Origin of the sequence: Aphanizomenon sp. UHCC 0183 (assembly GCF_009712065.1) — a bacterium.
GTDB classification, from domain to species: Bacteria; Cyanobacteriota; Cyanobacteriia; order Cyanobacteriales; family Nostocaceae; genus Dolichospermum; species Dolichospermum heterosporum.
On the sequence record NZ_VILC01000009.1, the window covers coordinates 89,223 to 177,534 of the forward strand.

Below are 88,312 nucleotides of genomic sequence, written 5' to 3' on the forward strand. Positions count from 1 at the left end.
TCATTGATTACCCGTCAAAATAAATTTGACAGACCACTAGACAAATCAGAATTTTGAAACTTTCTCGTTTCAAGTTAAACAGGACTTGCAGTAATGCAACTACGGTCGGGCAGACCGAAAGTTAACGCTTGGGGAGAGTCCCACCTCTGGGTTAGACAACGCAAGGAATCTAGTTTAAGTGGTCTCGTCGAACCAAGAATCCCCGCGTCTTGAGACCGGGGAGTGTCAAAATTTGACATTGGGGAACTTCCGCTTCCTAGTGAGAAAGTTCCCTGTTCTCTAGCAACTGACTAATGACTAATATAATGTGGCGACAAGATGAAATTATTGAACTGGAAATTACTGATTTAAGCGACACTGGGGATGGTGTGGGACGCTTTGAACAGAGGGTGGTTTTTGTTCCTGATACTGTTCTGGGCGATCGCCTACTTGTCAAACTATTCAATGTTAAGCCAAAATATGCCTATGGTCAGGTGCAGGAATTATTGCAAGCCTCGCCTCAACGGGTGCGTCCCAGTTGTATTGTCGCTGATAAATGTGGTGGTTGTCAGTGGCAACATATCAATTATGACTACCAATTAATCGCCAAACACAATCAAGTAACTCAAGCCTTAGAAAGAATTGGCGGTTTTGTGAATCCACAGATAGATCCAGTCCTGGTAACTGCTGCATCCTTTGGCTATCGCAACAAAGTCACCTATCCTATCGGTAGGTCAGCCACAGGTCATGTCCAAGCTGGATATTATCACAAAGGTACTCATAAATTAATCAACTTGAATCAATGCCCCGTCCAAGACCAGCGATTAAATCCCCTATTAGCTGAAGTAAAATTGGATATTGAAAAGCAAGGTTGGTCAATTTATGACGAAACCCGGCATAAAGGCTTAATTCGCCACTTGGGTTTACGCATTGGTCGTCGCACAGGAGAAATGCTCCTAACTTTGGTCGTCAAAGATTGGAATTTACCAGGAATTGAAACCCAAGCACAGCAATGGTTACAGCGTTATCCTGAGTTAGTTGGTGTGTCACTTAACCGCAATAGCGATCGCACAAATGCTATATTTGGATCAGAAACCCGTTGTCTAGCTGGAACCCCCCACCTCCAAGAAAAATTCGCCGGACTAGATTTTCAAATCGGCCCAGATACATTTTTCCAAGTGTACACAGAAACAGCCGAAGCACTCCTAGCAGTAATTCAGTCAGAACTGAACCTACAAGGAGATGAAATCCTCATTGATGCCTATTGTGGTATAGGAACATTAACTTTACCCCTAGCCAAACAAGCACGGCACGTCACAGGGTTAGAATTGCAATCAACAGCAGTACAACAAGCGACTATCAATGCCAAAGAAAATGGAATCAATAATGTCACATTCCAAGTAGGCGCAGTAGAAAAGATTCTCCAGAATTTGGAAATTATCCCAGATGTCGTCTTACTTGATCCGCCCCGCAAAGGATGTGAAGCTAACGTTATTAAAACATTAAGAAACCTGAAACCATCTCGAATTGTTTACGTCAGTTGTAAAGTAGCCACCCTCGCCCGTGACCTCAAGTTACTTTGCGAAGATGGGCTATATAAACTCACAAGAGTGCAACCTGCCGACTTTTTTCCTCAAACTGCCCATGTAGAAGCAGCCGCTTTTCTAGTCCTGTCGGAAAATGATCAGAATAGTTAATTCTTTCCAAAAATAAAAATCAGAAATTTGTACTCTAGTGGATACTCATAATGGTAAAATGGAATTACATAAAAATAGAAACTCATTTTGTTTTAAAGAAATCGAAGCTGTATAGAATCTGAAGGAAGAGATTAAATTGTGTTAAATACAAACTAGCAGCTAATCAGAGCGTCCTGCCCATTCTGTTTAAAAATAGCAATTCTTATTCATCTAGCAAATGAACGGATTGACTTTAGCAAGTTGTACATCAACAATATGAATTCTCATTCCCAGTTATCGGCCAAGAGCATTTTTATAAATTTAGTTTTACAGACTCAAGTTTGAAGGCAGCATGACTACCTAATTTTTATCAGAATGCCTGAAAAAGCTTTCCTGATGTCTAGCTAAATAAAAGCTACGGGGTTTCTCTTGTGATTACCATTTCTCTTCGTCCAGTTGGGCGTTATTGGGGGACAATTAGTTTTGCCTCCACCCTCTATCTTTGTCCAATCCTAGATTTACTCTTGAACGATATTCCCGTAAAATTACAATCGGAACTACGACTAGGACTCCAGGAAGCCCTAGTCAACGCGGCTAAACATGGGAACAATCTTGATCCCGGCAAATTAGTCGTAGTTCGGTTCTCATTAATAGATAATCAGTATTGGTGGATTATCTCAGATCAGGGCAGCGGTTTCACACCCTCCCTCGAAGATCATAGTGATCCCGATGACTATTTACCACCAGACGAAGCAGAAAGTGGGCGGGGTATGTCCTTACTGTATCAGATTTTTGATCAAGTGAAATGGAATGGCAAAGGGACAGAACTTACCCTTTGTAAGCAAGTAGAAAGCCGTCGGTTACTATCTTTGCGAAGATAAGAGGGAACAGGGAACAGGGAACAGGGAACAGGGAACAGGGAGCAGGTGAGAGCTATTTCTTTATTACCTCGCGCTGATGTCCATGCGTGGGGCAAGGAGGGGCGGAAATTGACTTATCTAGCCAGCCTACAGCCTGTTCTAGCCTAGCCTGTGCTTCTTGGGGTTCATTTTTGACCAAAAACACCATTGCGGCGGCTGCCTGTTCACTAGCGCGAGCATTGCGGTTAGACTTGAGCCGATGCCAATCATCGGGAGAGATACTCAACCGTTCCATGAGTGCCTGTGCTAGTTCTAGAGTGCTGATTTCATTTAGTTGATTAGTTTGTGACATAAGACTAAGTGCCGAGTTAAGAGTAAAAGTTATGATTTAATCATCATAGCTAATGAACAATCACCAATGACTAATTTAGAGGAAAATCCCCAGCCAGATTTTGCACAGGAATTGGTAGAAGTAGAAACTTCACTACGGTTATTAAAAGATAGATATGCTCAAGTGCAAAAAGATCAACAACAAAAGGCACAATGGCAACAAGAATTAAAAAATTTAAAGGAAAATAGAAAGCAGACTCCAGAAATTAAAGCCGAGTTAAATCGCCTTCAAAAACAATTAGAAGTATTAGAAATCAACTTAGAAAGCCAGTTGTTTTCTTGGGTAAGTCTGAAAAGACCTTTTTGGCAAGCTACTCGTTTTGGCGGTTTAGGTGTTATTATAGGTTGGTTATTAAAATCTTGGGTTGGTTGATTTAAAAGATCCCCGACTTCTTTAAGATCCCCGACTTCTCAAAGATCCCCGACTTCTTTGAGAAGTCGGGGATCTGAAATTCTTTAAAAAATACAAATTGTAGAAAATGCTAAATCCTCGTATTGCAGAAATATTAAGAAGTGGTAAACCAGAACAAACTTTAGTAGTCCAAGGTTGGGTAAGAACAAAGCGCGAATTAAAAGGATTTGCATTTTTGGAAGTTAATGATGGTTCATCTTTGGGTAATTTACAAATTGTCATTAATCAAGATTTACCAGACTATCAAGGAATATTAAAACAGATCAATACAGGTGGTTCTATAGAAGTATCAGGAGTCCTAGTAGCTTCTCAGGGTAAAGGACAAAGAATAGAATTAAAAGCAGATACAGTGAAAGTATACGGAGATGCTGATCCTGATACTTATCCTCTGCAAAAGAAACGCCATTCCTTTGAGTTTCTCCGAACCATAGCCCATTTACGTCCGCGAACTAACTCCTTTGGTGCAGTATTTCGAGTCAGAAATGCTTGCGCGACTGCTATTCACCAATTTTTTCAACAACGGGGGTTTTTATGGGTACATACTCCCATTATTACCGCGAGTGATTGTGAAGGTGCGGGTGAATTATTTAGTGTGACTAATTTCAATTTAAAGAATGTTCCTAAAACAGAAAACCAAGAAATTGATTATAGCCAAGACTTCTTTAGTAAACCTGCATATTTAACAGTCAGTGGCCAATTAGAAGCCGAAATTATGGCAATGGCTTTTACTAATGTCTATACTTTTGGTCCCACATTCCGGGCTGAAAATTCTAATACTTCTCGACACTTAGCCGAATTTTGGATGGTTGAACCAGAAATGGCTTTTTGTGATTTAGAAGGTGATATGGATTTGGCTGAAGAGTTTCTCAAACACATTTTTAAATATGTGATGGAAACCTGTCCTGAAGACATGGAATTTTTTAATGAACGGATTGATAATACTGTTTTAGAAACTGCCAATAATATTATTAACAATCAGTTTGAACGATTGACTTATACAGAAGCAGTCAAACTTTTAGAAAAAGCTGATGTTAAGTTTGATTACCCTGTGAGTTGGGGTGCGGATTTACAATCAGAACATGAACGCTATTTAGCTGAACAATTGTTCAAAAAGCCTGTTATTGTTACAGATTATCCTGCCCAAATTAAAGCCTTTTATATGCGGTTGAGTGACGATGAAAAAACCGTCCGCGCTATGGATATTCTCGCACCGAAAATAGGCGAAATTATTGGTGGTTCACAACGGGAAGAAAGACTTGATGTTTTAGAAAAACGGGTATTAGCACAGGGTATGAAACCAGAGGATTTGTGGTGGTATTTAGATTTACGTCGTTATGGTACTGTTCCCCACGCTGGTTTCGGTTTGGGGTTTGAAAGATTGGTGCAATTTATGACGGGTATGGGAAATATTCGGGATGTCATTCCGTTTCCTCGCACACCACAAAGTGCGGAGTTTTAATTAGGGTTTGCTGAAAAAGTTGTCTGTGAGGGCTAGGAGTCAGGAGTCAGGAGTCAGGAGTCAGGAGGAAGAATTAGAAGGAGCAAAGAATAGGACATCAAATCTTCAGGCATCTATTGACATTTCCCGACAATAGGTTCATAATATTACATATGTATACGAGAGTTTTGTAGTTAATTTAAAGTCAATAAATATTTTGAGTAACTGTAATGGTTCCGAATAGACTTGAATGGCTACAAAGAAAATAAACCTTTCCTTAGAAAACTTGGTAGTTCTAGAGAAAATTTGGGTATTGAACTCGTTGATAGACGATCAAGAGCCTTAGAATTATGTTCTAAGGCAATGTGGGATACCACCTTCACTAACTCAGTTGGTGATGTTATACTGGATATTCACGATATCTCAGATGTCGGCGAATGTCTCGGTTAAAAGTATCAGATAAGAAACGTCTCTTCTATCCTCCTGGATTATAAATTATCCAAGGTTTTAATTGGCGATCGCACCATTTACCCGCAACTAACTCTGTCACTAAAGGTGTGATCATAAATTTCGCAGGAAACCCCCCCAATACATCCACTCGCACACAAGAATAAGGCTGTTTACTCTCAAAACCACTCCCACTCCGTCCCACATACAACAGCGAATCAGCAACCTTGCGAATGGAAAGATCCCCATTATTATTGAAGGTTTCCAGCAATTCTCTTCCTTCTTGACGTTGACGACGAAGACGACGACCACTACCACCGGCAATAATATAATTAATATAAGAATCTGCGTGTCCCGTATTCACAGTTTGCAAATGCTCAAAACAATGAGCGTGTCCGCTGAATATTATATCTACTATTGGGCGTTTTTGAGTTATATTACCTAAACTTTTTGCCACCTCATCAAAAACATCCCGTAACCGATGACGAACCGCTAAAGTTTGCCTTTGATTCCATTTACTACCTTCTGTCACATAAGGTGGATGATGGAAAAATATTACCCGTCCTCTAACTGCGTCATTCTGCCAAGATGAAATTAATCTCTCTTTTAACCAATTCAATTGTTCAAAATCAACATTAGTATTAGTATGAGACTCTAATTGCTTTTCAATATCAATTTTTACCTCATTAATTTGGTCTAATTTTGCCCCCAGTTCAGCCAATAATTCCGCGTCATCAGACTTTTCAGGATTGAGTTTGTCACATTCCGTCAAAATCCGTAACTCTTCTTGGTCAATTTCCTGACGACGTTGCCCTAATTCCCGACGGAAATCATCCCCAGCTTGGTTATGAGGTAAAGGATCTGGAGTATTGAAAGTATTAGAATCTAAGGCAAAAAAGTCAATACCACCGTAACAAAAATTATAATACCGATTGGGTAAACGAGTAAAATTCCCCGGTTGATAACGCAAACATTTACCAGTACCAGTTTGAGCGTTGTAATGCTGTTTTAAATATCCTTCTAAGTCACTTGGAGAAACTGCCGCCAAATAATCTAAAAATGCTCTAGCATAAGCATCACCTTGATTTGAACCATGCCAACCAATCTCAATATCTTTATAACGCAACATCCGCCGCAAAGGCAAAGTTGGACCAGTTAACAACCGATAGAGTAAAGGCACATCATAGTAATCATGATTCCCCAGCACTGGTAAAATCGGCAACTTAAATACCATCTGATCATAAGCAATATTTTGAGGCTGATGACCACCAACCAAAAATTCCCGATAAGGTTCAATAAAATTAGCTGGGTAATATTCACGAGAACCCACCATATAAATCACATCACCAGTGTGCAGCACAAACCGGCAATCATTACCATGATTTACCATCATTTTGGCAACTTCCCGTTGGGGATGGTGTCTAGAATAGGACTTAGTGCCAGTATCACCCATCACCATAAACGAAAAATCTGGACTTTCTGAGTTGCCATCATCTATCACCATGCAGGTTTGGTCAATTCCCTGCTGTAAAATACTCGAATGCTGCCAGCGCACCCGTTGTTTCATCTTTTGAATTTTGACAGAAATCGGTGGTTCAGAAATCAATTTCATAGGAAATAATATTGTCAGAAATGGCTAACGCCACGCTACGCTATCAGGATATCCAGGATTTAAGGATTAACAGGATTACGGCTTAAATTAGTCCACGCAGGTGGACTTTGTTTGTGTAGAAGTAACTTCTAGTACAACACGGCGTAAATAAAACAACCATTCTCAATCGCCAAAAAGCCTATACTGTCTGTATTTTGACTTTTGACTTTTGACTTTTGATTTCCGCCCTGCGGTACTAGTCGCCTAATATTGATAAACTAGCGAAAACCTGTTTCACCAATTGCTGAGTTTTATTTTCTAACTGTTGCCAATCCACATCCCCATATTCATCAATTAAGCTAGTATCAATATTAACTGCTGTATTTTCTGGACTATAATTCAGAAAACATAATTGATAACACAAATCCCACAAATCTAGATTGACTTGTTCCCCATGACGTTGTAAAAGCAAGTGATATCCTGGATGGGGCATAGGTAAACTCGCCAGAGTTTTTCTAATTTCCTCCGCTTGTATGGGTGTTGCGGTTTCTATTTCTTGTACCAACTGAGTTACCAAGGCTTTGGTTTCATCAGGGGTATTAGCAGGCCAAGTTAATACATCTTGATAAGTACCTTGCCAATCAGATATATCCAACTGCTTGCGAAGATTATCAATCACACGAATGAACGCAGGTTGCATCAAGATTTCAGCTTGTTGCCATGAGGTAGAATTAGTTATCTTAGGTGGCATAGCTAGTCAATAGGGATACTGATATAGAAGGAGTCAGGAGTCACCGATTCAGGAGTTAAGAGTTAAGAGTCTCTTACCATAAGGCTTTTACTATAGATTCTGTATCTCATTTAAGTACATACCGCTGTAGTAAAACTAGTAGTTCGTCAAATTTATTTTGACGGGTAATGAGCGGAAAAAACTTCTGTTCTTCCCTCCCCTGCCCCCGGTGCCTCTCTTCTCCCCCTGCTTGCCTTCACCCGTCATTTTCGGGTTGACAGACTACTAGCAATTTGGTTCAATAAAAAAACTATACTTGATAGCGATCGCCAAGGCATACTCAAAACGGTTAGGAAATGGACTTTTGTAGTAGTAGGGGTAAAGCAAAGGCTCATTGGTGTCAACTTAGGTTACAGATGGCTTATTTGTTTGGCTTCCACACCCGCCAGGGAATAAATTCCCTGTCTCATAGCTCAAGTCCGTTAAAACGGACTAATGAATTTTCCTAGTATTTAGTCATCTTTTAGATGACTTTCGCTATTAGCAAGGAACTTGAGTTCCTTGCGGGATGAAGATTTTGCGTTAAGTTGACACCATTAAGCTTTTGCTTTACCCTCCTGGTTGAAACAAGGAAACTCTTCTTCTTCCCTCCTGACTCGGTGACTCGGTGACTCGGTGACTCGGTGACTCCTAATACAATTTAAATCTTTTCTCAAGATACCTGATTTCAGAAAGAGAAATTTGGAGATATTGACTACTAGCGGGAAAATTAAGCTGTAAAGCTGGAGAGGGAAATTATGATAGGCAAATTACTAGATCATCGCTACCAAGTCATTCGCGTCTTGGCGACAGGGGGATTTGGTCAAACCTATATTGCCCAAGATACCAGACGGCCAGGCAATCCCATCTGCGTGGTTAAACACCTGAAACCAGCTAATTCTGACCCTAACATCTTTGTTACTGCTAAACGCCTGTTTAATAGCGAAGCAGAAACGTTAGAAAAATTGAGTAACCATGACCAAATACCCAGACTTCTTGCCTATTTTGACGAAAATAAGGAATTCTTTTTAGTCCAAGAATTTATTGACGGTCATACTCTCAATGAAGAACTTATCCCCGGACAGCCTTGGAGTGAAGCCCAAGTCATGCAAATGCTGCTGGAAATCTTGAGTATTTTAGAGTTTGTTCACCAGGAAGGTGTGATTCACCGCGACATTAAGCCAGATAATATTATTCGCCGTGCGGCTGATTATAAATTAGTTTTAGTAGATTTTGGTGCAGTTAAACAATTGCGATCGCCCTTGGTGGTGGTCGGCGGACAGCAAACAGCTACAGTAGCCATTGGCACGCCTGGGTATATGCCTACAGAACAGGGACAAGGTAAACCCCGTCCTAATAGTGATATTTACGCTTTAGGGATTATCGCCATTCAGGCATTAACGGGAGTCCCAGCTAGTCAATTACAAGAAGATCCAGATACAGGGGAAATTAACTGGCAACATTTAATTCCTGTGAATCCTGGTCTAGTCGCAATTTTAACGAAAATGGTGCGTTACCATTTCAAAGAACGTTATCAAACAGCAACGGAAGCTTTACAAGCTTGTCAAGAGTTGGTAAATATCACCCCCGAACTTGCCCAACCTTCCGTATCTCCTCAAATTATTTATCAATCTCCGCAAAATCTAGCTTCAAGATTTACACAGAAAACAATGGCGGTTTCGCCCGCTAATCATGTTCCTGTTCAACCTGCACCTCAACAATATATTCCCCAAGAATCTAATAAACCAGATCCTTTACCTTTATTAATTGGCATATTATTAGTTGGTAGTGTAGCCGCTTTATTTACAAATGTATATCCCAATTTTAAGAATTTAACTGGTAATCCAACAGGAGAAAAAACCAAATTAACAAATAACTGTATGGCTGTAGTTGCGGCTAATTCTAATATCCGTTCTGAACCTAGTGCCATCAATTCTGATAATATTTTGAAAACCTTGGGTGCAGCCAGTGAATTTGAGGTGACAGGTAAACGCACAAACCGAGGTTGGGTAGAAATTAAACTGTCATCTGGACGTTTAGCATGGGCGCATTCTGATATTATTGCTAATAATGAAACATGGATTTCTTGCCGTCGAGATAAAGGTTTGGCTATGCAAACTGTAGATGATAGTTCTTTAATTGCATCTCGTCCAGTTCCCCAAGTTTCAGCAACATCTGCTGTAGTACCTTCTCCAGTAAAACCATCCCCACCAGCCATTGAAGATAAGACAAAAACGGTGGCAAAAGCTCGACAAAAGTTTGAATCAGGAGATTTACAAGGAGCAATTTCTCTGTTAAAATCAACTTCAGGAAATGCTGTTTCTAGCATTAAAGAAACCGTTGATACTGTTAATCAATGGCAGAGTGATTGGGCAAAAGCTGAAGCGTTAGCTAAAGATATTAATAAAGCTATTGATAATGGTCAATGGGATGAAGTTTTAGCTTATCGAGATCATCCAGAAAAGCTCCCGAATATTAAATACTGGCGTGATAAATTAGAACCAATGTTTAAACAAGCTGCTGATAATGTTGCTAAACAAGCATTACCCCAGGAAAATAAACCAACTCCTTCCGCAACACCAAAAGATGGGGTTTAAAACACTAGATTATTTAGTAATTTTCTAAGTAATCGAAGCTTGTTTAATTTTACAACTTGTGTCCAGCAAACTTTGATAAACTGGAAAAATTGAGAGTGATCATTGATTGCGATCGCTCTATTAATCAATGTGATGATTTATAAAGATAAATTATATTCTTTTAATCAATTAACCCATCAAGAATTTCAGGTTTTGATTAAGTAAAAATATAGTCCGGCCATCAATGGAAAGCTGATGATACCACAGTAAAAGCTGAAGCGATTTGGAGGACGTAAATAGCTAATACTTTCTAATATATAGCCAGGAAGTTCAGCTAGGGGGGTTTCCATTGACATATCGGTGTGACTACCAATAAAGAATTTGAGTGGTAGTACAAGAATTAGGTTAAAGATAAAGCGAACAATAGATGTTATGGCTGTCGTAAGAGTATAGCCTATACCATCGCTGGGAGTGAGTTCAAATTGGCTATTATAGTTAGTGTAATTATCACCAATTCCAATCCCTCCTAGTGCTAGTCTGGACATAACAGAAGCAATGGCAAAAAAGATATAAGCTATGATTGGGATGATTAGTATGACTACACCTACACATATCATCAAGATAAGATAACAGAAAATCCAGATAATATATGCTAACCAGCCAAACCAAGATATGAAGCCTAGAATAATGTCTTTAAGCTGGGAAATTTTCATAAATTGAATCCTTTCCTTTAACAGATATTGCTGGTAATGTTAGGCTGATAAACTTTTAATTTCGATTAGGTTTCAAGTAAGAATTCAGGAGTCAGGAATCAGAAGTCATAATGCTTATTAAATCAAGAATAGCGAGAAGCAAGATTTTATCAAAATCATCAAAGTTGACTAAAAAGCCTTTACTCTCCTCAACCGTAGGTCTGCATAGCGTCCTCTGTATTCTCTATCCTGAATACTTACGGTTTCAACTCCTATTTTCCTGTCAACTCTCTAACTCGCTTTTGAATCAAGCTGTGTTTTTCTACCCCTTCAAAAGCATAGCGATTGTAACCATTGCGAGTAATTAAATCTTCCAAATAGCGAACCCGTTCTTGAGAAGATGGGTGAGTTGAAGCATAACTTTGACTACTAGAACCATAGCGTTCCTGTAGAGTTTGCATAAAGCCACGCAAACCATCAGCAGCATAACCATAACTAGCTATAGCGCGAGAACCAATAATATCAGATTGGCGTTCATTACCACGACTATAATCTCTACTTACCAAAGTAGTAAAAAAGTTTCCAAAGGGAATAACTGCCTTTAAATTAGCTAGTAAGCTGTCGTTGGCAATACGTTGATAGCCATGAGAAAGAACCGCATGGCCAACTTCATGACCAATTAAACCTGCTAATTCCGCTTCAGAGTTGGTATTAAGAATAGACCCAGTGTTGATAAATACTTTACCTCCTGGTAAAGCAAAAGCATTGAGGGAATCATCTTGGACGACATAAAACTCATAATTAAATTCACTTCGTCCCATCAACTTAGCAATATCCTGACCAATGGTATTGATATAACTTTGAACTATTTCATCTTCTACCAAGGGTAATTTTTGTTTATATCCATTAGCAAATTGCGCTCCCATTGCTGATTCACCTTTCAGCATCAATTGGGCAAGTTGTACAGATTGAAAAGCACTAGATTTAAAATCTCCTGTCAAGAAGCCACCAAGACCACCCAAAATTGTTGTAGTAATAATTTGATTATTCAGATCACCACGAAACCGCCCAAAATTTTTGTCAGCAATATTTACAAATTCCGCCTTTTCTGAATGCTTGGAATTAACAATAGCAAACTGACGAGCAGCAATAGAAGCTTCTAACCACTGTTCATCAGCTTCTAAAGTTTTAATTCTTGCCTTAGCCACATCTGGATTATAGGGAAATAAACTAGAGGCTCTTTCTAAAACTTCTCGTGCTTCTTTTGGCTTATTATATGTTTCCAATGCTTGCGCGAGTAAGATATGACCAGGTACAAATTCAGGATTTTTTTCGCTTAACAATTGTAGTGATACAAATATTTTACTTTTTAACCCCTGCTGCAAACCTGCTTGTGCATTGCGCCAACTCACTTTACCTCCAGGTGACAATTGTTCTGGATCTGTTATAGGTTCTAGGAAATTGCTATTTTTGCTATCTTTCGCAAAAGGTTTTTTAACTTGACGATAAAGTTTTTCTGATTCTGTTCTTTTTCCCTGTTGGTAGAGTCTATCAGCTTTAACTAAAGTTTCAAATTCTTTCTGGGAGTATTGGCTAGATTTGTTAGTATTGGCACTGATCAGATAATCTTTGAAATCATTTTCAGGAAGTTCATCTAAATTATCTTCAACTACCCTCAAATTATACTTACCTTGGTTTTGAGGTTGATAGCTATTGACAACTACACGATAAGTATTTTGTTTGGGTAAGGTAACATGAAGAAATGAATTAGAACTATCTTCTCCCTGGTCGTCATTTTCAGCCAATTTGTTACCTTCGGCATCAAGCAGCATCACATAGGTGTCAAAATCTTGACTTTCTAAGTAAATTTTGATTGATTGATTTTTAGAACCAGAAAACTTGTATTGATCATACAAACTGCCATCATCAGTAATTACTGAATCACCTGATTTGAGGTTTCCTTGTTTTTGTAGTAATGTGGCTACAATCTGTGATTTAGATTTAGTGAAATTTGTAGTATCTTCAAGTTTATTCCCTACATTTTCACCTTGAAATAGTTTGTGATGTTGAAAGATTGGTGACTTATGGATGTTTTGTGATTTAGTTGTGGGAGTAGCTGCTACCGATGGCGATATGGATAGGATTAGGTTGGGTAGTAGTAAGCTGGTGCTGGTGAATAGAATACAGCCGAATAGAGTAAGAAGGGAATTGCGTAAGAGTTTCATAATTATTGATTACTCCTGATGTTTTAGCGAAAATAGTTAATATTTATTAGCTCACTAGTTTTATTTACATATACTGCAAATAAAATGATCACACTCATCAACCTTGTAAGAATAGCCCTAACATTATTTCTGGTTTAATAACTGGGCAACTCGATTAATTGCCTTGTTGCGAACTCCCGGAGCCTAGATCCCGTGTATTCTCGTAGCTATTCTCAATCGGATTTGTATTTTTCGAGGTGACCAACTGAAACTTTAGCTTTTAGTATACTTTATGCCACCATGCTACATATTGAAGATAAGGCTTCCAAACTTCAAATTCCTTTGGATTAGGCTCTCCAAAAAATTCAGTACCTTGAATCGTAACAGCAAATCCCACACCTATGCCTAAAGATGCTAAGTTGTGTACTATTGCATCTTGTCGATAAGCTTTTGCTTCTTTATATTTCCCATCACGTCTTGAACGAATATCATTACCTTGTAGATACTTTGTCCATTCAATATTTATTAGCTGAAAAAGAGGATCATAAGAAAAACCACGCCCTCTCAGATAAGCAACAGCGTCATTTTCTGTTTGAAAGGTTCTATCGAAAACACGAGCAGGGCGAGGATCAACAAGGAGAATTTCATAGGGATTACTTCGATTATTGTCCTCATTTATTTCAGGGATGAGATTGTCTTTATCTAATTGAGCAATAATAGATGCATCTCCAAATAAATCCCAACTCTGGTTAAATTCAAGCTTTACGGGAATTGAAACTTCCTGACCAGGTTTGAGAGAAACGATTGGAACAGATTTTAGCTCTTCAATTTTGGAAGTACGGACAACCCCATTTATAAAATCTTTCTGGAGTTGTATCGAGAGGTTGGATGAAGGAGCTTCTGAATTACCTTGATTCCTTACTGTCACAGTTACAACAGCAGTAAGATTGACTGCCCATCCATTCTCATCCTTACTTCGGACAGCCTTAGCCCAATCCGGCCGCCGTAAGTTATTTGGCCAACCAACAATTCCAGGAATAATATTTTCCCATTTTGTGATAGCAATAGCAAGGTCGGGAGCAAGGTCAGGAGAACCACCAGAACAAGATATTACATACCACCATCTGGTATTTACATTGTCATTTCCAATTAACTTCACCCCTACATACTCTGCACTAGCTGGTAAATCAAAACTTCTAGTTCCCGGACCAGATTGAGGACCTATTGGCGGAGGAATTAGTTTACCATCAAAATATAATTCTATTATGTCGGGAATTTCAAAAAATTCAAATTTTAGGTTGACTTTTCTATTTGCACCTTTAGCAACTTGAAATAGATCAGTTCTAATTTCACTACCTCCACTTACACGCTGTTCTTCACACTGTACAGGAGGTCTACAATTTACCTCTTGTAACATTGGGTTTTTGGTACTAATATTACTTTTGATTGCTCCAGAACCAAAGGATATTGCCCAACCAACAGATTTAGTAATTGGGGAATTACTGGTGGTTAATTTGTTTCCCCATTGACCTAGATTATCTGATATACCATTGAGTGATGAACTCACCGCAGCTTGACAAGCTGATTCTGAAGTTTTAGCTAATAAATTAGCGTCCTTATTATTTGGATTATTTCCTATATTCTTGTTCATCTTACTTCTTTCTTGGCTAACAAATATATTTTTATCAATAAATTCATTTTGGGAGATTTGCACTGTTTCTACTGTTTGACCTTGGGGAGATTTGATTACAGCTTGTCCTGCGGAAAAATTAGCTGTTGTCCCGTCTGATAAAGTTATTTTAGATAAAGAATTATTAGCAAAGGTAATTTTAAATTTATTGAGTACAGATTTTATTTTTTCTGGATTAACGATTAAACTATCTGTGCTAGTTAAACTGCTAAAATCAATAGCTGATACTTTCTTATATTCAACTTCAAATAGCTGAAAGCTCCTAGAACCTGGAACATTAAAAGTATATAACTGTTCTGCTCCTGTAGATGGGGATACTAAAAGAATTTCCTGTTTACCTGAACTATAAGGTATTTGACTACTGATGCGGAAATCTTTAGGTAAAGCATTTTGTAGATATAAGTTAGTTTCTGCTGGTCTAATAATGGGAGGTATGGCAAGTTGTGATGGTAGTTTATGCTGAAAATCATCCTCTTGTTTTGTGGGTAAATCTTGATTTATTGTCAAAATTTTATTACTACTAATATCAGTTACATTGCTATTTGAAATAGCAGCTTCAACTCGACCATCATTAAAATTGATGTAACAAGCTGCGGAGTTGGAATTTAGCAAAATACAGAGAGAAATAGGGATAATTTTTTTAAGCCAATTTTCTCCTAAGATAGCTATAAAGCTGATGAGAGTAATGAGAAATAAACGCCACTTACGCATGATTTGTATTTGGGGATGATTTTGTGACTAAAGTGATTAAACTGTCATTGTCGTTTATATTGCTGAATCTTAAAATTACACTTTTGATAAATCCTAAATACCATAATCTATATTTTCACAAATTACACCCTTTGTACTAATTGCTTCAAACTTCCTTGTTTTCAGATTAGCACGCCAAGCTTTTTGAATTTGCCTAAAATATTCAGCGTCTTGAATTTTAGCAACTGCAATTATTGAAGAATCACGAATACCGTTACGCAGACAGAGATGATGTCCACCAATTAAAGTGTAGGATTTGTTCATTTTAGGAACATTGAATACATCCAAAACTAACCTTCTGTCTCTATCTACAAACATTTCAAACCACAACATTTCCTGAGTTCCCTTTTTAACACGACTGATTCCATATACGCTGAGTTTTGGATATTCAACATCATCAGCTACCCAACCACCAAAATATTGAATACCCTTGGGGTGGTCAAGGTAGGCTGGAAGGGTGTAAGGAAGACGGGGACCAAGGTAGCGGAGTCCAATATAACTCCGATTATTGTCCTTTTTTGAATTGACTCGATTAGTATTTTTTTGAGCGTAAACTGGTAGTAAATTAACACCAAATAGGATTAAAAACACGCTCAAATTTAATAGTATTTTGCTTTTCATGTACTTATTTCCTCTATGATCATTATATTTACAGGTTGATTTCAGTTCCTATGTTTATCAGATTCTTCAAAAAACGAAAAAGTTTTATTGGATTTTAAACATCGCTGCATTTCTTTACTATTTGTATTTCCGCCACCTCTGTCAATTTCAATGCTAGAAAGTGCCATAAAATCACCATAATGAATTGCATCTGATGTTAGTTGCATTAAATAAAAAGGATCTTTTGACAAACCTTTTCTTGTAACAGATTCCAGTTTATAAAAACTTAGGTATTTGGGGTCACGAATGACAGAAGAAACTGTTCTACCATAGCGACTCATACCTTCATAACAAATACGATTTCCTTTGATAGCAATTTGAATACCAATCGAGCCACGAAAATAAAATCCGGGTTTTAGTGGTTGGGAATAAGCAGGATCAAAAAGCCGACAAACAATTAAATTTCCCTCTTTTAACGGGTTAGATTCACTATGTCTAATAACTTGATTATTGTTTTCTGTCTTGATAAATTTACCACTTCTATAGTAACGGTCTTGTTGAATTTGTAGTGAATTCATATCATTACAGTTGACGATAACTTCACTTTCTAGTAATTTTCGTTTTGCGAGATTTTTCTCAGACTCTATATACTCTCCTACAAAATCTGCTGGTGTAATTAATCTAAGGTATTTATATTTGCTATTTCCTAATTTTGTAACTGTTCCTAAATCAACATAGGAAAATATAGCTTGGGAATTAAATTTACTTTCATTGACGAAATCTGCTCGTGCAAAAGGACTAGCGTTAGCTACATTTATAGAAGTATCAAGGGTAAAACCTGTCATTAGACATTGTAATAAAAGTGATGTTTTTATCATTAGCTTATTCATGATTTAATAGTTTATGGATGTGATTTTTAAAGTAACCAAGGATTAATATTTACCAACAGAATGTTTGTCCCCACTTTAATGATGTATCTTGATTTGGGTCTATTATTACAGTGTCAAATGCTTTAAATTTACCGTCTCGCATTAATCCAAAAGCGATACTACAACTTGGAGCGAATGTACTTGTGAAAACAACTGCACCAATTGAACTACATTTAGAGATGATATCTTGGCTAATATTTTTCATGAATTGTTTTGAGTTTTCAACCTTTTTGATACCAGTTTCTACAGCACGACCTTTACGTTCAGGTCCAGTGAGATAAAAAACATATTCAATAGGTCGTCCTTGTGGAAAATCGGAATAATATTCGTTAAGATTCTTTGTATAAGCCTGGTAAATTAAGACATTAGGAATTTTTTGTAAACGACTTGTGGCATTAGCAACTGCCTTTTTACACTCTACATCTGTATCTTTTGCTTTTACGGTTGTTTGTAATACTAAGGGTAATATTGATGTAACTAATACAGTTGTTATTGTTAAATTGATAAACAAGTTTTTCATTTTTCTCCGTCCAATAAGTCGTTATTAGCTGTTATCTAAAGGCAACCTATGTATCCCCAATCGAGTTTTTTAGGTGCAACCTCCCAATCAATACATTTAAAAATGCCAATTGTGTTATTTCCTAATAATAGTCCGTAACTCTCAACATGATCAGTTCGGTATTCGTTAAATTCAACCATACTAATTGATGGACATTTATTAATAATGTCTGTGGCAATTGTAGTTAAGAATTTCTCAGAACTTAAGATAGATCCTGTTGCCGCACCAGTTAATCCAAATATATGGGAAAATGGACGATTTTTAGGATAGCTTCTGTAAGATTTAGAAATATCATATTTAATTGTCTTAACAATTTTGACTTTTCTGTTTTTCTGAATTTGGTTTTTAGCGGCTTGTAAAGCTGCATTACATTCAACAGAAAATTTTCTGTTTTGTGCTTGTGCTGATGATGAAAACAACAACATAATCTCGGCAATAATCAACCCAGTAGTAATGATTTGACGCACCTGCATATACTTATTATTTTATTTACTATTTGGATAGATGGAAAAGATTGTGAGAGCGATTGCGGTTATCTGTTATCAAAACAAAACATCGAAGTAAAAGACAGATGTTAGTAATATTGAAGTTCCGCATAATTTATTTAGTTATCTTTTAATTACAGAATGATTCTCCCCATTTGAGTTGTCGTCCAGATGAAACGTCTACATCTTGAAATTCATTGACTGTGCCATCAGGCATTAATCCAAAAATCCTTCCGCAGCCAGGAGATAAAACATTGCCAAAAGAAACTGAACTGACTGAATTACATTTGTTGATAATTTCTTGGCTAATAAATTTAAGAAATTGGGGTGAATTCTCAACCTTTTTAATACCGATTTCTATCATCCGTCCATTATGTTTTGATCCTGTTAAATAAAAGATATATTCAATAGGTCGCCCTTGTGGGAAGTCGGAATAATTCTCCTTATTATTCCTCGTCCAAACCTGCTCAACTAAGACATTAGGAACTTTCTGTAAACGATTTTTAGCATTAGCGATCACATTTCTACAATGTACCTCTGAATCCTGTGCTTTGACAGTTGTAGATAATGCCATTATATTTACTAAACCAAATACCAAAATTGCTGTTAATTGGCTAAATTTTCTTTGCATATTGTTAAACTCATTTACTTTTTAGTTAAGTAAACCTCTATTTATTAATCCCAAATCAATAGCACTAGATATCCGCAATAAGTTGATTTAACTCATTGATCATTTTTTTTGCATCCTCAGCTTCCCAAGGAAGATAAGAATAGAGAACTAATCCACCGCTCCCAGAGCCAACACCAATTGAAGTTCGGAATGCTCCAATGATAGTAGATGCTCCGAATAAAATAAGGAAAATTCCAATTGACCTAATAGCAGAAAGACCAATTAACAACAGTACAACGCCACCCAGAAGCGACATAAACTTCAACTCTGTTTTGGTTTTAACTCCTCCTATATTTCTTAAAGGATAGGTAACTGTGTCATTACCTGTAGGGATAAATAGGAAAACATTTGGCGCATTGACAATTAGCCTTTTATTAGTCAGCCAAAAATGCGATTTTAGGAAAAAAAGTAGTAGTGAATAACTGAATTCATATTCTTTCTGAACAGTCTCATCTTGCCCTAAAGCTGTATCTAGTTGCATTTTAAACTCCTTTAAATCTTAGAGCAATGAGGTATCACTTTTATCCATGCACATCATACTAAGTAATTTCTGATTTTTTCCAACTGTGCAGAAATACTCACAACTGTGTATAATACGGATGAACCGACAGAATACACACGATAAAATCATTACCCAGACAGTACCGTGAATATTGATAAGTTCCATACAGCACTTGATGAACTAACCCGCCAACAGCGACGAGTGTTAGATAAATTTTTATGTGGTGAAAAAGACCAACAAATTGCTGAATCTCTTAATATCAGTAGAACAACAGTTCGCAAACATATTGAATCTATATGTAAAGCTTTTGGGTTAAAAAATTTGGATGGAGAGCGTCTTTCTAAACGCACAGAACTGATCAGCTTATTTCATAAATACAAACCAGAATTAATTACCCAAAATATTCCCGTTACCACTCAACCAGAAACATCAAATCTACCAACCCTAATCAATGAATTTGTAGCTTATGATAGTGGATGGATAGGAAGAGATAATTTAATTACTAATCTCACTCAAAAATTACAAAGTAATTGTCGTTTACTTCTCTTAGTTGGACTAACAGGAATCGGTAAAACAGCATTAGCAGAACGGTTAAGTATTGATTTAAGTAGCAAATTTGATCATGATCCAGAAAAATTGTGTCGCAAAAATTTTGATGATAAAAATACACCTTCAGACTTTATAACTGTTGCAGTAAAATGGTTAGAAAATGCAGGAGAAAAGGTTTTACCAGAAGAAAAAAAACAACCACAGTCTTTACTCTTGCGGTTAGTTACATATTTTTGTGATCATCCAAATTTAGTCTTAATTGACTCTTTAGAATTGGTGCTAATGGGAGATGACAACACTGGATGGAGTGATTTTATTGATGAATGGTGGTGTCAATTTTTTGCTAGTTTATTATCAGCAGAAACTTGTCAAAGTCGTTTTATTATTACTTCTCAAGAATTACCCAACCAACTAGATCAAGCAGCATCACGTTATCCAAATTTCTCATATTTTCAGCGAGTTGATGGACTCTCAGAAATAGAACAATTTAATTTATTTAATAAAGTTGGTTTAGGTGACAATTTACCCTCTGTAGACATGAAATTGCTATTAAGAATAGGTAAAGCATACAAAGGACATCCTTTAGCATTAAGAACCATTGCGGGAGAAATTATTAATGATTTTGCTTCCCAAGTTTCCGCTTATTGGCAACAATATGGCCACGAAATTGAAGAAGTAGAAAAAGCCTTAGCAGAAGCTAGTCAAGGTATTATAGAATCAAAAGAAGATCAATGGAAATTAGATCGATATTCTATCGAGTTACGCAGAAAAGTCCAAAGTAGACTAGAGCAAACATTCAAAAGATTATCAGATCATGCCCATCACGCCTATATTTTACTTTGCACAGCTTCAGTATATCGTGTTCCAGTAAAAAGAAGTTGGTGGTTAAAACATTTAGAGTATAGAGGATATACAAATGAACAGCAAGAATTTGCACTACAAAATTTAAAAGATCGTTATTTAGCAGAAATTTCATTTGATCCAAATAATGAAATAATCCTGATAGGAATGCACAATTTAGTTAGAAGTGTTGCCATTAACCATCGTCAAAAATTATTTACACAAGAGTAATAACAAGAGTAATAAAATGGAAATTTCTTTACTACTAGGATCTATCGTACTGGAAAATATAGGCATTCAACCATCCAATCTTTTACAACAAGTTCCCCCACAACAATTAGATCATTATATTGCTGTCATTAACTACTTAACAGATTACCAAACTAATATTAATGCTAGTCATCGGCAAAAACTCGAAGGCTATCTACAAGCACTTTATCATCTTTGTGATGCTCAAGCATGGAAACCAGCTAGTGATATATTATCTATGAATTTAACGCCACCCAGTCAACAACAATTTCATCAACAATTAGGGATCTGGGGATGTTATTCAGAACTAATTCAATTATATAAAAATCTTCTGGGGAATTTAGAACCTGTAACAGAACTAGCTTATTTATGTGGTTTAGGCAATGTTTACTACAGTATTAGCAAATATTCTGAGTGTTTTCAATGTTATGAAAAAGGATTAGAAATAGCTATAGAACTAGATGATAAATATAACCAAGCGCAACTTTTAAATAATTTAGGTAACGTCTATTTAATGCAGAGCAATTATGATACTGCCATTGATTTTTATGAACAGGGTTTAACTATTGCCTATCAGCTTAAAAATTGTCATTTGCAAAACATTTTAAATACCAGATTAGGTTTAGCTTATATATATTTAGGACAATATCCTAAAGCTTTAAAATGTTATCAAAATGAATTAGTAAATGTGAGAGAAATAGGTGATCCTGAACAAGAATCTATAGTATTAACAAGTTTAGGACTGGTGTATATTTGTATGGAGGATTATGTCAAAGCATTATATTACAATAAACAAGGTTTAGAAGTTGCCCAAAAAATAGGTTATCGCACTCAAGAAGCATGGGGAACTTGTAATATTGGTAAAACTTTAATGCGAATGAATCAATATCAAGAAGCAGAACAACATTTACAATTAGCGTTAAGTATTTTTCGAGAAATGGAATGTCTTAGAGCAGAATCTGAGGTATTAGAAGCATTATCAGAATTATATCAAAACATGAATCTTGATCATTTATCGTCTCAGTGTTATGCACAAGCTTTAGCAATTACTCAAGCATTAGGAGTTACTATTATCAATCCCACCAGTACAAAACTAGCAGTTCCAAAAGTTTAAAATGAAATTTGTCTATAATAAAAATAAATGAGGTGAAATTATGCAATTTGTTTCAGATACAGAAGTGAATCAAGCTTTTGCCGCAGTTATTGATAAAGTACAACGTGAACCTGTGACTATACGTCAGCAAAATCGTGATGTTGCGGTTATTATGTCTATTGAAGATTATCAACGCATAACTCGGATTAATATTCAAGAATTTCAACAATGTAGAAAAAATATCGGACGTAAAGCTCAAGAACGTGGTTTAACTGAGGACAAGTTAAATAAGCTTTTAAGTGAAGATCAATAGTTTTATGCGTCTAGTTCTTGATACTAACGTTTTAGTTAGTGACCTTCTGTCTCCTAATTCTGTTTCGGCACAGGTTTTAAACTGGGGAGAAGACAATGGAATTGTTTTAAGTAGTGAGACAGAATTAATTACACAATGTCATTGCGTTAGCGCAGCGTGGCGTTAGCCATAGGGAACGAAGTGAAATCAAGCAATCGCCAGGGTTGTGATTGCTTCCCTTTGCTCGCAATGACTGTAAATATTTTTGTCCAATTACTTATATTCTACCGCTACTTTAACAGAACTTTTGTCTGTTCTGAGGCGATCGAAATTTGCTAAATATATTGATTCTGATGACATTGATGGGTTATCTGTCCGTATTAAAACTGCATGGTTTCCTGTAAAAGTTTTGAAACAGGTCAAATTATGTCGAGATGCTAAGGATGATAAATTTATCGAATTGGCTTTAAATGGTGATGCTTCACATCTCATTACTGGAGATGCTGATTTGCTGATCTTACATCCAATTCAAAATATTCCTGTTATCAATCCACGTACTTTTTGGGATGAAATAACGAGATTAAATGAATTTTAGAAGGCTCTGTCTGCCTCCTATTAAAGCAGAGGCAGAGCCTCTATGATGGCATTCCCAGTCAGAGACTGGGAACGAGATAAACCTCATCACTCTATGGGAAACCCAGGAATAATTATGTCAATTTCCTGCATTAGTTGTAAAGTTTCTGTTAAAGCAATGACAATTTTTTGATAATGGTTAATTTCCTCTGTAGATAATTCTCGCTTGGCGTTTTTTCTGTCTTTTAGCCATTTATCTAATACTTGATATCCACCAATCTTAAATTCCCAGATATGTGGGGGAATATCTGGAAAATAACTCTGTTTATTGATATAAACCCTTTGTAATTCTGAATTATAAGTAACTTCACTAACTTGATTATCTCCTATTCCTTGATAGGTTGTAATTAAATTATTGAGTATATCCGATTTCATTAAATGTAAATTAACTAATTCTTCTCCTTTAATAGCTAATTCGGTAAATAGGTTTTCGTTACTGGTTAGGGGAAGACGGGGAAAATCAATCTTGAGAAATTCAGCGTAGCGAGTGCGATAAGTGGGACTGTGAAATATTGCATAAGCATAGTAGAATATTTGTTCTGGAGTTGGTGTTTTACCCAGTTTTTCTTTGATAGCTTCTAAGAATTTTGCGGATAAATTAGGAGTTTTTTCTATGAAAAGGTTAGTTTGTTTATTTTCTGTATTGGGATAAGTGTAGAGAGGAAAATAGTAACTTCGTTCTCTTGAATTAATTGATATACTATTACCGTCTCCTATATCTTCAGCAACAAAACAATGTTGAAAACCTATTTCTTTTTGCTGACGACATAAAATTAATGCTAAATTATTAAATTGTAAATTCCTCATAACTTCTTGTTTTGTCAATTCCACAATATCTTTATGATGATAATAAAATCTTTTATCAAACGGACGATATAAATATGTAGTAAAATAACTCTCCCAGGTTAAATTTTTACTTAGGGACAATCTTTTTAGAGAAAGTTTCCAATCACGAGTATCTTTTAGATCATATATCGTAGATATTTGTTCATCTGTGATTTGTAAATTTATAAAGTCCTCTATTCTTTTACGAAGTTGATCTAAATCAAAATCTATAACAAAATGATCTCGATGAGTTGTAACTCCTGTTGAATTTACAGGAAAAATATCTGTAACATTCCAACCTTGATTATATTCCGTTGCTAAATCAAAATTTTTCGGTGCAAAAAAGTAATTAGGTGCAGTTGGTTGTAACTCTATCCAATCAACATTATCTAAACTTGCAGACTCTAAAAAATTATATTTATCCTCACGATTTCCCCATAAATCATAATATAACACCTTAGCCATTTCCTTAATCCTATCTCTAGATTTATAAGCAGTAGAACCATAATCAGGTTTACTTTTTTCTCGCACAGCAATTAAAATAGATACACCTTGTTGAATATCAAAAACATTTTGATCAATATTACCATCTGGAGTAGTTTCTTTTAATAAAGAATTACCATGTAAATCCATAATATATAAAGTGTCAAAATACTTTAATAATTCTTCTCTCATTCCCCGATGAACTAACCCATTAAGATAGGAATGATTAGTAATAAAACCAATAATACCCGCATTGTGACTATTATTTTCTATTTGATATTGAGCAAATCTAATAAATTTAATATAATCATCATCCAAAGGTTGAATATTTTTCTCACCTTCTAATCTTACCCTACCTTTATATAATTCTAAAAGTTCGCCAATGTGGGTTAATTCCGTAATAGTTTTACCTACTTTACCAGATTTATAAATTCTATTCCACACTGAACCAGTATATTCCACATCTGCTAAATATTTTTCATCTTGATTTAAGATTCTTTTCCGTTTACTAGCATTTTGAGAACTAACAGAATAAGGAGGATTTCCTAATACCACCGTAATGGGAATTTCTGTTTTCACTTTTGCTGCTTGACTTGATTCTTCCGCGATAATTTGGGTAATTCCCGGAATTAAATCACCTTCTTTTATGCCTTCTTCCAACGCATTAGTTAAATATATTTTTAATCTTTCATTTGGTGCAAATTTATATTTTAAATATCCCAGTAATACGCCTATTTTTAAATGTGCTATGGTATAAGGAGTCATTAATAACTCAAAACCAAAAAGACGATTTAAAAGTTCTGTATCTCTTAATAAATTATGCAAACCACGAACATCATATTTAGCAAAATTATGACAAATTTGTTGAATAACTGCATATAAAAATGTTCCTGTTCCTGTTGCGGGATCAAGAATTGTTACTCTTCTATTTCCTAAACCATATTCTAAATCAAAAATTGTTCTGTCTACTAAAATATCATTCACAGCACGCACGATAAATTTAACTACAGGTTCAGGAGTATAATAAACTCCGCGACTTTTTCTTAATGATGCCTGATAAGCAGCTAAAAATGTTTCATAAAAATGAATTACAGGATCTTCTGTGCGCGTTTCTCGACCAAAATTTTCTAAAATATTGGTCATATCTATTCTGTTAAATAACTCAATTAAATTTTCAATTGATTTGTGAATTTTACTAACGCTACCAGTTCCTAAAACTAAATCAAATAAACCTTTTAAAAAAGGTATTCTATTACTAATATAAATACTTGCTGTAGTGCGATTAAATGCAAATTCTTCAGGATTTTCTGTATGACCAATTTTTGCAGTAAATAACCCATAAGCAATAGTTTGGGCGTACATATCGGCAAATTTATCATTATCTATATCTAACAATAGTAATTTTTTAAAGATTTCTTTTAGGCGATTTAATTCTTCGGTAGAATCTTCTATTACTAAAGATAATTCTATGGCATTTCTAATAGTTTTAGTATAAGCAGCCATTTCTCTAGCCAAATCATAATAATTATTAATATCTTTGGCTTTTTGGTTCAGAAATGATTGTAATAATTCTGTAATAGGTTTTAAATCATCAACTAGAGTAATTTCTCCTTGTTCTAAAGTAGCTAATTCAGCAGTTTTTTCACATTCCCCATCTACATACCAACGGAATTGTAAGTAATTAGTTAAGATGAAGTTATAACCTATATTTGATTCTAAATAACGTTTAATTTGCTGTTCATTTTGTTTGTCTAATTTAGTAATGTTGATATTAATATCTTTAGCTTCTATATATCCCACAACGCGCTCATTTTTTCTGATAGTTAAATCGGGTATTCCTGCTTGATTACCTTTTTCTTCTACTATAGTATTAATGCCAATTTCTAAACTTTCTATTAAACTTTGTAAACTGGAATAGTGACTGCGTTCTCCACCATGTTTAATATTTTTTTGGAGGTTTCGGATGTAGTTATTAAAGTTAAACATAGTTGTTATTTTTTAGATTATCGAGTGTTCAGAATAGCATATATTTGTTCATTTCGCATTGATAAAAATAAAATTTTATTAATCTTAGTAAAAAATTACAATTATAGATTTTAGGTAAGAGGGTGTTTGAAAAGTTATGGTTGATGTATCAAATATTTTTACCCCTCCCTAACCCTCCCCTTGTAAAGGGGAGGGAACTGGATTTTTATTGTTTTTCTCCTTGTAAAGGGGGGTAGCAATGTGATGAAAATTACGGAATACCACTTTTAAAACATCCTCTAAGAATGCAGCTATAGCGATCATTCATGGACAGATATCCGACTTCTTTAAGAAGTCGGGGATCTAGAATTTGGGATTTACCACTTTCATATAAACCAGAACTTAGGGAATACCAAAAAATAAATTACCCAATTTTGTGGGATGGGCATCCTGCCTGTCCTTGATGATTAGCAGGCAAGATGCCTGCACCACAAGAAATTTTTGGGTATTTTTTTAATTGGAAGTCCCTTAGGCAAAATACCTCTAAAACTCTCTTTATCTTCGTGTCCTTCATACCTATGCCTTCGGCACGCTTCGCGAACGTGGTTCATTCTTTCGTAACTTGTGGGTAAGTCCTATTGGTCAAACTTACCCAAAAATCCCTGTTAAATCTCCTTTCTCCGTGTTCTCTGTGTCCTCTGTGGTTCGTTTTTCCTTTCCTACTACGTAAGGAAAGACCTATTACCAACTAAAACACCTTCAAAATTACGGTTTACCAGATTCATCAGTTGCTAGACTCAGATAAGCTAGTAAAGAAGATCCTTAAAAACTGAGTAAATATTCTCAACAGACTAACTACGTTGTAACTGAATTATGTTTGATGCACTATCTGACCGTTTAGAATCCGCCTGGAAAAAACTGCGAGGACAGGATAAAATCTCCCAATCCAATATACAAGACGCTTTACGGGAAGTGCGTCGGGCGTTGTTGGAAGCAGATGTTAATCTCCAGGTAGTCAAAGATTTTATTAGCGAAGTCGAAACCAAAGCACAAGGGGCTGAAGTTATCAGCGGTGTGCGTCCTGACCAACAATTCATCAAAATTGTTCATGATGAATTAGTGCAGGTGATGGGGGAAGAAAATGTTCCCCTCGCAGAAGTTCCAGGTAAGACCACCGTTGTTCTTATGGCTGGTTTACAAGGGACAGGGAAAACCACAGCTACCGCTAAATTAGCTTTACATTTACGAAAACAAGATCGTAGTTGTCTGCTAGTGGCTACAGATATATATCGTCCCGCAGCTATTGACCAGTTAATTACCCTTGGTAAGCAAATTGATGTCCCAGTATTTGAACTGGGAATTGAAGCAGACCCCGTAGAAATAGCCCGTCAAGGTGTGGAACGTGCCAGAGCCGAAGGCATAAATACAGTAATTATTGATACTGCCGGACGCTTGCAAATTGACGAAGATATGATGGCGGAATTAGCCCGCATCAAAGAAATAGTCCAGCCCGATGAAACCCTGTTAGTTGTGGATGCAATGACCGGGCAAGAGGCGGCAAATCTCACGCGCACCTTCCATGATCAAATCGGCATTACTGGGGCAATCCTGACCAAAATGGATGGGGATAGCCGAGGTGGTGCGGCGTTGTCAGTGCGGCAAATTTCCGGTGCGCCGATTAAATTTGTGGGTGTGGGGGAAAAAGTCGAGGCGTTGCAACCATTCTACCCGGAACGGATGGCTTCGCGGATTTTGGGCATGGGGGATGTTCTCACCTTAGTTGAAAAAGCCCAAGAAGAGATAGATTTGGCAGATGCGGAGCAAATGCAGGAGAAAATCCTGTCAGCGAAATTTGATTTTACTGACTTTCTCAAGCAAATGCGGTTGTTGAAAAACATGGGTTCTTTGGGCGGAATTATGAAGATGATTCCGGGCATGAACAAGCTTTCTGATGACCAGTTAAAGCATGGAGAAACCCAGCTAAAACGCTGTGAAGCCATGATTAATTCCATGACGGGTAAAGAACGCCGTGACCCAGATTTATTATCGAGTTCTCCCAGTCGCCGCCGTCGAATTGCTTCTGGTTCTGGTTACAGAGAAGCGGATGTAAGCAAACTGGTGGCAGACTTCCAAAAAATGCGATCGCTCATGCAGCAAATGGGACAAGGTGGTATACCAGGAATGCCAGGAATGTTTGGTGGTGGTAATCCCCTAGCCGCAGGAGGAAACCGCCCTGCACAAGGCTGGCGTGGCTATCCCGGCGGCGCACCACCAGCCAAGAAAAAGAAAGAGAAGAAGAAAAAAGGCTTTGGGACTCTTTAGTTTAAAAAATTAGATCCCCGACTTCTTAAAGAAGTCGGGGATCTGAAAATTAACACCAAATACGACCACGACGAAAAGGTTTATCAGGTTCAGTTTGTTGGGCTTTTTGTTTAGCCATTTCTTGTGACCAAAAGCCGTAATCTTCTAAACCAGTAGATAATAATTTACGTTCAATTTCTGCTGGTGGTTTAGGTTCTAGTTCGCTAGAATTTGCGGGGGTTTTCTTTTGTTTACTCATAATATTGATAACTCCTAAATCATGCAACTACAAGAAGATTTAATTTGCTGATAACTACGATTTTGAAATGCAGCGGGGTCATTATAATTAGCACCATGTAATAAGTCCATGCGAATGCTAACTAAGTCCTCGACTCTACCATGAATGACATCAACAGACCGATGAGGATAAATAATATCTGGTCTTTTTACCGGAGGGGAAAGTTTGGGTAATCTCATAATCAATTTTAGATTGTAGGTTGGGTTGACGTATGTTACCCAACATTAAAAAACTCAACATGATTTTCTCGTTCCCATACTCCGTATGGGAATGAATTCTAGAAGGCTCTGCCTTCTATTAAAGCAGAGTCAGAGCCTCTGTAACCGCATTTCCAGTCAGAGACTGGGAACGAGATAACGAGATAAAAGACTTTATTGGGTTGCGCTGTTGCTTAACCCAACCTACCACTATTAATAAGGAGTAGACCAAGAACGGACTTCGCCCAAAGTAACAGGAATAATATCACTCACATCAATTGTAAACCGGAATAGCTTCTTCGCCCGACGACTATTTTCAGGGTCAAAGAACTTCAATTTTACATCCCAACAATCACTATCTAAACGACAGAAAGGACTTTTTTCTACTGTAATACTATCCAACTCCATACCTGTAGCCACAGCTTCCGCAAAGGTGGAAGCCGCTTGAAAGGCATTCGTAGAGGCAAAATTCAACGCCCTATCTTGGGAAGTTGTGCCTAAATTCCGTAAATCATAATAAATACGGCTGAGGAAACTACCCAAAGTCCGACGAATAGACTCTTCTTGTGCTTCTGAAGCCTGTGCTTGGACTGTCTGAATAGCAGCCTGAACTAAAGTATTCACTTTCCAACCATAAAGTCCGCGAGTGTTGGGAACTTCAATTACTGGCACAACTTGACCAGAAAATAGTTTCACACTGCGTCCCGATAAAATACCGGGAATACTGACTCTCTCTACATAATTCTCGCTGTCTTCTGCTTGAATTTGTCCCGATAATAATTGTTGTAAAATAGCATAGACATCTCTGGCAAAAGCACCACCTGGTTCTATTGCATAGATAGGAGTTAATTCTAAATTTAAAGTCCAAATTAAAGATTTAGCTTCCGAAAGATTATCCCCTAAATAATCTACCATCTGCCGCGCATCATAGGGATTAGCGGGAATTACTGTTCCGTCTATGGCTACCCCTGGCATTAATTGTTTAAAAGAGTCTCTTCTGGCTTCTGAACGAAAATCATAACCCAGTGTACCTAAAGCATACACTAAGTTAACTTCAGCGAGGTCGCTGGGTGCTTGACTAGCAGTAATGTAATTAGATGTACGATTTGACATGATAGTAGATTGAGAATTGGATGAATTTGTTAAAGGTGCGGAAGTTGTCACAGCAGGAACTACTGGGAAAAATTCAGGGGGTATAAATTCTTCCGGGTTGGGTTCTGGTTCAGCACTATTTGTAATCTCTGCACAACCGCAACCAGCAGCTTCAATACTGTCAACAGTTTCTACTGTATCTAATTCTTCGGACATTGTTCCTCCTGTAAAATATGCCAATGCACCAGAAATATTTAATTTACCTAATAAACAGCGACTAATATCGTCTGTATCCTTATCTGTGCAAGGTATAGCAGTTTCTAATAAAACCGCTCTCACCTTAGCGGGGTCGGGTGTTTCACCACGCTGAACTTGCAGACTTAGGAGTAAAGCAGCGACACCGGAAACAATGGGAGTAGCAAAGCTAGTACCACTGAGTTTTTGTGTCCCTCCCCCCGGTTTTGCCCCTAAAATGTGTTCTCCCGGTGCAAGAATGCCTTGGTTTTGATAGCTTTCCCCCCAGTTACTAAAGTCTATGGGTTTACCTTGGTCATTCATTGCCCCTACTGCTAATACAGTGGGTAAAGAGGCGGGAACGTGCAAACATTCGCAACCATCATTACCAGCAGCAGCCACAATTAAAACATTGTTATCTTTGCATAGTTGCACAGCCCTATCTAACCAGCCTTCTGCTTCACCATTATCAGTGAGTTGTCCAGCACTGACATTGATAATATGCGCCCCAGCATTGACGGCTTGTTCAATGGCGCGAGCTAAATCTAGTTGAGAAAGTTTCTTATTATTATCACCAAAAATAGGGACGATTAACCCTCGACATTGGGGAGCAATTCCCCGTAATTCTGAGGAATTATGTTGACCAAATATGATGCTTGCTACATGAGTTCCATGTCCAGACATAGATCCATTAGCTGTCGCTTCTCCCTGAATAAGTGTTGGCAATCTTGTTAAATTTGCTGCATTAAAGCAATTATGAGATTGATCAACCAATCCGTCGAGTATAGCTACACATATTTGTGAATCACCCTGTGTCAAGTTCCATAATTCCTGTATTTCCGTTTTAATTGAGGATTTTGGCATTTAATTTGTTAATTATCTGCTTAAATATCTATTTTGCGCCATAAATATCTATTTTATGGCATTTTTATTACGATTGTGCTTCTAGAACACAAAAGTAATTGTTATATTATTCGGCTGAAATGTCAACTCAATTTACATATTTTAACGGATATAATTTTTTCTTATGTCAAAAAATTATTAATAAGGTCTTGCGTTGAATCATAATTGGCTGTACTATCAGAATCAGGGTAGCTTCACTTAGCCTACTGATTAGTAATTGCACTTTTCATCATCTCATGGTAAGTAGTTGCATTGATTATTCTGAAAAATTCACATTAGTTAATACTAAAACTCTACCTCTCCCTAACCCTCTCCTAAGAGGAGAGGGAACAGGAAGTAAAGAGTTTAAAGCCTCTCTCCTTGTAGGAGAAAGGTTTGGAGAGAGGTTTTATATAAAGCTTTCTCATCAAGATATGTGGTAATTTTAGAGCGATCGCTTTGACACTTTCTGTCACTATCACCCAAAAAGCTTCTGGTGAATCACAACTCGTTAAATTACCCTTCAACGCCAATTTAACGCCTTCACCAAACCAGTCTTCTTCACAATGAAGAAGTAAAACGAACAAACAAAAAGGAAAACACACCATGACTAAGAAGAACATCCGCCCCCAACAAGTTGCTCCCGTAGAACGCGAAACCATCTCTACCGCTAAGGATCAAAGCGGTCAGGTTCAAGCCCAATTGAGTTTGAGGTATCCTGGTATGGAATATCCTTTTGCGGGCGACGACGCGGAGTAAGTCACCCCATTCTACCACTCACCTCAAAAAATATCAAAAGTCTGTTTCTGTATCCCTTGGCGCACGGTTCGCCTGGATGAATTGACGGACAACCCTTGTCAGTTCGGGGGTTTCTGATACCTGGCACGGGGGTGGCGGAAAACCGGACTTAGATTTTTTGGGGTTGGTGGTTGAACCCTGATTTGTGAGATGAACCCCAGCCAACAGCTTACTACCCCAGTGGTATTGGGTTGGGGTCTTCTCCTTGGGTTTATACTTTTGGCAGAAGCCTTTATACTTTTTGGCACATTCTTCTAAGCTGTTTCCCAGTCGTAAAAAAGCCGGATGCCATTGAGTTAAACCATCATCGGTTAAGCGTTCATAACTGCCATAATTGCTGAAGTCATAGAAAAAACTCTGGCGCATTTTGGCAGCTTTAGGATTAGCGTGAATGTAGCGTAAAGTATTTAATGCTCTTTCTTTGTCTGAAGAAGGAAACCCATCACAGAAATACCTCTTCTCCCAAAAGCTTGTGGTGAGCGAAGTCGAACCATGTCCCGTTCTTCTTAACATCCGATTGAAACACATCGCCGTGTACCAATTCAGGAAATGCATAATTTTGGGTAACTCTTCTGGCTGTTTAGGTGCAATCAAATAATGAACATGATTTGACATAATGCACAAAGCATAAAGCTGGAAATTGTATTTATCCAAAGCCTTTTTTATCGCATAAAGAAACACTTCCCGACACTCCCGCCGTGATAGCTTAAATTCACGGTTATTGCAACGGGTTGTTATGTGATAAGAGTATCCGGGTTTGATATTTCGAGGTTTTCTAGGCATTTCCAGTTTTTACTGCTTGAAATAAAATTCTCATGTTCCTGTAAAATCATAAATGGTTATTGGCAATGACAACATTATTACAACGTGGTAAAGAAATCTATTACATCGGCATTCACAAGCAAATCTTTGAAATTAAAAATTTTTATCCTCTGGATATTTTTGATAGCTTTGTTACCCAAATAGAAACGACATCAGAAAATTGTTATCTCGAATCTTCTTGTAAAATTGAGCGAGATAAACTTTACCCTGCTCGTTTTGGTATTGGCTTCACCTTGAAAAACTTAAAACAACTTAATGTCGTTTATGAATTTTTTCAAAAAGTAGAATCACGAATTGATGTGCAAATTAATTATTCTTTAATTCAGCAATTTTTTGGTGAAGATTTTGACTTTAATAAAATGACAGAATTCATGGTAGGAGTTGATGCAAGGCCAGAATTAGCTGAATCAAAATTAAAAATAGCTCTGACTATTAAAGATTATCCAGAAAAAATCAAAACAGCAATAGAATTAAATGGTGGTTTAGATAAAAATATTTATAATTTGCTTGTAAGTAATAGCTTACATATAGGTTTTGATTTATCTTTAGATGGTCGTAGTGAGATTGAGCTTTACCCTTATATTAGAAACCAAGAATTTCAAATATTTGATATTCAGCAACGGTTAGCAACTGTTTTATTACCACAATCTTTACAATTTTTACCTATTTGTAGTCGCATTTGTGTTGGTTTATCTAAAGCTAATGCAGATAAAGTAGTGTACTTTTACTTAAAAAATCTCAATGATTTTCTCAATTACTTTACCGTTAACGATACTGCACGTCGAGTTCATGCTTATTACCAACAACAACCCATGGACGAGATGTGTGTTGCTGTTCAAGAAAAAGAATTGCTAGGAGGAACAATTGAAAAAATGAATTTATATTATCTGATCTAGTAAATGTAGGTTGGGTTAAGCAACAGCGCAACCCAACAACATTAAATCACAAAATCACCAAAATGTTGGGTAACATCATTCAAATGCAATTTCCAGAAGTCCAAATAAATAAAACTAAATGCCCAAAAAAATTAGAGAATTAAAACAGATGTTGCAAAAAGCAGGATTTACGTTATTACCAAAGCGGGGAAAAGGTAGTCATTCTTACTGGATTCATCCGCTTTTACCAAAACCTGTAGTCCTATCTGGCAAAGACAGCAAAGATGCAAAACCCTATCAAGAGAAAGATATAATAGAAAGTATCAAAGAACTTGAACAATTAGAAAAAGGAGATGAACTATGAAATATAGTATTTTAATTCAATGGTCCCAAGAAGATCAAGCGTATATTGCTTTTTTACCTGAGTGGGGAAAATATGCTAAAACCCACGGAGAAAGCTATGAAGAAGCTCTAGAAAATGCTAAGGAAGTGTTAGAAGATTTGCTGTATGGCTATAATCAAATCGGTAAGCCTATACCCCAACCCCAAATATTACAAAATATAGCTTAAAAAAGACATAATCTGACAATGATGATATCTATAGGTTAGATGTAGGTTGGGTTAAGCGACAGCGCAACCCAACAAAATAATCAAAATGAAATGTTGGGTAACATACGTCAACCCAACCTACAGAATTTAAATGACATCCTGTAAATCCTGAAATCCTGGATATCCTGATTCAGACAAAAAAATAACAAAGAAATTCATCCCAAACATCATCTAAACTAGAATTGTAATCAACCATCGTATTTTCTATGACTATTCCCATAACTATTAACTTACCCGAAAGTTTAGCTGCTTCTATCCAGCGTCTTGGAGAAGCAACAGCGCGAGAGATATCAGATGTTTTACTTGACACCCTAGAAATAGTATTACCTACCTTAGATAATCTCTCAGAAATGAGCATTAATTCAAGCATTCCTGATATTTCCGATGAGGAAGTTCTAGAATTAGCTAATTTAAAAATGGATGTAGTGCAAAATCAACGCTTGGGAGAACTACAAGCTAAAGGAAAAAATACCGGTTTAACAGCAGGAGAACGTTATGAATTATTAATTTTAATGTCCCTTTATCAAATGGGACAATTAAGAAAATCTGAAGGTTTAGCCGAAGCTGTCAAACGGGGAATAAAAACTCCTTTATCGCCATGAGTTCTCTATCTGAAACCATACGCCAAAAAGTGTCTGAATCAGGATATCCAGGATTAAAGGATGAACAGGATGAATACAGTAGATGTAGTTAAGCGACAGCGCAACCCAACAAAATTAAATCACAAAATCACCGAAATGTTGGGTAACATCCTGTAAATCCTGAAATCCTGGATATTATCTCGACTTCGCTCGATAACCACCTGATTCTGACAAAGAAAATTATTAATATAACATCAAAAGCGTGAAAATCAACCAACAGCAAAATCTGTATATTGTCTCACTAAAGGTTCATGAAATGCTAAAACAATATCTGATTTTGGCACTCCTAATTTAACTAACTCATCTGCTATACCAATTTCAGTTCCATCATGTTGTATCCAAATTTTCTGATCTTTAATATCCAAATGCAAAACACAACCGTAAGTACGCCTTCTGTTTTTCCACCCAACATACACCAATTGATAATGGTCATGAACCAAATCAGAAATAAATTGTTTTTCAATTTCAGAATTTGCCGAACTTGGTTGAGCATATTCCGTTAACAATTGTTGGATATAACCACGATATTGTTCTAATTTATCCATGTTACAATCACCTCATTTACTGGATCATAAACGATAATTTTCAGTTGAGAACGTTGCAGCACCATTTGAATGAATGGTAAAGTAAAAAAACTTCGATAAGTACCTAAAGGAACAGCCAAATACAAAATTCTTTCTGGTTCTTTTGCTTCAAGAGCAATCTGATAATTGAAACATTGGCCAACTGCTGTATGAAATTGAGAAATATTGGATGATCCTACAAAACTCTTAATCTCAACTGCTATCTTATTTTCCTCTCTCTCGGCTGCCAAAATCTGATCTGCACCCAAATCAATGTACATTTCAACACCACCGATTTCAATTTCAAGAGGATCATCTGTAATCACCCAACCTTCTTTTTCTAACCCTATCCTAACAGCATCATGAAAAATATCTTTAGCTGGCATTAACTTTATAAAAAATTAGACTTTTCACCCACAATTATAACATCAATTACAACAACACAATCAAAACCATGCCTAACCTTACCGACATCCCCGGAATTTCTCAAATTTGGACACGCACAAAAGGCGACCCCCGCATTAAAATTGCTATCCTTGATGGTGCAGCCGACTTAGAATGCAGTTGTTTTCAAGGGGCAAAATTTAGTCAATTTAAACCCTACTGGTCAGAAGATATCGAACTTAACGATGAATACTATTATTATCTCAATTTATATTTAGAATTTAACCAACAACAAAAAGACAAAAAAGACGACCCCGACCACGATAAAGAAGAATCAAAAAAAGAACAAGAGGCATTTTTTGCACCTTTCCCTCCAGCTATTAGACAACGCATTGAATTATCCAGTCATGCTACTCACATTTCTAGCACTATCTTAGGGCAACACGGCACACCCGCCCCTGGTATTGCCCCTTTATGTACAGCATTAAATATTCCCATTTCCTTCGCTGGTGATGATTTTATTTCCCCCGTCAACCTTACTCATGCTATTAATACGGCTTTGAAATGGGGAGCGAATATTATTCATATCGCTGCTTGTCACCCCACCCAAACCGGAGTAGCACCTGATTTATTTGCCCGTGCTGTGAAACAATGCCAAGATAATAATATGTTAATTGTTGCCCCAGGTGGTAATGATAAAGGGGAATGTTGGTGTATTCCCTCTATTCTTCCTGGTGTGATTACAGTGGGTGCAATGCGAGATGATGGTCAACCGTTTAAATTTAGTAATTACGGGGGAGAATATCAAAATAAAGGGGTAATGGCTAACGGTGAAAATATTTTAGGCGCCCAACCGGGAACAGAAGAACCTATTAGACAAAAAGGGACTAGTTGCGCTGCACCCATTGTCACAGGTATTTCTGCCTTATTAATGAGTCTGCAATTGCAACGAGGAGAACAACCCAACGCCGAAGCAGTGCGGGAAGCAATTTTAAATAGTGCTATTCCCTGTAACCCGGAAGAGGTGGAAGAACCAGAACGCTGTTTATTAGGTAAGTTGAATATTCCGGGAGCGTTTCAATTATTGACGGGAGAAAGGTTAGAACCTCACCTCCAACCCCTCTCCTATAAGGGAGTGCAAGAACCTCACCCCCAACCCCTCTCCTATGAGGGAGTACAAGAACCTCACCCCCAACCCCTCTCCTATGAGGAGAGGGGAGTAGGAATCTCTCGTTCCCAGGTTCTACCTGGGAATGCTACATTAGAGGCTCTGCCTCTCACTATACCGTCAGGCAGAGCCTTGGAGACGGCATTCCCAGTCGGAGACTGGGAACGAGAAACTTTAGTTATTAGCCAGGGAATTAATTCCTCAACTGATTCTATTACCCCTAGTGCAGCTTCTAAATTGGTATATGCTTTAGGAACTATTGGTTATGATTTTGGTAATGAAGCCAGAAGGGACACCTTTAAACAATTAATGCCAGCAGTGAATATGGACGGGGCAATTATTCCTGCTAATCCCTATGATAGCCAGCAAATGGTTGATTACTTGTCAGTAAATCCTACGGAAGCTAAACCTTTAATTTGGACTCTCAACCAAGAATTAACTCCTATTTATGCTTTAGAACCTGTGAGCGGTTTTGCCGCAGATATCTATGAAACCCTGATTTTGATGTTAGCGGGACAAATTCAACCAGAAAACAGTGATGATTTTGTCGAACGGGTAAGTATACCTGCAAGGTTAACAGATAGAACTGTGGAGTTATTTTCTGGTCAAGTTGTGCCTGTAATTAGTCTTACGAATACTAGGGGAATGTATGGCTGGAAAGTCAACAGTTTGGTAGATGCGGCTTTGCAAACTGTAATTACGGGAGAAACTGCACCAGCCCAAGAAATAGCTATGAGAAAGGCTTTGAGTAGTTTCTTAAATCGAGTATACTATGATTTGCAAAATTTAGGACAATTGGCAAAAGATCGAGCGCTGAATTTTTCTGTAACTAATGCTTTTCAAGCCGCTTCTAGTTTTTCTCAAGCTATTTCTACAGGGATGCAGCTTGATAGTATTGAAGTGGAAAAAAGTCCTTTTTGTCGCATTAATAGCGATTGTTGGGATGTGAAATTAAAGTTTTTTGACCCAGAAAATGGAAGCAGGGCTAAAAAGGTGTTTTTGTTTACCATTGATGTTAGCGACAGAATTCCTGTGACTTTGGGTCAAGTTCGCTCTTGGTCTGTGCGGAAGTAAGCACGTAGTCTATGCTCTGATCCAGATTTATTATCGAGTTCTCCCAGTCGTCGCCGCCGCATCGCTTCTGGGTCTGGCTATAGAGAAGGGGATGTGAGTAAACTGGTGGCAGATTTCCAGAAAATGCGATCGCTCATGCAGCAAATGGGACAAGGTGGTATACCAGGAATGCCAGGAATGTTTGGTGGTGGTAATCCCTTAGCCGCAGGTGGTAATCGCCCCTCAGCCGGCTGGCGTGGCTACCCCGGTGGCGCACCACCAGCGAAGAAAAAGAAAGAGAAAAAGAAAAAAGGTTTTGGGACTCTTTAGAATTTAAGCACAAAATCCCGGATTTCTTCCATAAATTCGGGATTTGCCAAATGCAATAATTATGGTGTTTGTTCAGGGTCTATCGCAAATCACTATAATTGTTAATATATTCATCAGTGCCACTGCTTGTGTTCAAAACTTTATTTACCTTTGGTAAAATGGAGATTCAGATATGGTACAGCAACTTATACCACCAGAAATCAAACCAGAAATCATCTACCCTGATAGTGATGGCAACCCTATGTCTGATAATACTAAACAATATGAATGGATTGTTAAAATTAAGGAAAATTTAGAAATATTATTCGCCCCAAACAATGATGTATTTATAGCTGGTGATTTACTTTGGTATCCTGTAGAAGGAAGTGTAAAAACCCGACAAGCACCTGATGTCATGGTAGTGTTTGGAAGACCCAAAGGTGATAGAGGTTCTTATAAACAATGGCAAGAAAATAATATTCCTCCCCAAGTGGTATTTGAAATCCTATCTCCGGGAAATAGCACCAAAGAAATGGCCAAAAAAATACTCTTTTATCAGCGTTATGGGGTAGAAGAGTATTATATATACAATCCAGACACAATTGAATTAACAGGATTTATTCTTGAACAAGAATGTTTAGAGGCAATTGAGGATATTAATAATTGGGTCAGCCCGCGTTTAGACATACGTTTTAAACTCACAGCAGATAACTTAGAAATTTATTATCCTCATGGCGCTAAGTTTCTCACATCTGTGGAATTAAATCAACGTGTCGAACAAGAACAACAACGTGCCGACCAGGAACAACAACGTGCCGACCAGGAACAAAAACGTGCTGAACAAGAAAAACAACGTGCTGAACAAGAATACAAAAATTATCAAGACCTATTAGCAAAATTAGCAGCTAAAGGTATTGATATCAATAATCTGTGACATACTCCACACACTCCCTTTCAGGTGAGTGTGGGCAACGAGCGCGACTCTTCTATGAAGACATTAACTGAGCTTTAGGACCGTCTAAAAAGGTGTTTTTGTTTACTATTGATGTTAGTGACAGAATTCCTGTGATTTTAGGTCAAGTTCGCTCTTGGTCTGTGCGGAAATAAGCACGTAGTCTATGCTCTGATCAATAATTTATCAAAATTGTTTATAATGAGTTAGTGCAGGTAATGGAGGAAAGATTGAGGTACTACAACTGTTTTATCCCGAAACGACGGGAACAGGGAATGAAGAGAATATCTTTCCAACTGATAACTAAACTAATAGCCATTCACGGCTAGAAAGTGCTAAAATTAGCATTTCAGTGTTGGAAGTTGTGAAGGCGGGTATAATATCCCCATCACTTTCTTATCAATCAGTTACAAACTCACTCACTAGGAACAGGAGAAACAGTTCTCAACATGATCAAATTGCGTTTAAAAAGATTTGGCAAAAAGCGCGAAGCAAGTTACCGGATTGTTGCTATTAACAATCTTGCCCGTCGTGACGGTCGCCCCCTAGAAGAACTAGGATTTTATAACCCCAGAACTGATGAAGTAAAATTAGATATTCCTGGTATTGTTAAGCGACTGCAACAAGGCGCTCAACCTACCGATACAGTTCGTCGTATCCTCGTAAAAGCTAACGTTTTTGAACAGGTCAGTGCAACAGCCGCATCATAGTCTTGAGATTAAATCCCTAACAACCAATCCCAATTATGTGGGGCTGGTGAAGTTTCTTGTGCAACCGTTTTTAGAATCTCCAGAATCTTTAAGCGTTGATTGTGAAATGTCTCAAACCCTTAAGCGGGCTTGGGTTCGCATTGCTTTTAACAGCATAGATAAAGAAAAAGTGTTTGGTCGGGGGGGACGAAATATCCAGGCAATTCGCACTGTAATTTCCGCAGCAGCAGAACTAGCTGGGCAATCAGTATACCTGGATATTTACGGCGGCAGTTCCCACAGTCGAGATAGTATGTCTTTTGATGAAGACCAGGAAGAGCGGATACTACCACCCAAGTCGAAAGAAAGAGAGAGCAATATTCCCAAACCTGTTGTTAAACCACGTTTACGCTAGATCATAACTGGTCAGTTTAAATGGTTGATTACAGATTATTTTCTGGGAAAGATGGAGAAAGGGGACAACAAAATTGTCAAGTCTTGGCGAATATTTCCGTGTTCACTGCGGATTTACCAGCCAAGAATTAACAAATGTTGTCAGCCTATTTTCCAATATTTTAAGAGGAGTCAGGAGTCAGGAGTCAGGAGTCAGGAGGAAGAAAGAAAATAAGAAAGAAGAATGTAGAACCTGCTGATAAATTGTTCGAGTTTTAGTTTTATTTAATAAGCCTTAATTGACAGAAAATTATAGAATTTTCAATTTACATTTAATAGGAAAATATTAATTTTGTTAAAAACCACCTTTTACCCAATTCAGCAATAATATGGCAGATGATTCCATAATTCAACTGCCTAGTATGTCCAGTGCGATCGCTCTAGCTGGTTATGGTGAGGCAAATATCAAGTTTTTATCACAACAAACAGGGGCTAACTTAGTTCTACGGGGACAAGAATTATTAATTTCGGGAACACCTAAACAAGTAGAATTAGCAAAGCGATTAGTGCGATCGCTCGAAAATTTGTGGAGTAAAGGTAATAATATCTCTAGTGCCGATATTCTCACAGCCCGTCAAGCCCTCGATACAAATACAGAAGACCAACTCCAAGACCTACAACGGGATATCCTCGCCAAAACTCGCCGGGGTTTTGAAATTCGCGCTAAAACCTTTCACCAACGCCAATATATAGACGCACTTCGTAGACGTGATTTAACCTTTTGTATTGGTCCTGCGGGAACAGGGAAAACCTATCTCGCTGTAGTTATGGCAGTCCAAGCCCTACTCAGTAATCAATTTGAACGGCTGATTTTAACCCGTCCCGCAGTCGAAGCAGGAGAAAAACTCGGCTTTTTACCAGGAGACCTACAGCAAAAAGTCAACCCCTATTTACGTCCCCTGTATGATGCCATTAATGAATTCATAGACCCCGAAAAAGTCCCCAACCTAATCGAACGGGAAATCATCGAAGTCGCACCACTAGCTTATATGCGGGGACGGACATTAAATAACGCCTTTATCATCGTTGACGAAGCCCAGAATACCACACCGGCGCAAATGAAAATGGTTTTAACCCGATTGGGTTTTAACTCCCGCATGGTAATCACAGGTGACATCACCCAAACCGATTTACCACCCCATCAAAAATCAGGTTTAGATGTAGCCTTACAGATTCTCAGAAATGTGGAAGGAATCGCCATTTGCGAATTTTCTCAAAAAGACGTTGTTCGTCATCCCTTAGTGCAGCGGATTGTTGCTGCCTATGAAAGATACGAAACGTAGGGGCGCAGGGTCTGCGCCCTCTTGCCTTCTTGATTGTATTACATCCAAAAAAACGCTATAAATCTGAAATTGAACACTAACAACTAAAAAATCAACACCTATGAGTACAACATTGAAAGAATTTTTAGAAGCTTGTGAAACCTTGGGAACTTTGCGCTTAATTGTCACCAGTAGTGCCGCTGTTTTAGAAGCTAGAGGAAAAATAGAAAAGCTATTTTACGCCGAATTACCAAAAGGTAAATATGCGAATATGCACACCGAAGGCTTTGAATTTCATTTGAATATGGATATGATTCAAAAAGTGAAATTTGAAACAGGTGAAGCCAAAAGAGGAAATTTTACAACCTATGCGATTCGGTTTTTAGATGCAGAAGAAAAACCTGCATTAAGCCTCTTTTTACAATGGGGTAAACCCGGAGAATACGAACCAGGACAAGTAGAAGCTTGGCAACTTTTAAAGGAAAAATATGGAGAAATCTGGCAACCTTTAGCCCTATAAGCCTTGTAATTTCGTAAGATTCAGATCCCCGACTTCTCAAAGAAGTCGGGGATCTTTAGAGGGTGTTTGAAAAGTTATGGTTGATGTATCAAATATTTTTTACCCCTCCCTAACCCTCCCCTTGTAAAGGGGAGGGAACTGGATTTTTATTGTTTCCCCCCTTTCCCCTTGTAAAGGGGGGTAGCAATGTGATGAAAATTACGGAATACCACTTTTAAAACATCCTTTTAAATAAATTTAACTTTTAATTGTTGAATATGTTGATGAAAATAATTGTTAGTTTTTGCTTAATGCTTTTATTATTCTTAGGAAATAACGAAGCACAAGCTGGAGAATTAGCAGAACATTTAGCCAAATTCCCCCAATGGGAAAAATTAACATCAGTCAAACCAGCCAAAGGAGATTTAGTTTACCCTGACTGGATAGCTGGGACTTGGAAAGTTACCAGCACATTAGTAGATTTAGCCGCACCTTTAGCACCGGATATAGTGACACCAGGCTTTGAAGGTAATCGCAGTCAATTAAATCAACCAATTAGTTTTTTAGTTAAATTCATCAAAGTTAAACCAACTAATTCTGGGTTTAAAATTTTTGGTAACTTCCAAAAGCAAGCATCAATATTAGTAGCAGATAGAGAATTTAATAGTTTAAATTTATCCAGAGCTTATTTAGGCGATGAGGCTGTCTTATCATCCAAAGTAGATCCTCAATCTCCCAATCGGCAAATTACATTTTTACGTGGTGAACGGCAATTAATTTCCATTATCAGCGATCGCGCCACAGAAACAACAGCAGATGATCAATTCATCACCACAGAAGTTTTCCAACAATTATTTAAAGGCAGTTCTCGTCCATATTTGAATACTGTAGAGTCAACCACAGCCTATCAAAAACTCTCCACACCATCTCCAGCCATTACCGCAGATCAAGTAACCGCCGTCTACCTTTCACCCCAAGATCCCGATTATTTTGCCGCAGGTTCTCGACCAGTGGCATTATATCGGTATCGCCTAGAATTTGTCCCCGCAAGCTGAACCTCGTAAATGGTACGAACTAAAGGACTTCCAAATAAAAAAATACTCAACCACCTAACGCAAAAATCTCTCAAACCCTTATTCCTCTGTGTCCTCTGCGCCTCTGTGGTTCGTTAATCAGGATAATTTATTTCTTGGAAGTCCCTAATGGCGTAAACTTCTGAAACTAGCTGGGAGTAAAGGATTTAGACGTTATCAAAAAATATTTTCTCTAACCCCTTGCTAAATCCAGAGAGTGCTGCTATTATAGTTAAGCAGTGGGAAACAAACGGGTCGATGTCCGAGTGGTTAATGGAGACGGACTGTAAATCCGTTGGTTTACGCCTACGCTGGTTCAAATCCAGCTCGGCCCATATCCTACAAAGATTAAGAATTATAAATGCTGTACCATAAGTGTACAGCATTATAAGCCTTAATTTTGTTTCAGCTTTCGCCCGTGTGGCTCAGTGGTAGAGCACACCCTTGGTAAGGGTGAGGTCACGAGTTCAATCCTCGTCACGGGCTTTTGAAAATGACGAAGATTATCAATTTTGTTTTATAAAGCAACTCCTTAAGCAACACGAAAACATGGAGTCTGTTGGGTTTAATTTTTTTGGTTCTTTGGTACTTTTTATGGAGAACCCAGTTCAAAATCATTGAAAGCCTTATTGTATCGGCATTTCATTAAAAATATTGGGCATAATAGGTTATAACCCTTGCCCCGTAAGGGTTTCGCGGTAATCAATCCTCAATTACCATAAAATCTACGCAAGAACCATTTTTTTCTATCCAACCTACGATTCTATGGCATTATGTCATCTAATTTAAGTTTCAAATCTGGAAATAGAGGAGAAATTATCCTATCTCCTAAACGATATTTTTCTTGTTGATAGACCCCATTAATTAATTGACCAATTGTTAATGTAGGTTGTTTAGGATTACCAATAAATTGGATTCCACCTAATGCCCGAAAGTCTACAATCCAATATTCTGGTATTTCTAAAAAAGCATATTCTTCTATTTTTCTGGCATAATCATCTTGCCAATTTGTACTCACAACTTCAGCAACTAATTTAATAGTATTTCCATGACAAATTATTGGTTCTTTTTGCCAAAGTGGTTCTTGATTAAGTTTTGCTTTGTCTAAGACAATTACATCTGGACGAAGTGCTGTAGCTTCAGCGGCGAAGGGTTTAATTAAGCAATTTTTAGGAATCAACCAGTTTAATTTATTATGAATAATCTCAGTGTAAATTCTCCCGGCAATATTTCCAGCAACTTCTTCATGGGGTCCTGTTGGTTCCATATCTCTGAGTTCTCCGTCAATTAGTTCATAGCGGGTATTGTCCCCATATTCAATTAAAAATTGCTCAAAGGTGAGTGGTTTTACTGGGGTATAGGTCATAATTTTAGATTGTTTCTCATGTTAGGTTTATTTTAACTAACTTTTGACTCATCTGCCTGTGATTCATCTCTAATATTAAAGTAGTGAAAAAGATTAGCTACGGTTAAATCTGATGATTGTTGTAAATTAGAAATAACTAAGAGGATGTTTGAAAAGTTTTGAATGTATAAATTGACCCCTCTCCAAACCTCTCCCCGACGCGGGGAGAGGCTTTGAAAACCCCATTCCCTGGTAGGGAAGGGGGGCAGGGGGGTTAGGTTTTTGGAAATTATGGGTTTCATCTGATACTTTTCAAACAACCTCTAAGGTTATATATCCAGAATTTGCGGCTTGTTGACTGACATAGTTTTCATACTCCCGGCGTAATTCTGGCGCAAACATGAATAATAATTGATCACGTAATGAATAAAAATGAGATTTTTCGGCTATGTTTTCGTAGCTGATTTGTTCTGGTGGTATTTCTGAATTAGTTATGGTTTGGGTAGTTTCTGAATTATTAAAATCAGCACTATTTAAAAGTTTTAATTCTTCTGGAGGTAGAGATTTTACCCAATCTATACTCAAAACTGCTAGAAGCTGGACTTTTTTATCATACAAAGAACAAGGTTCAAAGCCTCTCCAGTATTAAATATTATTTCTTTTCCCTCTCCTAAGAGGAGAGGGTTAGGGAGAGGTGCAAAGGAGAGGTTTACCAGAGGGGTTTCATATGGAACATACTACTATTTTTAGGGTAATACGTCAATATAAACCCAATCCAGTTACAATTTCCGGTAAATCAAACAGAATCCGGGAATATTTACCACACCTCCAGATCCCCGACTTCTGTTTTCAATCTTATTTATAAACGATTAATTTATGCTAGAAGTCGGGGATCTTAAACCTCACGAAAAGATCCCCGATTTTTAACATCAACAAATAATTTACCCAAAGTATTTATTACCCCACCGCAAAACCTGTAAACTGCCGCTTATAAGGAGGATGAAATCCTAAAACAATATCTTCTTTAGTGCTAATATTTCATCTATTGTTACATTATCTAACCATTGATGATGTTCTTCTGTATAGTCTCCACTACCACTATCAAATTGACGAATAAATCTGATAGCGTCAACATATCCTAAAGCATCTACGAGAGCTTTAAATCCTTTCCTATATAGTTCAATTGGGGTCATTTTTTCCTCCTTGTACAATATTATTGGTAGCTTCTGCTAACCAGATCATTGGATTAGCAACTATTATATTTATAACGGATGACTTATCTGATTTGCTTCTTAACCCACCTGTAACTGAAGTTACAGGCTAATAGCTAAAGTTTACTAAAGTAAACTCAAAAAATCTTTAATTTTTTGGTTATTCAGTCATCTTCAGATGACTTTTGCTATGAGACTGGGAATTCATTCCCAGTTGGTTTTACGTTAAGTTGACAGTAATGGGTATCTATAACTATAACTAGTGGTCTGTCAAATTTCTATTTATGGATGAGGTTTACAGTTAATAGCCTCTCTATTTTCCCTCAATCTCACAATTTTTAGCTTGACAGACCACTAGCTTTATGAAATTATCTCAAAAATTTACTTCTTTAACCAACATGAAAACATCAACCGACAGACAACGCACCCTAGAAATGGCTTGTATTTCTCAACTCGCTTACGTCGCCTATAAACAAGGAAATGATATAGTTAGCGATATCCTAAAGCGCTTACAATTGCCATTAGCAACACTTGATAATCGGTTAGCATAAGCAGCGGTTCGCCGTGGTGTTAGTCTGATTCTTGATAAAGAATAAACCTGTTATAAGGAATTACAAAAATATCTGCGTTTAATTATTACTTCTTGTACCTTTGGATCGGAACTCACGCAGAATATGACAGGCTCATTGGTAAGCTTTAACCAGCAGTCCAGCCGATCTTGTAGTGCGATCGCTTTTTTTAGGCTGCGTGATCAGAAGGTACAGCACTCTTTAAAATTTATTTGGTGACTAATTATGACTAAACCCAAAATTCTCCAAGAAGAACGCGAATATACATTTCGTTCCTATTTTGAAATGACCTATCCACCACGAAGAAATTTTAATAAGCAACTAATTTTGGCGTTGCTGAAACCAGGTATGAATTTAGGTGTAGAGACGTTCCATGGAACGTCTCTACAAGGGTTTTGAAATCATCAAAAATCATTTTCATACCTCAAATCAGCAACGCCCTAATTTTGAGAGTGCGATCGCTTTTTAGCTGTGAAGTGTGAATAGCGATCACTTGCTATCTGACGGCAAAAATCATACATCCTATAACCACAAATTTGACTAAAGCGTGTTACAATTAAAACTATATACTAATTAATTTTATATTTACTTACCCTAATTTATGATTAACAATATTATTACTGCAATTAACTCGAATCAAGTAATTGTTCGTCGTCATGCAAGAGAAAGAGCAGAGGAGCGTAACTTATTCATAGACGAAATTAATTTTTCTGTCACTCAAGGAGGAGAGATAATCGAAGATTATCCAAGTGATACCCCCTATCCTAGTTGCTTGATTCATGGACTCAATGGGAAAGGTGATCCTATTCATAGTGTGTGGGCATATAATAAAGATACTGGGTTCGCAGTGCTAATTACTGTCTATTGTCCTGATCCAAATAAATGGATTAATTGGCGGATTAGAAAAAAAGACTGAAAATCTAAATCAAACTAAATTACTATCTTAGAGGGTGTTTGAAAAGTTATGGTTGATGTATCAAATATTTTTTACCCCACCCTAACCCTCCCCTTGTAAAGGGGAGGGAACTGGATTTTTATTGTTTCCCCCCTTTACAAGGGGAAAGGGGGGTAGCAATGTGATGAAAATTACGGAATACCACTTTTCAAACATCCTCTTAGATAGGACTGTCTAAGTCTTATCTAGTAATAGTTCCAATATATAGGAGTTAATAATTATGCTTCCCATTGATAAATGTGTTGTTTGTAATGGCAACTTATTAGAAACTAACGTTACAGAAATTATCAAAGGTGGTGGTAACACCGCAACATTAAAAGTTAAGGCTTTAGTTTGTCAAAATTGTGGAGAGCGTTTTTATCATGCAGATACAATCAGAAGATTTGAAACTATTAAACTTAAATTAGAAAAACAAGAAACACAAGACTTAATTCCAGTAGGACAATCTTTTGAAGTTGCATGATCATTAAATTAACATAAATGATGACGGGAGATAGAACTGTGAGTTTTCGTTTTCTTTTAGACACTAATATTATTTCGGGAATTTTCACGCTAACCTATAAATAAACAATAAACATACCATCCCTAACGAAAATGGCACAATTAACAATTCAAGTACCGGATGAACTAGCAAACCGCTTACAACCCATATTACATCGTCTTCCAGAATTGCTTTCACAATTGATAGAAACACATACACCAGAAACATTAGAATTCACTAATTCTAGTGATACTGCTAACACTTATACTGAGGTTTTAGACTTTTTAATTAAACAACCAACACCGGAACAAATAGCTAAATTTAAAGTTTCAACCCAAGCACAAAAAAGGTTAGAAGACTTATTAGAAAAAAACCGTATGGGGACAATTTCCAAAGCAGAAAATAGCGAATTAGATATTTATGAACAGCTAGATCAATTAATGATTTTACTTAAAGCTAGAGCTTACAGCGTAATTAAAAATGACAAATAATGCCATTTCTTTTAGTCTACGTCAATTAGTCATTGAACGCGCTCAAGGACGTTGTGAATATTGTTTAATTCATCAAGATTTTTCTATTTACACCCACGAAATTGATCATATTATTGCTGTTAAACATGGAGGTCAAACTTTATCAGAAAATCTGGCTTTATCTTGTTTACCTTGTAATCATTCTAAGAGGATGTTTGAAAAGTGGTATTCCGTAATTTTCATCACATTGCTACCCCCCTTAGTCCCCCCTTGTAAAGGGGGGAAACAATAAAAATCCAGTTCCCTCCCCTTTACAAGGGGAGGGTTAGGGTGGGGTAAAAAATATTTGATACATCAACCATAACTTTTCAAACACCCTCTAAAGGATCATCAGTCAGCAAGACTACAGCGTTTACCGAGAATTAGAGTAGCGCAAATTGTCATGGATTATCTTGCTTATGGTTGGTCAGTAGAGGAAATGTGCCGTCAACATCCTTATTTAACATATAGTGAAGCTCATGCTACTATGGGTTATTACTTCGACCACCAAGAAGAGATTGACCAAGAAATTAAACAAGAATGGGAACAAGTACAAGAAAGTATTAAGGAATCAGTACCATCCCCTTTTTACAGCAGAATGAAAGCGAAAGGACTGTTGTAAATGCCTATTGCTTTATATATGGATGTTCATGTACCTCAAGCTATTACATCACAATTGTGCCGTCGTGGTGTAGATGTATTACAGCGATTTCCAATCATATAGGTACATCTTAGCCCCCTCATCGCTTGCGGGGAGGGGGTTGGGGGTGGGGTTCTTGTTCCGGGTTTGATGACAATTTGCTGTAACTGCCTTTGATGATGAAACCCAAGAACTTCCTGATGATAAATTATTAGAAAGAGTGACTGAACTAAAACGAGTCCTGTTTACTCAAGATATCCGTTTTCGCGTATTAGCTGAAACTTGGCAAATAGAAGGAAAACAATTTTCAGGATTAATTTTTGGACATCAATTAGGTGGCACAATTGGTCAATTTGTTAAAGATTTAGAATTTATTGCTCAGGCTTCTGAAATTGACGAATGGATGAATGTAGTTGAATATGTTCCTTTCAAATAATCTAATATGAAGAAAAATATCATGAATTATCACATCATGATTAACTTTATCAATAAAAATAGAGTATAAATTGAAGTTCAATAATTATTAATAATTGATGATTGGCCATAGTTTATTTTACAACTACCTCCAATCACCAATCACCAAATTAAGTAAGCGCTTCCGCACCACCGACAACTTCCAGAAGTTCCTGGGTAATTGCGGCTTGACGAGCTTTGTTGTAAGACAAAGATAGACTTTTAATCAACTCACCGGCGTTTTCGCTGGCGTTACTCATTGCTGTCATCCGTGCGGCTAGTTCACTAGCTGCTGATTCTTGTAATGCTCTTAATAGCTGATTGCTCAGATATAATGGCAACAGAGAATCCAGAATTTGCACTGGATCTTGTTCAAAAATCATGTCACTAGGTAAAGCCGTCACTGTACTAGCTACCTTTTCCCGTTCCACTTGGAATTGACCACCACGGGTAGTTAAACGGAAAACTTCATCATCCGCTGCTTCTAAACCTTGGGTATCCAAAGGTAGAAGGGTTTGGATGACGGGACGGGAACTAACCAAGGAGACAAATTTTGTATAAACTAGCTCAATCCGGTCTACTTTTTCCGAAAGGAAGAGAGAAAGTAGTTCATCAGCAATATTTGTGGCTTCTGCGGCGGTAGGAATTTGTTCTAAACCGCTGTAGGTAGCATCAATAGGTTGATTCCGGCGTTGGAAGTATTGAGTAGCTTTGCGGCCAACCAAGACAAATGTATAGTCTACACCTTCAGCTTGGAGTTCCTTAGCCCGATTTTCTGCCCGGCGGATTGCGTTACTATTGTAACCACCACATAAACCTCGATCGCCGGAAATTACCAACAAACCTACTGTTTTAACTTCGCGTTTTTTCAGTAGGGGTAGGTTAACATCTTCAAACCGCAGTCTGGTTTGCAAGCCAAATAATACTTGAGCTAAACGGTCTGCAAAGGGACGGGTGGCAATTACCTGTTCTTGAGCGCGACGGACACGCGCCGCAGCTACTAGCCGCATGGCTTCGGTAATTTTTTTGGTGTTTTTGACCGACTGAATGCGATCGCGTATTGATTTGAGATTAGCCATAATTTTTATTGGTTGTTAGTTGTCAGTTGTCAGTTGTCAGTTGTCTATATGCTACTGACCACTGACCACTGACAAATGACTAATTACGCTGCTGCTTGAAAGGTCTTTTTGAACTCAGTGAGAGCGGCTTTCAAAGCTACTTCTTCTGTATCACCAAGGGCTTTGCTACCTTGTACGCCTTGGTAATAGGCAGTGTTAACATTTTTCAGATAATCACGTAAACCCTTAGCAAAGGTAGTTACTTTATTAACTGCAATGTCATCTAAATAACCGTTAATACCAGCGTAAAGAACTGCTACTTGTTCAGCTACGGAGAGAGGATCGTTTTGGGGCTGTTTTAAGAGTTCCCGTAAACGCACACCACGCGCCAACTGATCTTGGGTGGCTTTGTCTAAATCAGAAGCGAATTGAGCGAAAGCTTGTAAGTCGTCAAATTGCGCCAATTCCAATTTAATCTTACCGGCAACTTTCTTCATTGCCTTGGTTTGTGCCGCAGAACCCACACGGGATACAGAGATACCGGGGTTTACAGCGGGACGGATACCAGAGTTAAACAAGTCAGAAGACAAGAAAATCTGACCGTCAGTAATAGAAATTACGTTGGTAGGAATGTATGCGGATACGTCACCAGCTTGGGTTTCAATGATAGGTAATGCAGTCATGCTACCTTTACCTAATTCATCGCTGAGTTTAGCAGCACGTTCCAACAAGCGAGAGTGAATGTAGAATACGTCTCCAGGATACGCTTCCCGACCGGGTGGACGACGTAGGAGCAAGGACATTTGGCGATAAGCCTGGGCTTGCTTAGAAAGGTCATCATAGATGATTAAGGTCGCTTTGCCTTTGTACATGAAATACTCGGCAATACTAGCACCTGTGTAGGGAGCGAGGAATTGCAGGGTAGCTGGGTCACTGGCGTTAGCTGCGACAACTACTGTATAGTCCATCGCGCCTTTTTCTTGTAAGGTTTGGACTACGTTAGCAACGGTGGAAGCTTTTTGACCGATAGCTACGTAAACGCAAACGACATCTTCACCTTTTTGGTTAATGATGGTGTCAATAGCGATCGCAGTTTTACCAGTTTGACGGTCACCAATAATTAATTCCCGTTGACCACGACCTACGGGAATCATGGAGTCAATAGCGGTAATCCCTGTTTGCATCGGTTCGTGTACAGACCGACGGGCGATAATCCCAGGTGCTGGGGATTCAATTAACCGAGTTTCGGTAGTCTTAGGATCACCTTTACCATCAATAGGACGACCCAAAGCATCAACAACTCGACCAATGAGAGCGTCACCTACGCCTACTTGGGCAATTCTACCAGTAGCGGTTACAGAGCTACCTTCTTGAATACTCCGACCTTCGCCCATCAGTACCGCACCAACGTTATCTTCTTCTAAGTTTTGGGCGATACCGATTGTACCATCTTCAAATTCTAGGAGTTCCCCAGCCATAGCTTTTTCCAAGCCATAAATCCGGGCAATACCGTCACCAACTTGTAGCACTGTACCAACGTTAGCAACTTTAACCTCTTGGTCGTATTGCTCGATTTGTTGTTGAATGATGCTGCTGATTTCGTCAGGTCTAATGGAAATGCTCATTTGTCAGTTGTCAGTTGTTAGTTGTTAGTTGTCCGTTGTCCGTTGTCCGTTGTCTGTTGTCAGTTGTTTTTTTACTACTGACCACTGACCACTGACAAATGACTACTGACATTTATCAGAACTTTTTAGTTACTGCTTAAACGCAAAGAGAGGCGACGTAGTTGTCCACGCAAACTCGCGTCAATTACTTGAGAACCAACTTTGATGATCACACCACCAATTAAGTCGCTGTCTATTTTGGTTTCTAGTTCCACTTGACGCGCTTTGGTAAGAGTGATGACTTTTTCTGTAATTGCTTGCTGTTGAGCTTCGGTAAGCGGAACCGCAGAAGTAATTTCAGCTAATACAGTTTGATTTAGCTGGCGTAATAGCACCAAATACTGCTGTAAAATCGGTTCTAGGAAAGCAATCCGTCTTCTGTCAACTAACAGCAGTAAAAAGTTACGTAGGTAGGAGTTTCCACCTTCCCCAAGTAATTGTTTGAGAACATTTTTCTTGTTCTCTTGCTTCACAAATGGATTGCTTAAAAAGTTGGTGAGTTCTTGACTCCCTCTTAATAAGCCCAGGAAAGTCCGTGTATCTTCCGCAACCTCTTCTGTTAAGTTTTGAGATTGAGCAATAGATAACAGTGCCTGTGCATAAGGCTGAGATATTTCAGCAGTTGCTGCATCACTTTTCATATCTCGCCTCCCAGTTGTGCGATGCTACTAGCAATTAAAATTTGTTGAGCATCTGCGCTAATACCACCCTTGAGTTGTGCTTCCACTTTTTGCAGTGCTTGTGCAACTACTTTTTGTCGAAGTTGGGAAATAGCTTTATCTAGGTCTGCATTCAAATCGGATGCTGCGGTTTCTTTCAACCGGTCTACATCCAGAATCGCTTGAGCTAAAATAGCCTCTTTAGCTGCTTGGGCATTTTCCCCAGCTACTTGGGTGATTCTCTGTGCTTCTTGCTGTGCTTGGGTTAACTGTCTCTGGGCTGTTGCCAAAGAAGTTTGAGCTTCCCGCAAGCGTCTTTCTGCATCTTGAATAACGCTTTCAATACTGGAGCGTCTTTCGGTCAAGATATTGGTTAAAACTTTGCGTCCAAAGTAGAATAGTATGCCAATCAGAATTACTAAGTTAATTAGATTGGTTTCCAGGATGTCTAGGTTTAGACCGAAACCGCCTTCTGCTGCGCCTTCTGCCATTTCAGAGTTAACAGCTTCTGCGGCAAGTAATAAGATATTGCCCATGTTACCCATCTACAAGTGCGCTGCTCGCTTGGTAAGTCGTTGATTTTTCCCGACAGGGAAAAAAGTGCCAATCTTTTGGACACTTAAATTTCACCACATTTCTAGGCAATGCCCTAATGTGTTTATGCTTTCGTAGCACCAATTTGGTGATATAACAATTGCCAATAGTTAGGATATCAATTAATCATAGAAATCCTTCCATAACAGGGTTTTATTCCTGAATTGTGACTCCTGACTCCTGACTCCTGTTATATTATTTCACCAAAGCAGGTCCTAATAGTTTTTCTAGAATCTGGTTGCTGAGGGCATCAACTTGTGCTTCTAGGGTTGCCATAGCTGTTTGCTTTTGCTGCTCTATTTCTCTAGCAGCTTGTTCGCGTTGAGCTTGGGCTTCCTGTTGAGCTTCAGCTATTTTTTGTGCCGTAATTTTCTTAGCTTCATTCTGGGCAGCTTCCATAGTCACTTGTGACTGCCTACGAGCGGATGCTAGTTGCTGCTCATACTCTTTGGTTAAGCTTTCAGCCTTAGCCAAGCGTTCACGAGCATCAAGGTTATTGGTACGGATAAAATTATCCCGATCATCCAATACCTTAGTCAGAGGCTTATAGAAAATTGCATTCAACACAGCTGCCAGCAACAAGAATTGCAATGCCATTAATGGCAAGGTAGCATCGAAATCAAACATTTCTCTCCTCTTTGGCTGGAATAGGAATTTGCTTGGCTAGTAACGTGATCCAGCCGTTGATAATTTTACGAATCTCTTCCTAGATGATCCATAAACTGCCAGTTTTTAGAGGCGTGTAGATGTCCAGTTTTTTACTTGCTGTGACATCTTGCACGTCTCTAGATTAACAAAACTTTTTCGGTCTTAGGCAAAAGGGTTAGCGAATAGCAATACCAAGGCAATTACCAAACCGTAAATTGTCAAGGATTCCATGAAGGCTAAGGTTAAAAGTAGTGTGCCGCGAATTTTGCCTTCTGCTTCAGGCTGACGAGCAATACCTTCTACTGCTTGACCTGCTGCATTACCTTGACCAAGACCAGGCCCAATTGAAGATAAACCGATAGCGAGAGCAGCAGCGATAACTGAAGCAGCTTGTACTAATGGATCCATGACGATTTTCCTTGCTTTAACTACAAAAATTACAAATGTACGTAACAATCTAGATGTGTGTTTTCACACGGCACTAGGTTCTTAAATCGCCGTAGCGATGTTTTGAGCAAGTTTGCTCGTCTGATAGTGCAACGTGGCGCAAGCCATACTGTACTATCAACTGAGGGCGTTAATGCTCCTCATGTTCTTCTTCACCGTGTCCCTCTAAGGCTTCATGAATATACGCCCCGGCTAGGGTCGCAAATACGAGGGCTTGAATGGCACTAGTAAATAAACCCAAAGCCATTACTGGCAAAGGCACAAAGAGAGGCACGAGTAATACCAATACACCCACAACTAATTCATCCGCCAATATATTTCCAAATAGACGGAAGCTTAGGGAGAGAGGCTTGGTGAAATCTTCGAGAATAGCAATTGGCAACAGAATGGGTGTTGGCTCAATATATTTCTTAAAGTAGCCTAGACCTTTCTTACTAAATCCAGCGTAGAAATACGCCAAGGATGTGAGCAATGCCAATGCGACGGTTGTATTGATGTCGTTGGTAGGAGCAGCTAGTTCACCAGCAGGCAATTTGATTAGCTTCCAGGGAATTAATGCTCCTGACCAATTTGATACGAAGATAAACAAGAATAGCGTACCAATAAATGGTACCCAGGGGCGATATTCTTTCTCTCCGATTTGGTTTTTCGCTATGTCCCGAATAAATTCTAGGGCATATTCCATGAAATTTTGGATGCCGCTAGGAATTTTTTGGACGTTTTTGGTGGCAGCTAGTGATGCTATTACTAGGATAGCAATCACAAACCATGAGGTGAGAAATACTTGCCCATGTATTTTAAGACTGCCCAGTTGCCACAAGAAGTGATGACCTACTTCCAATTCGGCGAGGGGAAAAGCATTGAAGGCGTTTAATACACTAAGCATGGGCGTTGTTCAAGATTTTCCCAAAAAATTGCAAATGGGAGGATTGTCTGTAAGGGTTTAGTAGTGCTAAACTCCTACAACTAGCTTTAAGCTTCAGGATTGAATACAGTTTGCACCAGATAGATGACGAGGGTAGCTTTGTAGGTGAGAAACCCCAAGAATATGGGCAGAATATGTAGCTGATGCCATTGAGTCGCCAATATAATCGGTATCATGATTAGAGCAAAACGATTTTTACTCAAACTTGGTTTTTCACCACCTAGCGTCTCAACATCTTTAGCCAGCATTTTTAAGTAAACCACACCTGTACACGCCCCAATGAAATAATTTAGGGCTATGTTTAATGAATAAAAAATCCACACAGAGATAAAAATAATCCCCGTCAACACAAGTGTGATTACTATCAACTTTTGATAAAGTTGATAGAACTCTCCAATAGAAGAACTAATTGGTTTTTCTACAAAACCAGATTTCTCATCTTGTTGTGTTGTCTGAGTCGGTGCAATTGATTCTTCTGACAAGCTCACGAGACTTGAAACCAGTACAGCTAATATGAGATGACTGCACATTCAGTCAGTTGAATCATATCACGATCCGGTAACACTACTTTAGAAAAAAACAATTAACTTATTTTTTGAGGAGTCAGGAGTCAGTGGTCAGTGGTAAGAAAATTGCTTTGTTACTGATTTCTTTTCATGAAGCGGGGGTTAGTAAGAGTAGTTGTTGCTTGAGGAGATGTCTTACTGCGTGCAAGTCTAGCTTGACTTGGGCTAGAATGTTAGTCAATCTGGCAGAACCATCACATTTATTAATGAACTCAAGTTCAATATTCCGGTATTTCTATGAAAACATCACATCCAGATATTATCGTGACTAGCCCAGATGGAGAATATTTGATGATTGTTGAAGTAAAACTCAATGATGTCAGTATCCGTCATGAAAATGTTATTTTTCAGCTTGAACGCTATATGATTGAGATTGGTTGCTCCCTTGGCTTGCTTGTAGCAGGAGAGCGTGTTATTGTCCTACGGGATTCTTTTGATGATTCTCAGGGTTCATCAATTCACGTAGTGGGTGAAGCAAGACTTCCAAATTATTTATTACCACCAGCAGATGAGCAATGGAGGGGAAACCCTTACCTTGAGTTTGAATCACAAGTTCAGCGATGGTTAGAGAAATTGAAACTTCAAACTAATGTAGACAGTTTACCAGATGATTTGAAAAATTTGTTTGGCGGACGGATAGTCAATCTTCTCCGACTTGGTGAAGTCAGGGCTGGTGGACCAAGGTGGAGTAAAGTTGTAAAATGAAGCCTCAAGCGGTTTTTGTCGAAACAAACTGGGTAGTAGATATTGTTGCACCTGCACATTTACAGAGTGTACAAGCGGCTCAATTGCTTTCACTTGCCGAAGCGGGAGAGTTTGAGTTACATCTACCTGCTATCTGCCTAACAGAAGCGCGTGAAACTATACCACGACGATTCAATCCACGCACTGATTCTGAAGATTTACGTAAATTTGTCAAATGGGCTAAAAAAGAAGGAAAACTGACTACAGAAGATGCTAATGCAGCGTTTCGAGTCTTTGATAAGTTTGATGGATTAGTTACTAATGAACTAACGAAAGTTCCAGAAAGATTGAGAGAATTAGCCCAGCATCCACATTTGAATGTGTTTCCTCTTTCTGAGTCTATGCTAGAACGGCAAGTGTCTATTGGTGCAATGGATACTTCGTTAAAACCTTATGATATGGCTGTATTGGCTGCAATTCTTGTCAGGGCTGAGGATTTGCGACAAAATGGATTTTCATGGGTTGGTTTTTGTGAACTAGATTCTGATCTTCAACCTTGGGATAAAAATGGTGTGTTGAAGCCTATTCTTAGTGATCTCTACAATGCTTCTCGAATCTGGGTGTATCGAGATTTTTTGGTGGAAGATGTAGATGAACTTCCCGAAGTTTGGTTCTTTTCTAATTAACCCGGTGTCAGTAAAATCATTTGTTGTTTCAAAAGATTTCTAACTCCATCTAACCCAAACTGCACTTTGGTTAAAATCTCCGCTACGGTAGATTTACCATTGCAGCTTTTCATGAATTCAAATTCGGCTGTTGATAAATTAACAATTTGGTAATCATAGTTAAATAAACATTGACTGGGAAACCCATCTATGCAAGGGTTAAGTTCGGGAATTGCAGCTAATAAAGTGTTATCTGCTGACCAGTCGGTTTTGGGTAGGGGGGGACGACTGAGGAAAAATTCGTAATGTGCTACTTCGGGATTCAGTAATTCTATCAACCGATAACGTTGACGTTCTGTGAGTTCGGCGGCTCTTTCAATTAGTTCTGGTGCTTTTTCTAGCAGCTTTTCTAGTTGCCAAAATCCGGGATTGGAAAAACCTACAAAGTCTAATTCAGAAGCATCTATGAATTTAAACAATGTATCAATATTGTAGTCTGTTTCCTGGGGATGGACGTACATATCAGCAAAGCATTCATCCCGCTGGTTTTCCATTGACCATCTTTCTTTTTCACGCTTGACAATGCGGTTATTTTCTGGTAAGGAAGCAAAGATTTTTCTTCCGACTTGAACGCCATCACGATAGTCACCGCGTTTGTTACCTTGAAGAAGAGCGATCGCTTTTTGCATTAGTTGTATTTCCCATCTTCCTAATTCTCCATACACAAAGATGTGCATTATTCCACCTGGAGCGAGTTTTTTCGCTAAAGCTTGAATGCCACGAATGGGATCTGGAAGATGATGAAGCACACCAACGCAATTAATTAAATCGAATTGTCCTGGTATCTGTTCTACATCATAGATACTCAGATGATGAAATTCTACACGGTCAGCACCGGAACTTTGACACCGTTTTTTTGCTACTTCTAATGTACCAGCACTTAAATCTATTCCGACTACCTGCGCTTGCGGGTTGAGATGTACTAAATATTCTGTTCCGACTCCTGAACCACAACCAGCATCTAATATGCGGATATCTTGCTTTTGTGGTTTTCTCCCTGTGCAGAAGTTGTAAGCAGCTAACCAATTCCAACGCCAATTATATCCTGGTGGTGGTTCGTCCAGGATGGGTTCTGGGGGGAAAGGGTAGGTATCGTAGAGTTTGGCAACAGCAGCACTTACTTGGGAGTCGGACATAATCAGGATTAACGCAGCATCTCTGAGTTTACCGGATAGGGGGATTTTGGGCAAAGAATAAATTCTGACCATTCGTAGGGGTTTAGCATTGCTAAACCCTTACTGTTGATAGATATGGGGATTGATTCCGTAATAACACTCGTGTTAAGCTATGTAGTAATAAATAAAATCTAGTTTATATATTTTGCATCTCAATTTGATTAACCAGGAGTATCAAAAATGCCAGTAGGTTTACCTGAATTCGTGGAAAACCCGGAAAATCGTTGTCCGGTAATTCTGTTGCTTGATACCTCTGGCTCAATGTCAGGACAACCTATACAAGAGTTAAACCGAGGTTTGGCGGCTTTCAAAGAAGATGTGATGAAAGATGGTCAAGCTTCTTTAAGTGTAGAAGTTGCTATTGTCACCTTTGGACCTGTGCGACTGACGCAAGATTTTGTCACTATAGACCATTTTACACCGCCTAAGCTAGAAACAGAAGGTGTTACACCAATGGGTGCAGCCATAGAATATGCTTTGGATTTATTAGAAACCCGCAAACAGTCTTATAAAGATAACGGTGTCCATTATTATCGTCCTTGGGTATTTTTAATTACCGACGGTGCGCCTACAGATGCTTGAGAGGGTGCAGCGCAAAGAGTGAGGGAAGAAGAAGAACAGCGGCGAATGTTGTTTTTTACCGTTGGTGTTCAGGGTGCTGATATGCACAAACTTAAACAAATTGCACCTCGTCCTCCAGTAATGCTGAATGGCTTAGATTTTCGTTCTTTATTTGTTTGGCTTTCCACTTCCATGAAACGGGTTTCTAGTGGCAAAGTAGGGGAAGCTGTGGCATTACCGCCGGTGGGATGGGGGCAAATTACAACATAATCTGAATAGAAACCAGATCCCCGACTTCTAATATTAAGTTGATAATTTATTGACATGATTAAACAAGAAGTCGGGGATCTTAAATTAGATTTTGAGGATTTATTTATTGTGGGTTGGAAAGCTATAGCGCGTTCTGCTGTGGGAACGAGTCATCAAGAGCAAAAAATACCAATACCTTGTCAAGACTGCGGAAATTATCGCATTTTTAATGATGTGATTGTGGGCGCAGTTGCTGATGGTGCTGGAAGTGCTAAATATTCTCATTTTGGTTCTGAATTGGCGGTAGAAACTGTAATTAAATGCTTTGCTGATATTAATGAACTTCCTGATAAACAAGGTTTTTCTCAACCACTTTCGGAAATGGAAGCTAAGGAAGTTTTTACTAAGTTTGTCAAGGATGTTATTACTGCGTTAAACAAAGAAGCAGATAATAAAGGTTATTCTGTTCATGATTTGGCTTGTACATTGTTGGTTTTTATAGCGACTTCTGAATGGGTTGCAGCTATGCAAATTGGGGATGGATTTATGGTGGTGCTTTCCCAAGATGCAGAATATAAATTATTGTTTGAACCAGATAAGGGGGAATTTTTCAACGAAACAACTTTTGTGACTTCAGCTAATGCGCTGGAGGAAATGCAGGTACAGGTAATTTCAGGAAAGCAAGAGTTTATTTGTGCTTCTACTGATGGATTAGAAAAAGTTGCAATTCGCTTGAGCGATTGGAAACCTCATGCGCCATTTTTTAAACCTTTGGAGGAATATTTGCGAGAAACAGATAACCCAGGAGGAAATGATGATAATTCCGACTTGAGCTTTTAGACAGGGAATTAATTCCCTGGCTTCTGGCTATTTGGAGATTGTTTGTTGTGGTTGTCAGAATCAGGATTTCCAGGATTTAAGGATGTACAGGATTTGATTGATTTTTTACCTGATGAAAATAAATATAATATTCCATCATTCCCAATAGTCGGTTTAAACCGACTTGAGCTTTTAGACAGGGAATTAATTCCCTGGCTTCCTATTTGGAGATTGTTGGTTGTGGTTGTCTGAATCAGGATAACCAGGATTTCAGGATGTACAGGATTGTTATTTGTAGGTTTTCTGTGAATATTTAATGATTATAAATTATGATTCAGAGGAAAATATATTTTATATTATTCATAAAAACATTCATCCCGCTGGTTTTCCATTGTCATAACCTAGTAGTGGTTCATCCAGGATGGTTTCGGGGGGGGGAATGGATAGGTGTCGTAGAGTTTCGCAACAGCAGCACTTACTTGGGAGTCGGACATGATTAGGAGTAACTCAGTATCTCTGAGTTTACTGGATCGGGGGATTTTGGGCAAAGGAAATTTAAGAGAACTCCACAAAAAGAAATGCCCAATGTCATTCTGTTCGCGCAGCGTAGTGAAGAATCTCTTGATATGCTTCGTTTCGCTATGGCTAACGCCACGCTCCGCGAACGCTACACTCAGCATGACAAAACAGGATCATTTATTTTGTGGCTTAAGTAGGTTGGCGTTGAAAATTGTCGTTATAGCAAGGCAAGATACATATCTTAACTTTCTTCATCCTCCTTTAGTTCATATAATCTATAACTTCGTTGTAGTCTTGTGAATGAACTACTCTAAGTGCAAATTATGCAAAGAGGGGAGATGGTAAGATTTTGTTTGGGTCGTTTCTGTGTACTTATTGTCTTAATTTGTAGCTTATTAGCTGGTTGTAGTGGGAATTATCGCCCAAACAAAGTTCTCCAAGTGGCGACTGAACCGACATTTCCACCTTTTGAGTTTCAAGGTAAAGGTGGAGAATTAGTAGGTTTTTCTATTGATTTGATGAGGGCAATTGCTAGTGCTGCTAATTTCCAGGTAGAATTTCAGAGTTTACCTTTTGATGGCATTATTCCCGCACTACAAGCTAAAACTGTAGATGGGGCGATTAGTTCTATTACGATAACGGAAGAGAGGGCGAAGACGGTAGCTTTTTCTCGTCCCTATTTTAAAGCAGGTTTGGCCATAGCTATTCGCACAGATAATCAAAATATTACAGGCTTTGACAGCCTCCAAAATAAAAAAATTGCTGTCCAAATGGGGACAACCGGCGCACAAAAGGCTAAAAGTGTAATTGGGGCGGAAGTTCGCAGTTTTGACTCTGCACCATTAGCCCTCCAAGAATTACAAAATGGCAATGTTGATGCAGTTATTAATGATGCACCTGCGAGTTTATACGCCATTAATACAGGTAATTTGCAAGGAATCAAAATCATCCAGCAATTACTAACTGAGGAATTTTATGGAATTGCAACTGCTAGAAATTCTCCTTATTTATCTTTAATTAATCAAGGTTTAAGCAAGATTTTAAAAAATGGCAACTATCAGCAAATTTACCAAAAATGGTTTAAGTCTGTACCGCCAACATTACCAGAAACATTAGCATTTATTAATCAAAAATCAGCTATATCTAATTCTCTGACTGTGATATGGCAATCTTTACCAACTTTATTAACAGGTGTATTGGTAACATTACAATTAGCATTTGTATCAGGTTTATGTGGTTTAACTAGCGGTTCTCTGATTGGCATAATTCGCCTTTCTCATATTAAATCTTTGCGGTTTTTAGCTAGGGTTTATATAGATTTTTTCCGAGGAACGCCGTTATTAGTGCAGATATTTATGATTTATTTTGGTTTACCAGCAATTTCTCAAGAGTTAGGGTTTACGTTCCCTTTAAATCGTCTTTTAGCTGGGATAATTGCCTTAAGTTTAAATAGTGCAGCTTATATTGCGGAAATTGTGCGCGGCGGAATTCAATCCATTGAAATTGGACAATCAGAAGCAGCAAAATCACTAGGTTTAAATCCTGTGCAAATAATGCGCTATGTGATTTTTCCCCAAGCATTTCGGCGGATGATTCCCCCTTTAGGGAATGAGTTTATTAGTCTATTAAAAGATACTAGTTTAGTTGCGGTGATTGGCTTTGAGGAATTATTCAGAAAAGGACAATTAATTGTTGCGGAAAATTATCGCGCTTTTGAAATTTACGCGGCTGTGGCTGTAATTTATTTGTGTTTAACTCTGATTTCTTCCCAACTTTTTAGCCGATTAGAAATATGGATGAATCCAAGTAAGTAGCTTGGCGTTAAAAATTGCCATTATAGCAAGGCAATAGGCAATAGTAAAGAAGTTTTCAGCGATTTTACGTTTCTTTACACAGTTTGGTTTTATTGTGTTAACCTACTTATACACTTGAGGGTAGAGTCAATCCAAAATCGAGTGACATTCCACTAAGTAGGTGGGCGTTAAAAATTGTCGTTGGGGCAAGGGAACAGGGAACTCTTAACTGGGAACAGGAAGAGAGTTTTGAGTGATTTTACTTTTCTTCACATACCTTTAAATTTTTCTGTTCACCTACTTAATCTCTAATTTGTCTTTTTATTTTCCGATAATCCCAAGGGTCAACAAATTTTTTATCACTCCAAACCCCAATTTTTTGCTGTTGCGCTTGTGCTTCGGCTTGTTGTACTATGTCCTTGCTCGGACATTTACTTAAATAAGAACGATATACTTTAGCCAATCCTTCTCTTAGCAAAACTTGCTGTAAAAAAGTGCCATCTTTTAAACGCACCTCTGCAATTTTTCTGCCATAGCTATCGCTGTCTGTGATATTTAACTGTACACGATTATCTGTTTGCTTGATCAGTTCCTCTATCCGTATTTTTGCTTTCATCCCCCAAACAAACTGACTTACATCTTTAGTAATTTTACTCTTTTTTTCTTTCTGAGAATGGGGTATTTCTGGAGCATCAATACAAGCAAACCGCACTGTGAACTTTTGACCATCAGCATTTTTCAACACTAATGTGTCACCATCACTGACTCTCTCAACCAGATTACCTTGAGGGGCAAACAAGTTATCGCACGCCATTAAACTCAAGGCAATGGTAGCTGTACCCAGCCAAATTAACCCTTGTTTTACAAATTTATTCATCTTCATACAGAAGGTTGGATTAGTCACTGCAACTCATCATTACATACATCAATCATGATTCTCTTATGAAGATTATGAAGCCTATTAAAGACTCTCAAAGCAATTCTGTTGATCAAGATATTGAGGAATTCCTCAATCAGTTAGAAGATATTGTTCTAAATCATTCCATATCAGATACAAGTAATTCTACAAACCAAGAAAGCAGTGAGAATACTCATACTTTTGATCTAGCCGCTTGGGAAGATGCAATTGCTGATATTGAACAGTATTTAGAGCAAAAAAACAAATAGGAATCAGGACTCAGGAGGAAGAAATAATATTAAATCTGGAAAAGTAACCGATAAATGAACGGTTTCAAAGCTGATTTCTTACACCTAATTCACCTTTTCAACCCGAAAACTCTTGATTTACTCAGGTTTTCGGCTTATCCAGCATTTTCTGCCTTTGAGCTTCATATAACATTAAAGCAGCAGTGATCCCTACATTCAAAGATTCTACTCCAGGACTGAGGGGAATTTTCACCTGGATATCCGCTAATGCGGCTAAATCCGCTGATAATCCTGCCCCTTCGTTACCCAATAATATTAAACTAGGTTTACGCCAATCTACTTGCCAATAGGTTGAATCGGCATTAGGTAAGGTAGCTATTACTTGCATTCCGGCTTGCTGACTTTGCCGAACTGTGGTTTTCAAATCTGCACTTACAGCCATGTTTAAGCGAAACCATTGTCCAGCAGAAGCTCGTAAAACCTTGGGATTATCTAAATCTACACTATCTTCACTTAACCACAAACCTGATGCACCTGCGGCTGCGGCTGTGCGAATCATAGTTCCCAAGTTACCAGGATCTTGAACAGTTTCTAAGGCCAGAACTAAGCCAGTGAAAGGAATTTGTCTTGGTTGTGCCTCTCGTTGAGCGATAGCTACTATACCATCAGGATTGACAGTTGTAGCCATTGCTGCTAGAACTTCTGGACTGACAATTTCCACCCGATAGCACTGACTACAAATCACTTCCCATAGTTGGTAATGTGTATCATGCCATTGCGAAGTACAACATACCGCATCTAAGGGATAGGAAACCGCACAAGCTTCCTCCAGCAAATGCGTTCCTTCCAATAAAAATAGTTGTTGCTTATTTCTCTCCTTTGTGGAGTGCAACTTGCGGATTTGTTTAACTAAAGAATTTTGTAAACTTGTGATCACAATCTTAGATTTTAAATTTCGGATTTGAGATTAATCCAAAATTGATATGCGGAACCCCGGACTTGAACCCGTTCGTTAATCTCAACCTCTGATTATAGCGTTACTTGTATTTACTCAACTGCCAAGTATTTTCGGAAAATTGAGCAACCGGAAAATTCAGCGATCGCTAGGTAACAAATTGGTTTATGCTGTGAATAGTCAAAGTTTAAGAAATATTAAGTTCTCTTCCCAGTATACTCATGCAATGTATTGTTAATCGCCGCGATCAGTTTTCAGCAGTTGGTCGGTATTGGTTCCCAGAACTGAATGAAATCGAGAATTTAGAAAAATTTGGTGCTTACTCGAAATTTCCTGGACACGGACATAACTATGTCTTGTTCATCTCTATGATTGGGGAATTAGATGAGTATGGTATGGTACTAAACCTGTCCGATGTGAAGCACGTCATCAAAGAGGAAGTTACCGGTCAACTAGATTTTTCCTATCTTAATGATGTGTGGACAGAATTTCAACAAACTCTCCCCACGACGGAAAATATTGCGCGAGTGATTTGGGAACGGTTAGCACCCCATTTACCTTTGGTGCGCGTCCAGTTATTTGAACATCCTCAACTTTGGGCAGATTATCAAGGAGAGGGAAAACAAGCTAATTTAACCATCAGGACTCATTTTAGCGCTGCTCACCGTCTAGCGCCCAACCTCAGTGCTAATAAATATGGTAGATGTACTCAGACTCACGGACATAATTATCATCTAGAAGTGACTGTAGAAGGGGAAATAGACTCCCGTACGGGCATGATTGTGGATGTAGCTGCTTTAAATCGAGTGGTGGAAGATTATGTGGTGAAAATATTTGATCACTCTTGTGTAAATGAGGATATTCCTTATTTTGCCGATATTGTACCCACTACAGAGAATATTTCCCGTTACATTCATGGTCTTTTAGAATCACCCATTGATGAATTAGGGGTGAAGCTATCCAATGTTAAACTGTTTGAAAGTCATCAACTTTGGGCAGATTATTCGGGTCAGGGTATGGAGGGTTATTTGAGTATTAGCACTCATTTTAGCTCTGCTCATAGATTGGCACACCCTGATTTAAGTTTGGCAAAAAACACGGAAATTTATGGTAAATGCGCCCGTGTAAATGGACATGGACATAATTATCAATTGGAAGTAACTATAAAAGGAGATATTGACTCCTCTACGGGGATGGTTATTGATTTGGGGGCTTTAAATCAGATAATTACAGATTACGTGATTGAGCCATTTGATCATACTTTCTTAAATAAGGATGTTGCTTTCTTTAATCAAGTTGTGCCAACTGCGGAAAATATTGCCCTTTATATTAGTAATACTTTGCGATCGCCTATTCAAGAGTTAGGTGCAACTCTTTACAAAGTTAAACTGGTGGAAAGTCCCAATAACGCTTGCGAAATCTATGCGGCTGATTCTGAATCAATATCTGTTAATGCAGCAGTAAGTCAACCAGTATTGGCAATAGTTTAAACACATCCAGATCCCCGACTTCTTTGAGAAGTCGGGGATCTAGATTCCTAACTCCTCTTTTAATTCAGCCAATGTTTGAGGAGTTTCTATTGTTGTTTCAGCCCATTCTAAAGCCCGAAATAAACGTTTAGCGTTTTCAGGTGATCTTAATAAATAAACACACTCTAATAAACTGGAAAGTTCATCTTCGGCAATTAACGCCACATTTTTCTGATTACGACGTTTAATTTAATTACTATAATTTCCCGTTGGTCACACACCTGATCTAAAATAGTTGCTAATATTTACTCATGCTGAATATGGGATTTAAGCTTATTTGCTAATTTTCTATCTAACGTCACTAACTCAAGTCTATGATGCTTAGTAGTTGCAGCAATAATAGAATCAGGCAATTTTGTTTTGTGAGTATATCTAAAGCTGATAGTCTCATTTTCAATTGCTGGTGTGATCGTTAAATATTTCATACGACTTAATAAAAATACAACAGATTCTTTTTCTGTTGGTGTTATAGACGGAAAACTCAATAACTCCATACGAGTTATTGCACTATAAGCACATTCACCAATTTGAATTTGCTTGTTTTTTAATATCTCCAAAACTATTAAATCGCGTTGCAGCAAACCAATCACTATATTTGTATCTAATAAATACTTAATCCCATTCATCGCGTAATGCTCTTTGTAACTTTAATGGATCTTGATTTTTAAAAGTTGGAAATTCAGGCAAATCATTAACTAAATCAACTAATAACTGAGATGATTTTACAGTGAGCGGTGTCGAACTGTGTTTTTGTCGCTCCTCCAACAACATTTTTTCGACAGCTTTCTGTACTAATAGCTGCATATCAGGCATTTCCAAAAGTTGATTACCCAACTCATCAGGTAACTCGATTTTAACTTGCATAAAATCCTCCTTAGATTTCTCAAAAATTAACAAAAATATAATCAATAGTTAGTGTTAGTTTTGCCATAACTCCATTTATGAGAAATAGAAAACCCCCACAGGATCAAAAATTTTATATTTTGATTTTAATCTGATTCATAATTATGAGTATCTGGTTTTTTTCTTACTAATCAATTCCTAACTCCTCTTTTAATTCAGCTAATGTTTGAGGAGTTTCTATTGTTGTTTGAGTCCATTCTAAAGCCCGAAATAAACGTTTAGCGTTTTCAGGTGATCTTAATAAGAGACTTCCAAGAAATAAATTATCCTAAGAAACGAACCACAGAGGCACAGAGTACACAGAGAGAGAATTTCTGCATCAGTTTTGGGACATTTTTTTATTTGGAAGTCTCTAAATAAACACACTCTAATAAACTGGAAAGTTCATCTTCGGCAATTAACGCCACATTTTTCTGATTACGACGTTTAATTACTATAATTTCCCGTTGGTCACACCTGATCTAAGATAGTTGCTAAATTCAACTTTGCTTGCGAGTAAGTGGTTTCTTTGCTTAACATTCTCTTTTTTAATAAGTTTTACAACTATATTGTACAACATAGGAACTCAAAGCTAGTTAATCAGATCATTATTTGGTTAGTAAAAATATATTTGGATATTTTATGCGAACTGCAAAAAGCCGTCTTCAGGATTATAAAATTCACTCAAGATTGTAAGGATTGATAATTTTAACTGGTGTCATTTTAAAATCATCAATATTGCGAGTAACTAAAGTCAATTTATGATAATGCGCTGTTGCGGCAATCAGACTATCCATTACGGCTAATTTTTTACCTTTCAATTCTGCATTTGCAGAAAATTTTGCCCAATTATCTAAAATATCATCATGTATCGGTAAAACACGGGAATAAAATTCAATTTCTACTTTTTGCAGCCATATTTTTAGTTTTTGATATCGTTCAGGTTGTGAGTTTTGGATTTTATAAATCCCTTTTTTTATTTCAGCGATGGTAATACTACTTAAAAATAGCTGTTCCATTGGTTGCTGATTAAACCATTGACTAACTTGGGGGTTGGGAGCTTTTTTAACAAACTCAGACATTACACAAGTATCAATTAGATAAGTCATAGTTCAAAATTCCTGCCTGTGTCTTTATCACGTTCAAACAATGAGGCGATATCATCTTCGGCAGATTCATCATCTATAAAACGTAATCGCTCAAATAAAGGCAGTTCTTTTTTTTGTTGCTGCAAGTAATTGGATAATATTTTAATGACTGCTTCCTGTGCATTTTCATAGTGACTGACTGCGATAATTTCATTAATTAGTTCATCATCTATTGTGATAATGGTCATTGTTTTGTTCTCCGTTATATTGAATAAAAGTTCAGATTTACCTAAGCCTGTAAATGGTTAGGCATCAAGAATATCCGCTACTAAATCTAAATCTAATATTTTCCCCTTTTTTACTATCATGATTATACCACCAAGTCAAACGGGCAGCTAGAAACCACATCTACATCCACCTAAGTTTTATTTTTCATAATGCTAATTATCGGTTAAACAAATGCCGACGACTGGCTAAACTGCGTAAATAGCGATAAATTAACCAAGCTAAAAGTCCTAAACCAAAATTGAATAATATTTCTTGGACTATAAACCAGAAAATTTTCGGATCAAACCAAAGTTCCCACCGCAAAGGACTAATTTTTCTGGAGAGAATCAATAATCCAAATAGAGAATTTCCGCCTAGTGATAGGATTAACAATACTAAACCTCTTTGCCAAGTGCGGGCTGAGGATGTACGTCCAGAAATTAACTCTAAAGGGTGTTTTTTCTGGAGTTTTCGCAGTAGTTGTTCCAACCGCCAAAACATCCATAATAGTACAGGAAATAAACAATAAATGAGTAAATTTGTGGGTCGTGAAAACCTCACGGAAATAGATAAAATATTGACTAAAGCATGAAAGAAAACAGAATTTAACCAAGCAATAAAAATTAAATGCCGATGGCGATTAAACCTTTTACTGGCAGAAATATATATTGCTAAAGCGTATCCCCAAGGAGCAGAAAACATGGCATGGACTGGTGTACCAATGCTACGGTCGAGAATGGAAGATGTGCCGTGATATAAATAAATCCAGGTTTCTTCCGCTGTGAAACCTAAAGCTACGGCTATGGTAAACAAAAAAACTGTGGTAGCTCGGAGATGATACTGACGTTGTAGATAGGAAATGGGCAGAATAACTGCTATTAATTTACAACCTTCTTCAATGGGAGCGATCGCTAATATTTGCCGGAAAACGACCCCAGGAAAATGACGCTGGATCTGTTGCCAGTCTAAAACCCGGTTAGCCACATTTTCCATAGCCCATTCTAAGCCCAGAGCAGCAAAACCAGAGATAGCGCCAATAATGAACAAAACCCATAAATTTAACCAAGGTGGGGCAGCAGGAGTTCTGCGGTAATAAAACCACAAAAATAGCAGGGGGGGGATAACTGCCCACAACACTAAATATAAATTAGCCACTCACCTGAGAAATGATAGTACGGTGACGAAGACTATTGCTAGTAATAGTAGGAGGTTGGAAACCTGCCCCAATTAAGGCTTGTTCAATATCCAAACTGAAATATTCATCTAAATAAGGTTCGGTACTTTTAAGCAACGTCAAAATATAAGTTGGCATTTTTTTGTAAATTTCCGATTTGGGATTCATGTCCATAATTGCTAGGTGTCCACCGGGACGCAAAATACGTCTAGCTTCAGCAAAAATCTGGTGAGTTGCTGATTGAGGTAATTCATGACACATCAAAAAAATTGAAGCTAAATCAAAGGAAGCATCTGCTATGCCTGTAGATTCTGCTTGACTATGTACCCAGTTAATTTGGGTTTGACGTTCTTGGCTACGATAGTTAGCCACAGCTAGGAAGTAAGGAGATAAGTCTAAACCAGTAATTTTGGCGTGGGGATAAACTGCCTGTAGGGCAAAGGTACTCATGCCGACGCTACACCCTAAGTCTATAACATCTTGTGGCTGCTCAGAAATAGAATTTTTGAGGATATCGTGAAAGCTTTGGCGAAGTTTTGCGTCACCTTGATTTTCTGGTTTCTGCCAAATCCTAGAGTGGACAGCATGAGCCGCAGATTCTACTTCAAAAGCAGCTTGCCAACTGAGATTTCCGGTTTCATAGGCGTGGAATGAGGTGACGTAGTAATCTGGGTAGTTTAGCTGCGGATTTTGGACTTGCGCTAAATCGCTTCCCCAATCACGGGTTTGCAGTTTCTCTACTTCCTTTGTCCAAAATACACCAATTTTTTCAGCCCGTTTAATCATCATTTGTCTAGCTCGGTGTTTAGCAAGATTAGCTACGGGTTTAATGGCTAAGATGCTATTGACGAAACGGGATGCTAAATCAGGTTCGGTCTTGATGGTAGTAGTCATAAATCAATTTTCTCTGGAACACTCTTTTTAACTTATGACATATTGGCTGGATTTGAGTCTATATCTGGCTAAATTTAGTATTTTCTCAAGTATTTTTACTCTGCCGAAAGATTAGATCTTGCTGGCTAAAACCGCGAGTTGTGTATAGTTAATCAGATTAATGGTGTTGTTAGCAGTATCAATTTTAATCCATTCCTTTTCAGAGAGTTTTTCCATGATTTTGGTTGTTTCTTCCAAGGTGATTTCTGTCACCTCTGCCAAATCTTTCAGGGGAATGTTAAAAATTTTCTGGACTTGTTCTGATTCTTGACTATAACTATCGGTTAAACTTATTAAGGTATGGGCAAGTTTAACCGCAGGTGGTGACAAGCGCATTTGTAGCCGCAGATTAATTTGACGAATTCTGCCTACCATCAGTTGCAGCATTCTATGATGTAAATGTGAGTCTTGAAACAGGATTTGAAGAAAGCTCTCCCTAGAAACACTTAGTAGTTTTACTTTGGAAAGGGAAACAACGTCCGTTGACCTGGGGAATTCATCTAAAACAGCCATTTCTCCAAAGAAATCACCTGGTCCTAAAATTGCTATGGTGAAGGATTCTTCTCCATGGGTGCGGCGAACTTTCACCCAACCGGAAACAATAAAGTAAACTGCATTACCCCAGGCATCTTCCATTAAAACAGCCCGTCCTGATGGGTAATCATGTTCAGTTGCTATATTCAGCAGCCATTCTCTGGTTTCTAGACTTGATGTACTTAGGAGTGGAAAAGTATTAATAATAATATCTTTTTTCATGAATATCTAAGGAAGGATTGTAACTAGAGATCAGGGGGCAATGAATAGGAATTTTTTCATTACCAATTATCAATTATACCCAACACGGCTTAATTATTTGATTCTCCGGGTAGGGGTAAAGCAATAGCTAAACCCCTACAAATCTAGGGTTTTCGTGATTTTACAAAAGTCCATGTCCCAACCGTTTTGAGTATACCTATAGGACTCCTATTTGATTTTTGATAGCCTGCGTGGCGTAGCCATACAAGACTCAGTAGGTATCAATTCTGTCTTTCCTGTTCCCTGTTAAGAGTTCCCTGTTCCCTGACCACACAAGTAAATTCACAGAATCAAACCGGATTCCTATATGTTAATTCTGAATTCTCAGAGTTTGGGCGGCAAGATAAATTTTTGTCCATTCACCTAGAACTTGATGATTTTTAAGTTGTAGTTGTTGGGCTATAGTTTCTATGGAGTTACCTGCTTTGCGGAGGTTGAGGATTTGTTGTCCTAGAGGGGTGATTTTTTCTGGAAGTTGTTGCCATTGGGTTTCTGTTAGCCCTAGATTATGTTCTTCTAGGGAGGTGGACAGCCAGTTATCAATCAGTTCTGGTTGACCTTTGATGGCAAAAACGCGGACGGCATGATAACTGAGTTTTTCCCGCAGACGATATACTTCTTTGATGGGTTTATGGAGTTGTTTGGCAATTTCTTCTTGGGATGTGCCTTGCAGATATAAGCGCAACCAATCTACTGCGTGTTGTCCAATATTTTCTAACAGGTATTGTTCAAATTTTTCCTGTACGAGTTGACGGTTGACTATTTGTTCTTCTAGGTGTTGGGTTTCTTGATATTGAGCGATCGCCTGATTATCCACTAAGTTCACTGGATTGTCGTTGTTTTCGGCGAGAATTTCCTCGGAAACAAGTTTCACTAATTCGCTGCTAGGTACTTGTGTTAAGCCTCCCCGCTGAATCCTTCGCAGGTAGTTAACAAAGCGGTATATTAGGATTGGTTGATTCCGAACTGGACGTAAACAATATTCTTCGATGCTGGCAAATAGTAATGTGTCCCGCAACCTTTTGTCCGTTGTTAATGCGGCAATGTGAGTCATTTGTTGTTGGATATATGAGTCACTTTGTATCAGGTCTTGGAGGACTTCTTGCAGGACATCAATAACGCTTCGTTGGCGATCGCGGCTGAGAGATATCCAAGTTTGAATTTTGTTTCTGACTGCCACTACACTACCCAATCGGCTAATCAGTTGACGATAAGCCTTCTCTCTGCCCATACCTAAATAACGTTTGTGCAGAATTCGCCACCGATATTCCATTGCTTGTTTAGCAATTTCTAGTTCTTTTGGGTTAAGTAAATTAAACCTTTCTAAATCTACTCCCAAAAGCCAGTTAAGAATACTTTCTCTAGTAGTCTGACTTTGTTCTGGACATTCTGTACTTAGTCGCTGTTGCCAATATTGAGCTAGATTTGCCCCATCTTTTGTCATAGCAATATTGCACTCCTCGAAATTAGATTTAGCGATTTAGTAGCAGGTAATAACTCCTATTTAATTCGTTCAATAGACCGCAATACCAAATTAAGATGAAGCTACATTGAATAAGATTTCAAAAATAATTAACCGCAGATAAACACAGATTAAGAGGGATGAATTAATGGATTCCATCTAAAAGATTCAGCCGTTTTGAAGATCATGATATTGCTAGTACCGCAGAGCGGAAGTCAAAAGTCAAAAGTCAAAACGAAGACAGTATAGGCTTTTTACCGATTGAGAATGGTCGGTTTACTTACGCCGTGTTGTGCTAGTTAGGGAAAAAGGGAATAGGAGGTCACTTGATTTTGGATTAACGATTTTGGATTTTGGATTGACTCCACCAAACCAGTGTAGAGTTTGAAAATTTGGGATTTTGGATTGGTGTTAGCGAAGCGTACGCAGCGCAGCGAGTATTTTTCCGTCCTCAAGCACGGGGACTCATACCAAATTTTTGTAATCTAAAATCTAAAATCTAAAATCTAAAATTCCCGGTCATTACCCATTACCTATTACCCATTACCAGCCGAATATACCAATTAGCCTCTGGCTGCACCAATAATGGGATTTTCTACAGAGTCTCGATACTGTTGAACGTCTGCTGTGTAAGCAATTGGCAATACAGCTTCTACGTTTTCGTGGGGACGGGGAATAATTACCCAAGATTCGAGAGTACCACCATAAACTTTTTCTACAGCATCCACACCGGCTGCCATAGCGGCTTTGACTTCAGAAACATCACCACGAATATTGACGGTAAAGCGAGCGCTACCAACTCTGATATAACCAACGAGGGTAACTCGACCGGCTTTTACCATTGCGTCTGCTGCTGCGAGAACGGCGGGAAAACCCTTGGTTTCTAATGATCCAACAGCTTGTAGTGACATTTTTTAATCTCCTGTTATGAATATAAAGTTATCGGTTGCTACAAATTATTTTTATGAAGGAATACTTCAATTTTTGATAGCTAACTCTCTTAGAAAATACGGAAAGGTTCGGATTTGGAGGTGAAGTGGATAGGTAAAACTGTTTCCACATTTTCCGGGGGGTTGGGAATAATGTAGTGGGTAATAACCTCACCACCATAAACTTCTTCACCAGCGACAATTCCAGCGGCTACGGCTGTTTGCACTTCCGCAACGTGACCTCTGACAGCAACTATCATGCGACCACTTTCGGCGATACCATAATAGACAATGGTGACACCAGCGGCTTTAACCATTGCGTCTGCTGATGCTAAAACCGCAGGAAAACCTAATGTTTCAATTACGCCAACTGCCATTGGCATGGCTTGAATCTCCTACGTTTGGGATAACCGATTCCTATTTTACGAGGATTGTGTACCTATTTTAATTTTTGCGGAAATTTTCTTTTTTAACTTTTTTAAATTGATCACTGGGTATTGGTCATGGTGCTACGCACTGATGTACACTAGAATTTATGTTTCCAAGTTTTCTTCCTGCCGCCGTTGGTCAACTCACAGAACCAACATCCATCGCTTTGGCTCAAAATATCCAAAGTCAGGCGATTAGCACGTTTCTATCTAATGAATCCATTAATACCACTTATATCCAACAAGGTCACGGTGGTACACCGATTTTATTAATTCATGGTTTTGATAGTTCGGTGTTAGAATACCGCCGACTTTTGCCTCTATTGGCGGAAAAAAACGCAGTTTGGGCTGTAGATTTGTTGGGATTTGGTTTTACAGATAGATTACCGGGGATTGCTTACAGTGCGATCGCCATTAAAACCCATCTCCACTCGTTTTGGCAAACCCTGATTAACCAACCTGTGATTTTGGTGGGTGCATCAATGGGTGGGGCTGCGGCTATAGATTTTACCCTCACCTATCCAGAAGCAGTAAAACAACTGGTATTAATAGATAGTGCGGGATTAAAAGGTAATTCCCCATTAAGTAAATATATATTCCCACCTTTGGACTATTGGGCAACGGAATTTTTGCGGAATCCCAAAGTGCGTAAAAGCATTTGTCGAACTGCATACAAAAACCCTGATCTCATCTCTGAGGATGCTTTGTGTTGCGGAGAATTACACTTACAAATGCCTAATTGGACTCAAGCCTTAATTGCCTTTACCAAAAGTGGCGGTTATGGTGCTTTTAAATTTCCCCAACTTGCCAAAATTGAGCAACCAACTTTAATTTTATGGGGCGATAGTGATAAAATTTTAGGAACTGGGGATGCTCCCAAGTTTGCCAAAGCTATTCCCCAAAGTAAGCTAATTTGGATCAAGGATTGTGGACATATTCCTCATTTAGAACAACCGCAAATCATCGCTCAAAATATATTAGAATTTGTGAATTAATTTCATAATTCATAAGTTTTATCAGAGGATAAATAGTGAATTATCATGGCTGAATTTAACTGGATTAACGGTCTAATTGGGGGTATCCTCATTGGTATCAGTGCCACTATTCTTTTAGCATTTAATGGTCGGATAGCTGGAATTAGTGGTATGGTTAATGGTGCTATCAGTTTTAATAAAAACGATGCTTGGCGGTGGTTGTTTCTGTTAGGAATGTTAGCTGGTGGTGCTATTTATGAATTTGTTTTGTCACCCCAACCGACTCCTACTTCCAAGTTTGCACCCTTAACAATGATTATTGGTGGCCTTATTGTTGGTTTTGGGACAAGAATGGGAAGCGGTTGTACCAGTGGACATGGAGTGTGTGGTTTAGGTCGCCTGTCAATGCGATCGCTTATAGCTGTTTTGACTTTTCTTTCCAGCGCCTTTTTAACTGTATTTATTGTCCGTCACTTGTTAAATTAACTTGGTTAATAATAGCTGATTTATTAGTTATTAATTTTATACATTTATTTACTATTTTATGCAAGAGTAAAGTATCCATGAATACTAAACAGTATTTGACAGTTTTTATTTCAGGTTTATTATTCGGGTTGGGTTTAGGGTTTTCTCAGATGATAGATCGAGGACGAGTTATTGGTTTTTTAGATTTAGCTGGAGTTTGGGACCCGACACTGTTGTTCGTCTTAGGAGGTGCTGTTACTGTAACTTTAATCTCCTTTCGCTTTGTATTAAAACTTCCTCATCCGTTATTAGACGATAAATTTTATTTACCTACTCAGAAAAATATTGATTCATCTTTAGTTGTAGGGTCAGCAATTTTTGGTATTGGTTGGGGAATTTCTGGCTATTGTCCCGGACCGGGAATTACTGCTTTAGTATTAGGCATTTTCAACCCTGTATTGTTTTTAATTGGCTTAATTATAGGTTCTTTAACTTATAAGTTTTATAGAGATTTTAATCAATAGTCAAACCTTAATAGTTAACCAATTAGTAATAAGTTGATGAAAAATTTTCAACAAATATTGCAGTACATAACATTTAGGAAAATAAATCAATGAGTTTACCGCTAAATACAGAAAATCTGCAATTATTGATTAATTTAATCCCTGAAGAAAAAATCTCTTTCTGGAAAAGAGTTTTTGAACAATTTGATGTAGATAACAGCAAAACTTTAGATGTGGCTGAATTAGGTGAAGTAATCCACTCAATGGGATGTAGACGGTCAGAAGAGCAGATTCGTATGGCGATCGCCACCATTACCGGCAGTCAAGACACACATATAGTTAACTTTAAGCAGTTTGTGGCTTTGATGCAACTCGATTTACTGGGAATATCAACCTTACCAGGAGAATTAATAACTGAAGCAGCCCCACAAGCTATTACCGAACCAATTCAGATTACTTATTTTATTGATATTCTTTGTATTTGGGCATATATTGCTCAAATTCGGATTGATGAATTGAAATCTACTTTTAAACACCAAATAGTGATTAATTATCACTTTGTTTCCGTATTTGGAGATGCCCGTCACAAACTAGAAAACCGTTGGCGCGATCGCGGTGGATTAGCAGGTTATAGTAACCACGTTCAAGAAGTAGTAGCAAGATTTAATCATCTCAGCGTACATCCAGAAGTTTGGAAAAATGTCACTCCCCATTCCTCCACCTCAAGTCATTTATTCCTGAAAGCTATTCATTTACTAGAAAGCAAAGGATTAGTAGAAAGCAAAGGAACACAAAGTTGTTGCGAAAGAGCTATTGCTGCTTTACGTCAAGCTTTTTTTCAGGATTTACAGGATATTTCCCATCGCAAGGTACAGTGGTCAATTGCCGAAGCTTTAGAATTTCCCATCAGTCAGATTCAAGCAGAAATTGATAGTGGTGCAGCCTATGCCGAACTGTCGAGAGATTTTCAAGAAGTGAAAGATTATAACGTGACTGTTAGCCCGACAATGATTTTTAATGAAGGACGACAACGTCTCAACGGAAATGTGGGCTATCGGGTTATGGAATCTAATATTCGGGAATTAATTTACAATGTACCTGGAGAAGCATCGTGGTGCTAAATCTGTGAAAATTTATCTCTAGTTGTAGGGTGCGTCAGACTGGATAAATTCTGTAAATAAACAGATTGTTGGTATCTGACGCACCCTACCAATGTGCCAGTTGCGTAAGTCCTGTATTATTCTCACTTTAGTCATATAACCAAGTATTTTGGGAAAAATCCTCACTATCTTGATTGGGCTTTTCTTGCAGTCTTTCTATTGATCTATGAGATTTTTTGTATTGGATGGATTTGGAAATTTGACTAGCTTGTTGGCTCAGTTGTGGATAAGATGGTGGAGTAGGTTGTTTTAAAACCTTGATTTCTTCTAGCAACTGAGAGTTAGAATCTGCTAATTGTAATGCGGTTTGTTTTGTCTCGTAAAGTTCCCTTGTTAAACGTTCTACCAATGCTTCTTTTTCTGAAAAAGCTGTTTGTAAATCACTAATTTGTTTGATTAAAGTGGATTCTTTTTGTTTTAATGTAGAAACTGTTTTTTGCAATTCTTTAATACTGGCTTCTAGTTCTAACTGATTATTGATGGGAATAACAGGAGTATTATCTGTTGGTACTTGGGTTTCCAATACTGCTTCAGCCGAAACTTCAATTACAGGTTCACCTTGTAGAGGTGTAAATTTTGTGGTTTCTTCTTGTATTAAGTTAGAGAGATTTTTTTTAAGCATTACTTTATGAACTCCAATTACGCCGTCATTATTTAATTATACGTCTTGAAGTGACAACAAAATCTCAAATTCCCAATTTCTTGGAAAAATTGACTAAGTAGGTGAACACAATAAAACCAAACTGTGTAAAGAAATGTAAAATCGCCCAAAGCTTCTTCACTCTTGCCTCTTGCCTTTCGCCTTGCCATAACGACAATTTCCAACGCCAACCTACTTAGACACTAAGGAATATGAATTAAATAAAGTGCAAAAGTAGGGTGTGTTAGCGACAGCGTAACGCACCATTTCATGTTAAGTCAGAATTGCAGGTTATTAAATTTGCGTTCCTAAGCCAGTTTTACTCCTGACTCCTGCTCTATTAGTCCAGATAATAGGTAAAATTAAGATGTTTACTTATCTATCCTTTTTCTGTTTTGGCTACTATACCTTGTCCTCGTTGTCATCAAATTATTGATAGTCAAGCAATTACTTGTCCTCAATGTCGCTTATTGCTGAAAGCTTACGGACATCCTGGTATTCCCTTGCACCACGCTCAAGGAAATGATTATTTATGCGACAGTTGTAGTTATCATTTTGATCATACCTGTAATTTTCCCCAATATCCCTATGCTCAAGATTGTCCTCTCTATCAAAATATGGAAGAAAGTACATTAGAATTGCAAAAGCAAAATTCTCATTATAGCTTGAGTATCAGGGTTAATAATTGGATAAAACGCCATCAAACTCTGTTATTAATACTAGCTTTGTTATTAGTTTGTTTATTAATAACCTTGTTTAATGCTTGATTCTGATGGTATTAGCTGTCTCCTTAAACTTGGTTTAATTCTAAGGTTTCTGGCATAGTTTCCACAGTTGATAAAATCTCTTCCTCAAATATTTCTAAATCAAACCAAAAAGTAGTACCGATACCAACTTCACTCACCAAATTTACTTGACTATGATGCCTGTCCATAATGTTTCTGACAATTGATAAACCTAAACCTGTTCCTTCTAGAGTATGAACTCTATTTTCTACACGAAAGAATCGGTCGAAAATTGCTTGTTGATCTTCTGGTGCGATACCAATTCCTGTATCACTAATTTCAATTCTCACTTTACCAGCATGATGGTGAGAATAAGAATTAGCATCTAGTTGATAGGCACGAATAACTACCTTACCACCGGCTAGAGTAAATTTAAGAGAATTACCAATTAAGTTGCCAAATACTTGCAGTAATAAATCATAATTGCCCAGAACAAAAGGTAAATCAGGATTAAGTTCTTGGTATATTTCAATGCCTTTATCTTTGGCATTAAGCTGATAGGTACGTAATGTCTGTTCTATGGACTGTGGTAAATCTACTTTATCAAAGGTGTAATTTCGACCTGATTCAAGTTTTGATAAATCTAAAACGTCATTAACTAAACGGGTGAGTCTATCAGTTTCATTATTAACTGTTTGTAGAAATTCTTTGCGTTCATCAATCCCTAAATCTTCACCATAATCATGCAGGGTTTCAATATAGGTTTTTATATTAAATAAAGGTGTACGTAATTCGTGAGAAATGTTGCTGATAAATTGGCTTTTTGCTTCATTTAGTTCTACTTCCCGGCTAATATCTTGGACAGTGATGGCTATGCCTTTAATACTTTCTCGTTGCAGGTTGAGAACTGTGGTTAAAACAATGCGAATTGTGCGTTGAGTGGGTTGTTTGAGGAGGATACGAAATTCGGCACTTTCACATTCACCGGCTGCCATTTCATACAAAGTCCGGGATATTTCCATTTGGACACTATGGGGTAAGTGATGCAGTATATTACTACCAACAACATCCACGCCTTCCCAAGCAAAAATCCGTCTGGCGGTGGGATTGACTAATATTACTTGCATATTATTATCAATCAAGACTGCACCATCAGCAATGGTAGAAACTAAGGTTTCTAATTTAGCTTTTTCGGCAGTTAATTCTTCAATATTTTGTTCTTCATAACGTTCTAGCCGTTCTGCCATTTCATTAAAGCTGAAAATTAGTTCTCCTAGTTCACCACCTAGAGGTATATCTATCCGTTGTTTAAAATTTCCAGCCGCAATTTGTTTAACACCTACTAGCAATTCTTTAATAGGTTTAGTAATAGTTAAAGCATTAATTACTCCTGCTAAAATTACCATGACCCAAATTGTGATAAAAACGGCAATGGTAACATCACGGGTGAAATTAGTGGATATGACTGCGGTTTGATTAGGGTTAATACCAACTGCTAAGACACCTAAGTATTTTCTATCTACTATTAAAGGCACAAATACATCTGTAACTGCGCCATCGGGGGTGTTATGCTGCCTAACCATTGGCTGGTCTTCATTGCCAGGATAATCTTCTGGTAGTTGGATATGGCGCTTAATGGTGAGGGAGTTTTCTACCTCTGGTTCCCAAAAGGGAAGACCAAAAAAGATTTGCCCAGTTTCATCAGCGTATAACATATAACGCACGCTAGAGGTGGCACTGAAAAAACGTTGAGAAAATTGGGCAACTTCAGTTAAATTGTGATCGGCAATTAGGGGGGCTACATTTGCCCCCAGGAGTAATCCTAGATCACGACCAAAGCGGGTATCATTGAGACGTGCATCTTGCTGAATTGTGTTTACAGCCCAGAAGGTTAAACCACTCATGACCAAGGAAACCATGAGGGTGGCGACGGCTAGGAGTTTGGTCTGAAGGGTGAATTCTGACCACCAATTGGCGATACTTGCTGCAAGGGATGCGTTGCCTTTTGCCAGCGCAGCGATCGCTTTTGACGCGCCGGAGACACATTCATCTCGGAAATTTCTGAAAATAGCCAGCATCTTAAAATATAAGTGTTAGTAAGTAGTTGGACAAAATTAAATTCAATCGGGTCGTTAGGGAAAAGGGAACAGAAAGACAATGTGAGTAATTAATTTTGTCCGATTACCTCTTCTTTCCTAATTTAACTATGTTTTTGCAGTAATGGTGAAAACTAAGTTGAAACAGAGGTGATGTGACTATTACAATGTAAAATCAGTAATAGTCTCAGGTTCAACATCAAGAATATTTTGACTTTCCCAGTTGAACTCACATTCTAACTCAGTAAATTATTTCCCAAATACTTGTAACCGAATTAAAATTTTTCTATCCTATTTATGACTTCTCCTGAAATACCCCGCAAATCACCCAGTCAAGCGATCGCTGCCAGAATTTTTCACGCTGGCAATGTCATCAGTTTATTTATTATGATCACCAGCGGCTTGCAAATTTACAATGCAAACCCTGTCTTTGGTGGGCGTGGTGGATTAAGTATTTTTCCCCTGTTTACTTTAGGTGGTTGGTTGGCTGGAGGCAGACATTGGCATTTTGCAGCCATGTGGCTATTTTCTATAAATCTGTTTTGCTATGGAATTTATATTTTTGCTACCCAACGCTGGAAAAAAAGATTTGTTAGCGACAAAGATATCAAGGCATTACAAAAAACTCAGAATCACCAACGTTTAAACTATGCTTGGCATCGAATTATTTATACAGCCATCATTCCTATTTTATTACTAGCAATATTTACAGGTATAGGAATGTATAAACCTGCTCAATTTTCTTGGATAGTTGATATTTTTGGCAGTTGGCAAGCATTAAGAATTGTCCACTTTGCTTCTGTACCGATAGTGGTAGTATTTGTCTGGTTTCATTGGCGGTTAGGGCAGAATGTAGGCGGCAATGCCTTAACAAAATCTATGTTTTGGTAAAAACTAGCAGCATTGAGGAATTAAAATGAATAATCATGAATTTGCACGGAGAAAGTTTTTACAAATTTCCGGTTTTTCGAGTATGAGTTTATTACTGGGTGGTTGTGGTACACCCATGTTTGCAGATTTTGTAGGTAAACTTTCTGAACCTCTCAATCAGAAATTTGAAGAGTTAATATTTCAACCTCAAAAGCCAGTTCCAGAATTTTTACCTAGTCAAATTGAACCAAGTAAATTAATAATTAATAGCTTTAAATCTACACCAATTATTGATTTAGAAAAATATCGTTTAATTATAGATGGTGAAGTAAATCATCCTCTGAGTTTGAGTATGGCAGATATTCAAGCCTTACCTCTCACTTCCATGATTATTCGTCATGTTTGTGTAGAAGGTTGGGCAGCAATTGTGCAATGGGGTGGCATTCGTTTGCGGGAAATTATCGCCCTTTCTCAACCTAAATCTCAGGTTAAATATGCCTATTTTAAATCAGCAGATGGTTATTATGAAAGTTGGGATATCGCTTCAGCTTTACACCCACAAACCCTATTAGCTTATCAAAAAAATGGTGCAGCTTTGCCTGTGGAAAATGGTGCGCCTTTGCGATTAGCTTCACCCATTAAACTTGGCTATAAACAAAGTAAATGGGTAACACGAGTTACCCTCACCAGTAAATTATCAAATGCTAAAGGTTATTGGGAAGATATGGGTTATGAATGGTTCGCTGGATTGTAAGTGTAATCTTCAGATCCCCGACTTCTTTGAGAAGTCGGGGATCTATATCACTTTTTCACTAAAATATAGGCATTTGTATATTCAGGTAATTTTTGAATATATTGTTCAAAATCTTTTTCACTCGCAAAAGTTCCTGCTAGGAAATCAAGTTGATAAAGGTTGGGTAAAAATGCCCCACCTGTATCGGCAATTACACCCATTTTTAACCGTTTTTGATTGTCTTCAGTGACAATTATTCTGCCTAAACCAATGTTTAGCACATCTCCTGCAAATGTTACTCCTGGTTTGATGGATATTTTAGCATCTATTTTATATCCATAACCTTTAATTGCATCAACTTCTTGAAAATACCAATAACGCTTTTGTGCAGTGGCTTTTAAACCCCGAATATAGGACATTCCATTATTTTTGTCTACGTTTAAAAACTCTTTAGTTCCATCAGTAAAATTAACTAAAACAGTTCCCTGCATTAGTGCTGCCTCTAAACCATTGCGAGTTAAATAAGCAATAGGTTTAACTTTGCCAAATTCCTTACCTCCAGGTTCATAAATACCTGATAAAACATCTTGTTTTGTATATTGAGTGTAAAATTTATTTTGACTTACTTCTTCCTTAATAGCATAAATTGGTGTATTGTATTTAGAAGTTTTTTGTCGAGAACCGGGATGAATAAAAGCTGCATATTTAGTAATTCTTAATTTTTTCTGTTGGAGATTTTCTGGGTTATGGGCAGACCATTTAATTACACGAAAATTGGCGTTAATAAAGTTAGGATCTTGTAACCGAGTTGTCCGCTTATTAGAAATATCTTCTTCTAAGACGACAATCATAAAATCTAATGTTTTTAGAATATCTTTAACCGTAACTCCTTGAGTTACTAAGATACCTGTGCGTTGAATATCGGGATCTTCTTGAGAGTATTGTTGAAAGTATTTTCTAGTATTGGTGAGTACGGTTAATAAGTCAGCCTGATTAAAATTTATGGGGTTATTTGGTAATTTTCCTGCTGTCAATACTTGATTAGAATTAATACTATATTGATATTTTTGCCATTCATTAATAACTGAATAAAATGTGGACTTTTCATTATTTTTGGCATTTATATTAGATGGTTTTGGCGTAGGTAAATTATCAGAAAATACTTGAATTGGAGGATTTTCTATTTGGGATAATGATACATTTTTAACAATTTGTTGCTGTTGAATTTCTTGCTTGTTAGTGAAGATAATTACTAATAAAGCAGCAATAAATACTGTAATTTTGAATTTTTGATTAAATAGAATACGCATAATTCATGAAGACCAACAATGATTATGCCCCATTTTAGCATTCTCAGAAATGTTGACAATGGGTAATATGCCTAATTATGATGATTAATCATTCATTTCCTTTAAGGTAGCTAATGCTGAAGGTGATAAACGACTAAGATAGCGGAATATCCAATATTTAACTATAGTGTCTAAAATTACAGGAAATGTGGCAATAAACATAAAGATATAATTTCTATTTGCTGGTAAACCTAAGTGTTCTGTAAATCCTTCCAGAATTACTTCCCAACCATGGGGTGAGTGAAAGCCGACAAATACATCTGTACATAGGATAATTAAAAAAGCTTTAGCACTATCGCTTAAACCATAAACAACTTGATCTATAAAGTGTTGAAGAGAAATAATATCTTTTGTACTAAAAACAATAACCAGTGCAAAAGCAATTAATGCTATGATATCAGCAAAGATATTACTAATGGCATTGGTACTTTTATGTTGAAATTCTGCTGCTAGTTCTATGGCTTTGGCTTTAATCTTGGATTCTCGATTTTCTGGAGAAATTTTAGTTTCTGAATCCAGTAAACCTTCAAAATTTAATTTTGCTGTAAATATTTTTAATTCATGAAAGGCTTTTTCTTCCATTTCTTGATTAAGAAAAATTTGCCCGGAGTGATCGTTTCTCAGATTTTCTACTATGGGAAGAATAAACAGCCGTTTGGATAGGTGATGAGTTAGCAGGGGAATTATTATCAATAATAATAAGAATTTGACGGCTATAGTTGTCCTCTGTCTGGATATTTGATATTTTTTAATAAATTCTTGATCTGCATTTGGAGATATATCACTGAGAATTTTCTGGAATGTTTTCCCGATTGATTTGGGAAATATGCCCGTTTTTAAGAATATAAATGGTTGTGAGGAAACATCTTGATTAGATCGTGATGATTTTTTCATAGTTAGGATAAATCAGAGGTTAGTTGTAGCCATGATCAATGCCTACAACTATAACAATTAAAAAGGTTGATGTTCAACTATAAAATCAATACCATTTTATTGTAGTGTATTACCAGTTTGATCTAATTTAACTGAGAGGGTGGTTGAAAATTTAGAACAATGGTAAAAACAACTCTCAGTATAGGCTAAAGGCGTGATTTTTCAAAAAATCTTAATATATTTTCCTAATTGAAGTAGGATGGCTATATTTAGTGTAAAAATATTCCTACTGAAAACTTGCTGCAAAAGAAAAATTATGACTATGTATCCTAACCTCAACCGGGCATTTTCTCATCCTGTGCTAAAAGTAATTAGCGGTTTGAATAACTTCAATGCTGCTAGTGTGGCTGCGACTGTAAAAGCGGCTGATTTGGGTGGTGCGACTTTTGTGGATATTGCTGCTGATGTGGATTTGGTAAGATTGGCGAAAAGCTTGACTAAATTACCTATTTGTGTATCTGCGGTTGAACCAGAGAAGTTTGTCACTGCTGTGGCTGCTGGCGCTGATTTGATTGAAATTGGTAATTTTGATTCTTTCTATGCCCAAGGACGCAGATTTGAAGCTGCTGAGGTTTTGGAACTAACTCGCCAAACCCGTGCCTTGCTGCCAGAAATTACCCTATCTGTAACTGTTCCCCATATTCTTACCTTAGACCAACAGGTACAATTGGCTGAAGATTTGGTGAAAGCGGGTGCTGATATTATTCAAACTGAAGGTGGTACTAGCAGCAATCCCATTCACTCCGGTACTTTGGGTTTAATTGAAAAGGCTGCTCCTACTTTAGCCGCTGCTTATGAAATTGCTCGTGCAGTTTCTGTGCCTGTACTGTGTGCTTCTGGTATTTCTAATGTTACTGCACCTCTAGCGATCGCCTCTGGTGCATCTGGTGTTGGTGTCGGTTCTGCTATTAACCAACTCAATAGCGAAATCGCCATGATTGCTGCTGTGCGTAGTTTAGTAGAAGCTTTAGCGACTGCAAATACTCGCACATTTGCGTAAGAGGGAACAGGGAACAGGGAACAGGGAACAGGTAAGATCAACATTCTCCCTGCCCCTTGACCCTTGTACCCCTGATCTCTGAACAATTCAAGATAAACAATTTTTCAACGTATCAATGACTTTATCTTGTTGTTCTTGCTCCAATTCGGGGAACATGGGTAAAGATAAAACTTCTTGACTTGCTTGCTCTGCTTCTGGCAATTGTCCTGGTTGATAACCTAAATTTTTATACACTGGCTGCAAATGTAAGGGTAAGGGATAGTAAATCATGGAATTAACCCCCTGTTCCTGCATTTGATTTTTTACGGAATCTCGATATTTACCACTGGCACCATTGCGTCTTTCTCCAGAAATCCGAATAGTGTATTGATTCCAAACACCAACTCCCCCAGGAAATTCTTGGGGGACAATAATATCAGAAACTTGGCTGAGGTGTTGGTAATAATAATCAGCGATTTGCTTACGTCTAGAGTTCCAAAGATCAAGATAGCGCAGTTTAATTTGCAGAATTACGGCTTGAATGGCATCTAAACGACTGTTGACACCGATTTCCTCATGAATATATCTTACTTTACTCCCATGTTCTCGCAAAACTCGTAGTTGAGTAGCGATCGCTGGATCATTCGTGGTAATCGCCCCACCATCACCGCAACCACCAAGATTTTTGGTAGGGTAGAAACTAAAACAACCAATATGTCCAATACTCCCAACTTTTTGATTTTCCCAACTTGCACCGGTAGCCTGAGCGCAATCTTCAATTACTCTTAAATTATGAGCTTTGGCAATCTCCATTAATCCTGTCATATCCACAGGGAGTCCAAATAAATGCACTGGCATAATTGCCTTGGTTTTTGATGTAATCGCTGCTGCTACTTTTTCTACATCTAAATTAAATGTAGTCGCATCAATATCTACAAATACTGGTATTGCCCCGACAGCGCTGATAACTTCCGTTGTCGCAAAAAAAGTAAAGGGTGTGGTAATAACTTCATCACCTGCCCCAATTCCTAAAGCGCGTAATGCTAAAAATAGAGCATCAGTACCAGAGTTACAAGCTACGCATTCACTGACACCATGATAATCTGCAAATTGTTGTTCAAAATCTGTAACTGCTGGACCACCAATATAACGCCCAGAAGCCAGAACCGCCAAGACAGCAGCACTTACCTCAGTTTCAATGGTGGCATATTGTTGTTTAATATCAAAGGCGGGAATCGAATTTACACTTTTAATCATGAGTTTTTATTTGTAAAGGAGTCAGGAGTAAGAAGTCAGGAGTCGGGAGTCAGAAAGAAGATTTTTCCCTTCCCTCTCCTGCGACAACCCGATTTAATTTTTTCAACTACTTATGCTAAAGTTTTCAATCGTTAAGAGGTAGATAAATTATGCCAGAGCTAATCAAGTTAGATATGGTAGATTTGGCTTTAGCGATGGGTTTAATGGCGATCGCCATTGGCATATCGGCATGGGAGAAATTAGGACTAGAATTAAATTTAAGCGTAGCTACTGGTAGAACTATCCTCCAACTACTTGTACTAGGATACATTTTCGACTTCATTTTTGCCGTTAACAATGTTTGGGCGGTAGTGGGAATTTTAGCAATAATTCTGACAATTACTGCAATTATTACTCGCAACCGCATCAGTCAAAAAATTCCACAAGTCTTACCTTTAGCTGGAAGTGCGATTTTTGTCAGCACCTCCTTAACATTGCTTTACACCAATTTTTTGATTATTCAACCAGAAAGATGGTATGAACCACGTTATATCATTCCTTTAGCTGGTATATTGCTGAGTAATGCCATGAATGCAGCCGCAATAGCCGGAGAACGTTTAGTTAGTAGTATCAACCAATTTCCCACAGAAATAGAAACCCATTTAAGTCTGGGTGCAACACCTGAACAGGCAATTAAGCCATACCGCAAAGAAGCGATTCGTGCTGCAATTATGCCGACTTTGAATCAAATGATGTTGATCGGTATGGTGACAATACCAACCTTCACCAATGGACAATTATTAGCCGGTATCACACCGCTAGAGGCTGTATCCTATGAGATTTTAATTATTTTTATGGTAGCTGTCACCAATTTGTTAACAACTATTTTAATTACCAAGGGTTTATGTCGGCAGTTTTTTAATTCTGCCATGCAGTTGGTTCGGTAATGGGTGATTGGCGAATAATTCTTGGTCAACAATTCGCAATATTACTGGAAGCTGAAGATAAGTAAGGTTAAAATTACAAGCAATCTCTAAATCTGAAGTAGAACTATGAAGACGGCTGAAAAACTGGCTGCTGGTTGGCTACTCACACTCGGATTCATGTTTTTGGCAATATCAGTTTCAGAAATAATAGATAAATCAGCGCAATCAGGAGTAATAGTATATCCAGTAGAGGGGGAACAGGTATTTTCTGCTCCCAATGCGGTTCAGGATAGCAAAGATACTATTGTAGGCGGAATAATTTTTGGTGTTCCTAGCGCGATATTGGGGAGTTGGTTAGCATTAGGTTTGTATAAACAAAGTCAACAAGAGAAAAAAGCCTTAAAACAACAAAACAGCGAACAATTGCAAGCCCAATTTTATCAAATGTTACTACAAAATCAAGGAAGAGTAACTTTGTTAAGTTTTGCCATGCAGTCCCAATTACCGGCAGCGGAAGCTAAACAATATTTAGATAAGAAAGCTAAAGAATTTAATGCGAATTTTCAAGTAACTGAAGAAGGGGG

The 88,312-nt window shown here is 37.8% G+C and carries 97 protein-coding genes, 2 tRNA genes and 4 pseudogenes; 53 read left to right on the forward strand and 50 right to left on the reverse strand.

What is annotated here, in order from left to right; translation table 11 throughout:
* Positions 1–293: 293 nt before the first annotated feature.
* Together rlmD and FJR37_RS04390 are read left to right on the forward strand one after the other, a co-directional pair.
* Entirely contained in the window at positions 294–1,676 is a 1,383-nt protein-coding gene (rlmD, locus tag FJR37_RS04385) for a 23S rRNA (uracil(1939)-C(5))-methyltransferase RlmD (protein WP_039204526.1), read from the forward strand.
* A gap of 410 nt (positions 1,677–2,086) precedes the next feature.
* Positions 2,087–2,536, forward strand: coding sequence for an anti-sigma regulatory factor (locus tag FJR37_RS04390; protein ID WP_039204524.1), 450 nt, complete (start codon positions 2,087–2,089; stop codon positions 2,534–2,536).
* Between the two features lie 52 nt (positions 2,537–2,588).
* Here the strand turns inward: FJR37_RS04390 and FJR37_RS04395 are convergent, their stop codons facing one another.
* Positions 2,589–2,867, reverse strand: coding sequence for a DUF6439 family protein (locus FJR37_RS04395; protein ID WP_039204523.1), 279 nt, complete (start codon positions 2,865–2,867; stop codon positions 2,589–2,591).
* A 66-nt stretch (positions 2,868–2,933) separates the two neighbouring features.
* Between FJR37_RS04395 and FJR37_RS04400 the strand changes: the two genes are divergently transcribed.
* From FJR37_RS04400 to FJR37_RS04410, 3 genes are all read left to right on the forward strand, one after another.
* The gene (locus FJR37_RS04400) at positions 2,934–3,278 is read left to right on the forward strand and encodes a hypothetical protein (RefSeq protein WP_039204521.1); all 345 of its coding nucleotides are present in this window, start codon (positions 2,934–2,936) and stop codon (positions 3,276–3,278) included.
* A 106-nt stretch (positions 3,279–3,384) separates the two neighbouring features.
* The gene (asnS, locus tag FJR37_RS04405) at positions 3,385–4,776 is read left to right on the forward strand and encodes an asparagine--tRNA ligase (RefSeq protein ID WP_168465402.1); all 1,392 of its coding nucleotides are present in this window, start codon (positions 3,385–3,387) and stop codon (positions 4,774–4,776) included.
* Positions 4,777–5,001: 225 nt separating this feature from the next.
* A complete protein-coding gene (locus FJR37_RS04410) occupies positions 5,002–5,205 on the forward strand; it encodes a hypothetical protein (RefSeq protein ID WP_168465403.1) in 204 nt (67 codons plus the stop codon).
* Between the two features lie 25 nt (positions 5,206–5,230).
* Here FJR37_RS04410 and FJR37_RS04415 read toward each other — a convergent pair whose 3' ends face one another.
* Together FJR37_RS04415 and FJR37_RS04420 are read right to left on the reverse strand one after the other, a co-directional pair.
* Positions 5,231–6,814 carry a metallophosphoesterase gene (locus FJR37_RS04415; protein WP_168465404.1) on the reverse strand — a complete coding sequence of 528 codons (1,584 nt, stop codon included), beginning with the start codon at positions 6,812–6,814 and terminating at the stop codon, positions 5,231–5,233.
* 235 nt (positions 6,815–7,049) lie between these two features.
* Positions 7,050–7,544 carry a hypothetical protein gene (locus FJR37_RS04420; protein WP_168465405.1) on the reverse strand — a complete coding sequence of 165 codons (495 nt, stop codon included), beginning with the start codon at positions 7,542–7,544 and terminating at the stop codon, positions 7,050–7,052.
* Between the two features lie 776 nt (positions 7,545–8,320).
* Between FJR37_RS04420 and FJR37_RS04425 the strand changes: the two genes are divergently transcribed.
* A complete protein-coding gene (locus tag FJR37_RS04425; protein ID WP_168465406.1) occupies positions 8,321–10,159 on the forward strand; it encodes a serine/threonine protein kinase in 1,839 nt (612 codons plus the stop codon).
* A 185-nt stretch (positions 10,160–10,344) separates the two neighbouring features.
* On the opposite strand, the gene FJR37_RS04430 is transcribed toward FJR37_RS04425, so the two are convergent.
* The 9 genes from FJR37_RS04430 to FJR37_RS04470 all read right to left on the reverse strand — a co-directional run bounded on the left by FJR37_RS04430 (position 10,345) and on the right by FJR37_RS04470 (position 19,198).
* Complete coding sequence (locus FJR37_RS04430; protein WP_168465407.1) at positions 10,345–10,851, reverse strand: hypothetical protein; 507 nt, start codon at positions 10,849–10,851, stop codon at positions 10,345–10,347.
* Between the two features lie 251 nt (positions 10,852–11,102).
* Entirely contained in the window at positions 11,103–13,055 is a 1,953-nt protein-coding gene (locus FJR37_RS04435) for a M48 family metalloprotease (RefSeq protein WP_168465408.1), read from the reverse strand.
* 259 nt (positions 13,056–13,314) lie between these two features.
* Positions 13,315–15,435 (reverse strand): CARDB domain-containing protein, encoded by a 2,121-nt coding sequence (locus tag FJR37_RS04440; protein WP_168465409.1) that lies wholly within the window; start codon positions 15,433–15,435, stop codon positions 13,315–13,317.
* Positions 15,436–15,528: 93 nt separating this feature from the next.
* Positions 15,529–16,095, reverse strand: coding sequence for a hypothetical protein (locus FJR37_RS26820; protein WP_254434510.1), 567 nt, complete (start codon positions 16,093–16,095; stop codon positions 15,529–15,531).
* Between the two features lie 41 nt (positions 16,096–16,136).
* A complete protein-coding gene (locus FJR37_RS04450; RefSeq protein WP_168465410.1) occupies positions 16,137–16,964 on the reverse strand; it encodes a hypothetical protein in 828 nt (275 codons plus the stop codon).
* A 49-nt stretch (positions 16,965–17,013) separates the two neighbouring features.
* Complete coding sequence (locus FJR37_RS04455) at positions 17,014–17,523, reverse strand: hypothetical protein (protein WP_168465411.1); 510 nt, start codon at positions 17,521–17,523, stop codon at positions 17,014–17,016.
* 35 nt (positions 17,524–17,558) lie between these two features.
* Positions 17,559–18,035 (reverse strand): hypothetical protein, encoded by a 477-nt coding sequence (locus tag FJR37_RS04460; protein WP_168465412.1) that lies wholly within the window; start codon positions 18,033–18,035, stop codon positions 17,559–17,561.
* Between the two features lie 142 nt (positions 18,036–18,177).
* Complete coding sequence (locus FJR37_RS04465) at positions 18,178–18,678, reverse strand: hypothetical protein (protein ID WP_039200818.1); 501 nt, start codon at positions 18,676–18,678, stop codon at positions 18,178–18,180.
* A 64-nt stretch (positions 18,679–18,742) separates the two neighbouring features.
* Positions 18,743–19,198, reverse strand: a complete 456-nt coding sequence (locus FJR37_RS04470) for a hypothetical protein (protein WP_039200819.1) — start codon at positions 19,196–19,198, stop codon at positions 18,743–18,745.
* Between the two features lie 165 nt (positions 19,199–19,363).
* On the opposite strand from FJR37_RS04470, the gene FJR37_RS04475 reads away from it, so the two are divergent.
* The 5 genes from FJR37_RS04475 to FJR37_RS04495 all read left to right on the forward strand — a co-directional run bounded on the left by FJR37_RS04475 (position 19,364) and on the right by FJR37_RS04495 (position 22,837).
* Entirely contained in the window at positions 19,364–20,839 is a 1,476-nt protein-coding gene (locus FJR37_RS04475; protein ID WP_168465413.1) for a helix-turn-helix transcriptional regulator, read from the forward strand.
* A gap of 16 nt (positions 20,840–20,855) precedes the next feature.
* Positions 20,856–21,971, forward strand: a complete 1,116-nt coding sequence (locus FJR37_RS04480; RefSeq protein WP_235335028.1) for a tetratricopeptide repeat protein — start codon at positions 20,856–20,858, stop codon at positions 21,969–21,971.
* A gap of 40 nt (positions 21,972–22,011) precedes the next feature.
* The gene (locus FJR37_RS04485) at positions 22,012–22,263 is read left to right on the forward strand and encodes a type II toxin-antitoxin system Phd/YefM family antitoxin (protein ID WP_039200821.1); all 252 of its coding nucleotides are present in this window, start codon (positions 22,012–22,014) and stop codon (positions 22,261–22,263) included.
* A gap of 4 nt (positions 22,264–22,267) precedes the next feature.
* Positions 22,268–22,429 carry a hypothetical protein gene (locus FJR37_RS04490; protein WP_174763385.1) on the forward strand — a complete coding sequence of 54 codons (162 nt, stop codon included), beginning with the start codon at positions 22,268–22,270 and terminating at the stop codon, positions 22,427–22,429.
* A gap of 78 nt (positions 22,430–22,507) precedes the next feature.
* A complete protein-coding gene (locus tag FJR37_RS04495) occupies positions 22,508–22,837 on the forward strand; it encodes a putative toxin-antitoxin system toxin component, PIN family (protein ID WP_217355185.1) in 330 nt (109 codons plus the stop codon).
* 86 nt (positions 22,838–22,923) lie between these two features.
* Here the strand turns inward: FJR37_RS04495 and FJR37_RS04500 are convergent, their stop codons facing one another.
* Positions 22,924–26,169 carry a type ISP restriction/modification enzyme gene (locus FJR37_RS04500; protein ID WP_168465414.1) on the reverse strand — a complete coding sequence of 1,082 codons (3,246 nt, stop codon included), beginning with the start codon at positions 26,167–26,169 and terminating at the stop codon, positions 22,924–22,926.
* Positions 26,170–27,021: 852 nt separating this feature from the next.
* On the opposite strand from FJR37_RS04500, the gene ffh reads away from it, so the two are divergent.
* Positions 27,022–28,470, forward strand: a complete 1,449-nt coding sequence (gene ffh, locus FJR37_RS04505) for a signal recognition particle protein (protein WP_039204669.1) — start codon at positions 27,022–27,024, stop codon at positions 28,468–28,470.
* Between the two features lie 49 nt (positions 28,471–28,519).
* Here ffh and FJR37_RS04510 read toward each other — a convergent pair whose 3' ends face one another.
* The 3 genes from FJR37_RS04510 to FJR37_RS04520 form a co-directional block, all read right to left on the reverse strand.
* A complete protein-coding gene (locus FJR37_RS04510) occupies positions 28,520–28,708 on the reverse strand; it encodes a cyanobactin biosynthesis PatC/TenC/TruC family protein (RefSeq protein WP_174763386.1) in 189 nt (62 codons plus the stop codon).
* Between the two features lie 14 nt (positions 28,709–28,722).
* On the reverse strand, positions 28,723–28,926 hold the full coding sequence (locus FJR37_RS04515) for a cyanobactin biosynthesis system PatB/AcyB/McaB family protein (protein ID WP_039204671.1): 204 nt from the start codon (positions 28,924–28,926) through the stop codon (positions 28,723–28,725).
* Positions 28,927–29,157: 231 nt separating this feature from the next.
* The gene (locus FJR37_RS04520; RefSeq protein WP_168465416.1) at positions 29,158–31,134 is read right to left on the reverse strand and encodes a PatA/PatG family cyanobactin maturation protease; all 1,977 of its coding nucleotides are present in this window, start codon (positions 31,132–31,134) and stop codon (positions 29,158–29,160) included.
* A gap of 624 nt (positions 31,135–31,758) precedes the next feature.
* Between FJR37_RS04520 and FJR37_RS04525 the strand changes: the two genes are divergently transcribed.
* Complete coding sequence (locus FJR37_RS04525; RefSeq protein WP_168465417.1) at positions 31,759–31,911, forward strand: anacyclamide/piricyclamide family prenylated cyclic peptide; 153 nt, start codon at positions 31,759–31,761, stop codon at positions 31,909–31,911.
* A 33-nt stretch (positions 31,912–31,944) separates the two neighbouring features.
* On the opposite strand, the gene FJR37_RS04530 is transcribed toward FJR37_RS04525, so the two are convergent.
* Positions 31,945–32,733 (reverse strand): transposase, encoded by a 789-nt coding sequence (locus FJR37_RS04530; protein WP_168465418.1) that lies wholly within the window; start codon positions 32,731–32,733, stop codon positions 31,945–31,947.
* A gap of 65 nt (positions 32,734–32,798) precedes the next feature.
* Between FJR37_RS04530 and FJR37_RS04535 the strand changes: the two genes are divergently transcribed.
* The 4 genes from FJR37_RS04535 to FJR37_RS04550 all read left to right on the forward strand — a co-directional run bounded on the left by FJR37_RS04535 (position 32,799) and on the right by FJR37_RS04550 (position 34,858).
* A complete protein-coding gene (locus tag FJR37_RS04535) occupies positions 32,799–33,668 on the forward strand; it encodes a LynF/TruF/PatF family peptide O-prenyltransferase (protein ID WP_168465419.1) in 870 nt (289 codons plus the stop codon).
* 118 nt (positions 33,669–33,786) lie between these two features.
* The gene (locus FJR37_RS04540) at positions 33,787–34,011 is read left to right on the forward strand and encodes a type II toxin-antitoxin system HicA family toxin (RefSeq protein WP_028083551.1); all 225 of its coding nucleotides are present in this window, start codon (positions 33,787–33,789) and stop codon (positions 34,009–34,011) included.
* A complete protein-coding gene (locus FJR37_RS04545) occupies positions 34,008–34,217 on the forward strand; it encodes a type II toxin-antitoxin system HicB family antitoxin (RefSeq protein ID WP_168465420.1) in 210 nt (69 codons plus the stop codon). Before FJR37_RS04540 ends, FJR37_RS04545 begins: the two co-directional genes overlap by 4 nt.
* A gap of 245 nt (positions 34,218–34,462) precedes the next feature.
* On the forward strand, positions 34,463–34,858 hold the full coding sequence (locus FJR37_RS04550) for a hypothetical protein (protein WP_039200150.1): 396 nt from the start codon (positions 34,463–34,465) through the stop codon (positions 34,856–34,858).
* Positions 34,859–35,106: 248 nt separating this feature from the next.
* On the opposite strand, the gene FJR37_RS04555 is transcribed toward FJR37_RS04550, so the two are convergent.
* Entirely contained in the window at positions 35,107–35,442 is a 336-nt protein-coding gene (locus FJR37_RS04555) for a XisI protein (protein ID WP_168465421.1), read from the reverse strand.
* Positions 35,430–35,846: a XisH family protein gene (locus tag FJR37_RS04560; protein WP_168465422.1), complete on the reverse strand. Its 417-nt coding sequence runs from the start codon at positions 35,844–35,846 to the stop codon at positions 35,430–35,432. Before FJR37_RS04560 ends, FJR37_RS04555 begins: the two co-directional genes overlap by 13 nt.
* 68 nt (positions 35,847–35,914) lie before the next feature.
* On the opposite strand from FJR37_RS04560, the gene FJR37_RS04565 reads away from it, so the two are divergent.
* From FJR37_RS04565 to FJR37_RS04610, 10 genes and pseudogenes are all read left to right on the forward strand, one after another.
* On the forward strand, positions 35,915–38,086 hold the full coding sequence (locus FJR37_RS04565; protein WP_168465423.1) for a PatA/PatG family cyanobactin maturation protease: 2,172 nt from the start codon (positions 35,915–35,917) through the stop codon (positions 38,084–38,086).
* 18 nt (positions 38,087–38,104) lie between these two features.
* Positions 38,105–38,395 (forward strand): annotated as a pseudogene (locus FJR37_RS04570) (signal recognition particle protein); the annotation flags it as partial.
* A 172-nt stretch (positions 38,396–38,567) separates the two neighbouring features.
* Positions 38,568–39,308 (forward strand): Uma2 family endonuclease, encoded by a 741-nt coding sequence (locus FJR37_RS04575; protein ID WP_168465424.1) that lies wholly within the window; start codon positions 38,568–38,570, stop codon positions 39,306–39,308.
* A 467-nt stretch (positions 39,309–39,775) separates the two neighbouring features.
* Entirely contained in the window at positions 39,776–40,036 is a 261-nt protein-coding gene (rpsP, locus tag FJR37_RS04580) for a 30S ribosomal protein S16 (protein ID WP_027403099.1), read from the forward strand.
* A gap of 7 nt (positions 40,037–40,043) precedes the next feature.
* Complete coding sequence (locus FJR37_RS04585; RefSeq protein ID WP_053541388.1) at positions 40,044–40,430, forward strand: KH domain-containing protein; 387 nt, start codon at positions 40,044–40,046, stop codon at positions 40,428–40,430.
* A 367-nt stretch (positions 40,431–40,797) separates the two neighbouring features.
* Positions 40,798–41,751 carry a PhoH family protein gene (locus FJR37_RS04590; RefSeq protein ID WP_168465425.1) on the forward strand — a complete coding sequence of 318 codons (954 nt, stop codon included), beginning with the start codon at positions 40,798–40,800 and terminating at the stop codon, positions 41,749–41,751.
* A 97-nt stretch (positions 41,752–41,848) separates the two neighbouring features.
* Positions 41,849–42,250, forward strand: a pseudogene (locus FJR37_RS04595) (ChuX/HutX family heme-like substrate-binding protein); the annotation flags it as partial.
* A 257-nt stretch (positions 42,251–42,507) separates the two neighbouring features.
* Positions 42,508–43,284: a DUF6816 family protein gene (locus tag FJR37_RS04600; protein WP_168465427.1), complete on the forward strand. Its 777-nt coding sequence runs from the start codon at positions 42,508–42,510 to the stop codon at positions 43,282–43,284.
* A 270-nt stretch (positions 43,285–43,554) separates the two neighbouring features.
* Positions 43,555–43,637, forward strand: a tRNA-Tyr gene (locus FJR37_RS04605).
* Between the two features lie 79 nt (positions 43,638–43,716).
* A tRNA-Thr gene (locus FJR37_RS04610) sits at positions 43,717–43,788 on the forward strand.
* A 277-nt stretch (positions 43,789–44,065) separates the two neighbouring features.
* On the opposite strand, the gene FJR37_RS04615 is transcribed toward FJR37_RS04610, so the two are convergent.
* The 4 genes from FJR37_RS04615 to FJR37_RS04630 form a co-directional block, all read right to left on the reverse strand.
* Positions 44,066–44,668, reverse strand: coding sequence for a Uma2 family endonuclease (locus FJR37_RS04615; protein WP_168465428.1), 603 nt, complete (start codon positions 44,666–44,668; stop codon positions 44,066–44,068).
* Between the two features lie 291 nt (positions 44,669–44,959).
* Entirely contained in the window at positions 44,960–45,265 is a 306-nt protein-coding gene (locus FJR37_RS04620) for a hypothetical protein (RefSeq protein WP_254434511.1), read from the reverse strand.
* 339 nt (positions 45,266–45,604) lie between these two features.
* A complete protein-coding gene (locus FJR37_RS27620; protein WP_371416095.1) occupies positions 45,605–45,682 on the reverse strand; it encodes an element excision factor XisI family protein in 78 nt (25 codons plus the stop codon).
* Positions 45,655–45,840 carry a hypothetical protein gene (locus FJR37_RS04630; RefSeq protein WP_168465429.1) on the reverse strand — a complete coding sequence of 62 codons (186 nt, stop codon included), beginning with the start codon at positions 45,838–45,840 and terminating at the stop codon, positions 45,655–45,657. The genes FJR37_RS27620 and FJR37_RS04630 overlap by 28 nt, the downstream gene beginning before the upstream one ends.
* 416 nt (positions 45,841–46,256) lie before the next feature.
* On the opposite strand from FJR37_RS04630, the gene FJR37_RS04635 reads away from it, so the two are divergent.
* The 8 genes from FJR37_RS04635 to FJR37_RS04670 all read left to right on the forward strand — a co-directional run bounded on the left by FJR37_RS04635 (position 46,257) and on the right by FJR37_RS04670 (position 49,448).
* The gene (locus FJR37_RS04635) at positions 46,257–46,409 is read left to right on the forward strand and encodes a hypothetical protein (protein ID WP_217355186.1); all 153 of its coding nucleotides are present in this window, start codon (positions 46,257–46,259) and stop codon (positions 46,407–46,409) included.
* 243 nt (positions 46,410–46,652) lie between these two features.
* On the forward strand, positions 46,653–46,826 hold the full coding sequence (locus tag FJR37_RS04640) for a hypothetical protein (protein WP_160170634.1): 174 nt from the start codon (positions 46,653–46,655) through the stop codon (positions 46,824–46,826).
* Positions 46,827–47,028: 202 nt separating this feature from the next.
* On the forward strand, positions 47,029–47,343 hold the full coding sequence (locus FJR37_RS04645; RefSeq protein ID WP_168465431.1) for a DUF4258 domain-containing protein: 315 nt from the start codon (positions 47,029–47,031) through the stop codon (positions 47,341–47,343).
* Between the two features lie 259 nt (positions 47,344–47,602).
* The gene (locus FJR37_RS04650; protein WP_027403088.1) at positions 47,603–47,845 is read left to right on the forward strand and encodes a YgiT-type zinc finger protein; all 243 of its coding nucleotides are present in this window, start codon (positions 47,603–47,605) and stop codon (positions 47,843–47,845) included.
* A 131-nt stretch (positions 47,846–47,976) separates the two neighbouring features.
* On the forward strand, positions 47,977–48,354 hold the full coding sequence (locus tag FJR37_RS04655) for a hypothetical protein (protein ID WP_168465432.1): 378 nt from the start codon (positions 47,977–47,979) through the stop codon (positions 48,352–48,354).
* A complete protein-coding gene (locus tag FJR37_RS04660) occupies positions 48,344–48,625 on the forward strand; it encodes an HNH endonuclease (RefSeq protein WP_217355187.1) in 282 nt (93 codons plus the stop codon). The genes FJR37_RS04655 and FJR37_RS04660 overlap by 11 nt, the downstream gene beginning before the upstream one ends.
* A 129-nt stretch (positions 48,626–48,754) precedes the next feature.
* Positions 48,755–48,994: a DUF433 domain-containing protein gene (locus tag FJR37_RS04665; protein ID WP_371416096.1), complete on the forward strand. Its 240-nt coding sequence runs from the start codon at positions 48,755–48,757 to the stop codon at positions 48,992–48,994.
* Positions 48,995–49,232: 238 nt separating this feature from the next.
* Positions 49,233–49,448, forward strand: a complete 216-nt coding sequence (locus FJR37_RS04670; protein ID WP_168465434.1) for a hypothetical protein — start codon at positions 49,233–49,235, stop codon at positions 49,446–49,448.
* A 148-nt stretch (positions 49,449–49,596) separates the two neighbouring features.
* Here FJR37_RS04670 and FJR37_RS04675 read toward each other — a convergent pair whose 3' ends face one another.
* From FJR37_RS04675 to FJR37_RS04710, 8 genes are all read right to left on the reverse strand, one after another.
* Complete coding sequence (locus FJR37_RS04675) at positions 49,597–50,544, reverse strand: F0F1 ATP synthase subunit gamma (protein WP_039200454.1); 948 nt, start codon at positions 50,542–50,544, stop codon at positions 49,597–49,599.
* Positions 50,545–50,627: 83 nt separating this feature from the next.
* Positions 50,628–52,148, reverse strand: coding sequence for a F0F1 ATP synthase subunit alpha (atpA, locus tag FJR37_RS04680; RefSeq protein ID WP_039200455.1), 1,521 nt, complete (start codon positions 52,146–52,148; stop codon positions 50,628–50,630).
* A gap of 125 nt (positions 52,149–52,273) precedes the next feature.
* Positions 52,274–52,828 (reverse strand): ATP synthase F1 subunit delta, encoded by a 555-nt coding sequence (gene atpH, locus FJR37_RS04685; protein WP_039200456.1) that lies wholly within the window; start codon positions 52,826–52,828, stop codon positions 52,274–52,276.
* On the reverse strand, positions 52,825–53,391 hold the full coding sequence (locus tag FJR37_RS04690) for a F0F1 ATP synthase subunit B (protein ID WP_168465435.1): 567 nt from the start codon (positions 53,389–53,391) through the stop codon (positions 52,825–52,827). Before FJR37_RS04690 ends, atpH begins: the two co-directional genes overlap by 4 nt.
* Positions 53,392–53,635: 244 nt before the next feature.
* Positions 53,636–54,067 carry a F0F1 ATP synthase subunit B' gene (locus FJR37_RS04695; RefSeq protein WP_168465436.1) on the reverse strand — a complete coding sequence of 144 codons (432 nt, stop codon included), beginning with the start codon at positions 54,065–54,067 and terminating at the stop codon, positions 53,636–53,638.
* A 183-nt stretch (positions 54,068–54,250) separates the two neighbouring features.
* A complete protein-coding gene (gene atpE, locus FJR37_RS04700; protein ID WP_039200459.1) occupies positions 54,251–54,496 on the reverse strand; it encodes an ATP synthase F0 subunit C in 246 nt (81 codons plus the stop codon).
* 169 nt (positions 54,497–54,665) lie between these two features.
* Positions 54,666–55,421 (reverse strand): F0F1 ATP synthase subunit A, encoded by a 756-nt coding sequence (gene atpB / locus FJR37_RS04705; protein WP_039200461.1) that lies wholly within the window; start codon positions 55,419–55,421, stop codon positions 54,666–54,668.
* A gap of 86 nt (positions 55,422–55,507) precedes the next feature.
* Complete coding sequence (locus tag FJR37_RS04710; RefSeq protein ID WP_174763387.1) at positions 55,508–55,990, reverse strand: ATP synthase subunit I; 483 nt, start codon at positions 55,988–55,990, stop codon at positions 55,508–55,510.
* Positions 55,991–56,263: 273 nt separating this feature from the next.
* On the opposite strand from FJR37_RS04710, the gene FJR37_RS04715 reads away from it, so the two are divergent.
* Both FJR37_RS04715 and FJR37_RS04720 read left to right on the forward strand, forming a co-directional pair.
* Positions 56,264–56,731: a type I restriction enzyme HsdR N-terminal domain-containing protein gene (locus FJR37_RS04715; RefSeq protein WP_168465438.1), complete on the forward strand. Its 468-nt coding sequence runs from the start codon at positions 56,264–56,266 to the stop codon at positions 56,729–56,731.
* Positions 56,728–57,396: a hypothetical protein gene (locus tag FJR37_RS04720; RefSeq protein WP_168465439.1), complete on the forward strand. Its 669-nt coding sequence runs from the start codon at positions 56,728–56,730 to the stop codon at positions 57,394–57,396. Before FJR37_RS04715 ends, FJR37_RS04720 begins: the two co-directional genes overlap by 4 nt.
* Here FJR37_RS04720 and FJR37_RS04725 read toward each other — a convergent pair.
* Complete coding sequence (locus FJR37_RS04725; RefSeq protein WP_039200508.1) at positions 57,393–58,571, reverse strand: bifunctional 2-polyprenyl-6-hydroxyphenol methylase/3-demethylubiquinol 3-O-methyltransferase UbiG; 1,179 nt, start codon at positions 58,569–58,571, stop codon at positions 57,393–57,395. The two genes, FJR37_RS04720 and FJR37_RS04725, sit on opposite strands and share 4 nt — an antisense overlap.
* Positions 58,572–58,790: 219 nt before the next feature.
* Here FJR37_RS04725 and FJR37_RS04730 point away from each other — a divergent pair.
* The 3 genes and pseudogenes from FJR37_RS04730 to FJR37_RS04740 all read left to right on the forward strand — a co-directional run bounded on the left by FJR37_RS04730 (position 58,791) and on the right by FJR37_RS04740 (position 62,572).
* Positions 58,791–59,441: pseudogene (locus tag FJR37_RS04730) on the forward strand (VWA domain-containing protein).
* Positions 59,442–59,549: 108 nt separating this feature from the next.
* Positions 59,550–60,260: a PP2C family serine/threonine-protein phosphatase gene (locus tag FJR37_RS04735; RefSeq protein WP_168465463.1), complete on the forward strand. Its 711-nt coding sequence runs from the start codon at positions 59,550–59,552 to the stop codon at positions 60,258–60,260.
* An 836-nt stretch (positions 60,261–61,096) separates the two neighbouring features.
* A complete protein-coding gene (locus tag FJR37_RS04740; RefSeq protein ID WP_039199662.1) occupies positions 61,097–62,572 on the forward strand; it encodes an ABC transporter permease subunit in 1,476 nt (491 codons plus the stop codon).
* 280 nt (positions 62,573–62,852) lie between these two features.
* Here the strand turns inward: FJR37_RS04740 and FJR37_RS04745 are convergent, their stop codons facing one another.
* Positions 62,853–63,428, reverse strand: a complete 576-nt coding sequence (locus FJR37_RS04745; RefSeq protein ID WP_039199637.1) for a thermonuclease family protein — start codon at positions 63,426–63,428, stop codon at positions 62,853–62,855.
* A gap of 65 nt (positions 63,429–63,493) precedes the next feature.
* Between FJR37_RS04745 and FJR37_RS04750 the strand changes: the two genes are divergently transcribed.
* A complete protein-coding gene (locus FJR37_RS04750) occupies positions 63,494–63,718 on the forward strand; it encodes a hypothetical protein (RefSeq protein WP_081981308.1) in 225 nt (74 codons plus the stop codon).
* 121 nt (positions 63,719–63,839) lie between these two features.
* Here FJR37_RS04750 and FJR37_RS04755 read toward each other — a convergent pair whose 3' ends face one another.
* Entirely contained in the window at positions 63,840–64,634 is a 795-nt protein-coding gene (locus tag FJR37_RS04755; protein ID WP_039199638.1) for an RNA methyltransferase, read from the reverse strand.
* 239 nt (positions 64,635–64,873) lie between these two features.
* Here FJR37_RS04755 and FJR37_RS27625 point away from each other — a divergent pair.
* A pseudogene (locus FJR37_RS27625) lies at positions 64,874–65,257 on the forward strand (6-pyruvoyl tetrahydropterin synthase family protein); the annotation flags it as partial.
* Between the two features lie 33 nt (positions 65,258–65,290).
* Entirely contained in the window at positions 65,291–66,142 is an 852-nt protein-coding gene (locus FJR37_RS04760) for a 6-carboxytetrahydropterin synthase (RefSeq protein ID WP_371416097.1), read from the forward strand.
* 39 nt (positions 66,143–66,181) lie between these two features.
* Here the strand turns inward: FJR37_RS04760 and FJR37_RS04765 are convergent, their stop codons facing one another.
* The 11 genes from FJR37_RS04765 to FJR37_RS04825 form a co-directional block, all read right to left on the reverse strand.
* Entirely contained in the window at positions 66,182–66,346 is a 165-nt protein-coding gene (locus FJR37_RS04765) for a hypothetical protein (protein ID WP_371416094.1), read from the reverse strand.
* Positions 66,347–66,426: 80 nt separating this feature from the next.
* Positions 66,427–66,807, reverse strand: coding sequence for a type II toxin-antitoxin system VapC family toxin (locus FJR37_RS04770; protein ID WP_168465441.1), 381 nt, complete (start codon positions 66,805–66,807; stop codon positions 66,427–66,429).
* Positions 66,794–67,045 (reverse strand): hypothetical protein, encoded by a 252-nt coding sequence (locus tag FJR37_RS04775; RefSeq protein WP_168465442.1) that lies wholly within the window; start codon positions 67,043–67,045, stop codon positions 66,794–66,796. The genes FJR37_RS04770 and FJR37_RS04775 overlap by 14 nt, the downstream gene beginning before the upstream one ends.
* Positions 67,046–67,743: 698 nt before the next feature.
* Positions 67,744–68,172: a type II toxin-antitoxin system VapC family toxin gene (locus FJR37_RS04790; RefSeq protein WP_168465443.1), complete on the reverse strand. Its 429-nt coding sequence runs from the start codon at positions 68,170–68,172 to the stop codon at positions 67,744–67,746.
* On the reverse strand, positions 68,169–68,399 hold the full coding sequence (locus FJR37_RS04795) for a type II toxin-antitoxin system VapB family antitoxin (RefSeq protein ID WP_041458611.1): 231 nt from the start codon (positions 68,397–68,399) through the stop codon (positions 68,169–68,171). The genes FJR37_RS04790 and FJR37_RS04795 overlap by 4 nt, the downstream gene beginning before the upstream one ends.
* A gap of 196 nt (positions 68,400–68,595) precedes the next feature.
* Complete coding sequence (locus tag FJR37_RS04800) at positions 68,596–69,573, reverse strand: PrsW family intramembrane metalloprotease (protein WP_168465444.1); 978 nt, start codon at positions 69,571–69,573, stop codon at positions 68,596–68,598.
* The gene (locus FJR37_RS04805) at positions 69,566–70,486 is read right to left on the reverse strand and encodes a class I SAM-dependent methyltransferase (RefSeq protein WP_168465445.1); all 921 of its coding nucleotides are present in this window, start codon (positions 70,484–70,486) and stop codon (positions 69,566–69,568) included. Before FJR37_RS04805 ends, FJR37_RS04800 begins: the two co-directional genes overlap by 8 nt.
* Positions 70,487–70,597: 111 nt before the next feature.
* On the reverse strand, positions 70,598–71,281 hold the full coding sequence (locus FJR37_RS04810) for a Crp/Fnr family transcriptional regulator (protein ID WP_168465446.1): 684 nt from the start codon (positions 71,279–71,281) through the stop codon (positions 70,598–70,600).
* A gap of 349 nt (positions 71,282–71,630) precedes the next feature.
* Positions 71,631–72,764: a HetZ-related protein 2 gene (locus FJR37_RS04815; RefSeq protein WP_168465447.1), complete on the reverse strand. Its 1,134-nt coding sequence runs from the start codon at positions 72,762–72,764 to the stop codon at positions 71,631–71,633.
* A 581-nt stretch (positions 72,765–73,345) separates the two neighbouring features.
* Positions 73,346–73,693, reverse strand: coding sequence for a carbon dioxide-concentrating mechanism protein CcmK (locus FJR37_RS04820; protein ID WP_039199651.1), 348 nt, complete (start codon positions 73,691–73,693; stop codon positions 73,346–73,348).
* A gap of 89 nt (positions 73,694–73,782) precedes the next feature.
* Positions 73,783–74,094 carry a carbon dioxide-concentrating mechanism protein CcmK gene (locus FJR37_RS04825; RefSeq protein WP_039199652.1) on the reverse strand — a complete coding sequence of 104 codons (312 nt, stop codon included), beginning with the start codon at positions 74,092–74,094 and terminating at the stop codon, positions 73,783–73,785.
* 152 nt (positions 74,095–74,246) lie between these two features.
* Here FJR37_RS04825 and FJR37_RS04830 point away from each other — a divergent pair, with 152 nt between their 5' ends.
* The 4 genes from FJR37_RS04830 to FJR37_RS04845 all read left to right on the forward strand — a co-directional run bounded on the left by FJR37_RS04830 (position 74,247) and on the right by FJR37_RS04845 (position 77,202).
* The gene (locus FJR37_RS04830) at positions 74,247–75,134 is read left to right on the forward strand and encodes an alpha/beta fold hydrolase (protein ID WP_168465448.1); all 888 of its coding nucleotides are present in this window, start codon (positions 74,247–74,249) and stop codon (positions 75,132–75,134) included.
* A 45-nt stretch (positions 75,135–75,179) separates the two neighbouring features.
* Entirely contained in the window at positions 75,180–75,599 is a 420-nt protein-coding gene (locus tag FJR37_RS04835) for a YeeE/YedE family protein (protein WP_168465449.1), read from the forward strand.
* Positions 75,600–75,676: 77 nt separating this feature from the next.
* Entirely contained in the window at positions 75,677–76,102 is a 426-nt protein-coding gene (locus FJR37_RS04840) for a DUF6691 family protein (RefSeq protein ID WP_027403059.1), read from the forward strand.
* A gap of 89 nt (positions 76,103–76,191) precedes the next feature.
* Complete coding sequence (locus FJR37_RS04845) at positions 76,192–77,202, forward strand: DsbA family protein (RefSeq protein WP_254434512.1); 1,011 nt, start codon at positions 76,192–76,194, stop codon at positions 77,200–77,202.
* A 127-nt stretch (positions 77,203–77,329) separates the two neighbouring features.
* On the opposite strand, the gene FJR37_RS04850 is transcribed toward FJR37_RS04845, so the two are convergent.
* Positions 77,330–77,863: a hypothetical protein gene (locus FJR37_RS04850; RefSeq protein WP_168465450.1), complete on the reverse strand. Its 534-nt coding sequence runs from the start codon at positions 77,861–77,863 to the stop codon at positions 77,330–77,332.
* A 413-nt stretch (positions 77,864–78,276) separates the two neighbouring features.
* Here FJR37_RS04850 and FJR37_RS04855 point away from each other — a divergent pair, with 413 nt between their 5' ends.
* Positions 78,277–78,648 (forward strand): zinc ribbon domain-containing protein, encoded by a 372-nt coding sequence (locus FJR37_RS04855; RefSeq protein ID WP_039199655.1) that lies wholly within the window; start codon positions 78,277–78,279, stop codon positions 78,646–78,648.
* Positions 78,649–78,671: 23 nt separating this feature from the next.
* Here the strand turns inward: FJR37_RS04855 and nblS are convergent, their stop codons facing one another.
* Positions 78,672–80,684 carry a two-component system sensor histidine kinase NblS gene (gene nblS / locus FJR37_RS04860; protein ID WP_254434513.1) on the reverse strand — a complete coding sequence of 671 codons (2,013 nt, stop codon included), beginning with the start codon at positions 80,682–80,684 and terminating at the stop codon, positions 78,672–78,674.
* A 315-nt stretch (positions 80,685–80,999) separates the two neighbouring features.
* Between nblS and FJR37_RS04865 the strand changes: the two genes are divergently transcribed.
* A complete protein-coding gene (locus tag FJR37_RS04865; RefSeq protein ID WP_168465451.1) occupies positions 81,000–81,593 on the forward strand; it encodes a cytochrome b/b6 domain-containing protein in 594 nt (197 codons plus the stop codon).
* Positions 81,594–81,618: 25 nt separating this feature from the next.
* Entirely contained in the window at positions 81,619–82,326 is a 708-nt protein-coding gene (locus tag FJR37_RS04870; RefSeq protein WP_168465452.1) for a molybdopterin-dependent oxidoreductase, read from the forward strand.
* Between the two features lie 47 nt (positions 82,327–82,373).
* Here the strand turns inward: FJR37_RS04870 and FJR37_RS04875 are convergent, their stop codons facing one another.
* Positions 82,374–83,615, reverse strand: a complete 1,242-nt coding sequence (locus FJR37_RS04875) for a hypothetical protein (protein WP_168465453.1) — start codon at positions 83,613–83,615, stop codon at positions 82,374–82,376.
* A gap of 84 nt (positions 83,616–83,699) precedes the next feature.
* Positions 83,700–84,548 (reverse strand): CemA family protein, encoded by an 849-nt coding sequence (locus FJR37_RS04880; protein WP_168465454.1) that lies wholly within the window; start codon positions 84,546–84,548, stop codon positions 83,700–83,702.
* A 295-nt stretch (positions 84,549–84,843) separates the two neighbouring features.
* Between FJR37_RS04880 and FJR37_RS04885 the strand changes: the two genes are divergently transcribed.
* Complete coding sequence (locus FJR37_RS04885) at positions 84,844–85,587, forward strand: DUF561 domain-containing protein (RefSeq protein WP_168465455.1); 744 nt, start codon at positions 84,844–84,846, stop codon at positions 85,585–85,587.
* Positions 85,588–85,674: 87 nt separating this feature from the next.
* On the opposite strand, the gene FJR37_RS04890 is transcribed toward FJR37_RS04885, so the two are convergent.
* Positions 85,675–86,823 carry a DegT/DnrJ/EryC1/StrS aminotransferase family protein gene (locus FJR37_RS04890; protein ID WP_039199659.1) on the reverse strand — a complete coding sequence of 383 codons (1,149 nt, stop codon included), beginning with the start codon at positions 86,821–86,823 and terminating at the stop codon, positions 85,675–85,677.
* A 149-nt stretch (positions 86,824–86,972) separates the two neighbouring features.
* On the opposite strand from FJR37_RS04890, the gene fetB reads away from it, so the two are divergent.
* A complete protein-coding gene (fetB, locus tag FJR37_RS04895; protein ID WP_027403049.1) occupies positions 86,973–87,749 on the forward strand; it encodes an iron export ABC transporter permease subunit FetB in 777 nt (258 codons plus the stop codon).
* A gap of 105 nt (positions 87,750–87,854) precedes the next feature.
* Positions 87,855–88,312, forward strand: a 458-nt coding sequence (locus FJR37_RS04900) for a hypothetical protein (RefSeq protein ID WP_168465456.1), incomplete at its 3' end; no start/stop codon positions are given.

What these genes read in the sequence shown, in the direction of transcription:
- FJR37_RS04840 (WP_027403059.1), top strand. Translation starts at nt 75,677, where the DNA reads ATGAATACTAAACAGTATTTGACAGTTTTTATTTCAGGTTTATTATTC.
- FJR37_RS04535 (WP_168465419.1), top strand. Translation starts at nt 32,799, where the DNA reads ATGACAACATTATTACAACGTGGTAAAGAAATCTATTACATCGGCATT.
- FJR37_RS04515 (WP_039204671.1), bottom strand. Translation starts at nt 28,926, where the DNA reads ATGAGATTACCCAAACTTTCCCCTCCGGTAAAAAGACCAGATATTATT.
- FJR37_RS04435 (WP_168465408.1), bottom strand. Translation starts at nt 13,055, where the DNA reads ATGAAACTCTTACGCAATTCCCTTCTTACTCTATTCGGCTGTATTCTA.
- FJR37_RS04890 (WP_039199659.1), bottom strand. Translation starts at nt 86,823, where the DNA reads ATGATTAAAAGTGTAAATTCGATTCCCGCCTTTGATATTAAACAACAA.
- FJR37_RS04520 (WP_168465416.1), bottom strand. Translation starts at nt 31,134, where the DNA reads ATGCCAAAATCCTCAATTAAAACGGAAATACAGGAATTATGGAACTTG.
- FJR37_RS04745 (WP_039199637.1), bottom strand. Translation starts at nt 63,428, where the DNA reads ATGAATAAATTTGTAAAACAAGGGTTAATTTGGCTGGGTACAGCTACC.
- FJR37_RS04415 (WP_168465404.1), bottom strand. Translation starts at nt 6,814, where the DNA reads ATGAAATTGATTTCTGAACCACCGATTTCTGTCAAAATTCAAAAGATG.
- FJR37_RS04600 (WP_168465427.1), top strand. Translation starts at nt 42,508, where the DNA reads ATGTTGATGAAAATAATTGTTAGTTTTTGCTTAATGCTTTTATTATTC.
- ffh (WP_039204669.1), top strand. Translation starts at nt 27,022, where the DNA reads ATGTTTGATGCACTATCTGACCGTTTAGAATCCGCCTGGAAAAAACTG.
- FJR37_RS04835 (WP_168465449.1), top strand. Translation starts at nt 75,180, where the DNA reads ATGGCTGAATTTAACTGGATTAACGGTCTAATTGGGGGTATCCTCATT.
- FJR37_RS04565 (WP_168465423.1), top strand. Translation starts at nt 35,915, where the DNA reads ATGCCTAACCTTACCGACATCCCCGGAATTTCTCAAATTTGGACACGC.
- FJR37_RS04635 (WP_217355186.1), top strand. Translation starts at nt 46,257, where the DNA reads ATGAAAACATCAACCGACAGACAACGCACCCTAGAAATGGCTTGTATT.
- FJR37_RS04830 (WP_168465448.1), top strand. Translation starts at nt 74,247, where the DNA reads ATGTTTCCAAGTTTTCTTCCTGCCGCCGTTGGTCAACTCACAGAACCA.
- FJR37_RS04510 (WP_174763386.1), bottom strand. Translation starts at nt 28,708, where the DNA reads ATGAGTAAACAAAAGAAAACCCCCGCAAATTCTAGCGAACTAGAACCT.
- FJR37_RS04725 (WP_039200508.1), bottom strand. Translation starts at nt 58,571, where the DNA reads ATGTCCGACTCCCAAGTAAGTGCTGCTGTTGCCAAACTCTACGATACC.
- rlmD (WP_039204526.1), top strand. Translation starts at nt 294, where the DNA reads ATGACTAATATAATGTGGCGACAAGATGAAATTATTGAACTGGAAATT.
- fetB (WP_027403049.1), top strand. Translation starts at nt 86,973, where the DNA reads ATGCCAGAGCTAATCAAGTTAGATATGGTAGATTTGGCTTTAGCGATG.
- FJR37_RS04770 (WP_168465441.1), bottom strand. Translation starts at nt 66,807, where the DNA reads ATGAATGGGATTAAGTATTTATTAGATACAAATATAGTGATTGGTTTG.
- FJR37_RS04590 (WP_168465425.1), top strand. Translation starts at nt 40,798, where the DNA reads ATGGCAGATGATTCCATAATTCAACTGCCTAGTATGTCCAGTGCGATC.
- atpH (WP_039200456.1), bottom strand. Translation starts at nt 52,828, where the DNA reads ATGAAAAGTGATGCAGCAACTGCTGAAATATCTCAGCCTTATGCACAG.
- FJR37_RS04465 (WP_039200818.1), bottom strand. Translation starts at nt 18,678, where the DNA reads ATGCAAAGAAAATTTAGCCAATTAACAGCAATTTTGGTATTTGGTTTA.
- FJR37_RS04660 (WP_217355187.1), top strand. Translation starts at nt 48,344, where the DNA reads ATGACAAATAATGCCATTTCTTTTAGTCTACGTCAATTAGTCATTGAA.
- FJR37_RS04850 (WP_168465450.1), bottom strand. Translation starts at nt 77,863, where the DNA reads ATGCTTAAAAAAAATCTCTCTAACTTAATACAAGAAGAAACCACAAAA.
- atpA (WP_039200455.1), bottom strand. Translation starts at nt 52,148, where the DNA reads ATGAGCATTTCCATTAGACCTGACGAAATCAGCAGCATCATTCAACAA.
- FJR37_RS04695 (WP_168465436.1), bottom strand. Translation starts at nt 54,067, where the DNA reads ATGTTTGATTTCGATGCTACCTTGCCATTAATGGCATTGCAATTCTTG.
- FJR37_RS04885 (WP_168465455.1), top strand. Translation starts at nt 84,844, where the DNA reads ATGACTATGTATCCTAACCTCAACCGGGCATTTTCTCATCCTGTGCTA.
- FJR37_RS04815 (WP_168465447.1), bottom strand. Translation starts at nt 72,764, where the DNA reads ATGACAAAAGATGGGGCAAATCTAGCTCAATATTGGCAACAGCGACTA.
- FJR37_RS04870 (WP_168465452.1), top strand. Translation starts at nt 81,619, where the DNA reads ATGAATAATCATGAATTTGCACGGAGAAAGTTTTTACAAATTTCCGGT.
- FJR37_RS04485 (WP_039200821.1), top strand. Translation starts at nt 22,012, where the DNA reads ATGCAATTTGTTTCAGATACAGAAGTGAATCAAGCTTTTGCCGCAGTT.
- atpE (WP_039200459.1), bottom strand. Translation starts at nt 54,496, where the DNA reads ATGGATCCATTAGTACAAGCTGCTTCAGTTATCGCTGCTGCTCTCGCT.
- FJR37_RS04430 (WP_168465407.1), bottom strand. Translation starts at nt 10,851, where the DNA reads ATGAAAATTTCCCAGCTTAAAGACATTATTCTAGGCTTCATATCTTGG.
- FJR37_RS04615 (WP_168465428.1), bottom strand. Translation starts at nt 44,668, where the DNA reads ATGACCTATACCCCAGTAAAACCACTCACCTTTGAGCAATTTTTAATT.
- FJR37_RS04490 (WP_174763385.1), top strand. Translation starts at nt 22,268, where the DNA reads ATGCGTCTAGTTCTTGATACTAACGTTTTAGTTAGTGACCTTCTGTCT.
- FJR37_RS04525 (WP_168465417.1), top strand. Translation starts at nt 31,759, where the DNA reads ATGACTAAGAAGAACATCCGCCCCCAACAAGTTGCTCCCGTAGAACGC.
- FJR37_RS04655 (WP_168465432.1), top strand. Translation starts at nt 47,977, where the DNA reads ATGGCACAATTAACAATTCAAGTACCGGATGAACTAGCAAACCGCTTA.
- FJR37_RS04400 (WP_039204521.1), top strand. Translation starts at nt 2,934, where the DNA reads ATGACTAATTTAGAGGAAAATCCCCAGCCAGATTTTGCACAGGAATTG.
- FJR37_RS04455 (WP_168465411.1), bottom strand. Translation starts at nt 17,523, where the DNA reads ATGAAAAACTTGTTTATCAATTTAACAATAACAACTGTATTAGTTACA.
- FJR37_RS04470 (WP_039200819.1), bottom strand. Translation starts at nt 19,198, where the DNA reads ATGCAACTAGATACAGCTTTAGGGCAAGATGAGACTGTTCAGAAAGAA.
- FJR37_RS04690 (WP_168465435.1), bottom strand. Translation starts at nt 53,391, where the DNA reads ATGGGTAACATGGGCAATATCTTATTACTTGCCGCAGAAGCTGTTAAC.
- FJR37_RS04715 (WP_168465438.1), top strand. Translation starts at nt 56,264, where the DNA reads ATGAAAACATCACATCCAGATATTATCGTGACTAGCCCAGATGGAGAA.
- FJR37_RS04395 (WP_039204523.1), bottom strand. Translation starts at nt 2,867, where the DNA reads ATGTCACAAACTAATCAACTAAATGAAATCAGCACTCTAGAACTAGCA.
- FJR37_RS26820 (WP_254434510.1), bottom strand. Translation starts at nt 16,095, where the DNA reads ATGAAAAGCAAAATACTATTAAATTTGAGCGTGTTTTTAATCCTATTT.
- FJR37_RS04750 (WP_081981308.1), top strand. Translation starts at nt 63,494, where the DNA reads ATGAAGATTATGAAGCCTATTAAAGACTCTCAAAGCAATTCTGTTGAT.
- FJR37_RS04720 (WP_168465439.1), top strand. Translation starts at nt 56,728, where the DNA reads ATGAAGCCTCAAGCGGTTTTTGTCGAAACAAACTGGGTAGTAGATATT.
- FJR37_RS04450 (WP_168465410.1), bottom strand. Translation starts at nt 16,964, where the DNA reads ATGAATAAGCTAATGATAAAAACATCACTTTTATTACAATGTCTAATG.
- FJR37_RS04530 (WP_168465418.1), bottom strand. Translation starts at nt 32,733, where the DNA reads ATGCCTAGAAAACCTCGAAATATCAAACCCGGATACTCTTATCACATA.
- FJR37_RS04640 (WP_160170634.1), top strand. Translation starts at nt 46,653, where the DNA reads ATGACTAAACCCAAAATTCTCCAAGAAGAACGCGAATATACATTTCGT.
- FJR37_RS04425 (WP_168465406.1), top strand. Translation starts at nt 8,321, where the DNA reads ATGATAGGCAAATTACTAGATCATCGCTACCAAGTCATTCGCGTCTTG.
- rpsP (WP_027403099.1), top strand. Translation starts at nt 39,776, where the DNA reads ATGATCAAATTGCGTTTAAAAAGATTTGGCAAAAAGCGCGAAGCAAGT.
- FJR37_RS04500 (WP_168465414.1), bottom strand. Translation starts at nt 26,169, where the DNA reads ATGTTTAACTTTAATAACTACATCCGAAACCTCCAAAAAAATATTAAA.
- FJR37_RS04420 (WP_168465405.1), bottom strand. Translation starts at nt 7,544, where the DNA reads ATGCCACCTAAGATAACTAATTCTACCTCATGGCAACAAGCTGAAATC.
- FJR37_RS04650 (WP_027403088.1), top strand. Translation starts at nt 47,603, where the DNA reads ATGCTTCCCATTGATAAATGTGTTGTTTGTAATGGCAACTTATTAGAA.
- FJR37_RS04820 (WP_039199651.1), bottom strand. Translation starts at nt 73,693, where the DNA reads ATGTCACTACAAGCTGTTGGATCATTAGAAACCAAGGGTTTTCCCGCC.
- FJR37_RS04795 (WP_041458611.1), bottom strand. Translation starts at nt 68,399, where the DNA reads ATGACCATTATCACAATAGATGATGAACTAATTAATGAAATTATCGCA.
- FJR37_RS04775 (WP_168465442.1), bottom strand. Translation starts at nt 67,045, where the DNA reads ATGCAAGTTAAAATCGAGTTACCTGATGAGTTGGGTAATCAACTTTTG.
- FJR37_RS04630 (WP_168465429.1), bottom strand. Translation starts at nt 45,840, where the DNA reads ATGACCCCAATTGAACTATATAGGAAAGGATTTAAAGCTCTCGTAGAT.
- FJR37_RS04675 (WP_039200454.1), bottom strand. Translation starts at nt 50,544, where the DNA reads ATGGCTAATCTCAAATCAATACGCGATCGCATTCAGTCGGTCAAAAAC.
- FJR37_RS04645 (WP_168465431.1), top strand. Translation starts at nt 47,029, where the DNA reads ATGATTAACAATATTATTACTGCAATTAACTCGAATCAAGTAATTGTT.
- FJR37_RS04545 (WP_168465420.1), top strand. Translation starts at nt 34,008, where the DNA reads ATGAAATATAGTATTTTAATTCAATGGTCCCAAGAAGATCAAGCGTAT.
- FJR37_RS04810 (WP_168465446.1), bottom strand. Translation starts at nt 71,281, where the DNA reads ATGAAAAAAGATATTATTATTAATACTTTTCCACTCCTAAGTACATCA.
- asnS (WP_168465402.1), top strand. Translation starts at nt 3,385, where the DNA reads ATGCTAAATCCTCGTATTGCAGAAATATTAAGAAGTGGTAAACCAGAA.
- atpB (WP_039200461.1), bottom strand. Translation starts at nt 55,421, where the DNA reads ATGCTTAGTGTATTAAACGCCTTCAATGCTTTTCCCCTCGCCGAATTG.
- FJR37_RS04740 (WP_039199662.1), top strand. Translation starts at nt 61,097, where the DNA reads ATGGTAAGATTTTGTTTGGGTCGTTTCTGTGTACTTATTGTCTTAATT.
- FJR37_RS04875 (WP_168465453.1), bottom strand. Translation starts at nt 83,615, where the DNA reads ATGCGTATTCTATTTAATCAAAAATTCAAAATTACAGTATTTATTGCT.
- FJR37_RS04460 (WP_168465412.1), bottom strand. Translation starts at nt 18,035, where the DNA reads ATGCAGGTGCGTCAAATCATTACTACTGGGTTGATTATTGCCGAGATT.
- FJR37_RS04575 (WP_168465424.1), top strand. Translation starts at nt 38,568, where the DNA reads ATGGTACAGCAACTTATACCACCAGAAATCAAACCAGAAATCATCTAC.
- FJR37_RS04845 (WP_254434512.1), top strand. Translation starts at nt 76,192, where the DNA reads ATGAGTTTACCGCTAAATACAGAAAATCTGCAATTATTGATTAATTTA.
- FJR37_RS04480 (WP_235335028.1), top strand. Translation starts at nt 20,856, where the DNA reads ATGGAAATTTCTTTACTACTAGGATCTATCGTACTGGAAAATATAGGC.
- FJR37_RS04540 (WP_028083551.1), top strand. Translation starts at nt 33,787, where the DNA reads ATGCCCAAAAAAATTAGAGAATTAAAACAGATGTTGCAAAAAGCAGGA.
- FJR37_RS04880 (WP_168465454.1), bottom strand. Translation starts at nt 84,548, where the DNA reads ATGAAAAAATCATCACGATCTAATCAAGATGTTTCCTCACAACCATTT.
- FJR37_RS04865 (WP_168465451.1), top strand. Translation starts at nt 81,000, where the DNA reads ATGACTTCTCCTGAAATACCCCGCAAATCACCCAGTCAAGCGATCGCT.
- FJR37_RS04550 (WP_039200150.1), top strand. Translation starts at nt 34,463, where the DNA reads ATGACTATTCCCATAACTATTAACTTACCCGAAAGTTTAGCTGCTTCT.
- FJR37_RS04790 (WP_168465443.1), bottom strand. Translation starts at nt 68,172, where the DNA reads ATGACTTATCTAATTGATACTTGTGTAATGTCTGAGTTTGTTAAAAAA.
- FJR37_RS04560 (WP_168465422.1), bottom strand. Translation starts at nt 35,846, where the DNA reads ATGCCAGCTAAAGATATTTTTCATGATGCTGTTAGGATAGGGTTAGAA.
- FJR37_RS04555 (WP_168465421.1), bottom strand. Translation starts at nt 35,442, where the DNA reads ATGGATAAATTAGAACAATATCGTGGTTATATCCAACAATTGTTAACG.
- FJR37_RS04825 (WP_039199652.1), bottom strand. Translation starts at nt 74,094, where the DNA reads ATGCCAATGGCAGTTGGCGTAATTGAAACATTAGGTTTTCCTGCGGTT.
- FJR37_RS04710 (WP_174763387.1), bottom strand. Translation starts at nt 55,990, where the DNA reads ATGTGCAGTCATCTCATATTAGCTGTACTGGTTTCAAGTCTCGTGAGC.
- nblS (WP_254434513.1), bottom strand. Translation starts at nt 80,684, where the DNA reads ATGCTGGCTATTTTCAGAAATTTCCGAGATGAATGTGTCTCCGGCGCG.
- FJR37_RS04440 (WP_168465409.1), bottom strand. Translation starts at nt 15,435, where the DNA reads ATGCGTAAGTGGCGTTTATTTCTCATTACTCTCATCAGCTTTATAGCT.
- FJR37_RS04805 (WP_168465445.1), bottom strand. Translation starts at nt 70,486, where the DNA reads ATGACTACTACCATCAAGACCGAACCTGATTTAGCATCCCGTTTCGTC.